Here is a 115,343-nt window from a genome sequence, read left to right on the forward strand (position 1 = left end):
TTGAACGAAATAGAGAAGTTCAGGATAAGTTGAGAAAAATTGGATTTGAAAAAAGAACTCTTAAAAGGGCTTGGCTAGGTATAAATAATGATCAAAAAATAGAAGATCCTGAGTGTTGGGGACTTGAATCAAAAGATGAAGAAAAAATAACAATACCCTCTGGTCTTGTTATTCCTCATTTTAGAGAAGCAACTCTTGTGCGTTTTTGGGTAAGACCTGATGAATATAATGATCCAAGCAATGATTTCCTTATGCCTGGATCAGATAGAGAGCCTTTATTTTTATCTGCTATTGATGATGAAGCTCCTATTATTAGAGTAGCTGATGAATTAGAAGCATGGCTTGTGGAACAAGAAGTAGGAGATGCTTGTTCAGTGGTAGTTCTAAGAGAGCCAGATGAAGAGCTTCCTGATGAAGTTAAGGAAGATATGGAAAAAGCACTTTGTTTTTTGGTGGTAGTTCCCAAAGATTTTCCTGAGGATAAATGGGATAAGTGGAAAAAAGTGTATCCAGATGCTATTAGATTATATTTACCAAAAGGAGAAAATATTTTTGATTTAGTAAAAGAGAATATTGATATTAGAAAATGGATTATGGATGCTTTGCCTTTGGAATTTGCAAAGGCACATTACTTAGAGCCTCTTTTGCTTGAGTCTGAAAAACCACCATCTCTTTCAGAAGGTTTTAAACTTCCGATGTTAAATGTTAAAGACATAGTTAATAATTTAATGAAAGAAATAAAAGCTTCTTATGAGCCAAAAATTAAGGAATTGGAACTAAGCAAAATAGAAACAGAAAAAAAGATTAAAGATTCAGTTGTGGAGCAATTAGGAAAAGGTGCAGATAAGCTCGTTTCAAAAACAACAAAGCCTCCCAGTTTTGTTCAATCTAGCAAAAATATCGCTAAAAGTATTAATAAACAAAAAAATGAACTAAGTTCCAAAGGATGTCTAACTCCTGAGATTGAGAAAAAAATGGATTCTGCCACTCAAAAGGTTCTGCAGATGGGAGAAGAAGCAGAGGAAAAATATAAACAAGCAAAAACAAAAGCTGAAGCAGCTAAAGAAAAGTTAAACAAGCTTAAAGCTGGAGAAGTACCAGAGGAACTTAAGAAAAAATTTGAAAAGGCTGGAATTGATCCTAAACAATTAAAAAAGCTTACCAGAGAAGAAGTTATTGAAAAATATCAAAAAAATCGCTCTCTTAAAGGAGCTATTCTTTCAGATCTTGATCTTTCAGGTCTTGATTTTGAAGGAATAGATCTCACAAATGCTCAATGTCGAAAAACAAAATTTTGTAATTGTAATTTAAAAGGAGCTATATTTAATCAAACTCTTGCTAACGAGGCAGATTTTAGCGGAGCATTGCTGACAGAAGCAAATATGAAAAAAAGTGTATTTATAAAGGCAAAATTTAAAGAAACTATACTAAGAAATGCAAATATTTCGCAGGGGATATTTACAGAAGCAGATTTGGAAAAGACAGATTTTACTAATTCTGTTTTAAAAATGAGCGTGTTTCAAAAAGCAAATATGAAAAAAATTCAATTTTCAGATGTATATGCATACATGTGTGTATTTACAGGTGCTGATCTAAGTGAAGTGGATTGTAAAAAGAGTAGACTTGAAAAGTGTCTTTTTAAGAAAACTTTGTTAAATAGAACAGATTTTTCCAAAGCATCATTTAATTCCACTTTATTTTACGAAGCCTTAGGAGAGCAAGTAAAGTTTATTGGTGCTGATTTAAGTAAGGCAAGAATGGGTAAGAATGCTCAATTTTCTGGAGCAGATTTTAGAAATATTAAAATGCATCAAGGATGTTTTAGAGATTCAAATCTTTCAGACGCTTTGTTTCAGGGAAGTGAAATAGAAATGAGCATTTTTGAAGGCTGTGATCTTACAAAAACAGATTTTTATAGGGTAAAAGCTAAAAAAACCAGATTTATTAAATCTAATTTAGAAAGTGCTGATATGCGCGGTATAAATCTTTTTTTAGGTTCTCTTAGAAAAACAAGAATTGTAAATACTGATCTTAGGGGAGCTAATCTTTATGGAGTTGATTTTTATAAATCGATAATGGGAGATACAAAGCTAGATGACTCAAATATTAAAAAGACTCTTATTGAAAAAAATTCTGAAATTTTGAAAAGTTGTTGTAAAAGTAGTTAATATGAGCTTAAAAAGTTTATTTAAATATAAAAAGATAGGGCTCAATAAGGAGGTACTTAAGTGGCATATTTAAAGGATAAAAAATATTCTTTTATCTCCAGGGCTCTGGAAAAAGATACTTTTGGTGTGGTGGAGTTTAAAGGTGAAGAAGGGTTAAGTAAGATTTACCGGTTTGAGATAACTTTGATTACAGATAGGTTAGATATTGATTTAAGTAGTGTTGTGCAGCATAGAGGAAAATTTATTATTCATAGAGATGGTGGAGATGATGTTAGTTTTAATGGTATTATATCCAATTTTGAGCAACTGCAAAAGATTAATGAATATGTGTTTTATAGAGCCATTTTAGTCCCTAAATTATGGTATTTAACTCTTACTCATCACAATCAAGTGTTTCTTAATAAAAATGTGCAAGAGATTTTGAAATTGGTATTAGAGGATGCTGGGCTTACAGAAGTAGACTATGAATTTCGCTTACAAGAAGAGTATAAACCTTTGGAGTATGTTTGTCAGTATGGAGAAAGCCATTTTGATTTTATCAGTAGATGGTGTGAACGAGAAGGTATATATTATTTTTTTGAACAAGGAGATGAAAAAGAAAAGGTAATATTTACAGATACTTTTATATCACATACTGAAAATCCCAAAGGGAAGAGAGTAATATATTCACCTCCATCAGGACTTGGAGCAGGACATAGAAATGAAATAGTGCAAGGGTTTATATGTAGATATAATACATTGCCTAAAAAAGTTTTATTAAGAGATTATAATTATAGAAAGCCTTCGTTAGAAGTTGTAGGAAGTGCAGAAATAGATCCAAAAGGTATAGGAGACGTATATTATTATGGAGATCACTTTAGAACTCCACAAGAAGGAAATCGTCTTGCTCAGATAAGAGCAGAAGAGCTTTTGTGCAGAAGAGAGGAATTTATAGGAGATAGTACGGTTCCTTATTTACAACCTGGTTATATTTTTGAGCTAGAAAATCATTATCGTAAAAATTTTAATCAGCGTTATCTTACCATTGAACTAAGCCATGAAGGTAGCCAAACAGGTTATTTGGTAAGTGGGATTCAAGATGATCTCTCAGATCGTGAAAAACAGGTATTTTATAGGAATAATTTTACAGCAATTCCTGCAAATGTACAATTTCGTCCTAAGAGAATGACAAAAAATCCCAAAATAGTTGGCACGTTAAATGCCAGAATAGATGCATCTGGGAGTGGCAAATATGCAGAGCTAGATGAAGAAGGTAGATATAAAGTGATATTGCCTTTTGATATATCGGGCAGAAAAGATGGTAAGGCCTCAGCATGGATAAGGATGTTGCAACCTTATGCAGGAAATAACCATGGCATGCATTTTCCTTTACATAAGGGCACAGAGGTTCTTTTAACCTTTATAGATGGCAATCCAGATCGCCCAGTAATCGCAGGAGCTGTGCCCAATCCTGAGACCCCTTCTCTTGTAACAGCAGAGAATCAAACTACTTGTCAAATTACCACTGGCGGGGGCAATACAATTCATATGGAGGATCAAGAAGGAAAACAAAGGATATTATTTCACAGCCCTACTGCTAATACTTCTATTAGGCTTGGAGCTTCTGGAAATCCATTTAAGGATTTGGAAAATAATGTTATAAAACAATATAAAGCAGTTGAAGGGGTTTTAAAAAATAGTGGTGGAGATGGAGATGATGACAAGGATAAAGATTATGAAGATGTCTGGGGTAAAGTGCTGGCAGAAAGAGATGGACTTAAAATAGATACTGGCGCAAGTTTAGAGATGAGGGTCGGCGGAGTAAAAGCAGAAGTAGTAGGAGGATCAGATACATCAATAGTTATTGGAAATTCTAATGATGTATTGTTAGGTGGAAAGGTAGATATTCATGTTCCTGAAAAATGGATTTATGAAAAAAGTAAGGTAGAGAGTACGGTTAAAGAAGTGAAGTTAAAAATAAAAAAAGTTACACAAATTCAAAATAATATAAATATGATACAAAACAAAATAAATATTATTCAGGAAAAAAAAGAAATAAATGAAAAATCTATTAGCAATATTGGTACTGAAACAAAAATAGCTAAGGCCAAAGAAGAAATTGTTAAAGAAATGTATAGTATGTTTGATGTTCTTTCTAAAAAAATAAAGGAAGAAATAAAACGTGTAGAAACTAGATTTAAGCAAGTAAAACAAGAAATTAATGAAATAGAAACAGAAATTTCTGATACAAAGAAAAAAATATCAAAAGTTGAAAAAAATATATTTAAGTTTAGTGATCAAATTATAGACGGAGGTAAAAAGATTTCAGAAATAGGCACTTATATTCAAAAAACAGAAAAGATAGATATAAATAAAGCTGGAAATATGATAGCACAAGCAGGTCAAATAATAGCAAAGGCTAGTAGCTCTATATTTTTAAATTAACTCCTATAGGATTATGTATAAAGCGAGTAGATACTGTTTATACTATAATAAAGGGTGATTGGTTGTGAGAGTTATAAAAGATATTCATCATGGTTTACTTTTAAATCGATTTGAAATTGAGAATAAGTGTTATTTGGTTATAAGTATTCTTATCTTTTTTGACTTTGATAAGCCAAATTATCCTTTAAGTGAACAAGAAATGTGGAAATTTGTTCAATCTTATTTGGGGAAAGAAGCTATTCTTGACTCTGGAATGCCCAAGATAAAAGGAGAAATAATCGTTTATGGTAGTTGTTTTCCTCCAGAAGGGACTGCTAAGGTATCAACAGTTGGCTTTGGTATAAAAGGAATTAGAAAAAAGTTGGCTGTATTTGGAGATCGTTTTTGGGAGAGAAAGGGTGGTATTAGTATTATTAGTGAGCCTAAGCCCTTTAAAGAAATGCCTATTACTTGGGACAGGGCTTTTGGTGGAAAAGAGTATAAAATGAATCCATTAGGAAAGGGTATAGATCCTGTTATTCTTCCTAATGGTAGAGAGATAGTTCCTTTACCTAATTTAGAAGACCCTGATCATTTAATAGGATCGCCAGCAGATAGACCAAATCCTATTTGCTTTGCCCCCATTGATATGATGTGGCCTCAGCGTTTTAAAAAGCAAGGGACTTATGATAAAAAATGGCTTAGAGAAAGATGGCCCTTTTATCCTGAGGACATGGACTGGAGTTTTTTTAATTGTGCATCGGAGGATCAACAAAGGGATGGTTTTTTTAGAGGGGGAGAGGAGTTTTTTATTGAGAACATGCATCCTGAGAGGCCCAAAATAGTCTCCCAAATTCCTGCTCTTAGACAGAAATGTTTTGTTAATAAACTTAAAGACTTAGATAATCCAGAAGGAGAGACTTTATTTCAAGAAGTAGAAACCAAAATAGATACCCTTATTTTATTTCCTCATGCGTTAAAAGGTATTGCTCTTTGGAGAGGCACTGTAGAAGTGTTAGATGATGAGGCGCTTGATGTGCTTCATATATTTGTTGCTACAGAGAATTTATTGGATAATGCTAAGGATATAGATTATTATTATAAAATTTTTCAAAAAAAGCGAAAAGGAGAAATAGATGATCTTCCTGAGGTTCAGGAAGCAGAAGTCATGCTTAAAAAAGCTGAAAAGGAATTGGAAATAGCCAAAAAAGAGCTAAAAGAACTGCCTAAAAAAATAAATGATTCAATTTTAAGAGGGCTTGGAGAAAGGCCAAAGCAATCTTTTACTCCTAATGAAATAATAAAATCAGCTTTAGAAAACATAGAAAACTCAGAGCAATTTTTTGGAAAGACAGAGTTGGACTTGCAAGGACTTAGAGAGGAATTTGGGCATATAGTTAAGATTGAATCAATAAATATGAAAAATACTATGCAAGAAAATATAGGAAAAATTAAAGAAACGGTAAAAACTTTTGGACAAGAACTTAATGCTATAAATAAAAATGTGCAAGCCTCAAAAGAGGAAATTAAGTCAAAATTTGAAGCTGGTTTAAAAGGAGGAATAAAAGATAAGATAGTTGAAATAAAGGATTTTTTAGATTTTCTTGATAAAAAAGAAGATCCGTGGCTTTTATCAGGAATGGAGTTTTTACAAGAATGTCGTCTTCAGCTTCTTAAAGATAAAGAAAAGATGGAGATTCTGACTAAAATAGGTTTTTCTGACTATACTGTAAAGTGGGCATGGTTGGGTTTTAATCAAAAAGACCGACAATATAAGGGTAGTTTATGGGGGCTTGACCAAGAGGAGATTTTTATACCTAAAGGTTTGGTCATACCTTATTTTGAAAAGGACACTCTTAAAAAACTTGTTATAAGGCCAGATATAATACCAGATAATTCAAAAGATGTTTTAGTCCCTGGTTCTAAAGAAAAAAATTATCTGCTTTCAACTGCAGTAGTAGAAGGCATTGTAGTTGTGGTAAAGGAAGAATTTGAAGCATTGCTTTTACATCAGGAAATTTGGGATATAGCTTTGGTGGTTGTTATTAGTAATCCTAAAGAAGAGGTGGATAAAAATACTGAGTCTTTGCTTCAACAGGCGTCTTGTATTTTGATCCCTGAATATTCAGTAGACTATATTCAGGCATGTAAAGAAAAATTTTCACAATTAGATTCTATTGTAATGCCAGACAAAATTAATAATATTATTTTAATGAAATCTAAAAATATAGACCTTCGGAAATGGTTTTTGAGCGTGATAAGACCAGATATAAAGAAAGAACTTATTGATTTAGCCAAAGCAGAGAATATTAATCTTGAAGAAGAATTTTTATTTAGCTTTGATTTAGTATCTAAAAGAGTTAACAATGTTATAAAAAAAGATACAAATACAGAAAAAATTGAAGAATTAAAAAATTTAAAAAATGAAATAATTGCTAATATAAAAGATAAACTTAGAAAAATTGGCGTGTCTGATAAAACTTTAGAAGATATTACTAAAGACTCAGAAGAAAGTAAAAAATCCTCAGAAGAGTTTATTTTTTCTGCTAGAGAAAAATTAAGTCATATTATCAAAAAAACTAAAATGAAATTAGAATCTTCAGGTTTTTTAACAGAAAATTCTAAAAAAATTCTAGAAGAAATAGAAAATACTCATTTAAATGCATTACAAAATGCACAGGTAAAACTACAAGACGCAAAGCAAAAAATTCAAAATACTGAAGAGTTATTTTCTAAAACAGATTATAAACCTAATTGGGCTAAGGAATTGATAGCAGATAATATAAAGTTAAAAGAATATTATGAAAAACTCACTAGAGAAAAAGTCATTGAACTTTATAATAAAGGTGAAAGCTTTGCAGGAAAAGACATTTCTGGTGTAGATTTATCTAGACTTCATTTAGATGGTGCAGATTTTAGTTCATCTTTGCTTGAAGGTACAATTTTTAAAGAATCATCTCTTAATAATGCAAATTTTAGTAAAGCAATCGCTAGTAATACAGATTTTTCAAATGCATCTTTGGAAAATGCCAATTTGGAAAAAGGTATTTTTGATAATGCAAAATTTATAAATGCTAATCTTAGAGGAGCTAATCTTAGAGAGGTGTTTGCAGAAAAAGCAGATTTTGAAGGAGCAGATATTTCTAAGGCAGATCTTCAAGGAATATCTTTTATTGAGGCAAAATTAAAAGGGATTAAGGGAAAAGAGATTAAAGCTGATGGTGGAGTATTTTTGCAAGTTGAGGCCTCAAAAGGAATATTTACTGGTGCTGATTTTAAAAAAGCTTTATTTTCTAAGGCATCATTAGAAGAAAGTGATTTTTCTGAAAGTAAAGTTTGCTCTACTATATTTACAGAGGTAAAGGCAAATAAGACAAAGTTTATTAAAGCAGACCTTTATAATAGTAGAATTATTAATAAATCTGATTTTTCAGAATCAGATTTTGTGGGAGCAAAGGCAAATAGATCTTGTTGGATGAAGTCAAAGTTATCTGATTCTGATTTTAAAGGTAGTTTGCTTGATCAAACATTGGTTCAGGAGTGTGATGTTTCTAGAAGTTCTTTGAGAGGTGTATGCGCTAAGAAAGCTCGTTTTGAAAGGTCTGATTTTTCAAAATCAGATATGGAGGGAATAAATCTCTTTCAAGGTTCGCTTCGGAAAGCAAGACTTAATAATACAAATTTAAAAAAGGCAAACCTTTATGGAGTAGAATTTTATAAAACAAAGGTAAAAAATATAAATTTAGAAAATACAAACCTTAAAAAAACAAAACTTGAAGGAAGAGAGCAGACTATCCATGACTAGAGAAGAACTTCTTGAAGCTATAAAAAGAGATGAGACTATAGAAAATCAAGATTTACGAGGTATGGATTTACGAGGTCTTGATTTTACTGGGGTTAGATTTGAGAATGTGGATTTTAGTGGTGCTGATTTAAGAGATTGTAAGATCAAGAAGACTGGTTTTAATGGATGTAAATTTCAGGATACTATAATGGAAGGAGCTGATCTTACTGAAGTGATTTGGATAGAGATAGATTTAAGTGGAGTTAAGTTGAATAATGCAGTACTTAGTGAAGCTGTATTGATTGAGGTAAAACTTAAAGGAGCTGAATTAAGATTTGGAAATTTGAAGAATATAATTATAAATGATTCAGATTTGGAAGGGATAGATTTAGAAAATAGTAATCTTTCCAGAGCAGTATTAACTAGGGTTAATTTAAAGGGTGCTAATTTAAGTGGAACTGATCTTTCTCACACTATTTTTACTCAGGTTGATTTTCAAAATACTGTACTTAGAGGGGCTAAAATATTTAAAACTTTTATGCGAGATTCTTTTTTGCAAGGACAAGACTTTAGTGGATGTAAGTTTATAATGGCTCAAGTAGGTGGTTCTGATTTAAAAGGTTGTAACTTTAAAAAGGCTGATATTTCTCAATCGAATTTTTTAAATGCTAATTTGGAAGAGGTAAACTTTGAAAATACCACAGCTAGGCGAACTGTGTTTATGGGAGCAAAGTTAGAGCGAGCAATATTTAGAAAGGCTGATCTTTTTCAGGCATGTTTTGATGAAGGAGTAGTTACTCTAGTTGATTTTTCTGATGCTAATTTAGAGCAATCAAGATTTGTTTGTGCTAAATGTGTTTCTACTTCTTTTAAAGGTGCTAATTGTTCCTATGTGGATTTTTCATATGCTAATTTAAAGTCTGCAGATTTATCGTTTGCCAATCTTTATTGGGCTAAGATGCATAAAACAGAAGTGGATGGAGTGGTTTGGGATAAATCCATAGGACGTTCATCTATAAGGTGGACAGATAAGGATTTGGCAGAAGCAGAAAATTGGAAATCAAGTTTAAATATAGATTAAATTCACTCCTAAAACAAACAAGCAATAAAAGGAGTTATTTATGGAGAGTATAGCAAAAATAATGGATAACACAGAATCAATATCAATGATGGAAGCAGGTAAGATAATAGAAGTAAAAGGAGAAATTTTTTCTGTAATTACTTCTTTTGGATATTTTAAGGCTAAAAAAGCTGAAACTTGTCTTATTACTCCAATGAAAGGAGATAAGGTTTTATTGTATGCTGATGGCACAGAACCTGCTTATATTTTGGCTATACTTGAACGCAGTAAAGAATCGTTTTCTCCAAGAGAAGTTGCTTTTGAAGGTTCTGTTGAAATAGTTTCTAAAAAAGGGAATCTTAATATACGGTCTATGGAAAATATTAAAATTTTATCTTCAAATGAAGTTTTAATTAGTTCTGAAGATTTTAATCTCAGTGCTCGAAGAGGAAATTTTTTACTGAACCACTTTAAGTTTTTAGGTAATATATTTGAGGCAAAAGTGCAAAAAATAAAGGCAATGGCAGATAGCGTGGATTCAATATTTAAGAGAATGGTTCAAAGATTGAAATCTTCTTATCGTTATATAACAGGGCATGAAGAGGTACAGGCAAAATCTATGAGAACTTTAGTTGATGAAGCAATGATAGTTCAAACAAAAAATACAATTCATAGAGCTAAAGAGAATATTAAGATAGATGCCTCTCAGATTCACATGGGTTAAAAAAGGAGGTTTGTAGATGTTTCTTTTGTCCACAGAGGGTGGGAAAAATGTTGGCACTCCAGATGTATGCAACACTCCTGCTGCTGCAGGTGCACCTGTTCCAACTCCTTATGTAAATATTTCAGATTGTGCTACAAGCAATCCTTCCACAGTTGCTCAAAGTGTTTTTGCTTCAGGAATGCCTTCTGTAAATTTAAGCACAGAGATACCTCTTAGTAATGGTGATGAAGCAGGTACTCAAATGGGAGTGGTTTCAGGTGAAATTATGGGTCTTACTCGTTTTCAATCAGGAAGCACAAAAGTATTTATTGAGGGTTCTCCAGCTCAAAGATTAACGAGTTCTACTGGGCAAAACGGTAGTAATATGAATTGCTTAGGGACTACAGTTGCTCCAGGTCAGACTATTGTGATGATACTTAGTTAACTTTTACTTTGATAATCAACAAGATGACTTTTTGCCCTCATTTAAGGAGTTTTTAGGTATTTATTTGCAAACCTATTTTTAGGAGGAGTAATGGATAATCTGGCAAGAAATTTAGATATCTCTTATGTGGCTATGGAATATGGAAAGGTCGTTTCTCTTAAAGAAGAGGCTTATCTAGTTAGGACTGATTTTGGAGAAGTAGTGTCAGAAAAGGCAGTAAGTTGCTTGGTTCAGCCTCAGGAGGGAGATGTGGTTTTACTTACTGTAGGTAGTAAAGGTGAATCCTTTATTTTGTCTGTTTTAAAGAGAAAAAATGAAAAAAAACAAAAAACAGAAATTGCTTTTAAAGGTAATGTGAGTTTTAATATAAAAGATGGAGAATTTTCTTTAGCTGCTGATAAAAACATTTCTTTAGCTACAAATGAGAATATGATGTTGGCTTCAGATAAAATTTCAGTTCATGCCAATAAAGGAGAGGCATCTATAGAAAAGTTTTCCTTTATTGGAAATTTTTTTCATACCCAAGTGAAGCGATTTAAAATGGTAGCTATTTCTGTAGAGAATATATGTCGCAGATTTACCCAAAGAGTAAAAGATTCTTTTCGTTTTGTAGAAGATTTAGATGAAGTCCAAACCGGCTCAGCTAGATACCTTGTGAAAGATACACTTACCATGCAATCTAAAGATGCAGTTCACATGGCAGAGGAGATTGTTACCATAAATGCAGAACAGATTCATTTAGGATAATTGAAGAAATTACACAAAGTGTTTCCAAAGGATAAACCCGAAAAAAAGGAGAAAATATTATGTTTATGCTTAGTATGGGAGCAGGAATGGATCTGGGGTTTCCAGATGTTTGCCTGACTCCTTCAGTTAATGGCACTGTAAGCATACCATATCCAGATATGGCTATGACTGCTACAAGTACTCCAGCAGCTTATAATGTGTTGGTAGATTGTATGCCTGTAGTCAATCAACTATCTATGGGACTTATGAGTAATGGAGATGAGGGTGGTGTAATGGGCGGTGTTTCTTCTCATCTTATTGATGGACAAGCTACTTATAAAGTTGGTTGTTTTACTATTTTAGTAGATGGAATGCCAGCACAAAGGCTTACTAGTGTTACAGGACAAAATTCTTTGGGTATGTCTCCTAATGCTCCAGGTTTATGTCTTCTTCCTAGCCAAGTAACAGTGTTGACGTTGGGTTAATTTTTTAATCATAAATTTGAAAGATAAGGTGATTTTATTGGTGGTAAAAGTGGCTTCAATTCGGTTTGATTTAAGATAGTGTTTTTATTTTTAAAATATCAAGTAGAATTGAAAGGGATAATATATTTTGACCAAAGGAGAATAAAATGCAAAATGAAAGACGTTTTGCATTTGTATCACTTGATTTTCCTGCAGATACTTTTCAAGTTGTAAGATTTAATGGAGAACAAGGTTTATCTAAGTGGTATAAATTCGAAATAGAACTAATTTCAAGGGAAAAAAATTTAAATTTAGAGAACATATTACAAAGCCTAGTTCAATTTAAGATTTTTAGAAAAGATAGTGTTGTTTTATATAATGGTATCTTAGAAGAATTTGATCAACTTCATTTTTATGGAGAATATACTTTTTATAGGGCAGTTCTTGTGCCAAGGCTTTGGTGGTTGTCTCAAATTTATCATAATCAAGTTTTTTTAAATAAAAATGTTCCCGAGATTTTAAAAAAGATTTTAAAAGATGGCGGATTACTAGACATAGATTTTGAATTTAGGGTGCAAGAAGATTATGAATCACTGGAATATGTGTGTCAGTATAATGAAACACATCTTAATTTTTTCCAACGTTGGTTAGCAAGAGAGGGTATGTATTATTTTTTTGAGCAAGGGGAAAGTAGTGAAAAATTAATTATTACAGATACTATGATGGGGCATAATGTTTTTTCAGAAGGAAGTGAGTTAACTTATGCTCAACCTTCTGGGCTTGACAATATTCATAGAGAAGAAGTGGTTCATGGGTTTTATTGTAAACAAAAAAGAATGCCCCAAAAATTACGTTTAAGAAATTATGATTATGAAAAACCTTCAAGTGTTTTAGAAGGAGAATATGAAATTACTGAAAATGGATGGGGTACGATTTATCAATATGGAGAACATTTTAAGAATACAAGCGAGGGTAAGCGTTTAGCAAAAATTAAGGCTGAAGCGTTAAAATGTAGGGAGAAAATTTTTAAAGGTCAAAGCACAGTACCATATATAAGGCCAGGATATTTTTTTGATTTAAAAAATCATTATAGAGAAGATTTTAATAAGCGCTATTTAGTAATAAATACTTATCATGAAGGATCACAAGCAGCTTATTTAATAAATGGGCTATCTATTGATTTAAGAGGAGTTGAAAAAGAGAATTATTATAGAAATGAATTTGAAGCTATAGATGCTGGATTACAGTTTAGGTCAGAGGAATATAAAGAAAAACCAAAATTTTATGGTTTTTTAAATGCTAAAATAGATGCAGAGGGAAGTGGAGAATATGCTGAAATTGATGACCAAGGAAGATATAAAGTTGTTTTACCATTTGATATTTCAGGAGCAGAGGAAGGGAAAAGATCTGCTCCTTTAAGAATGATGCAGCCATATGCTGGCCAAAGAGAAGGAATGTATTTTCCTTTAAGAAAAGGTACAGAAGTCTTATTGGCTTTTATTGATGGAGATCCAGATAGACCTGTAATAGCAGGCGCTGTACCTAATATAGAGACTCCTAGTATAGTTAATAAGGAAAATAATATACTTGGTGGAGTAAAAACTGCAGGAGGAAATCAGTTAAGTTTTTGTGACAGAGATGGCCATAAATGTGTTTCTATTTCAACTCCTTCTCCTTCAATAAAAAAGGATGAGGTTGTTAAAGAGAAGGCAGCTATATTATGTCGTTCTGATTTTTTTGGTGAAGAAATTTTAACTAAATCATGGGATTTAACTAGTTTAACAGGAAATAGTCAGTTTGATATTACTTTTCAAAGAGGAGCGGTAGGTTCTTTTATAGATTTAGTGTGTTTTCCCTTGTTACAGGTTAGTCTAGGTATGCTTGTAAACGAAAAAATAAATGCTATTTTAAAAGGACAGCGTTTAAATGGAGCTGATAACATAGAAGATGCAAAATCTTTGACTTCGGATATTTTAATGCGAACTATTGTTCCTTTTTATCTTACAGTATTTTCTTATTTAGCAAAAGATACTTTAAAAAAATCTAAATTAAGAGTTAAATTGCCATATGGAGTTTCAGAACGCATAACATTTTCTTTTAAAGAAGCTCTTGTTGCAAAGTTAATTAGAAGTAGTAAATTGGCAATATTTAATATAGATAATGAAAAAAGAATGTTAACTGCTCCTGTTTTTCCAACTGCATATGGGATTACATTGTTGTCTTCTTGTCCTCGTCATGCAGAAGGATTAATGGGAAAAGTTAAAAATTTTGTTAAAGATAGTACAAGACCAACAAACATTAATACAGTTAAATTAGAAGAAAGTACGCCAAATATTTTATTATGTGCTAAAAAAGGAGTCATAGATGTATTGGCAGATGATGGGATTAATATGTGGACGCCTGAAAATATTTCAATGAATGCGCAAAATATTTTTACTTATACAACTAAAAATATAACAAATACAGCTCATGGGGATATTATTTTAAACAGAGTGGATAAAGTTGATAAATATAAAGAGTCTTATTTGACTCTTTTAGAAAAAGAAATTTCTTTGACTCAAAAAAATGGAGTGAAGGGAGTACAAAATGCTATAGATATGTATTTTTCTGAGAATAAGAAAGGTCGTATGGAAATTTTTTCTCGAGGAGAAATAAATATATCTACAAATTATTCTACAGAACCTGATTTAAAAGTGGACTTTATTAAACTTGGAAAAGGAAATCTTGGTATAGAAGTAAATAAATCTATAACAAACAAGGCAGAAGATACCATAAAGTTAGTAGCTAAAAAGAATATTGAGCTAAAATGTGGAGATTCTTCTTTAATTTTAAAAAAAGATGGTTCAATAGTATTAAAATGTAAGAAGTTCACTGTTCGTTCTTCAAATAGTATCGCAATGAGAGCTAAAGGTACACTTAAAATAAGAGGTAAAAATACAACTATTAAAAGTAATACAAAAATATCATGATAAATAAAAATATAGATAATACATTTTTTTTACTTGAAAGGACTTTAAGTAGGGGAAAGGATAATTGGTGGGTAGGAACTTTTTTAGCTGGTTATCATATTGATGAGGATAAATTTATTTTAGGAGAAGAGATATGGAGTTTGGTGGCTGACTTTTGTCAAAAAGCACCTTTAGACAATGGAATGCCTAAGTTAAAAGGAGAATATTTATGTTATGGAAGGTTCTCTTCTTTTTTAAAAGATAAAGAAAAAGTTTATATAAAGGTAGATAATAAAGAGAAAAAGTTGGAAGGAGATTTATTTCCTAGTGAAATAGATTTTTTTAAAAACAGAGATAAATTAGGGACATATGATAGTAACTATATAAAAAAGTATTGGCCAGCCTATCCACCTGATATGCAATTAGAGATATTTAATTTAGCACCATTAGATCAACGTATTTCTGGTTTTTGGACAGGAAGTGAAGAAATTGTTATTAAAAATGGTCATCCTACCAAAAGGGAAATAAAATTTAAATTGCCAGGTAAAGAATTGGAGTGTTATTTTTTATTGAAAAATAATGAAATAAAAAAAATAAATATAAATTTAGATACACTTATATTTTTCCCAGAAAAATTTTTGGTAGTTTTAGTTTATAGAGTAGTTTATAAGTTAAAATATAAGTTAGAAATAGAAGATGAAGTAGATGTTATATACTTTAATGAAATCCAAGAAAATAACAAAAAAATAAAAGAGGAGTTATTGTGTTTAAAAAAGGCAGAAGATGTTTTCAATAAAAATATAGTTGAAAAGCAAATAGACTTCTCTAAAATAGAACCAGAAGTTAAATCTGATTTAAATAGTAATTTGAAAAAAATATCTTCTGATGAAGTTGAGAAAATTTTGAAAAATGATAAAGAATTTTATAATATTTATTTAGTGGGAATAGATTTTTCTAATAAAATTTTAAAGGGAGTTAGATTTGAAAAATGTGTTTTAGATGATTGTTTGTTTTTAAATTCAAGTTTACAAGATATTAGTTTTAAGAATAGTATTGCTAGTAAATTAACTTTTAAAGATAGTAAGTTAAATAATATCAATATAGATAATTCAATATTTGAATATTCTTTTTTTAAGATAGATTTGAATAATTTTTTTATAAGTAATTCAGTCTTTAAGAATTTAAATCTTAAATTATCTAATATAGAAAATGGATTTATTGAAAAAATAAGATTAAATAACATAAATATAACAGATAGCGTAATAAAAGATATAGAATTTATAGAGTCTAGCTTTGAAGATGTTGAATTTAATAAAAACAAATTATTTTATATAAATGTTGAAGAAAGTATATTCTCAAATGTTAACCTAAATCAGTGTAAAGGTGAAAAAAATATTTTAATACAAAATAAATTTAATAATTTGCAATTAAATGATTCTATAATAACTGATTGTGATTTTTCTAATTCTTTCTTTCAAAAATGTATTTTTATAAATTCAAATCTAAATGGTTCTTGTTTAGAAGGTTGCACAATAAGAGATTTAAAATGCAACGATATTATTTTAGATGCTAGTTATGGTGATGACAAAACTATTTTAAAAGATGTTGTAGTTTTAAAATCTAGTATACAGGAAGTTTCTTTTATATCTTCTGAGTTTATAAATTGTCATTTTGAAAACTGTAATATAAATAATTCGGTTTTTAGTAAATCAAAATTTAAAAATAATATTTTCTTAAAAAATTGCATGAAAGAAATTAGATTTGATTTATGTAAATTTATTGATTCAAAGATAAAAATATGTGATTGCATGAGGTCAGATTTTTATAATTGTTTTTTAGATAATGTTTCCTTTGAATTAAACAATATGTTTGAAAGTAATTTATTTAATCTGAATCATAACAAATTTTTTATAAAAAAATGTAATTTAGGTAGAACTGTTTATGAAAAAAATTAAAGATATAGACGAATTAATTAATTTAAGAAAAAAAAATAAAGAATTATGTGATTTATTATTATCAAATTTAGAGTTTGTAAATTTTGATTTCTCAGATTTGATATTAAAAAATGTTCATTTTATAGACTGTACTATTAAATCTACTTCTTTTAATAATAGTATTTTAGAACAAGTTCTTTTTAAAAATTGCTTGTTAGAAAATGTTGTTTGTTCTGAGTCTACATTATTAAATATAACTTTTGAAAAAATAAAAGTCATTGATTCTATATTTAACGAAAGTACAATAGAAAAAACTTTATTTGTTAAATCTGTTTTTAAAGATAGTAACTTATCTTTTTCTTTTTTTAAAGATTCTAACTTATTTTCTTCTGATTTTGAAAAAATAAATTTTAGGTCATCAATATTTCAAGATACTCTTATAGAAGAGAATGATTTTAAATATTGTAATTTTTTAGAAGCTGATTTAGAAAAAATAGACCTTTCTTCTAACAATTTTTTGTATTCAGATTTTAAATTAGCTAGTTTGATTGGAGTGAACATGTCAAAATTAGATTTAAGCACATGTTTTTTTGTTGATGTTGATTTTAGACAAGCTGTTTTGCATAAGGTAAATTTTCAAGGATGTTGCTTAAAGCAAGCAGATTGTAGAGAAATAGAGGCACAAAATGTAGTTTTTAAAAATATTAAAGCAGAGGCTGCTGATTTTAGTAAAGCAATATTAAAGAATTCTATATTTGATAAGTCTTTTTTAGAAAAATCTTTTTTTGAAGAGGCTAATTTGGAAAAGGCTAGTTTTCAAAGTGTTGAAGCCTCAGAAAGCATTTTTGTTAAAGCTAGGTGTATAGAAACAAATTTCAAAAAGAGTGTTTTACGTTATGTAGATTTTTCTCATGCTGATATAAGACGTTCAAACTTTTCAAGTACAAATTTACAGGGAAGCAACTTTCATAGAGTAAATGATGAAAAAACAAGTTGGTTTAGAGCAAATATGGAAAAAGTAAAAAAAACAGACAGAGAACTTATGAAAGCTGAAGATTGGAAAATTAAAGAGTAAAGGGGGATTGTTTAGTTATGTTTGCTTCTACTAAGCAAGGTGGAATATGTCAGGGAGCTCCAGATGTATGTAAAACTCCATCTCCTTCTGGGACTGTACCTATGGCTTATGTAAATATTGCTATGTGTAATCAAGCGAAAGGAAATACTTGTTCTAAAAAAGTCAAAATTTGTGGGAAGGTAGCTTTAAGTAAAAAAACAGTTATAGCCCAATCTTCAGGAAATGAGCCTGGAAGTGGGGGAGGAATAGTTTCAAGTAAGATAAAAGGCCCGGCAAAGTATGCCACTTGTAGTCAAAAGGTAAAAATAGAAGGACAACCAGCAGTTTATTTTGGTTGTAGTGTATTACAAAACGGAGATAATCCTAATGTTTATGGAGGATCTCAAATTGCTCCAAGTCAAACTAAAGTTATGATTATGGAATAGGAGTTTATTATGTTTGATGTTAGTGTCCTTAATAAGCAGAAATTCGAAGAAGGAATGGTTTTAAAACAAGAAAGTGATTCAGAATTTTTAATACAAACAGATAATGGCATTTATAGAGCTTATTTAACTCCAGGATGCTTTTTAGTTCCAAATGTATATGATAAAGTGATTTTATTTCATGGTTCAGAGTCTTATATTGTACATGTGTTAAGTCATGAATCTGTTGAAAAAAAATTAAATATTCCTTATATTAATTATAGTATAAAAAATGATATTGTTTCTATAAAGTGTAAAAATTTAGAAATAGAATCTGAGGATATAAATATAAGATCTTTTAAGAAATTATATCTGGTGGCTAATATTATTGAACAAAAAGGAAAAAATTTGTTCTTAAAGTTTGAGAAAATAGAATTTCATGTGAAAGAACTATTAAAGTTTTTAGAAAGTAGTGTAGAGTGGATAAGTAAATTTAAAATTACAAATGCGAAAAGAATAAAATATCTTGTTTCTAACTTATTATGGATAAAATCCAAAAATTTAATAATGTTAGCAAGGCAAAAGGTAAAGATAGATGGAGATAAAATTAACTTAGGATAATAAGAGCATAAAAAGGAGTATTTATGTCTTCAAAAGTTTATTTTACTATGTTAAACAAAGATGAGGATAAGGCTAAGGAAATATTTTTAACATTAAAAAATTATGGATTAGATGTAGAAGGTCATTTTTGGAAAGATGATTTACAAAATATGAGCTGGGCATCTTCTAAGAATGATCTTACTAGTGGAAAATATAAAGCATGGATTATTTGTGGTAATGAAAGTGATTTTAAAGTTAAATCTACTTTACAAGGATTAACTCTGCTTCTTTTAGCTAAAAAAGAAGACTTAAATGTAATTGTATTGATTAAAAGTAGTGATGTAGATAAGTTTAAAAAAGAATTGCCCTTTATTTGGCAAAATATAAATTTTGTATCCTTAGACTCTTCTTTTGCTACTAAAGTAGTGGCAAAAATTCATCTTCCTTTTAAAAAACTATCTTTGCCCTATGAAATTAAACCGTATGCTGTTCCTGGTTTGGGTTTATGGTTAGAAATTAATCCTGCTAATGAGGAGTGGGATGGTGTTTTGATTGGCGCGAGAAATGCTAAAATAAAACATATGGGTATTGGTCAACCTGGCAAGTTGCCAGAAAAAAGTATTTTAGAATATCCTGTAAGAGATTTAAAGTTAGAAGTAGATGAAAAAGAATTTGTATGTTGGGCTGTTCAAAATAAAATTGATAAGAATAATGTAGCATTTATTAATTTTGACGGAGTGCCAGAAGAATTGGCGTTGGGTCCGTGGAATAAGGAACAACCAACTGTTTATACTTTTTCTTTGTGTTGAGTTGTAAGATGAAAAAAGTGTTTTTTATTATATTTTTCGTTTTTATATTATGTTCTTGTGCATTTTTGCAAAAGATTATGAAACCTAGGTCCCAGTGTTTTTGTTTAAGTTATGATAAAATACGGACGTTAGCTCCAGATGAAGTTAAAAAAAAATTAAAATTTGGCCTTTTATCTAAATATTGGAATAGTATTCAAGATACTCTTATTTCAGCTAAATATAAATCTTTTTATAAAGACATTGGACCTAGTTTATTAGATTTACAAAATATAAGATATGTAAATGGAAAAAATTTTGGTGAAGTTTGTATTATAGGAGATGTTTCCTTAAATAAGGATCGTTGGAATAAGTATAAACCACATAAATTTGTATTAAAAAATTTTTGTTATTCTTGTGGAGATTTAAAAGTTAAAAAAGTTGCTTTAAAAGCGCAAATAGTTGCTTTAAAAAAATTAATAGAAAAATATTTTCCTGATTCAAGGGGGAAGTCTTTCTCAGAGATTAAAAAAGCTGTTTTAAAAACAGAAGTAAAGAATGCTAGATTTAATTTAAGTAAGAATGTAATTTGTTTTCAATTTAGGGCTGTACTTGTTCCTGGAATGTTAAAAAAAACTTTTACTCCCTTGTCTTACAATATTACAAAATCGTCTAAAAATTCTTTTTTAAAACAATCGTTTTTTTTAGATTTAAAAAAATATAATGTCGGAGATTTTCTCCCCCAATATGGAGAATACTTAGTTATACAACAAGGTTCTGAAGGAAAAGGTATTTCAACTTTAAATGAAGCAGGAACTACTGCAACTTTTAAAGTTCCTAAAGGAGAAAATTTTGAATTAGATATATATTTTTATCACAATATTTCATTGAATTTTGGTTTCTTAAATAAAATAATCTATCCTTTTAAATTTAGATATGATAATTATGTTAATGATGTTTTTCAAATTATTTTGCAAAAAAAAGAAAATTCCCCTTTAAAAGCTATATTTCAAATGAACACTAATATAGCCAATTTGGATAGTTTTTATTTGGCTAGAAATTTCAATGAATATAAATTTGTAAAACAAAATAATAATTTTAAGATATTTAGTAATGGAAGTTATGTAGCAACATTTTTTACTTCAGGAAAAAGGTTGAAAAATATTGTAGTAAGATTAAATAGAGGAGATATTTTATATAAAATTAAATATAAAGTTTTAGTTCATAAAAAGAGGCATAAGAAATGAAAAAAATAATATTTTTTTTAATTATATTTCCCATTATTATAAATAATAATTGCTTGGCAAAAATAAAAAAAATTAGGATTGGATATTTAGAAGCAGGCCAATTTTGGGCTTATGATGGTATTTATAATGCTTTTAAGCAAAGCTTAAAAGAAAAGGGATGGGGAAATAAGATAGAATTCCCACCAAATGCACATTTTAGTCCGGGCTGGGAGCCAGAGCATGTTCCTGAATATGAACAAAGAGCAAGAGAATTAATGGAAAGAAAGGATATTGATTTTGTTATTGCTATGGGTACTGCTGCAACACAAGCTCTTTTAAAGGTAAATAATGGTAAAAAGCCTATTTTAGCCATGGGTGTTGCTGATCCACTGGCATCTGGTTTTATTAAGAGTTATCATGATTCAGGTATAGATAATTTTACAATAAGGGTTGTTCCCAATAGGTGGAAAATAATGTTTGAAATTTTTTATGATGTGGTTCATTTTAAAAAATTAGGCATTATGTATTCTGATACAAAAACTGGTAGAGTATATGCAAATTTAAAAGATGCTAGAGAAGTTGCAAAAGAAAAAGGATTTAAGTTAATTGAGTATAATAAATTAAGCACAGCAGAAGAATTATGTGAATGTGATAAAGGTCTTGATTATCTTATCTCTAAAGGTATAGATGCTTTTTTTATTTCTTCACTAGTTTGTTTTGATTGGACTAAAAGCGATGTACAAAAACTAATGAATAAACTTATTAAAAATAAAATTCCTACTTTTGCTAGAGACGGTTCATCTTATGTACAGGCAGGAGCATTGATGGGATTTTCTTCTATGGATTTTTCTGCAATGGGTGACTTTTTAGCTAATATGGCTATCCAAATTTTTAAAGGCAAAAAGCCAAGAGATGTAAATATGATAGACAGACCTTCTCCTAAAATAGCTGTTAATTTGGAAACTGCCTTAAAAATAGGTTTTGACTTTCCTGTAACGATTTTAATAGCTTCTGATGAGATCTATGATAAAATTATTTTACCATCCAATAGGAAATTTAAATAAAAAATAATATATGAAACAAAATAGGTGGATAGTTTTAATAATTATTTTTCTTTTTTTTATATTAACTTTAGGATTTAATTCTTTTTTAACAATTTCTTCATTTAGAAAAAACAATTTATCTAATTATTTTTCTTTAGCTGAAACTATTGGAAAACGAATAAAGTCTGATATTGAAACAGGTCTTATTTTTGGGAAAGAGTTAACAACTTTCTATGGTTTAAAAAAAATACTTTATAAATATTTATCAAAAGATCTATTCATATCTAATATTTATGTATGTGATAAAAATTTTCATTTAATAAAATATATCAACGAAATTAATAAAAATGAATTAGAGCTAATTAAGAAAGATAAATGCTATGAATATACTTCAAAGAAAATAATTTTTAATAATTACTATCTTTTAATTTTTCCAATTTATAAAAATAATTATATAAAAGGATACTTAATTTTAAAATTAAGTAAATGGTTGAATAAAATTTCAGAATCTATATTTTATAGTCAGATACGTATTATTCTTATTTTATCCATATTTTCTTTTATCATTTTAGTGTTGTTTTTAAATAATATTTTTAAAAGGAAAGTTTTAGGAAAAGTTGAAAATAAAGTTAATATTGGTATTTTTTTAATTATTATCTCTACTCAAATAATATATGCTTTTATTAGCACATATCAATATCAAAACAAATTATCTACTACAATAGAAAAAAAGCTTTTATTTATCCATGAAACTCTAAGTAGCGATTTTCAATTTTTATTGAATAAGGGTGTTTCTTTGTCCCATGTTAGTGGTATTTATACGTATTTAAATAATATTTTAAAAGTTAATAAAGAGGTAGGCTCTATTATTATTGATAACAATAAACAATCAATTTTTTGTGTAAATCGTGATTTAAAAAATAATGGTATATTAAAAAAAATAAGTTTTTTAAATTTTAAATTTTCTAAACCATTATTTAAAAATGGAAAAAAAATAGGTAATATTGTTTTAATAAGTAATCCATCTTTTATTTTAGAACAAATTATAGATGTTTATTTAGATGCTATTACATTATTAATTTTATGTTTTATCTTTTTAGGAGAATTAAATCATATTTTCATTCCTATTTTATGGGATAGATTAAATAAATTTAAGGATGTTAAATCTTTTAATATTAATATCCAAAGATTCTTTAGAGTTGCTGCATTTTTATTCTTTTTTGCGTATGATATGCCATTATCATTTATTCCTATCTATATGGAAAATTTCCCTGCCATTAACTCTCTATTTCCTAAAGATATCTGGTTGAGTTTACCTATCACTTTAGAAATGTTATTTGCCACTTTAACTACTTTAGTTGGGGGTTTTATTATAGATCGTTATGGTTGGAAAAAAGTATTTTATATTGGAACTATATTTAGTTCAAGTGGTTTATTTTTAGCTGCTTTATATGCTAATTTATTGGTGTATTTATTTTCACGTTCTCTTGCAGGAGCAGGATTGGGGCTTATTTTAATTTCCTTACAGTCTTTTATAGTGAATGTTTTAGATAAAGAGCGGTCATCTGGTATTGCTAATATGTTTGCAGGAGTTTTGGCTGGAAGTTTATGTGGTAATGTTGTAGGTGCTATGTTAGCCGAGCGTTCTAGTTTTAAAATTGTATTCTATGTAGCTAGTTGTTTAATTCTTTTATCTATATTATATTTATTTTTTATTTTTAAAAATTTTAAAAATAAAGAAACAAATGTTTCCTTAGTGCAACAATATACTTTATTTAATAACTGGAAGAAATATTTTTTTGATTTAAAGACAATTGGTTTGATTTTATTTATAGCTATTCCTATAACAATTACTTTAGTAGGTGTATTATACTATATAACTCCTTTGTATCTAAAAAAAATAGGTATGTCTCAAGGTAATATCGGAAGAGTTTTGATGATTTATGGACTATGTATTATTTATTTAGGACCTATTTTTTCATCTTTGATAGATAAGATGAAAAATAAATTTTTTATAGTTATATTATCAGGATTAATATCAGCTTGCTCTTTACTCCCTTTAATAGTTTTTAAAGGGGTAGGAGGAGTTATCAGTTCGGTAATATTAGTTGGTGTGGCTAATGCATGTGCGTCTGCATGTTTGATTGTATTTTTTTTAGAAATAACGTCTAATATAAAAGTAACAGAACAGCAGAAAGTTAGTTTTTTTAGAACATTGGAAAGAACTGGGCAAATTATAGGATCTTTTATTTTTGCTAATTTAATAGTATGGTTTGGGTTTTATAGAGGGTTAGAGTATTTATTTATTTTTTTGTTGTTATGTATTGTTTTTTATTTGATATTCTGTTTATATAGAAAAAAAGTATTTTATTATGAATAAAAAATTTTACATATCTATTCTTCATTTAGAGGATGTTGATAAACTTTGTAATTTGATTTATTCTAATTTTGGACAAAGTTATCCAGATAAAGAATTTTATGATAGTACTATATTAAGAAAAGTTATACAAAAAGGTTCTTTGATACCTATTGTTGTGAAATATAAGGATAAATTAGTAGGTCATTTAGCTTTAAGAAAAAGAAAATTACAAAACATATACTATGCAGGAAGTGCTGTTGTAGATCGTCAATATAGAGGTAAAGGATTATTAACAAAACTAATGAGTTTTGCTTTATCTTATTTGAAAAAAAAGGATATATGGGGATTTTATGGAGAACCTATTACTTCTAATAATTTTTCTCAAAGGGCAAGTAAATTAGTTGGAGGTAAAGAAGTAGGTGTTTTTTTGAGACGGGTACTTCCTGTTGTAAAATTTGTAGAAAGTCCTAAGAAAAAATGGGGAAATACTGTAATTTTTTTTTATCCAGCTTATTCTTTGAGCAATTGTTCTTTTCAAATTATTTCAAGTTTATATGATAATATTATTGAAGAAATTTTTTATAACCTTGAGATAAAGCATATTAAGTTTAGAAAAGAAGGTTACTTGGGAAATAAAAATAATTATACTGTGAGAATAGAAAAGAATTGGAAGATTGGAGAGCTATTAGTGGAGAATTTAACTACAATAGATGATATTTTTTGGGAAAAAAAAATAAAATTTTTAAATAATTATGCTCATAGTGCAGTATATCTCAATTTATCTCATTGTTTTTTAAATGAATGGATAAATATTTTAAAAAGTAATAAATATTTTTTTGCAGGTATTATTCCTTTATTTTTTAAAACAGGTAGTGCTTTAGTAATGCAGCGAATACAACAATTTGATTTTATTACTAAAAATTATTTTGTTACAAATTTTGGAGAAAGGTTATATTATTGGTGTATGAAAGATGGAAAAAATTTTATTACTTAGAATTATTTTTATTTAACTTATCTAATCCAATAGATATGGTTAAGATATTTTTATTATTAGAATATTGATAGTCAATTTTTTTAGAGAATTGTTTTACCAAGACAATTCCTAGTCCTCCAGGCAAAATATCTTCTATAGAGTCGTTTCCAGATATAGGCTTAGATTTATATTCTAGCGGGTTGAAGGGGATACCTTGATCCTTAAAAGTTATATAAATAGTATCTTTTGTAATTTTTAACTCTAGTTCTAGTGGGCCAGGATCGTTGTTGGGATAGGCATAATTACATATATTTAAAATTATTTCTTCTAAGATTAGATTGATATTATTTATATAATTTTTATCAATGTTTTCTTTTTCAAGAACTTTATTAATATCGTGAGTTATCTTAATTGCTTTATCATATATAGCCACAGAATGGAAAATATAGTTACTCTTATATGTTGTTTCAGATTTCTTCAATTGCATCCTCCAGAGTGTTAAAAACTGGAAATATAGCATTAAATCCAGATATCTTAAAAACATCAGATACCATTGGTTGAAGATTACAAAATAGATACTTTCCATTATTGGATTTAATTTTTTTCCCTATGGATAAAATACTTCTAAGTCCTGCTGAGCTTATATATTCTAAGTCATTCAAATCAATAATCATTTTATTATGGCCTTCTACTATAAAAGAGCGACATTTTTCTTCATATAAAGGAGCAGTAGAGGCATCTAGTCTTCCAGATACCTTTACAATAATAAATTTTTTTTTGTCTATTTTTTTTATTTCCATTAACTCCCCCTTTTATTTTTTTATTCTTATTTAGAATCTAAAAGCTTTACTCTAGTGAAATTGTATTGATTTACCATCAAAAATCTTTTAGAAAAAAAAATATCTTTTGGCAAGGATAGGATTAATGAGGGATAAAATTATTTCTTTAAAATGGAAAATTGTTTTTCCTCTAGTTATTTTGTTTGTTATAATGGCCGCGATTATAGTTTTTCTTTCATCTGATATGACTAGTAGGGCTATGTTTAATCTTAGTGAAGAACAGGCAAACAATGTTCTTTATCTTGTGAATATTAACATTAATTCTATGTATAAAAACCTTCTTTCTTCTAAAATAGAAACTATTCTTAATACAAAGAAAATTATTCGTTTTATGAATCAGGATATTTATAATTATTTATCTACAAATGGATATAAAAAGAATAGTTTTAAAAATATTGAATATGAAGTATTCAATAAATATGAAATAATTGGCGACTATAATATATTTTCTTTTATTATGAAAGATAATCACTTAGTATATTCTAGTAATAAAAAAATAGATTTTATTAAAATTAGTAATATACAAGACTTAAAGGGAAGAAAAATAATAGATATATTTCATGATATTAATACACATCGTAAAAGTGAATTTATAATATTTAAATATAATAATAGGTTTGTTGTTGGATTCATAAAGTTTTATGATTCTAAATATATTATATCTGTTTTTATAGACTGCGATGATATAATTAAAGAAATAGAAAAGCAAAAGAATATAATGATAAGTAATATTGTGCAAAATATGGCAAAAATTAATATAGCTAAAAGTGGTTATTTATATATACTAAATGATGAAGGAAATGTTATTTTCCCTTTATCTTCTATTAAATCCTATAATAATTTTAAATTTAAAATAAAGCCATTTATTTTAGCCAATATTAAAAAGAATGAAGGTGTAAATAAATTTAATTTTATCGTTAAGTCAGATAAAATTAACAAATATTATATTACATCTATTTTCTTTAAACCGTTAAAGTGGTATGTAGGGGCTGTTATTCCAATAAAAGAAATAGTTTCTCCAGGTAAAAAATTAGTTAAAATTCAGGCATTAGTTGTTTTGTTAGTATTTTTTATTAGTTTAGTTTTTATAATTATGTTTATTTCTAGAGTTACTAATCCTATAAAAAAATTGGCTGAATTTACTTCAGTAGTAGCAACACATGATTTTACTAAAGGTGAAATAGAGTTATCTGATACTTTAATTCTTAATAAAAAAAGAAAAGATGAAATAGGTTTATTAACTGAATCTTTTATTAAAATGCATAAAGAATTAGCTTCCAATATTAAAAGATTATTAACAGTTACTGCAAACCAAGAAAGATTAGAAAGTGAATTGAGGATAGCTCGGCAAATTCAGATGGGCATTTTACCCTCACCTGAACCCAAGCCCCCGCTTTTAGATTTAGACTTCCATGCTTATTTAAAACCAGCTAGAGAAGTAGGAGGAGATTTATTTCATTACTTTTTTATAGATGATGAGCGTATTTGTTTTGCGGTTGGAGATGTTTCAGATAAAGGAGTTCCTGCTGCTTTTTTTATGGCTATGACTATGACATTATTAAAAAATACAGCCATGTCTGGAGGAAGTATTGGAGAAATTGTTTCCAGAGTGAATAATGAACTTGCCCAAAATAATCCTAATAATATGTTTGTTACTTTATTTGTAGGTATTTTAAATGTTAAAACTGGATATTTAGAATATACAAATGCAGGACATAACCCAACGTTATACATACCATATAAAGGAAGAGCAGTGTTTTTAAGAGAGATTAGTGGTCCAGTTGTAGGAGCAATGGAAGGGCTTAAATATAAAACTTTTTACCTCCAACTTTATCCAAAAGATTTATTGTTCTTATATACAGATGGAGTAACAGAGGCTATGGATATTAACAAAAATTTGTATGGAGAAGATAGATTATATAATTTATTAGTTGAAAATTCTAAAGCTCTTTATTCAAATGATATTATTAATATTGTATGTAATGATTTAAAAGATTTTGTTGGCAAAGCAGAACAATCTGATGATATTACTATGATGGTATTACGCTGGGATAAAGAGACTAATTAGCTTTTTTGAATTCTAATACTCTTATGTATTTATGAAATCCATAAAAAAATGCGTTTAAAGAAAGAATAAAACCAGCTTTTCCATCTAAAAAGCCTAGTTTTAAAAAATAAATTTTCATAAATCTGGCTAGGCCATGTCCAAGGGCCTTTATTACTCCAGACGATATATTTTTTTCTGCCATGTCTTTTGCTGCTTCTTGGGTATAGTAGTTTATTTTTTCCATATGGTGGAAAAGATTTTCATAAGGATAATGTATTATATGACCTTTTAATTTTAATGTATCTCCACTTACTCGAAAACCATAATGTGGTCCCGAAGTATATAATGATGTTTTTGGGAGATAAAAAACTCTCAACAAATAATCTGGATACCATCCACAATGCTTAATAAATCTATCAAAATAAAATGATTTTCTTGGACAAAAAAAACCAGCATATTTTTTATCATTATGATGAAGGTTGTGTTTTATTTCTTCTTGTAATTCAGGAGATAAAATTTCGTCTTGATCTAATGAGATAACCCAATCTGTATGAATATGTTTAAAAGCAAATTCAAATTGTTTGGCAGGACCTTTCCATGAGTTTATAATAACTCTTGCCCCATTTTTTTGTGCAATTTCAACGGTTTTATCTTGGCTATTTGAATCTATAACTAAAATTTCTTTGCAAAAGGATAGACTTTGAATACATTGCTTTAAATATTTTTCGCCATTATAAGTTAAAATTAGTCCTGTACAATTTAGCATTTACATTCCTTTAAAATGGTTTTGACTGCTAAAATTACATCATTGATATCTTTGTCAGTTAATTTTGCAGACAAAGGTAAACTTAAGGTTTGTCTCCCTATTGTCATGGCGTTTGGATAATCTTCTGGTTTCCATCCAAATTTTTGTTGATAAAAAGGATGCTCTGGTATGCTAAGATAATGGACTCCAGATCCTATGTTGTGTTTATTAAGAGCATTTAAAAAATTATCCCTGTTAATATTAGCTTTTTTTTCGTCAATTAAAATTGTGAAAAGATGATAGGCTGGTTTTATATAATCTGGGAATGGGTTTGGAAGGGTTATTGGTAAATCAGAAAAAGCATCTAAATATATTTCCCAAATTTTTTTTCTTTTTTTCCAAAATATATTAACTCGTTTTAATTGGTGGATTCCAATAGCAGCTTGAATGTCCATCATATTATATTTATAGCCACATTCTACTACCATATAATGTTTATATCCTTCATCAGAGAACCTTCTCCATGCGTCTGCACTCATTCCATGTAAAGCTAATATTTTTATCCGCTTTGCAAGTTGGGAATGATGTGTTATAATCATTCCACCTTCACCAGTGATAATATTTTTCGTTACATAAAAACTAAAGCACCCAAAGTCGCCAAATGTTCCACAAGGTTTGTTTTTATATTCAGCTTCTATAGCATGAGCGCAATCTTCAATTACTTTAAGATTATATTTTTTAGCTAAGGATAATATTTTATCCATCTCACAAGGTCGGCCTGCAAAGTGTACAGGTAAAATAGCTTTGGTTTTAGGCGTGATTTTTTCTTCAATAAGATCTGGGTTTAGATTAAAAGTTTTTTTATCTACATCTACTAATACAGGTGTTGCTCCTGCGTGAATTATGGCATTAATAGTAGCACAGAATGTTAAAGGTGTGGTAATAACTTCATCTCCAGGTCCTATGTCAGCCGCAATTAAACTTAAATGTAAGGCTGCAGTACAAGAGTTTACTGCTATAGCATAAGGAATTTTTTTAAATTGTTTAAAATTTTTTTCAAATTGGGCTACTTTGGGCCCTGTCCCTAGCCAACATGTTCTTAGACTATGTATAACTTCTTGGATTTCCTCTTCTCCTATGTAGGGAGATCCAAAAACTAAAAAATTTTTTTTTGAGCGAATAGATGACATTTAGTTATTCCTTATTTTTTATTAATTATTGAAGGTAATTCTATTTTTAATTGCTTCTAAAATATCTTTGAATACAATTTCTGGCTCATTATTTCCATTTATAACTATAATTCTTTCTTTATGTAAGGCAGCCCAAGTGAGATAGCCTTCTCTAATTTTTGTATGAAATTCTAAACTTTCAGCCTCAAATCTACCTTCTTCTCGGGATATTTTGTCTTCTAAATTTCTAGCCAAAGCTCGCTTGAGTCCTATCTCTACAGGTAAATCTAGAAGAATAGTAAGGTCTGGATTTAGTTTATTAGTTGCAAGCTCATTTAATAAATGTAAGATATTCGGATCTATTCCTCTTCCATATCCTTGATATACTACAGTAGAATCAGTATATCTATCTGAAATTACTATAGATCCTTCTTCTAAAGCAGGTTTTATAATTTGATGTACATGTTGAGAACGGTCAGCTAAATATAAAAAAAGTTCTGTTTCTTTAGTGATGTCTTGACTTTCCATGGATAAAAGAATTTTTCTTAAAGTTATACCTAAATTGCTCCCACCAGGTTCTCTTGTGAGAAGAACTTTTTTGCCTAGGGATTCTAAATACTCTTTTAATTTTTGGGCTTGAGTGGTTTTTCCACACCCTTCTATTCCTTCAAAGGTAATAAACATTGATTTACCCTCTTTGTTGGATTATTTGTTGAATATTCTTCATTATTACTTGGGGTTTTTTTAGGAAAATAAATTGCCCTTCCTAAACTTCGATTATATTCTGACCAAAAGGATTCATCTGTATCCTCTTTAGATAGAGATTGCATAATATTTACTTTTGAATCTATGTTGTCTGCAAAATGAAGTAAAAGTGCTTCTATAGTTTTTGGTCTTTTAGGTGAACCAAATTCTAATTCACCGTGATGGGATAAAATTAAGTGTTTTAAGTGTAGAATTAGGTCATATTCGGATGTTTCAAAAGGAGCAAAAAATGGTTGAAGTTTTTCCAAACCTAAGAAAATATGTCCTAATAGTTGGCCTTCGTCTGTATAATTTCTTTCTATTGATTGAGATATTTCATATGCTTTTCCTAAATCATGGAGAGCTGCTCCTAATAAAACTATTTCTTTATCCACAAAAGAATAGATTTCACATAATTTAAGACATATTTTGCATACAGAAAGAGTATGTTCTAGTAATCCACCAATATAGGCATGGTGAATTTTTTTACCGCCAGAAGCAGTTAGAAGCAGATTTTGGATTTCTGGGTCTGAAAATATAGCTTTAGCAAGTTTTTTCCATAAAGGATATTTTAATTCTTTAAATAAAATATCTTTTAACTCTGCTAGAAGTTTTTCAGGAGGTACTTTGCTTGTAGGTAGGAAATCAGCTAAGTTTATTTCTGTTTGGGGGAGAATTTCTAAATATTCTATATTTATTTGTAGCTGTTGTTTGAAACTTTGTACTTGTCCTTTTACAAAGACAAAATCTCCATTTTTTATTTGAGAATAATTTTGACTTAAAGGACTCCATATACGAGCTGAGATTTGTCCTGTTTTATCTTGTAGAGTTAAGTTCCAAAAGGGACCGTTTTGAGCTTGTGATTTTTGAGATGAGACTACTACAAAAATATCTTCTAATTTTTCTGAATTTTTTAACTCTTGAATGAATTTTTTTTTCTCTTTCATAGTTGCGTATTTTTTAGGCCTGGATTAAACATAAAGTGTTTTTGACCTTTGTTCTTTATAATTTTTAGACGAGGTTGGCTTAAAGAGCAAGTTTTATCTTAAAAAGAGCGAGGATACAATGGTTAAAAAAAAGGGAAAAACTATTGTTACAGTTTACTCTGCTTGGTGTAAGGGATGTGGAATTTGTGTGGCTTTTTGTCCTGGTAAAGTCCTAGAGTTTGATGAGCATGGCAAAGCTTATCCTGCTCATATGGAAGAGTGTATAAACTGTGGATTTTGTGAACTTCACTGTCCTGATTTTGCCATTTCAGTTCGTCCCAAAAAGGATGAAAAATGTATAGATGAAATGGTAAAAAATAAAGATTTGAAAAAATAGGTAGGGATTTATGGCTAGAAAACCAAAGAAAAAAGAAATTTTTGCCCTTGGTAATGAAGTTGTCGTAGAAGGAGCACTACTTGCGGGATGCACTTTTTTTGCGGGTTATCCTATAACTCCTTCTACAGAGATTGCAGAAGGTATGGCAGCGCGGCTTCCTTTAATTGAGGATGGTGTTTTTGTGCAAATGGAAGATGAGATTGCTAGTCTCGGAGCAGTTATTGGTGCTTCTTTGGCAGGAAGAAAAGCAATGACAGCGACTTCAGGACCAGGATTTTCTCTTATGCAAGAGCATATTGGCTATGCTTGTATGGCAGAAGTACCTTTAGTGATTGTTAATGTTATGCGTGGAGGACCTTCTACTGGCTTACCTACTAATCCTGCGCAGGGTGATGTCCAACAAGCAAGATGGGGAACACATGGAGATCATCCTATTATTGTACTTTCTGCTTGTGATGTGCAAGATTGTTTAAATATGACTATAACGGCTTTTAATTTTGCGGAAAAATATAGGACTCCTGTAATTCTTTTGCTAGATGAAATTACTGCTCATACAAGAGAAAAAATTGTTCTACCAAGATCAGATGAGTTAACTATTTTAAACAGAACAACTCCGGCTATGCCTCCAGAGTGGTATGTTCCTTATGAAGAGACAATGCGAGGAGTACCTCCAATGCCTCCTTTGGGTTCTGGGTATCGCTATCATGTTACAGGACTAACTCATGATGAACATGGTTATCCTACTAGTAAGAAAAGCGAAGTAAACGCTTTAATGCATAGGTTGTTTAGAAAAATAGATCAGTTTTTTTATGATATTCACTTGGTTGAAACAATAGAAGTAGAAGATGCAGAAGAAGTTATTATAGCTTATGGTTGTGTAGCAAGATCTGCAAAACTAGCTGTGCAAAAGGCTAGGGAAGATGGACATAAAGTTGGTCTTCTTATTTTAAAGACTCTTTTTCCTTTTCCTAGGCCGTATGTAGAAAAATTAGCAAGACAGTGTAAGAAAATTATTGTTCCTGAAATGAATATGGGACAAATTTCAAGAGAAGTAAAAAGAGTTAATAATGGAAGAACTCAAATAATTACTTTAAATAGAGTTGATGGTCAGATAATTACGCCATTAGAAATTTTAAAAAAAGTATATAAGGGTTAATTACTATGGCTGAAATAACTAAACTTATTCACGATTATCTTAGGCATTCTAAAAAATTTCCTCATGTGTATTGTCCTGGCTGTGGGCATGGTATAGTATTGGGATCTTTGATTCGGAGTGTACATGCTTTAGGTTTATCAAAAGATCAGGTAGTGTTGATAGCTGGTATTGGCTGTTCTGGAAGAATGGCTGTATATGTAGATTTCAATACTATTCATACCACTCATGGAAGAGCTTTAACTTTTGCCACAGGGGTAAAATTAGCTAATCCTAAATTAAAGGTTATTGTGGTTATGGGAGATGGAGATGCCTTATCTATTGGGGGAAATCATTTTATTCATGCAGCCAGAAGAAATATTGGAGTAACAGCTCTTATTTTAAATAATAATATTTATGGGATGACTGGAGGACAAAGTTCTTCTACTACTCCAGAAAATTCTTATTCTACTACTACTCCATATGGGCAAATGGAACGCCATTTTGATGTAGTTAACCTTTCTCTTGCGAGTGGGGCGAATTTTGTAGCCAGAACAACAGCTATGCATGCTCAACTTATGGATAAGTTGTTAATAAAAGCTATTAGCAATCCTGGATTTAATGTAGTAGAAATTTTAACTCCTTGTTATACTCAGTATGGAAGAAAAAATAAATTCAAAAATGTAGTGGAAATGTATGCTTGGTATAGAAAACATGCTATGATGGTTGAAAAATATCAAAATTTAGCAGAGGAAAAAAGAAAAAATAAATTCCCTATAGGAATTTTTTCCTCTAAAGACGAGCCTGGATTTGAAGAAAAGTATTCTAGTTTACGGAAAAGATTACAAGGGGAAAAATAATGGCAAAGGAATATCCTTTAAATCGATTTGAAATAAGACTTTCTGGCTTGGGAGGACAAGGCATTCTCACTTTAGGTAAAATTATGGGGCAAGCCTTGGCTTTAGAACATGGTTACTATGTGACCCAGACCCAAAGTTATGGTCCAGAAGCAAGAGGTGGAGCTAGTCGTTCAGATGTGGTAATAAGCTCTTATCCTATTAGTTATCCTAAAACCCAAAATTTAGATGTTTTGGTGGCCTTAAGTCAAGAAGCATGTAATCTTTATTTTAGAAATTTAAAAATAAATGGACTTTTGATTGTGGATAATTTTATGGTAGAACAAGTTCCTACTAATTCATATGTGGGGTTGCCATTTACAAAATGGGCAAAAGATAAAATTAAAGTTATTCAAACAACTAATATTATTACCTTAGGAGCTCTAACCTATTTTTTGCCTTTTATGAATAAAAATTCTGTGTTAAAAACGTTAAAACAAATTTTTCCTGCTAAGATTATTGAAATTAATGTGAAAGCATTGAATTTGGGTTTTAATCAGGCAAAAAAAAGATATAAGGATATTCCAGAAAGATGGTTATCCTCTTAACTAATGATGATGGTATCCAAGCTCTAGGTCTTAGAGCCTTGTATTGGGCGTTGAAAGAGATGGGACATAGAGTAGAAGTAGTTGCTCCATTAACAGAACAAAGTGCTGTAGGACATGCTATTACTATATTTTCTCCTCTTAGAGTAAAAGTAATAAAAGAAAATGGATTTAAAGGGATTGGTATTTCTGGAACTCCTGTGGATTGTGTGAAATGGGCCCTTAGCTTTCATTTTAATCAAAAACCAGATTTAATTATTTCAGGCATTAATAATGGAGCTAATGTTGGTATTGATGTTTTATATTCTGGTACGGTTTCTGCTGCTACAGAAGGTGCTTTGTTGGAGATTCCTGCTTTAGCTGTGTCTATTGATGATTTTCGACCTACAAATTTAACTGAAGAAGCAAAATGGGTAAGTGATTTTATTTCTAAAATTTGTTGGGAAAATCTTAATGCAAGAACAGTTTTAAATCTCAATTTTCCTAATTGTGGAATACGTAAAGCGAGAGGAATAAAAGTTTGCCCACAAACTGATGTTGTTTATGAAGATAAGTATGAAAAAAGAAAAGATCCTAGGGGAAGGGAGTATTATTGGCTCTTTGGTGATATCCCTATGTCTAGAGTAAAAACTGGAACAGATAGGGATTTGCTTTCTAAGGGATATGTTACTCTTACTCCTTTAAAGTTTGAATTAACAGATAAGGAACTTATCTCCAACTGGAGTAAGTGGTGTAAGGAAGTTTTAACTTAATTAAGACATAGAGTACTTAAAAAAAGAAGGAGGTAATTATGGCAGTAAAAATCGGCTTAAATGGATTTGGTCGTATTGGCAGATATTTAACTAGATTATTAAAAAATAGACCAGAATATGAACTAGTAGTGATAAATGCTAGAGCAGATAATGCCTCATTGGCTCATTTATTAAAATATGATTCTGTTCATGGAACTTTTGATGCAAAGATTCAACCTAATGAAGATGGTTTTTTATATGAGGATAAACAAGTTTATGTTACTAGAAAGGCTCCAGGAGAATGGGAGTGGGGAAAATATGATGTAGATTTAGTTATTGAAAGTACTGGTAAGTTTAGAGATAGAGATTCTTGCCAAAAACACTTAGAATGTGGAGCTAAAAAAGTAGTTATAAGTGCTCCTGGAAAAAATCCTGATGTGACTATTGTAGTAGGAGTAAATGATCAAGATTTAAAACCAGAACATAAAATAATTTCTAATGCTTCCTGTACAACAAATTGTCTAGCTCCAGTGGCAAAAGTACTTCATGAGAATTTTAAAATAAAACATGGTATTATGACTACAATTCACTCTTATACTATGAGTCAAAGAATTTTAGATGGATCTCATAAAGATTTACGTAGAGCAAGAGCTGCAGCTATGTCTATGATCCCTACTACTACAGGAGCAGCAAGAGCAGTAACAGAAGTTATTCCAGATTTAAAAGGTAAATTAGATGGTATGGCTGTAAGAGTACCTACTCCTAATGTTTCTTTAGTAGATTTGGTAGCTGAGGTAGAAAAATCAACTAATGTTCAAGCAGTAAATGAAGCTCTGAAACAAGCAAGTGAGACATATTTAAAAGATACTCTAGGATATACCGAAGAACCTTTGGTTTCCATTGATTTTAATGGTTCTACTTATGGAGGAGTGGTGGATGGACTTTCTACAAATGTAATTGATAATACTTTATTAAAGGTTTTAATTTGGTATGATAATGAAGCTGGTTTTACAAATCAACTTTTAAGGTTAATGGATAGGGTATCTCAGTATATGTAAACGAAATATTTATAAGTAATATTTTTAAGATAATTAAATTTGTTAGCCGGGAGTGAAAATTAGCTTCACTTCCGGCTTTTTATTTGTAGTTTTTGTAAGCATTAAATATAAATAGTAATTGTCTTAATTTTTTGTGGATAAAAAATTAACTCCATGAACTAAGAAAGGTATTTTTTATTATTGAAAAATAATTTTTAGAGTTGCTTTTTTTAAAAAAATAGGCTTTAATAAACGTGAAAATAGACATTAACCTCTTTTATATGATTTTTATTTAAAAATTTTTGATGGCAGTTTGATGTTGTAGTCTATTTTTAACCAAGAAAAACTTAAAAGGGGTTTGAGATGAAAGTTAGAATGCTTTATAAATTGTTAGTTGCATTTTTATTAACATCTTTGGTTTTTGTAGGAGTTTCATTTTATGTCTTACAAAACATACATAAACTTAATATAAAGGCTGATAATATAATTTCTATACAAAAGAAACTAGATATTTTAGCAGAAGTAAAAATTTTTCTTAATAAATCTTATGCTACTGTAGATAATATATATTTTAAAAAGAAAAATCTTATCTCATTACTTAATTTTTTTAATAAAGATATTTTAGTAAAACTAAAATTAGAGCAAGATAAGAAATTTAAACAAATAAAAGATTATCTTGATATTTATGTAAAAAATATAAATAAAATTGCTAATATAGAGAGAAGAGGAGGATTAGATTATATTAGAGCAAAATCATCATTAAAATCATCTAAGCTTCAATTGCTTAATATAGTAGAAAAGTACAAGAAAGAATTATACAATAAAAAATATGCTAATGTACAGGCATTTAAAAATATTCAAAATGAAAGCAAGTTGTTTTCTGTTTATGGTATGTTGTTTGGAGTATTATTTGCATTAGTTTTAGGGAGTGCAGTAGCTATTTATGAGTCTGGAAGGATAAAAAAATGTCTAGATTTTGTGCATAAACTTGGTAGAGGTGATTTTGAAACTTCAATTAATATTAGAGGAAGTGATGAAATACATGCTCTTGTAGAAGAAATTAAAAAGGTACAAAAAAGGCTTTCTTTTATTAAAGAAGAGATTTTGGCTCAAAAAGATGCTATATCAGTTGGTAATATTTTATTTAGAAGTGATGTATCTAAATATGAAGGAGGGTTTAAGGAAATATTAGAAGCAGTGAACAAACTTACAACTATATTTACTGAACATTTAAATAATGCTCCTATACCTCTTATGAGTGTGGATAAGGATTTTAGAATTCTTTTTATTAGTAAAATGGGACTGAATATGATAGGAAAAAAATTAGATGAAGTAGTTGGAAAATATTGCTATGATATCTTTGATACTGACGATTGTAAAAGTGGTAATTGTGGCTGTAAACAAGCAATGATAGAACATGCCATTAAGGTATCTGAGACAACTTTTAAAGTTGATAATAAACAAGTTTACGTAAGATATTATGGAAATCCGATCATAGATGAAAAAGGAGAGGTATGTGGAGCATTTGAATATGTTTTAGATATAACAGATATAAAAGAAACCCAATTAAAACTAAATCAATTAGCTAAACAAGGAGAAGAAGTTAGTTCCAAACTTTCTAGAGCTGCACAAGAACTAAGAGACCAAATTGAAAGCACTAGTAGTGGTAGTAATGTTCAAAAGAGAAGAGCTGAAGAAACTGCTGCAGCTATGGAAGAAATGAATTCTTCAGTTTTAGAGGTTTCTAAAAATGCTTCTTTAGCTGCGGAAAGTGCAGATAAGGCTAGAGAGATTGCAGAAGAAGGAGCTAAAGTAGTAGAGTTGTCTATTAAGGCTATTTTAGGCGTTAAAGATAAAGCTGATGCCTTAGCTCAAAATATGTCTGATTTGGAAAATAGAGCTTCTGATATTGGAAAAATAGTAAATGTTATTACAGATATTGCAGATCAAACCAATTTATTAGCTTTAAATGCAGCTATTGAAGCTGCTAGAGCAGGAGATGCGGGTAGAGGATTTGCTGTAGTAGCTGATGAAGTTAGAAAACTAGCAGAAAAAACTATGAATGCTACCAAAGAAGTAGAGGAGTCGATTTTATCTATTCAAGATGCTTCTAAAATAAATGTTGCTGCTATGAAAGAAATGGATGAAATTGTTCTTACTTGTACAAAGCATGCTAAAAAAGCAGGCGAGGCCCTTGAGAGTATTTTAGAGAAGTCTAGAATATCCTTAGAACAAGTTAGAATGATTGCAGCAGCTTCAGAAGAGCAGTCGTCTGTTTCTGAAGAAATCACAAGAAGTAGTGAGGAAATAAGTCAAATATCTCAAGAAACTGCAAAAGCCATGGAAAAAGCATCAAAATCGATTTCTCAATTAGCTGGTTTGGCTCAGGAATTAAATGGGCTTATCATGGAAATGACAAAGATTTAATTATTAGAGGAAATAATTTTTTTAATCCTACATACTCCACAAATTGTTTCAGTAGTAGGATAATTACATTTTTGGCATGAGTTAAGGGTTAGTTTAGACTTTCTTAAAAGTTGAAATCCTCTTTTTCCTTTTTTGAGAAATGTTTCATAAAAATTAAATTTTCTGCCCGGTTGGTGGTATTCTAGGTCGTCTAAAAGTTTTTTATAAAAAGTAAAACTAGCTCCTTTACTATAAGGACATGGTTTTGTGCTATAATTTATATTATGTAAAAAACAAAATACTGCTGTTTCAAATTCTGTTAAACGATAAAGCGGTTTTACTTTTTTAGCAAAGCCATTTTCTTCTTTTAACACAGGACCTTGGCTTCCTAAATAAGTTTCATCCCATCTCAAGGTATTGGCAAATAATCTAGCTACTTCGTCATCTAGGTTATGACCTGTGGCCAAGACTTGAAAACCATGTTCTAAAGCAAAACGGTTAAAATAATATCTTTTTATTTGTCCACAGGCAGAGCAAATTGGTCTAGATAAAGTTTGCTTTACTTTAGGAATAGAGAGATTTTCTTTTTTTAAAGATATTATAAAAAGAGGGATAGAAAATGTTTGGCAAAATTTTTTTACAATTTCACGTACATGTTCAGAAGAATTGGGAATGTCTAAATCTACATGCAAGCCTGTAATATTATAACCAAGTGATTTTAATTGTAAGGCAAGAGCAAGAGAATCTTTTCCTCCACTTATTGCAATTAAAATTTTGTCATCCTGTGTAAACATTGCTTTGCTTTTTATAGCTTTTTGGACTTGGTTCTCAAAATATTTTAAAAAACATTGTTTGCAAAAACCAGCATTATGACTGGGTAGAGCAACTATGGCTTTGGATTTACATCTTGTACATTTCATTTTTAACCTCTAGAAGCAACTTTGCGAACAATTATAGTGTCATTGGGAAAAAGTTTTTCATCTGGTGTTAATAATTCTTTATTGCGAATTATAAGAGCCTGATTTGGGTAAAGATTTAATTTATTTAAGAGTGCTCTAACAGATTTTATTTTTTTTAATTCTACTTCTTTATTTTCTGGTTCTATAATTATTTTCATAATCCTATGTTTTTGCACTAGTTATGTTAAATTCTTAAATTATATAGTTATATTCTTTTTTCTTCTACGCCATGACAGGCCACTTGTCTTCCATCTTGAAGCTGTAAAAGAGTTGGGATTTCTTGTTTACAACGTTCATTAGCATGAGGACATCTAGAATGAAAAACACAGCCAGAGGGTAAATTAATTGGTGTTGGGACTTCTCCTTTTAATTTGATATGTTTTAAGCCAGTTTCTCCAAGTTTTGGAATAGCAGATAAAAGAGCTTGAGTATAAGGATGTCTAGGATTGGAAAATAAATCTTCAGTAGAAGCAAGTTCACATATTCTACCTAGATACATTACAGCTACTCTAGAACTAATATGTTCTACAACTGAAAGATCATGGGTTATAAAAAGATAAGATAAATTTCGTTCTGCTTGTGCATCCATTAATAAATTTAAAATTTGTGCTTGAATAGAGACATCTAAAGCTGAAATGGGTTCATCTGCTACAATGAATTCTGGATCTACCATTAAAGCCCTGGCTATACTTATTCTTTGGCGCTGTCCTCCTGAAAATTCGTGGGGGTATCTATCTGCCCACTCAGGGTCAACTCCTACTTGTTGCATTACTTGTTCCACTTTTTCTTTAATTTCTTTTTTATTTAAAGAGGGCTGATGAAATTTAATAGGTTCTTCTAAAGTCTGGCGAACAGTTTTTCTTGGATTTAAAGAAGCATAGGGATCTTGGAAAATCATTTGCATTTTAGTTCTAAAAGGAAGCATTTGTTTAGGAGATAGATTGTCTATTCTATGGCCTTGAAAATATATATTTCCTTTATCTGGAGAATAGAGTTTTAATATAGTTCTTCCAAGTGTAGATTTTCCGCAACCACTTTCTCCAACAACAGAAAATATTTCCCCCTTTTTTATAGAAAAACTTACTTCATTTAATGCTTTCACTGTGGTTTGTTTTAAATAAAATTTTTTGTTTTCAAAGGTAAGTTTATCTAAAAATCCTCCTGAGATATCAAAGTGTTTGACTAAATTTTTAACCTCTAAGATATTTTGTGTATCCATATATAGCTCCTAAACATTGTGATATAAATGACAGGCAACTTCTCCTGTTTCAAAAGGTTGAAGTTTGGGGTCTAATTCAGAACAGATTTTCTTTTTAAAGGAACACCTGGGATGGAAAGGGCAACCAGAGGGAATTTGATTTAAGTTAGGCATGATGCCAGGTATTTGATATAATTTTTTACCTTTTTCATGACTTTGGGGTAGGGCTTTTATAAGTCCCTGAGTGTAAGGGTGTTTAGGTGATTTTATTACATCCATGGTTTTCCCCTTTTCCACAATTCTTCCAGCATACATTACTGCAATTTTTTGTGTAGTTTGAGAAACTACTCCTAAATCATGAGTAATTAAAATAAGTCCCATTTTTTCCTTTACACATAATTCTAGTAATATATCCATAATTTCGGCTTGAATAGTTACATCTAGAGCAGTAGTAGGTTCATCTGCTATAATTAAACTAGGATTTGTTAATAAAGAAATAGCAATTACAATACGTTGTCGCATTCCACCTGAAAATTCATGGGGGTATTGTTTAAGACGTCTTTCAGGAGAAGGAATGTAAACTTTTTTTAAACACTCGATAGCAATTTCTTCAGCTTCTTGTTTAGAAATGTTTTTATGGGCAAGTAAAGTTTCTGTCATTTGAGTGCCAATGCTAAGGACTGGATTTAAAGTCATCATTGGATCCTGAAAAATCATAGAAATCTTATTTCCTCTAATAGTGCGCATTTTTTCAAATGAATATTTACTGATATCTTTTCCTTCAAATAAAACTTTTCCTCCAGCAATAAAACCTGGTTTACTAATTAAGTTAATAATAGAAAATCCAGCCACTGATTTTCCTGCACCACTTTCTCCAACCAGTCCCATTCTTTCTCCTGGAGCAAGAGAGAAATTGATATTATAAAGAGCAGTTAAAGTTCCTGTTCGTAAGGCAAATTTTACTACTAAATCTTGAACATCTAATAATTTAGCCATATCAATTAACCTTTATACAATTTGGGATTTAAAACATCACGCAACCAATCTCCAAGGAGATTGATTACTAAAATTAAAATTACTAATAAGATACCAGGGAAAATAGTAATCCACCAAGAACCACTAAAGATATATTCAAAGCCTGCATTTATAAGAGAGCCTAAAGATGGTTTTGTTACAGGCATTCCAAGGCCTAAAAAAGATAATGCTGCTTCACTCATAATAGCATTAGCTACTTGAATAGTAGATATAACTAGAATTGGAGAAAGAGTGTTGGGTAAAATGTGTCTCCACATAATACGACCTGAACCAAAGCCAATTACTTTAGCAGCCTCTACATATTCTTTTTTCTTTTCAGCTAATACTGAAGCTCTTACTGTTCTTGCATACTGAGGCCATTCTGCTAATCCAATAACTACTATTAAAAAAGGGACAGCCATTTCTTCATATTTATTTATTCCAAAAAATGCTTGGAAAATAGCTGAAATAAAAATAGCTACCATTAAAGTAGAGAATGATAGTTGAACATCAGCCAATCTCATAAGGAGCGCATCTAATTTTCCCCCAAAATAACCAGCAATTAAACCAATAATTACGCCTAAGAAGGCTTGTAAAATAACTGCACCTAATCCAATTAATAAGGACACTCTCATTCCGTATAGCATAGTAGAAAGAATATCTCTTCCTTGATCATCTGTGCCTAAAAGGAATTTGGAAGTTCCACCATCCATCCATACAGGTGGAGTTTCTGCATCCATTACATCAATTGTAGTAGTATCATAAGGATTATGAGGTGCTATTAAAGGAGCAAAAAAACCACAACATAATAAAATAATTAAAACTATAAAACTAATAATTGCCACTTTATCATGAATAAAACTATGAAAAAAATAAGAATTTTTTATTTTATGCCATTTTGTTTTCATTTTACTTTCTTCCCGCTATTCTTACCATTGGATTTACTAAACCGTATATAATATCGACAAAAGTATTAATAAACACAAAGACAAATCCTACAAAAATAAGATAAGATACTAATAAAGTAGTATCTGCCCTTTCAACTGCTTCTACAAATAAAAATCCTAATCCTTGCCATTGGAATACTGTTTCAGTTAAAATGGTAAATGCTATGAGTGTTCCTAGTTGGACACCTCCTACTGTTATAACAGGTAAGAGTGTATTTTTAAATGCGTGGACAAACCAGATTCTCCAAGGTTTTAATCCTTTTGCCCAAGCAAATCTTATATATTCTGACTCTAATACTTCCATCATTTCTGCTCTGATTAAACGAACAAAAAGCGGTAACATGATAGAAGTAAGAGCTATTGAAGGCATTACTAAATGTTTAAGTCCATCTAAAGTAAATAACCCTGAGTTCCAATAGCCAAATATATGGACTGTTTCTCCTCTTCCATAGGAAGGCATTACGCCTAATTTGACAGAGAAGATATAGATAAGCATTATAGCTGTTAGAAAAACAGGGATAGATACTCCAACAACACTTGCTCCCATAATGAGCCTAGATATCCATTTTTTAGGGAAAATTGCACAATATATACCTAATGGTATAGAAAATACTATAACTAAAATAGAAGTTACAAATACAAGTTCTAAGGTAGCGGGCGCTTTTGAAAGGATAACATCAACTGCTGGTTTTTTATAAAAAAAGGAACGCCCCAAGTCACCATGGAGTGCTTTTTTTAAAAAACGCCCATATTGAACCAAAAAAGGATCGTTTAAACCTAATTTTTCTCTTAAGGCCTCTCGTTCTTTTTTAGAGACAGATATTCCTACTAAATCTCTAATAGGATCGCCTATTTGATGTTGGATAGAAAATCCAATTAAACTTATGATTAACATTACGAATATAGCTTGTACACAACGTCGAATTATAAAAGCAAACATAGCTGTTTATACCTTTTTGGTGATTTTTTTATTTTAAGAGAGGAGAAAAATTTTCTCCTCTCTGTTTTTGGATTTTAGATTTTTATTCCATTATAAGATTGCCAAAGTAAGGAAAGTTTTGTTTGTTTACAATATCTTTGGCGTTTTTGAGTTTTTTGGAAGCTGCCCAAGAGAGATGCTGCCAATGTAAAGGCACAAAAGCGGCATCTTCGTATAAAATTCTTTCAACTTTTTGCAAAATAGCTTTTCTTTTTTCTACATTTGTCTCAACCTGAGATTGTAAGATAAGTTTGTCCACTTCAGGATTACAGTAATTTCCACTGTTATATTGTCCATATCCTGTTTTTGGATTTGGGCACATCAATAAGAATTCAGTATAATTTGCAGAATCTTCAGTGTCTGGATGCCATCCAATCATTTGAATATCAGCAGCTCTGGCATCAAATTGATCCCAATATTGGGCCTTAGGCATGGTTTTTAAATTTACTTTAATATTAATCTTAGAAAGCATAGCAGCTACTGCTTGGGCAATTTTTTCATCATTTACATAACGATTATTTGGAGCAATCATAGAACATTCAAATCCATTTGGATAACCAGCTTCTTTCATTAATTTTTTAGCTTTTGCTAAATCATATCTAGGTTTTAATTCTGGTACATAACCCAAAAATCCTTCAGGAGCTTGTTGTCCCGCTGGAGTAGCTTTTCCTTTCATAATCTTTTTTACAATTCCTACATTATTTATAGCATAAACAATAGCTTGACGTACCTTTTTATTAGCAAATTCAGGGCGTCTTTTTTGATTAAGTTGAAAAGTAATAATTCTGGCTCCAGGCATAGTAATAAGTTGGAGATTTTTATTTCTTTCAATTCTTTCATAGTCTTGGGGAGGAACAGGCATAATAAAGTCCACATCTCCTGAAAGAAGAGCAGCTACTCTGGTAGCATCATTTTTGATAGGAGTGAGAATAATTTTATCCACATTTCCTGCATTCTTATCCCAATAGTTCTTAAAAGCCTTTAATACCCACTTAACTCCTTGCTCTCTATAAGCTACATAATAGCGACCTGTTCCTGATTCATGAGAATTGGCAAAGGATGGTCCAGTTTTTACAATAGCATCTTTGGGTTGACCATTTTCATCTTTGCCTGAGTAGAACTTTCTGTCCATAGGAAAAATATAAGTGGCCATGTTTAAAAGAAGAGGGTAGGGGCCTTTAGTGACTATATCAATAGTGTAGTCATCTATGATTTTAGGTTCAGCAAAAGGTTCAAATAGTCCTTTAAAGTCAGGACTTTTTTTCAGTCTTGCCATAGTCCAGGCAACATCTTTGGCTGTAAAAGGATTACCAGAATGAAATTTTACACCTTTTCTTAAATAAAATCTAACAGTTGTAGGATTAAGACGCTCCCATTTTACTGCTAAACGTGGTTCAAATTTCATATCTTGAGTCCATCTTACCAATGGATCAAACACTAAATGTGAGTATTGAAGCATACCACCAGATAACTGGACATGAGGGTCCATAGATACAGGATCTGCATCCATGGCTAACCTTAAAGTCTTGGCTTGAACCATGGCTGTTAAGCCAAGGCAAAATACTAAGCCAAGGATTAGAGTTAAAACTTTGCGCATAACCTTCCTCCTGTTAATTTTGTTTTATAAAAAATATACCCTTACCGCTCCGTCATCTCTTTAGCTGAAATTTTCGTACAGCGCTAGTATGTTCTTTTAAAGTTTTACTAAAAAAATGTGAGTTATCTCCTTTTGCTACGAAATAAAGATAATCGTGCTTTTTAGGATGGATTGCGGCCTTTAAAGCTTCTAGGCCAGGAGAACAAATAGGCCCAGGAGGCAATCCTTTGTATATATAAGTATTGTAAAGGTTTGTTTTGTCTCGGAGGTGTTTTTTCTTAAGATTTCCATCAAAATTTTTTCCTATACCATAAATTACAGTAGGATCACACTGAAGCAACATATTTCTTTTTAATCTATTCCAAAATACTCCTGAAATAATGGGTTTTTCCCAAGAAAGAGCAGTTTCTTTTTCTATTAGAGAGGCTAAAATAACAAATTTGTGAATTTTAGAAGGAGAATAATTATTGAAAATTTTTTTGGTTTCTTTTTTAAAAGTGGAAAGCATTAAAACGATAATTTCTCTTGCAGTGTATTTTTTTGTCTTAGATAAAAAATAAGTTGATGGAAATAAATATCCTTCTACGTTTTTAGCTGGAATATTAAATTCTTTTAAAATAATAGGATTAGAGATTTCTTTGGCAAAATCATCAAATGTTATAAAACCATTTTTTTGAAATATATTAGCTACTTTCCACCAAGGCAATCCTTCTGGGATCACTATGGGAAAAAGTTCTTCTTTTCCTTTACTTAGAATTTCAAAGATCTTTGAATAAGACCAACAAGGACTTAAATTATAGATACCTGCTTTTAAAGGTTTATTGTTGCCAAATATTTTTATACTTAACTTGAAAAGTAAAGGATGTTTAATTATTTTATGTTTATGTAATATTGATATTATTTTGTTAAAAGATGTATTTGGTTTAATTGCAATTTTTGTAATCAATCCTTGATATTGGCATCCTGGATTATGCCATTTATAATGAAGATAATATAATAGAGAGGATATTGAAATAAATAAGCTTAAAAAAATAATACTAAATATAACTTTTTTCATTTTCATTAAATTTAGCGAAATATGATTCTAAAATTAAAGTAGCAGATATTTGATCTATTATTTCTTTTTTTTTCTTTTTATTTTTTATATTTAATTCTAAAATTTTTTTTTCAGCTTCAAATGATGTATATCTTTCATCTATCAAGTAGATGGGAATATTAAACATTTTTTTTATTTTTTCTACAAAGTTTTTTACTTGAATAGTTGTTAAAGATTTTTCTCCATTTAAATATAAAGGTAATCCTACAACGATTTTGGAGATATTCTCTTTTTCAATAACTTCTCTTAAGTTTTTAAAAAAAGTTTTATTATCATTTTTATTTAATGTCATATACGGAAAAGCCATTTGATATTCTTCATTACCAATAGCTAATCCTACTCGTTTTAATCCATAATCAATGCCTAAAATTTTTCCCATTTTAAATTATCTTAAAATTTTTTTATAATTCAATTTTAAGAGTATTTTCTTGTATTTTTCCTTTTTTTATTTTTTTTAATAGTTCTGATTTCCATTTAGAACCTCCTAAACAGAGGGCTAGATATTCTACTGTGTGTAGTACAGGACTTTTATTTTTTAAAATAGTTAAACTTCTTTGGATTCCAACTTTACAAGAAGGACATCCTACTAGAATAGGCGTATTTTTAGAATAATTTTTTAATTCCTGAGTTAAAGTTTCTATTTTTTTTGCTCTAATTTTATTATATATTTCTGGAGATGTAAGCGCACCTAGGCCACTTTCACCACAACAACCAGGAGATAACTCTATAGGGCTTTTTAGATAATTAGAAAGAGCATTAGCATAGATTTGAGCACTTTGATTAGGTTTAACATTAGACCATTCAGCATGACATGCACCATGATAAATAATACGTTCCTCGGGCAAACTACATACAGGAGGAAGTTTATTTATCAAAAATTGAATAACATCCAAATGTAATAATGATTTTTTTTGATGAGTTAAATCATAATTTAAGGTTGCTTCTCTACAAGTTCCACAGGAAGTAAGAAAATATTTCACTTCATACTTTAGATTAGAAATTAATTTATTTAGAAAAATGATGTTATTTTCTTTTATTTTAGAAAAGGCATTTTGACATCCAGAAACAAGAAGTGGATATCCACAACACAGGTGTTTAGGGGGAATAATGACAATGTAATTTGTTTTTAAAAGTAAATATAAGCTAGCAAGACCTATTTTTCTAAAGAAAATTCCTGCCCCACATCCTGGAAAATATAATATAGCCTGGTTTGTAGGTTTGGGAGGAAGGAAGATAAAAGATTTATTTATTCCAATACTTTCATATAAGTTAATAAATTCTGTTTCAGGGCCTTTATCTCGGAATAGAGGATTATCAATTTTTCTTCTCCAAAATTCAGGAATAAAAGGAATTATTTTATTTTGGATTCTTTGAGCAATACTTAAAAATTTTCCAGTTTTTGGGATATAATTTTCTGGATTTTGAGAGACAAAGTTAAGTATTTTATGTTTTATGGGATGACCTGCTGCTTGTCGTCCTTCTAAGAAATTTCTTAACATTAAAGCGACATCTGCATTTTTTATTTTTACTGGACATACATAGGTGCACTTTCCACATGCAGTACAGTGTTCCATTATTTTTCTTAATTGGACTAGCAAATCTTGATCAGGTTCGCCTGTAAGTAATTGGGTGTAATAAATTGCTTCTATTAGTGCTCCTAAAGTGATATTTTTATTTCTTGGATGAAATAACAATCCTTTTTCAGGTAAATACATAGGACATACTTGTTTACATTTTCCACATCGTGAACAAATTTGTATATTTTTTAATAAAATAATTAATTCTTGTTTTTCTTTATTAGGTAGAGCACTTCTTTTAATATCTTGAATTAAATGATTGAATGAAAATGTATAAGGTTCTACTGGAAGTTCTCGTTGAATAAGCTTTTTAGGGTTAAAAATATCATTAGGATCTATTATACTTTTATATTCCCTAAGAGCTTTTATTTTTTCAGAATTTAAAAAGCCTATTTTTGTTACTCCAATTCCATGCTCTCCTGAAATTTGTCCGCCAAGTTCTAATACTTTATTAAAAACTTTTTCAGCAGCTTCTTCTGCTTCTTTTAGCATTTCTAAATCATTAGAGTTTACAGGGATATTAACATGACAGTTACCATCTCCTGCATGCATATGATTGGCAATTTCAATTCTTCTTAAAAATAAATCTTTTAAAATTTTTTCAAGTTGTTCTTTAAGTTGTGGATATCTTGATTTTAAATCTTGAAAAAAGAAGCCAATTTGGAGTTGAAAGTCTTGCTCTGATAATTCTTCTTTAGTTAGTTTATGTTTTAAAATTTTTGCACAGATATCTAATTCCATTTGAATAAATTCGTCGTCTACATCTACTTCAGAAAGATTTTGCACCAAGTGAAGAGCTTTTCTATATGCTTTGGCTAAGTAGAAGAGATTTAAATTTTCTAAAAAATCAGAAAATTCTGGCACTGCTTTAAGTGGGATCACTACATCCTCATTAATTTTAAAACCACTTGTTCTTTTGGTGATAGCAGACAAACGATGTCTATCTTCCCAAAATTTTTCAGCTTCTTGTTCGTTTCTGGCTACAAATATATCTACACCTTCATAAGGGGAAGCTATTTCTACAACCTGACTTACAGCTTGTTCAAGTGCCTCAAAATCATCAGAATCTAATTGAACTAATAATACTGAAATGGGATCCCCTTCATATTTGGTAGATTTTTTTTGATATTCAATTGCTTGGACATATTTTGAACCAAATTCTTCTAATGCAGAAATTTTTACTAAATCTCCTTCTCGTCTAATTTGATCTCTAAAATTTACTATATCATTAATGACTAGGGTAGCATTTTTCATTGACTTTCCATAGAACTCTAAACAAAGAGTTCTAGAAAGAGTAGGTTTGGGGTGAAGGATAAAGCATATTTCTGTAATAACACCGTCAACTCCTTCTTTTTGTATTCCAGGTAATCCTCCTAAGTACTTATTAGTAACATCTTTGCCTAATCCTGGAGTTCTAATTTCAGTACCTTTTAATTTGATAACTTCCTTTAATCTTTCTTGTTCGTTATAAATTTCAAAAACAGCAATTTCTTGTGGTAATATTTTATGTCTTGGATGATTTTTACGCTTAACTTCTATTTGTTCACCAGTAGGTAAAACCATTTTATAGCTTAAAATATTATCCAAAGTGGTTCCATATTCAAAGGCAAAAGGTCCTCCTGCATTTTCAGAAACATTTCCCCCTAAGGATGATGCTGCCTTTGATGCTGGATCAACAGTAAGTAATAAATTATATTTAGCTGCTGCTTTAATTGCATCTAGAGTAATAACTCCTGCTTGGGCACATAAATATAAATTATCTTTATCAATTTTTAAAATTTTTTTCATTCTACTTAAACTTAAAATAACAGAGCGTCTTCCAGCTGGAACTGCTCCTCCAGTAAGTCCAGATCCTCCTCCTCTAGGAATAAGAGAAAAGTGAAGCTCATTAGCCAGTTTAATAATTTTTTGAATATGTCTTGTTGAAGTTGGGAATAAAACCATTAAAGGTAATTCCATTCTAAGATCAGTAGCATCTGTAGAGCATTCAGCAATGACATTTGGTTCTAATGAAATTTGATCTTCTTTTAAAAATGTTTTTAATTCTTTGATTACTCGTTGTTTAAAATTTTCATCTTCTTCAAAATCATGCCAATAATTTTCTAGACAAGTAGATATTATTTCGTAATATTCTTCAGATAAGGTTGTGCGCTCTCTTTTTAGACGTGAAAAAACACTTTGCTTCACTAACAGAGGTTTGATAAAAGGATTATAACGAATAATAAAAATTTCTGCTGCAAGACTTAGAGCTAATTCTTGAACACTTTCAGGCCACGCTTTAAACTGGTTTAGATTTAGCTTTAAGACTCTTTTAATTAATCTTTCAGAAGCTAAAGATATATGAGGATTTCGCTGGGTCATATTTCTCCTTTGGACAAAAACTTGTAAAATATACAAGGTAGGTGTAAACTTTTTTTATTACTTTGTATTTGTATGAAAAGCAAGAATAGGTTTTAAAAGCTTTTTTCTTTGACTAACTATTTGTAATATTTAGAAATAGGAGAAAACGACTATTATGAAAATATTAGATAAAGTAAATTATCCTCAAGACGTGAAGAAGTTAAATTTAAAAGAATTAACACAATTAGCACAGGAAATAAGGGAATTAATAATAGAAGTAGTTTCAAAAAACGGAGGGCACTTAGCTCCTTCTTTAGGTGTAGTGGAATTAACTTTGGCTTTACTAAAGGTTTTTGATCCAGCCTTTGACAGATTAATCTGGGACGTGGGGCATCAAGCATATGCTTACAAAATATTAACAGGACGTAAGAACAGATTCCATACTCTTAGAAAATTAGGGGGTATAAGCGGTTTTCCTAAGCCTGAAGAAAGTCCATTTGATTATTTTGGAGTGGGGCATTCTAGTACTTCTATTTCAGCTGCTTTGGGGATGGCTGTAGCACGAGATTTGTTAAAAAATAGTAATAAAGTAGTGGCTATTATTGGTGATGGTTCAATGACAGCAGGACTTTCTTATGAAGGTTTAAACCAAGCTGGAGGTTTGGGAAAGGATTTGGTTGTTATCTTGAATGATAATGAAATGTCTATTTCTAAAAATGTAGGAGCATTATCATCTTTTTTAAGTAGAAAATTATCTTCTCAATGGATGATAAAATTTAAAAAAGAAGTGGAAAATTTTTTCAAACAAATTCCTAAAATTGGAGAAGATTTATTAAACTATGCTAAAAAAAGCGAAGATTCCTTAAAAAGTTTTTTCACTCCAGGTATTCTGTTTGAAGCTTTTAAATTTAATTATATTGGGCCTGTAGATGGTCACAAGTTAGATACTCTTATAGATGTTTTTGATCAGGTAAAGAAGTTAGATGTTCCTGTGTTAATCCATGTGCTTACAAAAAAAGGTAAAGGTTATTTGCCTGCGGAAAAAAATCCAACTTACTTTCATGGAGTAGGCTGTTTTGAGCCAGAAACAGGAAAGGCTACAAAAATTGCAGGGTGTAATATTCCCACCTATACTGAAGTATTTGGCAATACTCTTTGTGAACTTGCTCGTAAAGATTCTAAAATAGTGGCAATTACAGCAGCTATGCCTGAAGGAACAGGTCTAAATAAGTTTGCCGAGGAGTTTCCTGATAGGTTTTTTGATGTGGGTATATGTGAACAACATGCTGTAACATTTGCTGCAGGACTGGCAAAGGAAGGATTTAAGCCTGTTGTTGCAATCTATTCCACTTTTCTTCAAAGAGCGTATGATCAAATCGTGCATGATGTTTGTTTGCAAAATTTACCTGTGGTTTTTTGTTTGGATAGGGGTGGTTTAGTAGGAGAAGATGGTCCAACTCATCATGGAGTATTTGACCTCTCTTATTTGTCTCATATCCCGAATTTAATTTTAACTGCTCCTAAAGATGAGGCTGAGCTTCAACTTTTACTTTATACTGGTTTAAAAAGCAGAAGGCCTTTTGTTTTGCGTTATCCAAGAGGAAGAGGAGTGGGGGTAGATTTAAGTAATAACTTTCAAGAACTTCCTATAGGAGAAGGAGAATTATTAAAACAGGGGAAAGATGCATTGGTATTAGGAGTTGGAAGTAGGGTGTATCCTTGTTTAGAAGCTTTAGAAGAAATAACAGATTATGATGTAGGAATGTATAACTTACGTTTTATTAAACCTATTACTAAAAATTTAAAGGAAATTATCCAAAACTATGATAAACTGATTGTTGTGGAAGAGAATGTATTAATTGGAGGAGCTGGAAGTATTATCTTAGATTATTTATATACGTATAATTTGTTAGATAAAGTTAATATTTTAAAAATAGGTTTGCCTGATAGATTTATAGAGCATGGAAGTCAGGCTGAATTGAGAAGAAAATATTTAATAGATAAAGAAGGAATAAAAAAACAAATTTTAAATTTTTTAAGGAGTTGTTGATGAAAGTAAATATTTTAAAAAAGAATTCAGTTTTAAATAGCATAGTGAATAAATTTAGTGATTTTCTCGAAAAAAAAGAATGTCTAGATAGAAATAAAATTTATAATGCAATTGATGATGGTAAAATGGTTTTATTGTATAATAAAAATCATGGAGTAGATCCTATTTTAGTTGGTCAGCCTGCTTCTATTAAAATTAATGCTAATATAGGTACATCTCCTTTTATAAATAATATAAAATTGGAATTAGATAAAATAAAAGTAGCTCATCACTATGGAGCCCATACTATAATGGACCTATCTACTGCTGGAGATTTAGATAATATTAGAAAAATTATTTTAGAAAATTCCCCTTTACCTATTGGTACTGTTCCTATTTATTCTGTAGCTCAACGATATATTCAAAAAAGTGACTCTCCTGCTAAGTTTAGTATAAATGAATTATTAGAAGAAATAGAAAAGCAAGCAGAACAAGGCGTGAGTTTTATGACGCTTCATTGTGGGGTAAGTAAAAGAGCTGTTGATTTAGCTGAGAAAGAAAATAGAGTGTTAGGCATAGTAAGTCGGGGAGGTTCTATTTTAGCTAGATGGATAAGGGAAAATAAAAAAGAAAACCCATTATTAGTGGAGTATGATAAAATTTTAAAGATAGCTATAAAGTATAATCTTACTTTAAGTTTAGGAGATGGAATGAGACCTGGGGCAGGCATAGATGCTGGAGATAGTGCTCAATGGGAAGAAGTAATAACTCTTTCAGAGCTTACTTTAAAAGCCTGGGAACAAGGAGTGCAAGTAATGATAGAAGGTCCTGGGCATGTTCCTTTAAATCATATAGGAGAACAAATAAAAGTTATGAAGCGTCTATGTCATGAAGCACCTCTCTATGTATTAGGCCCATTACCTACAGATATTGCTCCTGGATATGATCATATTGCAGGAGCGATTGGAGGAGCAATTGCAGCTTTAAATGGGGCAGACTTCTTATGTTATTTGACTCCTGCAGAGCATTTGACGTTGCCAGATGTAAATGATGTTAGAGAAGGAGTAATTGCTTCTTGTATAGCTGCTCATAGTGCAGAAATAGCACTTGGCAGAAAAATTGCAGTAGATAGAAATATTAATATATCTAGGGCTAGGAGAGAATTGAATTGGGACGAAATTAAAAAATTTGCTTTAGATAAGGAAATGTTATGTTTTAGAAGAAAAGATTTTGAAGAGAAAGAAGAATGTGCAATGTGTGGAGATTTTTGTGCTGTAAAAATGTTGAGATAGTTTTATATGGAAGCAGAAAATGAATGTCCATGTTGAAAGAGAAATAAAGTTTGAAGTTTCTGATTTTAAAAAATATGAACATATTTTATCTAAAAAGGCAGAATTAATTCAAGAATGGGTTTTTGAAAAAAATATTGTATTTGATTATAAAGATAATAAATTAGAAAAAAAAGGAGTTCTTTTAAGATTAAGACATGATAATTATTCAAAATTGACACTTAAACTTCCCAATACTTCTTATATTGAATCAGGAATTAAAAATAAAATAGAATATGAAGTTAATGTAAGTAATTTTGAGACAATGAATATAATTCTCAATAAAGTTGGTTTTAATGTAAAATTAGAATATCATAAATTTAGAAAAATTTTTAAACTAAATAACTCTTTAATATGTCTAGATATTATGCCTTTTGGTTTTTTTATAGAAATAGAAGGAGGTGAACTTTATAATAATGCAAAAATATTAGGATTGAACCAAGAAAGTAGTTTAGATTTAACTTATTATGAAATCTATAATATCAAATTAAAAAAAAATAGACTTTTAAAAATGGTCTTTTCAGAGGAAGAAAAATTAAATATAAAAAAGTTATTAAAAGGGGTAGATTTTTTATAAAAAAAATTTTACTTATTTTGAAATAAAGTTTAAAGCACTCCAAACTATAGGAGGAGAGGAATATGGATTTAATTTTGAAAAAAGAAGATGTTGAGAAGTTAGAGAAAATTTTGTTTCAACTTATAGAAGAAGGTGGAGCAACATATGCTCTTTTAACAGATCTTGCAGGCAATTTGATTTGTAGTGCAGGCAGAACAAAGGTTGATTCTACTTCTTTAGCAGTTCTTTCTGCAGCTAATTTTGCAGCTACACGGGAGATTGCCAAGCTTATTGGAGAGAAAGAATTTTCTTTACTTTTTCATAGAGGTGAAAATGAGAATATTCATTTTACTCATATAGTCTCTGATGTGTTGTTGATTGTCTTATTTAAGCCGTATGTCTCCCTGGGGTTGCTTAGGCTAAAGACAGATGTTATTAAAAAGGAAATTAGAAAATTTTTAGAAGGTTAAGATATGGCCTTAATAAACTTTAAAGAAAAAATTATTCAAGTTAAAATTGTATATTATGGTCCAGGGAGAAGTGGTAAAACCACAAATTTGGTTTATATTTTTAATAAATTAAATCAAAAGCTTGGTAAACAATTAACTAGTAAACTTATTTCCATTGATACAAAAGGAGAAAGAACATTATATTTTGATTTCTTCCCTTTAGAATTGGGTAAAATCCAAGGATTAGATTTAAAAATTCAATTATATACTACACCAGGACAAATAGTTTATAATTCTACAAGAAAATTGGTGTTAAAAGGTGTAGATGGGATAGTTTTTGTGGCAGATTCATTGTCTACTAGAAGGGAAGCAAATATAGAGTCTTTGGAAAATTTAGAAGAAAATTTAAAAGATTATAAATTAGATTTAAAAAGCATTCCAATAGTATTTCAATGGAATAAAAGGGATTTAGAGAAAGAAGTTCCTCTTTTAAGTGTGGAAGAAATGGAAAAAGATCTTAATTCTACTTTAAAAGTTCCTTCCTTCCCAGCTAGCGCTATTACAGGCTATAATGTTTTTGAAACTCTTAGAATTGCTTCTAAAAAAACTTTAAAACATGTTTTTGAAAAGTTTTCAGCTAATGGTTTTTCTTAAATTAGGGGGTAACTATGGCAGATGAGTCTGTTGAGATAAGTTTTGATTTGGGAGATTTAGAAAGAGATCTGTCTCAATTAGATGAAGTTTTTTTGGAGGGGGAAGAAGATGGTAAAGATAATTTTTATGTTTTATTAAATGAAGTGGTAAAAAAATGCTTTGGTGGGCTATCTGTAAATTTTAGTAAAGTAGATCTATATATTAAAAACCTTGATGCGGTTTCAGTTCAGTCTGAAGAAGATAAAAAAATTAAAATATTAACAAAAAATATCCTAATTCTGTTAAAGAAGCAAGCTAAATTATTCCAACTAATAGATTATTTTTCTAAAAATATAGATTTAATTATAGATGGTAATACTGATAAGAAAAGAGAATTTTTGCGTAAATCTATTACTTACTATAAAAAAATAAAAAGTAATGAAGCAGCTTCTTTGAGTGCTGATACTGAGCTAATTAAAAAAATAGATGATGTTTTGTCTGCTAAACTTCATGAAATAAATATAAAGATAGAAGAGAATCAAAGAATGCTGCATAGGTTTTTAGATGATAAAATGCGATTTGAAGAAGATATAAAGGAAAATATTCTCGAAGATGATTACTTTTCTACAAAAGGAATGTTTTTAAGATTTAAGTTGCAAGGAAAATTTTATGTTATTAAAAATGAGTTAGTTTTAAACAAATACAAACTTTCTCCAACAAAGGCAAAGAAATTAGCTCAAAAGACTTTAATCAAGCTAGGTCAATTAACCTCTATGTTTGGAAATCCATTAAAAGGAATGACTGGTAGGTTGCAAGAAGTTCCCTTAAAAGAGTTAAAGAATATTAATTTATACCCTTTAAAAATAGTTCCAATTAAATTAAATAAAAAATTAAAATGGGTACTTATTGTAGATATTACAAACAATAAATATGGAGCTATTTTTGTAGAAGAAGTTTATGATGAGTTAGTAGAAGGAGAAATAAGTGAAGGTTTTTTAAAGGTAGAGGATACTTTATTAGAGATCGTAGATCCATTGACTTTATGGAAAAAACAGCAGGAAGATAGTTTATAAAAATGTTAAGAGGTAAACTTAAAGATATTTCTTTAATTAGTTTAATTCAAATGTTTTATCAGGATGGTAAGTCTGGAAAGTTAACAATTCATCAAGACAATTTTGTTATAGGAGAAATTTATTTTTCCGAAGGCAATATAGTTTGGGCTGGAAAAGGTAATTTAACAGGAGAAAAGGCCTTTTATCAATTGATTAATGTAGAGGAAGGTGATTTCATTTTTGAACAAAATAAAATGCCAGAAAATAGAAATATAACAGTTTCTTGTGAATACTTGCTTTTAGAAGCTAGTAGAAAAAGAGATGAATTTAAGCAACGTCAGAACAGTATTATAAAAAAAATAAAACAAAAGTACTCTTCTATTACAGATATTTCATTTTCTTTTATGTATAAAGAGATATTTAAAACATTTACCAGTATTGCAGAATTAGTTGACTCTGGAGAAGTAAATTATATTTGGTTTGATAATGGAAAAGAAGTTATTATGGGATTACCATTTGAAAATAGCATTCTAGAAATAAGATTTAATGACAAAGTGTATCCAGAGGAAGTTTATCAGACAATTTCTAAAATTTTAAGGGAGGGGTAAATTGGCTATAAAATTTCCTTTGTTTCCATATTATTATGCAAATTTGCATTCATCTTTTTTGATTTTAGAGAGTTTAATAGATTTTTTAAAACAAGAAGATTTTACAGGATACTTAGAATTTACTAGTTTAGACTCTAATAAAAAACATTATTTGTTTTTTGAGGCTGGAAATCCAATCAAAGCTATAATCTCCCATAAAAAAGTTGAAGTAGTTGGAATATCTGATATTTTACATTTAAAAAACTTTTTTTTAAATGTAGTTAAATTACCAGAAGAAGAACTTGTATATTGGAGTAATCTCTTTTTTAATACTCTCCTATATAAAGATCTTAGTACTGATTTTACGGATATCGTGAAATTAATCAATAAGTTGAAGAAGGAACAACTTACTGGATGTTTGGAGATAACAAACAACGATGATAATAGTTTATCTTATGTATATTTTGTTGGGGGTAACATTTTAGGGGTAGCATGGCAAAGAGAGTTATTCAGGTTTCATAGAGGAGAAGGAAAAATTTCTTCTTTTATAAATAAAATAGAGCGTGCTACCTTTAACATTTATAAAATGGATATGGGTAAAGCTTCGGAAGTAAAAAATAAAGATGAAATAAAAGCTAAAAAGTTGTTACAATATATTTTATCTTATTTTGAGAAAAAGCATTCTAAAGATTTTGATTTGGTTTTACGTAAAATATGCTTAAAAGGAGCTCATACATATCCTTTTATTGATCCTTTTTCTGGTGAATTTGAATACAAGAAAGGTGATTTATTTATTGCTGATGATATTAATTTAGCGGAAATAGTGGATGGAGGTGATTTTATTATTAATTCTTTATTTCAAGTTTATAAAACCAGTCAAAATGAAAAAGATGAAATTAAAGATTTTTTAAAGCAAGAAGATATTTATTTACCAATATTTAAAAGTTTAGGGTAGGGTATGAGTAATATTTTAGACAGATTAACATCTTTAGAAGGCGTGAAAGGTGTGTGGATATCTGTGGGAGGTAGAAAAAAATCTAAAATTTTATTATCTTTAGATGATAGAGTAAAAGAGCAGTTAGAACAGGTAGTTAATTATTGTCAGGAAATAGTAAAAGGAGAAAAAATTGTTTTAGGATGTAAAACAGAATATGATTTTTTTCTTATAAATGTATTTTCTTCAGATACTTATGTGGTTGTCTGGGCTGGAGAAACAATAGATTCTGCTATTTTAAAAATGGAAATAGATATTATTTTGGAAGAGTTTTTTGAAAACAATAAAAGTCTATTTAAAAAGTTTAAATTTTGGTAATTTTTAATGCAAGTCATTGATATAATTTATACCTTTTATAATGCTAAACATACTGGATGTTTAGTTATTTTAGATAAAGGTATAGAAAAAGAAGGATATGTTTATTATTATAAGGGGAGTATTTATTCAGCAGAATATGGAAAATATATAGGATATGATGCCTTATTTTATCTTGTTTCTTTACAAAATGTTGATTATAAATTTTATAATAATAAATTCTCAAAAAGAGAAGACTTTCAGGAAGATACGATAGTAATTATTGAAAAATTGAGAGAGGTAATTATGTTGGGGCTAAATAAAAAGATAAGATTAATTCCTGAAGAAAGAAGAGTATCTTTGAGTGAAAGAGAATGGAGAATAATAGCTTTATCTCAGCGAGGAGTTACTTTAGAAATTTTGATTAAACTTTCAGGTTATGAGAAAGAGGAAGTTTTAAAAATTGTGTCTGGTCTACAAGATAAGGGAGTTATTGAATTAGTAGATAATCTACTTGAATATGAGAATGCTAAGAGTGAAGGGAGAAAATATACCCCAAAAGTTTTTTGGACAACGTTAGTTCAAGAATTAAAAGTTTATTTAGGGCCGGTGACTAAAGAAATTATTTTAGATGAGATTTATAATCTAGGTGAAAAAATAGAGAAATTTCCTATTTCTAAATTACCCTTATTAGTGGAAAAATTGTCCCAAGAAATTGATTCAAAGATAGATAGATTGAACTTTCAGAAAAAGATGCTACAAACTATAAAAAAGATGTAAGGAGGATTTCATGAGCATAAGGTGGAAACTTATTTTAACCTTTCTTTTAGTTTCTATTTTACCTTTAGTCTTAGCAGGTGGTTCTGGATATTTACATATCAATCAAGTAAGTTCTTTAGCGCTTAAAGAAAGTGCTCGTAGTTTAGAAATAGCATATAAACAATTGGCAGAACAAAAAACTTTGGACATAAAAAAGGCATTAGAGTACTTTGTGTCGAATAAGATGATTCGTGATGATAATTTTCATATTGAAGATTTGCAGTTTGATCCAGCATTTACTTCTTTAGGGATTCAGACATTTGGTAAGACGGGATATTCTTGTATTTTAGAAAAGAAGAAAGATAAATTTTCTTATTTTTTACATCCCAATCCTAAAATGATAGGCAGAGATATTACTTCTCTTATTGCAAGAAATATAAAATTTAAGCGTTTATTCTTACGGGCTGTGGCCAAAGGTTTTGCTAGTGGTATTGCTGAAATCAGTTCAGTCAAATCTTTTTACGTATTATCAAATATCGAAGGGACTTCTTTATATATATTAACTAAGGTTAGTTATTCAGAGATAGAAGGTCCTATTCAAGCTTTGAAAAAAAGATTTAACGAAGAAAAAGAGACATTTTTAATGCAGTATTATGTTGGTGGTCTAACGACAGGAGCTTTAGTCCTACTTATTGCTTTATGGTTTAGTATTAGATTAGCAAGGCCAATTACTTATCTGACAGAAGTTGCAGAAAGAATCAGTTTGGGAGAATTGGAAGCGCCTATTGATATTACCTCTACAGATGAGATTGGAGACTTGGCTGATGCATTAAGACGAATGCAAGTTAGCCTTAGAAAAGCTATTCAAAGATTGCAACGTCGATCTCAAAGGAGATGATAGCTATGCGTTACAATGTGAAAGACTTTATTTTTTTAATAATATTAATAATATTGGGAACTGTAGTTGTTTGTTATGCCCAGCCTGTTAATTTACTTGAAATTAAAGATGAGTATTATATTGATAAATTTGGTCCTTATAAAATGCCAAGTGTATATTTTTCTCATGATATTCATGCTAATGAATATCAAATATCTTGTAAATCATGTCACCATATATATAAAAAAGGAAAGAATATATGGACTCCAGAAGATCATGAGAAAACATGTACGGAATGCCATAATAAAAATAAAGCTGAAGCAATTAATTCCTATCATATGAAATGTTGGGGATGTCATAAGAGGTTAAGAGAAGTATATCATTTAGCTGATACACCTACTAATCAATGTCAAAAGTGTCACATAAAGCCTAGTGAGGTGGAAAAAGAGAGAAAAAGAATTCAAAAAAAGCTAGAAAAGAAAAATGAGACGTTATTTAAAATTATTCAAAATTTAAAGGTAAAAGGATTTTATTAGGAGTTATTTATGGATAATTTAGATGTAAAAAGGATTCAACAAGAGGCCTTTTCTACTATTGATAATTTGTTTAGTGATGGTAAAAGTAAAGATGAGAATATTATAAAATTAAAAGAAAAAATTTTAACTTTAGATTGGGAGTTTAATCCCAATGATATTCAAGAAATTATTGATATATTAAGTAAATTAAAAAATAAGTACACAGATAAAGTAAATAGTGTACTTATTTCTATGATGATAAATATTTCCAAATTTTTGCTTGTAGCCAAAGAAAAATCTCCTTCTGATACTTTAAATGTACTTGCTTATATTATTGATTTTTTTGCAAGATTAAATGAAGAAGAAATTACTGTTGAAGAAAAAAAGAAGTATATTGCTGAAATAAAATCTAAGTATATTAAAATAAAAAATGCCTTTACTAAACTTCAGTCTGATTCACATAAAGAACAAAAAGCTCAAGAAATTGAAGATAAAAATAAAGAAAAAGTTGTCATAGAACAAGAATCTATAATAAAATCTGAGACTGAAAGTTTATCACAAGAAAAGCAAATAGAAAAACAAGAAGTTTTTGTAATTGAAGATGAAGAAAAACAGGAAAAGATTAGAGAATCTTTAGATGATGTTTCAAAAGAATCTATTAGGGTAGAAAATATAGATTTTATTTTAGATAAATTAATGTCTAAAATAGAATATAATCTGTCAACAATTATTGAAGAAAATTTTAAATATGTTACAGAAAAATTACGTAAATTTGAAGAACGTTTAGAAGATATTGCAAGTGAATTACAAATAATTAAAAGAGATTTTAAAAATACTTCTTTTTTTAAAAAAGAAGATCATCGCAAAGATAAGGCAGATGTTTTGTTAGGTGACAAAGAGGTTAAAAAAGAGTCAAAAGTTATAGAAGATGGGGATACTAAACTAATTTTAGATGGAAAAGATGATTTTGAAATCGAATTAGAAGAGGATATGGAGGTTGTGGAATTAGATACTAAAGAAGAGCAAAAAGAAGAAAATAAAAAAGAAGAGGAAAAAGAAATATTTTCTTTTGAAGAAGTGTTTGAAGATACAGAAACAAAAGAAGATAATTTTTTTCAAGAAGATGAAATTATTCCTTATGTAAAAGTTTTTAAAATAAAAAATAAATTATTAGCCATAGACGATTCTAGTATAGGAGGTATCTTTAAAGTTTCTCCGTCAAAAGCTAAGTCTTTGTATAAAAAAGAAAGGTTTAAATTAAAAGAGATAAAAACATTGTTTTCTGGTTTAGCAAAACACGTAAGAGGTAGTTTTAGTAATTTAAAAGAAAAAGAATTAAAAAATTTAGAAGTAGAAATATATAAATATCCTGAACAATTTGTGGATAAGTTTAAGTATATGATATTAATAGATTATGAAAAACCATTGGTTCTTTTTGTAAGAGATATTGTAGGAAATAAGATATTTTTACCTAAAAATAGAATACCTGCAAAAAATGTAGACTCCCTTTTTAATTATAAAGTAACAATAGCTGGAATTGGAGAAGTAGAATATTTTGAGATATAAACTTTTATTTTTGAAATTATTATAGGTCAAATAATATGAACAAGCAGGATGTAAATATAAAGATTAAAGAAGCTAAGATATGTCTTGAACAAGGATTATTAGAAGAAGCAGAAAAGATTCTTTCTACTCTTCAACAGAATATTAAAGCTGAAAAATTACAATTACCTGAAAAACAAAAGAAAGAAATCGAAGTATTAATAAAGCATTTAAAAACAAAAAATAAATCGGATACTGGTAATATTAATGTTGCTCAAGAAGTTAATTTAAACGAACGATATAACCAAGCTCTTGTTTTTATGGAGCTTGGCTTATGCGAGGAGGCTCTTGTTGATTTTAAAAAATTAATTTTAGAAAATTATAAAGTTAATGATGTTGTTAAGAAAGCCATACAATGCTTTAATAGATTGGAAAAAAAGATAGAAATATGTAGTTATTTTGATGAAATTCTTTCTAGTCCTAATGTATCTGATATTTATAAAGATCTTATTCGATTAGAAATTGCAAAAGTAATGGAATCTCTTGGTATATATGTAAAAGCATTTGATTATTATAAAAGTATTAAAAACCCTCAGGTTGCAGAAAGTATTAAAAGTAAGCTGAAGTTAATTGCAGCTAAAGTTAAAGGTGGATCAAAATATAGTTATCTTTTAGAAGTTTGTTTGACAAAAGAACAATTGCAGCAGGCTATTAAAAGAGCAAATAAAGAAGATAAAAGTGTTGAATATGTTCTTATAAAATATTTTAATATTCCAAAAGAAGAAGTTGGAAAATCTTTATCTATTTTTTATGATTGTAAATTTGTTCCTTTTTCAAAGGAATATAAACCTCCTTTAGATTTGATTCACAATTTAAAAAAAGATTATTTAATTAATAATGTATGGTTACCGATTTACAAAAAGAATAATAAAGTTATTGTTGTTATTGATGAGCCAGATGACTTTTCAAGAACAGATACTATTAGAGCTATTTTAAATAGTTATGAACAGTCTTTAATTTTAGAATTTGCAGTGGGTATTAAAGAAGATATTTTAGATCTAATTGATTTTTATTTGGGAGATGTTGAACAAAAATTACAAGTTGAGTTTAAATCTACTAACATTGAAAATATAGAAGATTTAATTGATGATGTAGAAATAGAAACAGAAGAGACAGAAGAAGATATTACTATTTCAGAAAGTGATAGTAAAGTTGTTCGTTTTGTAAACAAAATGATTTTAGATGCCTATAATAAAAAGGCCTCTGATATTCATATAGAACCATCTGCAGGTAAAAAGGTTACTGATATAAGATTTAGAGTTGATGGAGTATGTCAGCATTATATTAATGTTCCTAATCCTTTTGCCAAGGCTCTTGTATCTAGAATTAAAATTATGTCCAATTTGGATATTGCAGAAAGACGTCTTCCTCAAGATGGAAAGATTAAATTTAAGCATCATGGAAAAGTTTTAGTAGAACTTCGTGTTGCTACCTTACCGACAGTAGGTGGCTATGAGGATGTAGTTTTACGACTTTTGCATACTGGCAAACCTTTGGCCTTAACCGATTTAGGCATGACAGAGGAAAATTTAGAGAAATTTAAGAAAATTATTGCTCAACCTTATGGCTTAATACTTGTTGTTGGTCCTACAGGTTCTGGTAAAACAACCACCTTACATTCAGCTTTGAGCTATATCAATACTCCTGAAAGAAAGATATGGACAGCTGAAGATCCAGTGGAAATAACCCAAGAAGGTCTTAGACAGGTGGAAGTAAAACCTAAAATTGGATTAACCTTTGCAAGAGTTTTAAGAGCTTTTTTAAGAGCTGACCCAGATGTTATAATGATTGGTGAAATGAGGGATGAAGAAACAGCTTCTACAGGTATAGAAGCTTCTTTAACTGGTCACTTGGTATTTTCTACCCTTCATACAAATAGCGCTCCAGAAACTGTTACTCGTCTTTTGGAAATGGGACTTGATCCTCATAATTTTGCAGATTCTTTATTAGGCGTTTTGGCACAAAGGCTTCTTAGAAAGTTGTGTCCTAAATGTAAGGAAGGTTATCATCCTTCTAAAAAAGAATTTGATTCTTTTGTGGCTGAATATGGTGAAGAGCAATTTAAAGAGTTGGGGATTGAATATAATGATGATTTTATTTTATATAAACCAGTAGGATGTGATGATTGTGGAGGAACAGGATATAAAGGACGTATAGGTATACATGAATTGTTGTTGAATACAGTGACAATTCAAGAACTTATCAAAGAGAGAGCTTCAACTGAACGAATTAAAGAAGCTGCCATTAAAGAAGCAAAAATGACTACTTTGAAACAAGATGGTATGTTAAAATTTTTCCAGGGTATTACTGATATAAGAGAGGTTAGAAGAGTTTGTATTAAATAGATTTTATTAATTTAAAGTAGTTTATTACATTTATAAAAATAAGAAGTTAAAATTTTAAATATACACTTAGCCGCAACACTTTGAGATAAGACATTAGAAGAAACTGGAGCTAATTCACAAAAGTCCAGTCCAATAAAATTGACAGGAAATAATTCAAAGAAAAATTTTTTTAACCAAACATAGGAAATACCTTCAGGTTCAGGTGTACCTACTCCTGGCATAATAGAGGGATCGAGCCCATCTGCATCAAATGTAATATAAAGAGGACGATTCCCTATAATTTGCTTGCAAAAAGAAGCAGTTTCAAAGGGGTTTTTCATATTCCATGCAAAAAAAGTATGAATCTGTTCTTTTTTTTGTTTGATTAATGATGCTTCTTCTTTGCAAACACTTCTTATACCAACTTGGATTAGGTCTATATTAAATTCTAAACATCTTTTCATAACACAGGCATGAGAGTACCTGCTTCCTTCATATTCTTCTCTTAAATCTGCATGAGCATCTATTTGAAGCACCACTAAATTTTTATAAAATTGAGAATAAAATTTTATAAAGGGTAGGGTGATGGAATGTTCTCCTCCTAAGGCAATAAAAAATTCTTGTTTAGGGTCGAATTGTTGTAAAATATTTTCTATGTTTTTTAAATATTCTGATACACTATTTATATTTCTTTTTGGTTCTGGTAATACTTTAAAGTAGCAATAATCTTCTAAAGAAATATTGAGTTCTGGATCAAAAGTCTCTATTTGGATACTAGCTTCCATTATAGCCTTGGGACCAAATCTAGTCCCTGTCCCATAACTTACTGTACCTTCATAGGGGCACGGTAAAACAAAAATTTTCTTTTTATTCTTGTTATCTATTTGGGATGTAAAATCAAAAAAAGTATTCATTTTTAATTTTTAGGGGATAAAAACCACTGCTGAAATTGTTGTTGTCCACATTCCACCTACACCTGCTGTTACACAAGGAGCTGAACAAGACTTTACTATTTTACCACTCATTAAATATATTTCTCTTCTTTCATCATAATCTTTATTAGCGTCAAATTCTATACCTAAAGTAGTAGCTAACATAGTCGAAGCCAAATCTTCTGCAAAATCTCCTATTTCTTTTTCATCTGCTCCAAAAGTTGTGTGCTCAGAAATATATCCATATTGATTCTTATCTGCTGGTAAAGCTATACCAACAGCAGAGCCAACTAATCTGCCTTTTTCATTAGTTGCGTTTCTAGCCATTACACAAAAAGTGATTTGGCCAGGGCTAAGTAGTTTAATTCCTTCTTCTATTTCTACAAACTCACAATTTGGAGGGAAAATGCTAGAAACATATACTAAATTTTGTTTTTCTATTTTAGCGTCTCGTAATGCTAATTCAAAAGATTGTAATTTATTTTTATGTCTTCCTATTCCTGTTGTGAAAAAAGCCTTTGTGGGAACAAACATCTATTGCCTCCTTCTAAATATTATCTTAGCGCTTTAACTCTTTTTTTCCCTTTAAAAAATAATTTTTAATATTGCTTTGTTTTAAAATAAGACGAGCGTCACTTTCATTGTTTGATTTGATTGTTATTAATATTCTATGCCAAATATTATTTTTGATTTTTGTTGTTTCCATTTTAACTGTACACTTTACTGGACATACTTTTAATATATTCTTTTTAACTTCTTTTAAGTAAAAAAAAGCTTCATTTTTATTTTTATAAGATGCACACTGATAAATATACTTATATAAAAATTTTTCTTTTATCTGCTTTTTTTTATTAATACTTTTTGATAACTTTTTTGGTTTATTATTAGTCTTTTCTTTTTTGCTTTTTTTATTTTCTTTTTTTTCCTGATTTAAATTATTTTTTATTTCCTGCAATTTATCTAAAAAAACTAATTTTTCAGGGGGAATTATATTATCTTGTTGTTTTTTTTCATTATCTTCAATAGTAATTTGTTTTTTTATTATATTTTGTACTTTATATCCTCGTCCTATAACTAAACCTAAAATAAAAGCCCAACACATTCCTATAAAGAGTATTAATATCCAATATAAACCTCGAATATTTTTAGTTTCTAATGAAAATTTTTTGTTTTTTGATTTAGCCATAACTACATTTTTTTTGGAGCATTAACACCTAATAAATCTAATCCTGTATATAAAACATATTTTATTGCCATGAGTAAGATTAATCGTGCTTGAATTAAATTCGTATCTGTAGCTGTTAAAATAGGGTGTTCATTATAGTATCTATGAAATAATGTTGCTAGTTCATATAAATAAAAGCTTAAATAATGCGGTGTTAATTGTTTAGAACATAATATTAAATTTTCTTCAAATTTTGATAAATGTTTTAGAATAGAAAGATCGTTTTTTGTGTTTAAAAGAAATATATTTTTTATACCTTGATTTTGGTCAAATGAAATTCTTTTTTCTTCTGCTTTTCTAAAAATAGAACAAATTCTAGCATGAGCATATTGAACATAGTATACTGGGTTTTCTAGAGATTTCTTTTTTACTAACTCTAAATCAAAATCTAGGTGACTATCACTTTTTCTACTTAAAAATATAAATCGTGCAGCATCTACTCCAACTTCATTATATACTTCTCTAAGTGTAATAAACTGTCCTGCTCTGGTAGACATAGCTATTTGTTGTCCATTTCTTAATAAATTAACAAGTTGAACCAGTATCACTTGAAGTTGTTCTTTTTGTTTTCCTAAAGCTTGTATCGCAGCTTTCATTCTGGGAACATAACCATGATGGTCAGCTCCCCAGATGTCAATTATTACATCAAATCCTCTTTGATATTTGTTAAAATGATAAGCAATGTCAGATGCAAAATAAGTTAGAGAACCATCACTTTTTTTTAATACTCTATCTTTGTCATCTCCAAATAAGGAACTTTTAAACCAAAGAGCACCTTCTTTTTCATAAACTAATTTTTTTTCTTTTAAAAAATTTAAAGTTTTTTCTACTTCTCCTTTTTCCACTAGAGATTTTTCTGAAAACCATATGTCATGTTTAACTCGAAAATTTTTTAGATCATCTTGAATATCTTTTAAAATTTTTTCTTTTGCATAGTTTGTGCAGAAAATTAAAGATTCATCTTCATTAATTTCTAATAATTCTTTTCCTTTTATTTTTATAATTTCTTTTGCTAGATCAATTATATAATCACCTTTATATCCATCTTCTGGAAATTTACATTTTTTACCAAGTAGTTCTTTATATCTAGACCATACAGAAGCTCCTAATAATCGAATTTGACGACCTGCATCATTGATATAGTACTCAGTAGAAACATCATAACCACAAAATTTTAAAATTCTAGCTAAACTATCTCCAACTGCAGCACCTCTTCCATGTCCAATATGCAGGGGACCAGTAGGATTAGCAGAGACAAATTCTACTTGTATCTTTTGGTTCTGACCAAAGTTATTGGTGCCAAAACTTTCTTTTAACTCTAAAATATTTAGTACTATTTCTTGCCATACTTTATTTTTAAAATAAAAGTTTAAAAAACCTGGCCCTGCAATTTCTATCTTTTCTATTAACTCTAAGTTTAGTAATTTTTCTTTTATTTCCTGAGCCCATTCTCTTGGATTTTTTTTAACTTGTTTAGCAGTAATAAGAGCTATGTTAGAACTTAAGTCACCAAATTTTTCTTCTTTTGGTGGCGAGATTGTTCCTTTTTCAGGCCAAGCGATGCTATATATATTAAGAATTTCTTGAATACTATTTTGTAAATACTGTTTTAATTTCATTTATTTAACCTCAGCAAAAGATTTGCTTTCTTTTAAATTAGAACATTTATAAACTTTTACGTCTGTTTTATCTGCTAATATTTGCGCTGTCATTTTACTTAGTACATTTTTGGGTCCTATCTCTAAATAAGAATAAATTCCTTGTTTATACATATTTTCTATACTTTGAATCCAAAACACAGAAGATATCATTTGCTCTTTTAAAACTGTTTTAATTCTATCTGGATTTAATTCTTTTTCTCCTGTGGAGTTAAGATAAACGGGAAAATCAGGAGAAGAAAAATGAACTTTTTCTATTTCTTTTGCAAGTTCCAGAGATGCTTCTCGCATTAAGGGAGAATGAAAAGCTCCATTTACAGGAAGTTTAATAGCTCTAACTCCTTTGTAAGATTTTAGATTATTCACTAATTCATCAATGAGATTAATTTCTCCACTAACAACATATTGAGTATAAGTATTATAATTAGCAATTAAAATAGTGCCTTTTTCAGCTAACTTAGAAACCAAATTTTCTAATTGGGAAAGAGGCATTTTTAAGACAGCCACCATAGCCCCTGGAGAAAAAGTTCCTGCTTCTTGCATTAATTTGCCTCTAATACTGACTAGTTTAAGAGCATCTTGTACTTCTATAACCTTAGCTGCAACAAGAGCTGAGTACTCACCCAGACTATGTCCAGCCAGGCTTAAGGGTTTCAAATGTGATTTTAAATAAAACCAAAGAGATAAATTAACAACAGTCATTGCAGGTTGAAGGTAAATAGTTTTTGCTTGATCTTTTGCTTCCCCGTCCCAATATATTTCTCTAAGAGGAAAACCAGAAATTTTTTCTCCTATTTTCCAAAGATCCATGGCCTCTGGCCAAAATTCTGCTAAGTCCCTTCCCATTCCTTTTTCCTGTGAACCTTGACCAGGAAATAAAAGAGCTCCTTCAAATAAAGTCATTTCTTTCTTGCTCCTTAAAAAGGTTTACTATAAAAAACCGAGCTTACTAAGATAATTTTTTCTTTTTTAAAAGTCGAGAAAAAATTTGGAAGAAAAATTTTTATTTGAAATTTTAGAATAACAACTATAGTTGATTAAAAATTAAAAGAGTTTAAAAAAAGAAGAATTATTGAGAATATTTCAAAATATCCTTGTTTTTTATTTTAACTTTATTATTTGAATTTGAAACTTTGAAATGAGTATATTCAATTTAATTTCTTTAGAACAAAAGCAACAAATAGAGTATTTTATTGAATTAATATTAAAATGGAATAGTAAAGTAAATCTTGTTGGCTTTAAAAATAGAGAAGATATTCTAAATTATTTAATTAGCGATAGCTTATTTCTAGCTGACTTTTTTAAAAAGAGTCTTGTTTTTAAAAGTAAGAAATTGACTTTTATAGATTTGGGTGCAGGTGCAGGACTTCCAGGAATACCTTTTAGGATAATACATAAAGCTGGAGATTATTATTTAGTAGAAATAAGAAAAAAAAGAGCAATTTTTTTAAAAAATGTTATTTTTAAATTGCAACTTTCTAATACTTATGTATTAGAAGAATTAGCTCAAAATTTATTTGAATATCATTATTCTGCTGATATAATTATTGCTAGAGCTTTTAAACCTTATCTCCAAGTATTGAAAATAGCCTATCCTCTTTTAAAAAAAAGAAAGGGTAGGGTAGTAATATTGGCTAATAAACCAAAGCCAAAAAAACTTCCCAGTAATTGGCAGTTAGAAACAGTTTATTCTTATCAAATAGAAGAGAAAAGTCGTTATTTTTGGTCTTTTAAGCCAAACATTTGACCAAGTTGAGAATTTTTAAAAATTAATCTAGTAGCTACTTCATCTGCTATTTCTGCTATATCCATCACTCGTTCTAAATAATCTAAAATCTCCATTCTTCTTTCTTCAGAAGAATATTCAAAATCTTCCTCTAATTTGCCAGACTTTAAATAATCTTCTAATTCATTTAAAAATTTTTCGTTTAACATAAAATTCCTCCAATATAAATATTTTTTTACTCATTATGATAAGGATGACCTATAATAATAGTTAAACTTCTATATATTTGTTCTAATAGTACAACATAAGCTAACTCATGACAAAATGTTAATGGAGATAAAGATATTAATAAGTCAGCTTTATTTTTAATTTGTTGGCTATTACCATATGATCCACCTATTATAAAACAAGGTATTTTTTGTTGAGTGCATATATTATCTATAACTTTACTAAATTCTATACTGTTAAATAGTTTTCCTTTTTCATCTAGTAGTATTATAAAATCTTTTTTATCTATTTTATTAATTATATTTTTACCTTCTTGGTTTATAATAGTAGAAAAGTTTTTTGCCTTAACTTCTTTTATTATTATTTCTTTTATGTTACATATATTTTTTATCCTATCAAAATATAATTTTGATGCATTATAAAAATACTTATTTTTTATTTTACCTACTCGAATAATTTTTATATTATATGTTAGCTTCATCGAATATCTTTCAATCAATTTTAAATTAAGTATGTAAGTATGATTGTATTGTTTGAGCTATAGTATTTAATTGGGAACACAAAATAAAATTATTTTCTTTAAGAGTTTTTAGTTTATCTTGCAAAGTGCTTTCTCCTTCTAATATAGCTCCAGCATGCCCTAGACGTTTTCCTGGAGGGGCAGTTTGTCCGGCAATAAAAGCAAAACATGGCTTAGAAAAATTAATCTTTTTTAAATAAAAACTTAAATCTTCTTCTGCATTTCCTCCTATTTCTCCTAAGACTAAAAGAGCTTGAGTAGTGGAATCTTTTTCTAAAAAAGGAATGATTTCTTTAAAGTTTGTTCCTACAAAAGGATCACCTCCTATGCCTATACATATAGATTGTCCAAGCCCGATTTTGTTTAGTTGATATACACATTCATAAGTAAGTGTGCCTGAACGTGATAAAACTGCAATATTGCCTTGTCTGAAGATATTATGGGGCATTATTCCTATTTTAATTTGATTAGGTATTATTAATCCTGGAGTATTAGGTCCTATTAAAATACTATTAGAGTTTTTAAGGTAAGGAATGATTTTTAACATTTCCTGTTGTGGTATACCTTCTGTTATGCATACAATATAGGGAATATTGGCATCTATAGCTTCTAAAATTGCATCAGGAGCAAATTTAGCTGGAACAAAAATAATACTAGCATCAATTTTGAATTGTTTGCACGCATTATGCACTGAATTAAATACTGGAACACCGAATACAGTTTCATTTTCTTTAAAAGGAGTGACACCTGCCACTATTTTGGTTCCATATTCTAACATTTGCTTAGTATGTAATGTCCCTTCTTTCCCTGTTATGCCTTGAACTAATACTTGAGAATATTGGTTAAGGGGAAAAGTAGAAGATAAGGGGGTGCTGTCTTTTATTTGTTTATTTTCAGTAAAACATTTAGAAAATTGCAAATTAAGACTTGTTTTGGTCTGTTTTGCTAAAATAGAAACAGCTTCTTCTAAATCAGAAGCTAAGAAAATATTTGAGAAATTTAATTTTTTTATAATTTGTCTTGCTTCTTGGCTTTTAAAACCAGAAAACCTTATTACTATTTTTTTAGGAGGAGGAGAAGTAAGTACAGATGCTAATGCTTTTGCAACCTTATCACATGAAAGGATACCACCAAAAATGTTGATAAAAATTATCTTCACATCTTTGTCTTGGAAAAGAAGAGAAAATGCCTTTTCCATTCGTTCTGGAGTTGCTCCTCCACCTAAGTCTAAAAAATTTGCAGGAGGAAGATTAGAAAAATTTAATATATCCATGGTAGCCATGGCCAATCCTGCACCGTTTACAATCATCCCAACAAATCCATTTAATTTATGGAAACTTAATCCAAATTCTCGGGCAGTATTCTCTATTTTGGTTTTATGCTCTGGAGAGTAATATTTATTTAACTCTGGACAAATATCTACATAACTATCATCAAGTTCTATCTTAGCATCTAATGCTACAAAATTATTTTCTAATGTTAAAACCATAGGATTTATTTCTACTAATAATGCCTTATTTTGTATAAATAAATTATATATTTTTTTTATAAGTTGATAATAAGAATTAAATATATTTTTATCTTGTTTTAAATGGAAAAAACTATTTTTTATTTGAAAGTCTTTTATTCCATAATTTAAATCTATTTTTTGAATTAATAAATTTTCTTTTCCACTTTCTTCTATATTTATTCCTCCTTCCTTGCCAGTTGTAAAAACAACAGCTTTTTTATTTCTGCATATGCTAAAAGATATATAGAACTCTTTTTGAATAGAAATAGTCTGTTCTATCCTTAAAAAAGGAACATTTTCTCCTTTTATTTTCATATTTAAAATTTTTTTAGATTCTGTTAAAAATTCATTTTTATTTGAAACTATCTTAATACCACCTGCTTTTCCTCTTCCTCCAGTTAATACTTGAGCTTTTATAACCCAAGGAAAGTCAAAGTTTGTTTGAAAATCATTTATATCTTTTGGATATACTAAACAGCCATTAGGAATTGGAATATTGTATTGCGAAAGTAAAAGTTTACTTTTATGCTCATTTAATTTCATAAAATATTCTCCTTTAAATACAATTATCTTCCAAATTAATTAAATCCATATAAACTTCTCTTCTTCTAGCCAATATAATTTTGTCTTTATCTACTAATATTTCAGCAGCTCTTGGTCTAGAATTATATTGAGAAGACATAGTAAAACCATATGCTCCAGCAGAAAATACAGCTAATAAATCTCCTTCTTTTAATTTAGGTAGTTTTCTATCTTGGGCGAGAAAATCACCTGACTCACAAATAGGTCCAACTACATCAGCCACAATAGTTTGTTGAGCAGAGGATTGAATAACAGGTTCTATTTTATGATAAGAACCATAAAGAGAAGGGCGTATTAAATCATTCATAGCAGCATCTACAATAATGAAGTTTTTTTTAGGAGCTTTTTTTGTATAAAGTACTTTTGTTACTAAAATGCCTGCATTTCCTGCAATTACTCTTCCAGGTTCTAAAATTAACGTAATATTTTTATTTTGCAGACGCTTTTTTAGGGCTTTACCAAATTCTATAGGGTGGGGAGGAGCTTCTTCTTTATATTGAATTCCAAGTCCTCCTCCTAAATCTAAATATTGGATTTTAATCCCTAGATCCAATAATTTTAAATAAAGATCTAAAATTTTATCAAGGGCATCTAAAAAAGGAGAAATAGAAGTAAGTTGAGAACCAATATGACAGTCAATGCCCACTGGTTCTATATTAGAAAGATTGTGAGCAAGTTTGTATATTTCTAGAGCATAATCTTCTGGTATGCCAAATTTATTTTTTTCCAAGCCTGTAGAGATATAAGGATGAGTTTCAGGATTAACATTAGGGTTTATTCTTAAACTTACTCTTGCAATTTTATTCATTTCAGAAGCAACTTTATTGATTTTTATAAGTTCTGCTTCTGATTCTACGTTAAACATAAGAATATCTGCTAGTAAAGCTTCTCGTATTTCATGTTCTCTTTTTCCCACACCAGAATAAACTATTTTTTTAGGTTCTATTCCAGCTTTTAATGCTCTAAATAATTCTCCTCCAGATACTATATCCATTCCAGATCCTAACTGGCCCAATAACTTTAAAATACATAAATTAGAATTTGCTTTTACAGAATAACAGGTTAAATGTTTTAACCCTTCAAAGGCAGAGTCAAAGGCTTTAAAGTGCCTTTTAAAAGTTTTTGCAGAGTAAATATATAGAGGAGTGTCATATTCTTGAACCAATTTTTTAACACTAATATCTTCTACATAAAGTTCACCATTTTTGTATTCAAAGTAATGCATGGTCTCAATCTCCTTTTATTATATAAATATTTGATGTTATTGGTTGTATGGAAGTATAAATATTAATTACTTTTAATCTCATTCTAGATATTTTATTTGGGAGACAAATTTTAGAATAATATAAATTATTTTGCATTTTATAATCTATTTGAATTTCCTTGCTTAAGCTAAATGGACATTTAGTACATATAAAATCATTTTTAGTTTCTATTTGAAGTAAAATTTTTTTAATATTATATTTTTTACCTTTTATAGAAAAAAAGATTTTATAACATTGTTCTTGAAACTCGACTTTATTTATTTTAACCTGTAATTTATCTTCTGCAACAGATGGTTCTGGCCATATTTTTTTCCCACATCCAAATAAAAATATTGTATAAATTAAAATAAAATATATAATTTTTTTAATTTTCATATTTTCCCCATTTTTGTTTCCAACTATTTAAAATATTTAAAGCCATTATTGGTGTTAGATTATTTGGATCTATATGTTTTAGTTCCTCTAAAATAGGGTGTGTGGCTATTTTTTGGTTAAAATTTTTTGTTTTTGGAAGAAAAGATAAAAGGTTTTTTTGAATAATCTTCTTTTTTATCTCAGCTTCTTTTTGTTCTAAAGCGTTAAGAATTTCTTTTGCTCTTGCAATAACTTGATTAGGTACTCCAGCTAATTTAGCAACTTCAATACCATAACTTTTATCAGCAGGACCTGGAATGAGTTTTCGTAAAAAAATAATTTCGCCTTTCCATTCTTTTACTGCAATGTTAAAATTTCTAATATTAGGATATTCTTGTTCCAATTGGGTTAGTTCATGATAATGTGTTGCAAATAAAGTTCTTACTTGGCGTTTACTTAATTCTTCTGCCACTGCCCACGCTAAAGCCATGCCATCAAAAGTACTTGTTCCCCTTCCTATTTCATCTAAAATAACTAAGCTTTTTCTTCCTGCTAATCTTAAAATCCTAGCAGTTTCAGTCATTTCAACCATAAAGGTAGATTGTCCTTGAGCGAGGTTATCTGAAGCACCTACTCTAGAAAAAATTCGGTCAGTAATTCCTATTTTGGCATATGAAGCAGGAACAAAAGATCCCATCTGAGTAAGAATGCAAATAATTGCTGTTTGCCGTAAGATTGTAGATTTTCCAGCCATATTAGGTCCTGTAATGATAAGCAATTTCGCTTCGTTGGACAAAATAATGTCATTAGGAATATAGTTATTTTTACCAATTACTCCTTCAATACTTGGATGCCTACCTTGTTTAATTTCTAGCTCCAAAGAGGTTGTAATTTCAGGCTTTGTCCATCCCCATTTACGAGCTGTCTCTGCTAGTGATTGCCAATAGTCTAATTCTGCAATTTGTTTGGCCATAAATAAAAAACGATCTTTTTGTTGTGCCAATTGATCTCTTAAAGATTGAAACAGTTCATATTCTCTAAGTTTTCTTTTTTCACTAGCAATAAGAATTTTATCTTCCAATTCTTTTAGTTCTGGAGTAATAAATCTTTCACTATTTACTAAAGTCTGTTTTCGTTCAAAATAGGATGGAACTTTATCTTTATGAACTTTACTAAGTTCTAAATAATATCCAAATACTTTATTATATCCTAACTTTAGCTGAGGTATATTGTGTTTTTCTTGTTCCTTTTTTAATAATTCTTTTAATTTTTGTTCTCCGTGTTCAGTAAGATCTATTAAATCATCTAATTGCTTATCAAATCCTAATTTAAAAATATTACCTTCAGTAATAAGAGGAGAGGGATTATCTAAAATAGCTTTTTCCAAAATTTCTTTTATATCTTCTAAATTATCCCATTTTTTATAATTTTGTATTAAAAAATGAGGAATATTTTTTTGTTTTTTTAAAAGTAAATGGACTTGAGGCAATATTGTTAAAGTTTCTTTCAATGATACTAAATCTTTTGGCGTTGTTTTAGAAAGAAAAATACGTATTGCTAATCTTTCTAAATCATATACTTTGTTTAAAAGTGATCTTATTTCATTTCTTAATTCATCTGATGTATAAAAAAAGGAAACAACTTCTTGATGTTGAGTAATAATTTTAACTTTACGCCAAGGCTTAGATAAACGTTCTTTTAATAGACGCCCGCCCATTGGAGTAAGTGTATTGTCTAAAATATAGATTAAGGTTCCAGGTCCTTTTTTTCCGTCTAAAAGAGTAAATAATTCCAAGTTTCTTTCTGTAATCTCATCTAAAATTAAATAATTAGTTGGATTTAATACTGTAAAAGAGTGAAGATGAAACTTATTAGTTTTTTGGGTTTGTAAATGATAAGACAAAATACTTCCGCATACTCTTACAAGCTCTGGTTTATCTTCTAAATCTAAAGTTTTTAAAGATGTTATTTGTTCTGCTTTATAAAGAAGCTCAGTACCTGTATTTAAAGAGTAATAAGATGATTTAGGAAGAATACGAATTTTGTCTTTAAAAATATTGTGGTTTTTTATGGGAAGATTAAAATTATCAGGGACAAGTATTTCATTAGGATTTAACTTAAATAACCATTGCCAAATTTCTTCTAAACTAGAGGTTTGGATACCTGTCCAAAATCCTGTGGAAAAATCTGCCCAAGCAATTGCACCTTGTTGTTTTTTTTCATTCCAAAAAATGGAGACTAAAAAGTTATTGTTTTTGGATTCAAGATTTAAATCTTCTACAACAGTTCCTGGGGTTAAAACTTTGGTTACTTCTCTCTTAACAATTTTTTTAGCTAGTTTAGGATCCTCTACTTGATCACAAATTGCTATTTTGTATCCTTTATTTAAAAGTTTTTTTAAATATTCATTAACTGCATGATGGGGAACTCCACACATGGGTATTTTAGTATCAGCATTTGGATTACGAGAAGTAAGAGCTATTTGTAATTCCCGGGCAGCTATTTTTGCGTCTTCGAAAAAAAGTTCATAAAAATCTCCCATTCGAAAAAATAACAAACAATCCTGGTAATTTTGTTTTATACCCAGGTATTGTTCAAGCATTGGCGTTAATTTTAATTTAGAAGGGTAGTTAAAATTTTTTTTACTCATTTAGATTTTTACGAAATGTAATAGAGTGCCAAGAAGCACATCTAGGACATAAAAAAAATAAATTTTCTCGCTTTAAACCACACCTTTTACAAATAAAATGTTTAACTTTAAATGCTTTTGAAATAAAAAAATTAAGATGTGTTTTAAAATTTTGGGACAGTGCTTGTTTATCCATATCTAACTGTAACAAGATTAAACGTGCTGGCCAGAATTCAGAATCTAATAATAATGTCTTATCTAACCAAATTCGTGATTTTTCTTTTTCGTCAATTAATAATAAAAATCTTGCATTATAATAGGTTAATAAAATATCTTTATTTATTGTTGTTATAACATTAGTGATAATATCATGTATAATCTCAACAAAAGGACTAATATCTTCTTTTGTGTTATCTTTAAATTGCTGATATATGCCCTCTAAAATTGTGAAGTTAATACTAGAATGAACTGAAGATAAAGCTTTTTTTAAATTAGATTTAAAATCTTTTATTTGTTTGGTTTGCCAATATATTAAAAGTAATTCTAACCATGCCTCTGGACTACCGATATAAGCTTCTAAAGCTTTTTTTATTAATTTTAATTTTTCTCGGTTATTTTGCTTATTATGTCTGGCCCACTTTATGAGGTAATGAGCATAAGCTATATTGTTATTTAATTGATTATAATAATAAGCTGCTTGCTTAAAATCACCACTTTGAGCATAAATTTTAGCTAAAATTTCTAATATTTCTTTATTTTTGCCAGCAATTTTTTCTGCTTGTTTTAAAGCATAAATGGCTCTATCAACAAGTCCAGCTCTTTTGTAATCTATCCCAAGTTCATACCATGCTCTTGCCTTAAAAGCTGGTTGAAGATTAGGTCTAGCTATTATGCTTTGACGGATTAAAATAGCACGTTCTAATTCACTTTGGGCTCTAAAAAGATTACCCAAAGCAAGGTATATTTCTATGGCGTCGGGATTATCTTTTACAACTGCACTTAATTGATTAATAGCAGCTATGGTATCCTCTCCTGCAGGGAGATACCATAGCTGATTTTTCTTTTTTATTTGTCTTGGGAATAAATCTATCTGTCTTTTAAAGAAAATTTTATTTAAAAATTTTTTAAAAAAAATCATTAGGACCCTTCTGTAGTATTTGGAGCAACATAATCATTATCATTTAAAGGTATGTTTCTAAGAGACGTTAATTCTTTTTCTAATTCACTTATTTTTTGACGATATTCTTTAACTTGTTTACTAAGTTTCATTCTATCAGAGATAAGGTAAATTAAAGTAAATAGGGCTCCTAAAACAAAAGCTAATAAAATTAAAAGATAAACAGGAATATTAGGGGTGGCAAAGGTGTTTCCAAAAATATCTAACTTGAGAGATATAGTTGTACTAATTAATTCAGTGTTTTGAATAAAAAAAAGCATTGAAAAGAAAAACAAGGCAATTAAAAAGATAACTTTAATGTAACGCATTTTTAACTCCTTATGGTTTAAATTTTATTAAAAAAAGGTTTTAACTTTTTATATGTTTTTTTTAAATGTTCGGGAATCACAGATGTTTCATTGATTACAGCCATAAAAGAATGATCTCCTATCCACCTAGGTAAAATGTGGAAGTGGAGATGTTCTTCTATGCCTGCACCTGCAGCTTCGCCTATATTTAGACCAATATTAATTCCATTAGGATTAAATACTTGCTTTAATATATTAGTACAAATTTTTAAATAAGACATAATTTCTTGGGATTCTACATCTGTTAGTTCGCTAAGACAAGAAACATGTCTATAGGGGGTTACCATGATATGTCCGCTCATATATGGATATTTATTCATTACTACAAAGCAGTGCTCTGCACGATGTAAAATCAATCTTTCTTCATCTTGTTCCTTTGTCTTGGGTATGCAAAATACGCATTCATCTGGCTTGGGACCTAAGATATATTCTATTCTCCATGGCGCCCATAAAGTCCGCATAAAATTTCTCCTATAAAATCTGACTCAAAAACTTTTTAGTTCTGGGATGCTCTGGATTCATAAAAAAGTGCTCAGGAGAACCAACTTCTAAAATCTCCCCCTCATCCATAAATACTACTCTGTCGGCCACTTCCCTAGCAAAACCCATTTCGTGCGTTACTACCACCATTGTCATTCCTTCATGCGCTAAATTGATCATGACTTCTAATACTTCTCCAATCATCTCAGGGTCTAAGGCAGAAGTTGGCTCGTCAAATAGCATAACTTTAGGTTTCATTGCTAGTGCTCTAGCAATAGCCACTCTTTGTTGTTGTCCACCAGAAAGTTGAGCAGGGTAGACATGAGCTTTATCTTCTATTCCTACTTTTTTTAAAAGTGAAAAGGCAATGTTATTGGCTTCCTTTAGTGGTATTTTTTTTAATTTTATTGGAGCCATAGTAATGTTTTGTAAAACCGTTTTATGAGGAAAAAGATTAAAATTTTGGAACACCATCCCGACTTCCATTCTTATTTTATTAATGTCGCATTTGGGATCTGTGATATCAAAACCATCGACAATTATTTTACCCTTATCTATTTTTTCCAATCTATTGATTGTTCTAAGAAGAGTGGATTTACCAGAGCCACTGGGTCCTATTATTACTACTTTTTCTTTGGGTTTAATCTGTAAAGAAACATTTTTTAATGCTACTACATTATGAAAAAATTTGTAAACATTTTGGATATCTATAATGAATTTACTTTTCATATGGCCTCATCTTTTCTTCAGTTATGCTTACTATTTTGGATAGAATTAATGTTATAAGTAAATACACTAAAGCTACCATTGTATAGGTCTCAAAATAAGCAAAAGTCTCTGTAGCAAATTCTCTACCTCTACGTAAAAGATCACCAACTGCTAAAATAGATACAAGAGATGTGTCTTTTAAAAGAGCAATAAACTCATTTCCTACAGGAGGCAAAATTGTTCTCATGGCTTGAGGAATGATTACATAAAACATAGTTTGTCTTCGATTAAAACCAAGAGATCTTGCTGCCTCAGTTTGACCATAGTCTATAGATTCTATACCTGCTCTAAAGACTTCTCCCATATACGCACCATAACAAATAGTCATAGCTGTAATTGCTGCCACAAATGGTGGTACTTGGAAAAAGCTTCCTAAAGCATAATAAATATAAAATAATTGCACTAGAAGAGGGATACCTCTAATTACTTCCACATATACAGAGGCAATTAGATTTATAAATTTATTTTTTGAGATCCTACCTAAACCAGTAATTAACCCTACGATAAGAGAGAAAAAAATTGAGGCAAAGGTAACTTCAAACGTAACTAAAATACCATCAGAAACAAAGGTTAATATTTTTAAATAAGGATCAGGATGAACAATAATAAGATAAAGCAAAAGCGCTATGGAAGAAAGTAAAGTGATACGCCAAGCAGTTAACAATCCTTTATCTTTTTTAGTTGGAATTGCTGCTCCATCCGTTACATCTATTTTAACAGACTTATTTTTGCCCATAATTTTATAGTTCCTTTATTCATTTAATTAGGGGAGGGGGATGTACCCTCTCCCCTTAAACTTTTATTGTCCAAACCATTTCTTTTTAAGTTGATCTTCAATTCCTTTTTCTTTTACAGCTTTAATACCTTTATTTATAAGATCTAATACTTCTTTATTTCCTTTACGAATAGCAATTCCATAATATTCATCACCAGCCTCAATAATTGCTGCAATTTTTAATTTTTTAGCAAAATTCTTTTCTCTTAAAGCATAATTAGCAGCAACAGGGTCGTCACAAATTACACCATCTAAGCGTCCATTGACTAAATCTTGCATTGCCAACCCAATTTCATCATATGATTTAGGAATAACACCTTTTACTTTTTTTATGGAAAAATATCCTGTAGTTCCGATTTGTGCACCAACTTTTTTACCTTTTAAATCCTCAAGAGATTTTGCTTTGCTATTAATAGGAACAACTAAAGCTTGTCTTACCTTAAAATAAGGAATACTGAAGTCCATTGCTTTTTGTCTTTCTTTAGTAATACTTACTGAAGAACAAATAGCATCATAACTACCACTAGCTAATCCTGCGAAAATACCATCCCAAGCAGTGCTTTTAAATACAGGAGTAAAGCCTGCTTCTTTAGCAGCTGCTTTCATGTAATCAATAGAATAACCTACAATTTCCTTGTTTTCATCTACAAATTCCATTGGGGGCCAAGTGGAATCAACTGCAAACACAATAGTTCTTGCCCAAACCGTATGAGCCATAAAAAGACCCAATAAGAGAAACAATAACACTTTTTTTGACATCCTCGTCCTCCTTAAAAAAATATTGATTTAACACCAAGACTGGTTTTTTAGTTTATTGTGGTTGCTTGGTCAAGGAACTAGGTTTGTTCTCTATTTAAAAAGTTATTTTTTTCCGATCAATGAGTTTCTTAGCTAATTCTAATTGGGATTGTTTGTCATAAATTTGATTATCTAAAGAAATTTGTTTTACTTCTTTTAAAATTTCGCCAAAAATCGGTCCTGGTTTTAATCCAAGAGCAATAAGATCTTTACCACTTATAGCTAATTTAATACGTCTAAATTTAGCAACATAAATAGCAATTTTTTGTCTTAATTCTTCATTCTTAATTTTTGCGATAATAAATAAAATCCCTTCTATAGGTATATCATCTAAAAGCAAATATAGTTTGCTAATTTTAGTTATATACTTTTTAGGATATCTATCAAATTCAATAAGGCAAAATTTTGTTTTTTCTCTTAATTCAAAAAATATGTCTTTTTGTTTTTTGGAAAAATTTAATCTACTGATAACTTTTTTAGTATCTTCATATTTTAAATTTGAAAGTAGTACTAAAAAATATAATAATTCTATTTTTACCTTTTCATTTAAGTATAATAGATTATACCAATTTAATATATTATTAATCTCTAAGAAAAGATTTTGCAAATTTTCCGTAAGATTTAATAAAGGATGAATTGACTTTAAAATATTGTATTCTTGTAATTTGAATAAGCACTGTATACTCTTTTTTTCTTTAAAAATTAAAATTAACTCTTGATATATTCTATTACCTGAAACTTTATTTAGTATATCTAATTTCAACGCATTTTTTATAAGCCTAAAAGTTTGTTTTCCTATATGAAAATTAAAGCGTTGTTCAAAACGAACTGCCCTTAAAATGCGAGTAGGATCTTCAATAAAGCTTAGTGCGTGTAAAACTCTAATTTTCTTTTGTTTTAAATCTCTTTGTCCTCCAAAAAAATCTATTAATTTTCCGAACCTACTAGGGTTTAAATGAACTGCTAGAGTATTAATAGAGAAATCTCGCCTATATAAATCCATTTTTAAAGAAGATAATTCTACAGTAGGAAGGGCTGCAGGATACTCATAATATTCTAATCTTGCTGTAGCTACATCTATCTTTTGTCCACTGGATAGAATGATAACAGCTGTTTTAAATTTTTTATGACTTTTTATTCTACCTTTAAAAATTTGGGCTAATTTTTGAGCAAAAGCAATGCCATCGCCTTCTACTACTAAATCTAAATCAAGAGTAGGGAAGTTTAGTAATATATCTCGGACAATGCCTCCGACCATATATACTTGATATCCCATTTCTTCTGCTATTTTGCCTGCAGTAGTAATAATATTAAAAAATTCAGTAGAAAGCTTTTCTTTTAATAAAAATTTGATATTTTTTTCTTTCTTTTTTCCATTTTTAAATAAATCTTCAGATATTGGAATAGATTCTTGAACTAAAAAATTAATCAAATCTGTTCTAGTAAAAACTCCAAGTAATTCTTTTTTTTCATCTACTACAGGAACTAATCTTTGTTTGTGTTCTAAAATAATTTCAACTATTTTATGTAAAGAAGAATTAGGACTCACAACTTGTATATTTCTTTGCATATAATCTTGAATCACTAAATTTCCTAAATTGTGAATTACTGCTTTATGTGCTAGTTGATGTTCTAAAATGCCGACACAATGTTTTGTGTTAGGCTGTACTATTGGGATCGCTTTTAAACCCAATCTAGTCATTAACTTTGCTGCTTCTTCTAAAGTTTTATTGCTTTCTAGAAAAATAGGGGGAGTAGACATTAAAGTTTTAATCGAAATCTGCTGATTAATTTTAGAATATAAAATAGCAAAAAGCTCTTCTTTAATTTGATTCAAAGTTTTATTTTTAATAGAAGCTGATGCGGCAAATGTATGTCCACCTCCACCAAAATAATTACATATTTTTCCTACATCAACTTCTTTTAATTTACTTCTTGCCACTAAATGTACTCTGTCGTTCATTCTTCCTAAAGCAAAAAGAACTTTTATATTCTCCATTTCCATAAATTTATGAACAAGTAGGGCAAAATCTCCCACATATTCTTCTAAAGAAACTTCCGTAATTACAATATCTATTCCATTAATATGATGTTTAGAAGCATTTTGGATAAGGTTATTTAAAATAAATATTTGTTCAGCACTTAATTCTTTATGTATAAATTCAGCAATTGTATTCACATCCATTTTTTGTTCTCTTAACCAAGAAGCAGCTATAAAATCATAAGGAGTAGTTGAATTAAAAGTAAAAGATCCAGTATCTTCATATATACCAAGTCCAAATAAAGTTGCTTCGTCTGGCGTAATAGATATATTTTTCTCTTTTAATTTAAGTACAATAATTGTGGTAGTAGAGCCCCAGGGTTTATATTCAATAAAGTCAGCTTCCAAATCTTCTTCAGAAGAAGGATGATGATCGAATATATGTATTTCTAATTCTTTATTTTTTAATATTTTTTTGACATGGTCCAAACGACTTGTCTGGCGTGTGTCTACAACCACTAAGGTTTCTACAGATTCAGGAATAATATCATTAATAGTTTTAAAATTATATAAATAGCTTGCAGATTCAATAAAAAAATTACGCAAGCTTTTTTCTTGAGAACCAGGAAAAATTAAAACACTATTTGGGTATAATTTTTTAGCCGCTACCATAGCAGCCAAAGCATCGAAATCAGCATTATTATGACAGGTAATAACTATCTTAGGTTTTAATTTATTTTTTTGCATTGCAGTTAATCCTCATTTCGGGGATGTAGGGTAGAGTAAAGCTGTTTTAATCGTAATGAATTTATATGAGTATAAATTTCTGTCGCAGTAATATCTGCGTGTCCTAATAATATTTGAACAGTTCTCAAATCTGCTCCACCTTCCAGAAGATGAGTAGCAAAGGAATGTCTAAGAATATGTGGAGAAATATCTTTAGATAAATTAGCTTTTAAAGCATATTTTTTTATCATTTTCCAAACACCTTGTCTGCTTAATTTTTTGCCTGAACGATTTAAAAAAATAAAAGGCTCTTTTGGCTTAAAAAGAGGTCTAATATTCTTTAGATATTCATCTAAATATCCTTGAGCCTCTGTGTGAAGGGGAACCAAACGTTCTTTATTTCCTTTTCCTAAAACCTTTAAAATGCCCACGCTAGAATCAAAGTCTAATACTTTTAAATTAATTAATTCAGATACCCTTAGGCCACCAGCATATAAAATTTCTAAAATAGTTCTGTCTCTAAAACCAAGTGAAGTAGAGCAATTAGGAATAGATAAAAGTGTTTTTACTTCTTCTAAAGATAAAACTTTGGGTAATAATTTAGGAAGTTTAGGATTTTCTAAAAAAAGGGCGGGATTTTCTTCTAAAAAATTATTTTCTTGTAAGTATCCAAAAAAATTACGCAATGATGCTAAATGCCTAGCTAGACTTCGGCTTTTTAAGCCTTTTTGACGCAGAAAAATTAAATATAAAAACAAAATATCTTCCGAAATTTCAGAAAGTTGTATAATATTTTTTTCTTCTAAAAAAAGAATAAAACATTCAAGGTCTTGTAAATAAGATTTAACAGTTTGAGGCGACAAGCCCCTAATGGCAAGTAAATAATGTCCAAAGCTTTGAATATATTTTTTTATCATTTGTAATTCCCTTGCTCTTTAAGGCAGCTAATATTATAACTTAAAAATGGAATTTAGTTATCAACCTAGCTATTTAAGCCTTTATATTGGCTTGGGCTCTAATTTGGGAAAATCTATTTTATATTTAAAAAACGCTAAAAAAAGGCTTTGTTCATTACGTTTTTTGATATTTGTAAAAGAGTCTAAAATTTATTGGACAGAACCTCAAGAAAAATTGAACCAACCTTGGTTTGCTAATCAGGTGTTAAAGTTTTATGTACCTGCTCATATTGATCCTAAAAATTTATTAAAATTTACTTCTAAGATTGAACAAGAAATGGGTAGAGTAAGAAAAGAAAAATATGGTCCCAGAACTATAGATATAGACATTTTAATTTATGGGAACAAAATTTTAAACGATTCTAAATTATTTTTACCTCACCCTAAAATTACCAAAAGAGCTTTTGTCTTAATTCCTTTACAAGAAATTGAACCAAATATAAAGTTGTTTGACCAACCAATTGTTTTTTATTTAAATCAGCTTGATTATAAACTTTTAGGCAAAAAAATTTGGCAAAAAAATTATTAAAGTTTAACTTTTAAAAAACAGGCAAAGGAGTTGAAATGTTTAAGTTATTACTAACCATAGCCGCAATCTATATTTTATTTAAACTAATTACTAATGATAAAAAAAAGAAACAGCAAACATTTCAAAACAAAGAAAATACAAAAGTCCCTAGCGGAGAAATGGTAAAAGATCCAATTTGCGGGACTTTTGTACCTAAAAATAGTGATATACGAGTTAGAATCGGAGAAAAGGTAGAATGTTTCTGTAGTTATGAATGTAGAGATAAATTTTTAAAACAATTAGAGAAATAAAAATATATTTTTAATTTTTTTCTCATAAAACAAACCAACCCAGTAGGAAGGTCTGAAGACCTTCCTTTTTTTATTTTTTCTCCGATTTTTATTTTTTCTCCGAATTATTCTCAATTTAAGAATTAAAGTTAAACTTTCAAAAGCACATCTATCTTACTGAATTTAAATTATTATCAACATCCAAACAACTTCATATCAGCCCCGTAAAAACACGCCACCTGAGATCCTTTTTAGACCTAAATTTCGATTTATTTTTTGTCTCATAATGTAAATTATGTAAACTTTAACATTAAAATGTTTCTTAATTTTGAACAAACCACTACCTTCCCTCATTTTTCAAAAACAAAGTTAGAAAATAGCCAATCTAATCTCATTGATTGACTGTTTTTCTTAAAATAGGTAAATTTTTACCTATGTTTATTCAAAATTTTTTATCTTCTTTTTTGGTTTCTCATTTAAAATCTATTTGGTGGTTCTTATCCTTTTTGATTTTAAGCTATTTTTTGGCAAGTTTTTTATTAAAAAGTTGTGTAAAAAAAGAAAGTCTTAAACAAAATCTAGAATTCCTAAAATGGCTAGGTTTAATTTTTATTGCAAATTATCTTGATAAATTTTTCATTGATTCAAAACATATCTATTCTAAGTACTTATTTGGACTAAATTTATTTTTAATTTGGATGCTTTTTAACTCTTTTTTAAATGGTTTATTTGTGAATATTTATTTAAATAAAATTAAAAAACAAAAAGTAAATCATATTTTTATAGACTTAACTAAATTAATTGCTTTTGGTGTTTTATTCATAATTTTTTTAAAAGAAGTTATTAATATTGATCCTGGCTCTATTTTAACTTCTTCTGCTATTTTAACAGGTGTAATTGGCCTTTCTATGCAGGATACCATAGGAAGTTTAATCTCAGGATTATTAATTCAAATAGAAAAACCTTTTTCTTTAGGAGACTGGATTAAAGTAAAAGAATTTGAAGGACGAGTAGTTGAAATAAGTTGGCGTTATACAAAAATTCAAACAATTAGTTTTGATTATATTTTGATTCCAAACAATAGTATATCTAGAGATACCTTAATTAATTATAGTCGGCCTCTTCCAAAAATTTTTAGAGCAGTAGAAATTGGAGTGGATTTAAACATTCCTCCTGTAAAAGTAAAAAGATCTATTTTAGAAGTTTTAAATACTGTTTCTGGAATAGCAAATAATCCTAAACCAAGAATTGCTATTTTACGATATGAAAATTTTCGTATTATTTATAGAATAGGCTATTATATTTATAATCTTGAACAATATAGACAAATACAAGACGAAGTTCTAACATCTATTTGGTATCAATTTAAACGTCATAATATAGAAGTATCTTTGCCAAAATATATTTTCTTCAGAGGAAAGGAGAAAATTACAGATTATTCTGAAATAGAAAATCTTATTGCCTCTTCTATTTTGTTCAAAAATTTATCAAAGCAAGCCTTAAAACTTTTAATTGAATCATCTTATATAAAAACATTTAATCCAAAAGATTTTATTATTAAAAAAGGAGAAAAAGATACAGAAATGTATTTTATTATAAAAGGACGTGTAGAAGTTAAAGATAAAACCACTACTCTATCTATTTTAAAACAAGGAGATTTTTTTGGAGAAATGTCTTTGCTTACTGGTCAACCCAGAAGTGCAGATGTTATTGCCTTGGATAAAGTTGAATGTCTTATTGTTGATAGAGAAGGTTTTAGAATGATTTTATCTCAAAACAAACAGTTGTTAGAAAATATTCAGGAAATTTTTGAACAGAGACAAAAATCTTTTCAAGAAAATAAATTTTCTGAAACGAATAAGGAAAACTTGTGGAAAAAATTTAAAAATATATTTCACTTACTTTAAAGTTTTAAAGAGGTTTTAAATGAAAAAAAAAATTTGTTATTTTTGTATAGGTATTAGCATATTTATAGCAACTATTGGGTGGACAAAAACAAGTCCTAATCAAAATTTTGATTTATGGTTATACAAGATTGGAGCTTATAATTTATTTATAAATAAACAGCCATTTACAACTTCAGAAAACATTGTTCCCTATTTGACATCTTGTTTTAATTTAAAAAGATTTAATGAAATAGAAAAAATTTTTATCTCTCAGCAAAAAATAATTAATAAACTTTCTAAAAAAGAAAAGGCTAAAGCATATCTAATTTGGGCTAGAACTTTAAGAGCAGAATTAAAATATTTTGATTCTGTTTTTGCCTATTCTTGTCTGCAGGATTTTTTATCTTATAAAGATATTAAAAAACTATTAAAACAAGAACCTAACTTGGAGTTATTTTTTGAATGTACGTGTTTAAATGAATATTGGTCAGAAATAAATCCTAATACTAAAAAATGGTCTAAAATTTTAAAATTTGCAACTACCCTTTGGCCCAAAAAACGTGTTTTTAGCTTTTTACAAAAAAAATTAGAAAATAATCAGCAAAATATTAAATCCCTCATTGCCCTTAATAATGAAAATAAAATTTTTATAAAACTCATTTTAGCTCATTATTTACATTTAAATAATCTTATGGATAATTTTTATAATAAAATAAAAGATAAACAAATTAAACAGTTTGTTGATAATTTATTTTTAAAAGCAAATAACAATACAAATATATTTAATGTTTTGTTTTGCGAAGATATTAAAAAATTTAAAGAAGATAAATTTATTTTTAAAAATGAAAAAATAAAAGTTTTTATAGAAAAATTAAATAATTATAATTTAGAAGAATCTTTAGAACTAATAAGAAATCAATTACAGTCTCTTTTTATAGAAGGTGAAACAAAAAAAGAATTAGAAAAAATTTATTTATGTTTTTTATTTTTTAACGATAAATATGATAAATTAAACGAAATAAATATTCAAGATATGAGTTCACCAAAATTAATGCTTGCTACTTCTATTGACCATTTAAATATAGATTTTAATAAAATCGACCTTCCCTATTCTAAAACATTTTTCAAGTATATTCTCAAATTAAGCGGTTTTAATTTATCAATAGACTATCCTTGGAACTCCATAAAACATATCTACTCTCCTGTAGGTTATTACTATGCAATTAAACAATCACTTCAAGAAAAAAGAGTAACATATGAAAATAATTATAAATTATCTTTCCTGTATCCACTCTCTCCTTTAGGTCAAAAGGCTCATCTTTATTTAGCAAAATATGTATATAAAAAAGGGGAAAAAGAGCTTGCTTGGAATTATTTGCAAAAAATTCAACCAAATCTTCTTACTGAACAGCAAAAAATTGAGTTATTAAAAGCAAAAGCAGGTATTTTAATGGATTTAAATAAACCAGAGCAAGCCTTAGCTACCTATATGAATTTATTATCTTTAGGAGTAGATATTAAAAATTCTAGTCTCCCGCCTTTAAAAATTTTAAAATTGGGATTATTAGCACAACGCTTAGGAAAATTAGCCTTAGCTGAAACCATTTTCACAAATCTTTTAACTTTTAAAAAACTACCCTCTTCTTTAAAAGCAGAAGCTTTGTTCTGGTTAGCTGAAACTTATCAACTCCAAGCAAAAGATAAAGAAGCAATTGAAAAATATTTAGAGTTAGGATATTTTTATCCCAAAGAACATATCTGGGCTATTACTGCCCTTTATAGAGCCGCTCAATTAAGCGAAAAGCATAAAAACTTTGAAATGGCTAAAAATTTATATAACCTTGTAATAAAAGGTGCAGACAGAAAATCTCAAAAACAAGCTGCTAAACAACGCTTAGATGCCTTAAAAACTAAACAACAATTTTCTTTTCAATGGGTATATTAATTTAATTAATAACTACACTTAAAAATAAAATTATAAAACAATTTCATCTGCAATTACTTCTGCTTGTTTTAATACTGTTTCTGTTGCGAGTTTTTGCATATCTGGTGGATAGCCAAACTGCCTTAAAGTCCTTTTTACTATTACCCTTAATTTTGCCTTTGCGCTTTCTCTTATTGTCCAATCAATAGAGGTGTTTTTCCTCACCCTGTCAAAAAGCACTATGGCCAGCTCTCTTAATTTTTCTTTGCCCATAAGCTCTCTTGCGCTCTCATTATTCGCAACAGCAGTATAAAAAGCATACTCATATTCACTAAGCCCAAGTTCTTTAGGTTCCTTGTCAGATTCTTTTATCTCTTTTGCAAGTTTTATAAGCTCTTCTATTACCTCTGCTGCAGTCAATAACTTGTTGTTGTATTTTTTAATAAGACTATCCAGAGATTCCATTAAGGAACGGCTTTTTACAAGATTTGTCTTTATCCTTCCCTTTATTTCATCATTTATTAGTTTTTTAAGCACCTCTATGGCAATGTTTTTTTGCTTCATTGATTTTACTTCTTCTAAAAATTCATCAGAAAGTATGGAAATATCAGGCTTTTTAAGACCTGCTGCATCAAATATATCTATTACCCCATCCGACGCAATTGCTTTATCTATTATCTGTTTTATAGCGGTTCCAATTTCCTCTGTTGTTTTTGCACTTTCATTTCTATTAAATTTTATAAGTCTTGATTTTACTGCCTGAAAAAAAGCAACTTTTTCTTTTATTTTAAGGGCCTTTGGATGAGGAATTGCCACTGCAAATGCTTTTGATAGGGCAGATACTGCATCAATAAATTTACGTTTTCCATTTTCAAGTCCTAAAATAAAATCTTCAGCCTCAAGTATTATTGAAAGTTTTTCTGAAGTATTGGCATTAAAATATCTTTTGTAATCAAAACCAAAAAACATATCCTTAACTATTTCATATTTTTCAAGCATTATCTTTACTGCTTCTTCCTGGAGCTTGGCAGGGTCTCCCTTGCCACCACTTTCAGCATAAAAAGAAAGAGCCTCCTTTAAATCCGCTGCAATTCCAAGATAATCTACAATAAGTCCGCCTGTTTTATCTTTATATACCCTGTTTACCCTTGCAATAGCTTGCATTAGTGTGTGACCTTTCATTGGTTTGTCTATATACATGGTGTGAAGAGATGGCACATCAAAGCCTGTAAGCCACATATCAACTACAATTACCAATTTCAGCTCATCTTCTGGATCTTTGAATCTGTCAGCAATTATCCTTCTCTGTTCTTTTGTTAAATGAAATTTTGCTATTTCAGGCTCATCAGATGAAGAAGTGGTCATTACAAGTTTTATAACACCTTTTTTTAGCTCATCACTGTGCCAGCCTGGGCGAAGTTTTACAATTTCATTATAAAGCCTTGCTGCAATCCTCCTTGTCATTGCCACCACCATACCCTTTCCATCCATTACCTCAAACCTTTGCTCAAAATGGTTCACAATATCTCTTGCAATTTGCTCTATGCGTGATTTGCTGCCTACTAGGGCTTCAAGTTTTGCCCATTTGGTTTTTGCCTTTTCCATATCTGAGAGATTCTCTTGTTCAAGCTCTTCTTCAAACTCTTTAATTAATTTTTTACCTTCTTCTGTAAGATTTATTTTTACAAGGCGGCTTTCATAATAGATGGGAACTGTAACACCATCTTCAACAGCATGGGAAATATCATAAATATCTATGTAGTTGCCAAAAACCGCTGGTGTGTTTCTGTCAGTCTTTTCAATTGGCGTTCCAGTAAAGGCAATGTATGTGGCGTTTGGGAGAGCATCCCTTAAATATTTTGCAAAACCATATTTTATTTCCCCGCTATTTCTATCTATTTTTGCTCTAAACCCATATTGGGTTCTGTGTGCCTCATCAACCATTACAATTATATTATCTCTTTGTGATAGTGTTTCATAGATGTTGCCCTCTTCAGGCCAAAACTTTTGAATTGTAGTAAAAACAATTCCTCCAGCATCCACCTTAAGTAAGTTTTTTAGATGCTCTCTGCTTTCTGCCTGTATGGGCTCTTGCCTTAAAATTTGTGTTGAGGCAGCAAATGTATCAAAAAGCTGATCATCAAGGTCGTTTCTATCTGTGATTACAACAACTGTGGGATTATCAAGAAGTCTCACTATTTTGGCAGTATAAAATACCATGGAAAGGGATTTTCCTGAGCCTTGAGTGTGCCAAATAACACCTGCTTTTTTGTCTCCTTTGGGTTGCTTTTTTACATCAGCAAGCCCATAAGAGGCTGGAGATTCCTTTAGTAACAGGTTATTTTTTCTGCCTGATGCCCTTATTGTGGATTCAACTGCCTTGTTTACAGCATAATATTGATGGTATGCTGCAATCTTTTTGGTTATTTTTACAGTTGTCTGTCCTGACTTGTCCTGTTTTTTGGTTTTATCAAAAACAACAAAGAACCTAATGTAGTCAAGGATTGTCTCTTTGTTTAAAAGCCCTTTGATTAACACCTCAAGCTGACTCATAAGATAAGAGGCTTCTCTTTTCCCATCAATGGATTTCCAGGCCATAAAGCGGTCAAATCCTGCTGACAAACTCCCAGCCTTTGCTTCAAGACCATCTGAAATTACAAGGATTTCATTATAGGTAAAAAGCAAAGGAATTGTCTGTTTATATGTTTGAAGCTGATTAAAGGCTGATTTTATGGTTGTATCCTCATGAGCTGGATTTTTAAGCTCAATAACAACAACAGGAATTCCATTTATAAAAAGAACAACATCAGGACGCTTATTTATATTATTTTCAATTACTGTAAATTGATTTACAACCAAAAATTTATTGTTTTCAGGGTGTTCAAAATCAATAAGCCAGACAATGTCGCCTTTTTCCTCTCCATTTTTTCTGTAAATAACATTTATTCCCTGTGTGAGCATCCTGTGAAAAAGTTCGTTGTTTGCAATTAAATTGGGCGTGTTTATGTTTTGAATCTGTTTTATGGCATCATCAATTGCATCTTCAGGAATATCAGGATTTATGCGCATAAGAGAGGATTTTAAAACATCAAATAACAAAACATCGGAAAAAGATTGACGATTGGCGATTTGCGAATGGCGATTTTCACAGTCAGGAGCAATGTCAGGTCCAAAGATGTAATCCCAACCAAGGGATTGAAGAAGTTCTATGGTAAGTTGTTCAATATCATTTTCAATTAATTTAGACATAATATTTATCTTCCTTCCATTTTAAGGGGTTATTTTCAATGTATTGTTTAATACTGAGATAATCTTTTTCATCTCTTATAATGTGTTCATAGTAGTTCCGCTGCCATATTCGTTATTTTATCCACCATTTTTACCGCAATATTTAAAATCATTTTATTATCAATAATTTTACCAAATAAATTGGTCTTATTTTGTGTGCAAATGGTAATAAAATACAACCCAGGTTGGAAATAATCGTAATTCTTTAATCGAATGGAACGGCGATGGTGGATGTGTTTCTTTGTTATTATCACCACAGTTTTTCCTTTTCAATATTTTTGGTTAATATAAAAAACCAAACAAATACAACGGTATTACGCCCTTCTCCGCGTATAAAACATCATCTTTTACTATGAACGCCTTATCTTTTTGTTGTTTTATCTGTTTCTTGCTTTTGTTTTTCCCGCCTATTTCAAAATAATAGTTGTCATCCACTATAAAATCTCCGACCTCTTTACTATATCTTATATTATAATTAGAGTTTTTTACTTGACTTACAAATATTAGTTCTCTTAAATTTCCAATATTTGTATTGTTTCTAATTTCTTCATTTATTGCATTATACAATGTCCCATTTTCAATATAGATTTTTTTCGGGCTTCTTATCATAGTGCTAGCAATACCTTCTTTAAACAATAGATTCAACAACCTTGCATCTTCCAGTTTGGTAATAAAATTTATAATGGTCTTATTGTCCTTTTTCAAATTTTTGCTAAGGTTATTTATATTAATCTCTCCTGGTTGCATGGTTGCTATAAAGTATATTAGTTTTTTTAAAACAATTAAATTTTCTGTATTTAAACTTGTAACTTCAACAATATCTTCATAAATGACCTTCTCATACATATTTATTACTTTAGAAACTATAGCTTTGCTATTTTCAAAATATATAGGATAGTATCCATATTTGTAATATTCCTGAAAATCCAGGAGGATTTTACTATTTTCAGCAATGCTAAATGCCATATCCTGATAGTTTTCTACTATTTCTTTAAAATCATAAGGTTTATAGTTCTCATCATATTTTATATTCAAAAACTCTCTAAAAGAAAGACCGTTTAAAAAATAGGTGACACATCTTCTTGAAAGATCATATTTAGCTTGTTTTATGTTTATACTTGAGCTTCCAGAAACAATAATTTGAACATCATTATAAAAATCATAAATATTTTTAATTTCCTGCTGCCAATTTTTGTATTTATGAACTTCATCAAGAAAAAAATTTTTTATCCCGTATTTTGTGTAGAAATCTTCAATAACATTAATCAATCTATTCTCAAGAAAAAAGATATGATCCAGTGTAAGATAGATTGTTTCTGATAGTTTGTACTTTTCTTTAATTAGTTGCAGCATTAAAGTGGTTTTTCCAGTGCCCCTTGCTCCTAATATTGCTATTAGCTTATTGTTTAAATCTATTTTTTCATAAAGATATCTTTTGTTTTTTATGTTTATGCCTTCTATTTTACCCCTTGATAATTTTAGCAAAAATTCCAATTTTAACCCCATATATCTTGACTCCATTCTATTTTCTATAGAAATATATACAATATTTTAGGAATAAAATCAATTTTTTTTGCTAAAAATTGTGACTATAGTCATAGTTGAGATCACCTATGTATTTCATAAACCACAAAATACCGTGGAGATGATTCGGAATTACCACATATTCCGATAATATTGTATTGTGTCTGATTAAATTTTTGTTAAGGTTTAGCATTCTTGTATTCCTCAATGTTTAAAATACTTTAATCTGCGAATATCAAATGCTTTTAAGGTGCCTTCTAGTATATTAGAAGCATGTTTATTGATAACAGGATTCTCAATAGAACCTGACTCAAAGCTGAATTTATTTCCATTCTTTTTGTCAATATTAACAAAAATTATTTGCTCTGCATCTCCTACTATAGCTAAATTGGGATTATGAGTAACCATTATCAATTGTCTTCGTTGTTTTGCCAATCTGATAAATTTTGTTAGGATTTTATATATACTCTCGTTGTCTAAATTTTCTTCAGGTTGGTCTATTATTAATGGAATATTATCCTTATCTAACATTAAATAAAAAACAATTAACAATGCCCCTTTTTCACCAGGAGACAACTGGGATATACTTTTTGATCCTAATTTTAGTTCATAAATAGGCTCAATATATTCCAGCGAGAAAAGATAGTTATAAAAATTTTTTAATTCTTTGACTTGCTCAAAAATATATCTCCTTTTTTCTTTTTCATCTTTTTCTTTAAAAGGCTCTCTGTGATCAACTTCTAATAAGTTAATTACATCTTTCAAAAAATTTACAATGTTGTCTTTTAAATTTACATCAATATCATTTAATTTTTCTTTTAATAAAGCCTCTCCCTCTTCTTTACCGCAGAAACTTCCTTTTAATTTTTGGTTTATGAATGAGAGAAACTTGTTAATAAATTCATTGTTAATATTCAATGCTGCTTCTATGATTATTTCATAATCTGAAAGTATCTCTCTATGACTGGCTATTTTGTCATCAACTGCCTTTTTAAATTGTTTGTATATTTCTACTAATTCATTTTTCTTTTCATATATCTTTATTGCCTTTTCTATCCTTTGTTCTCTTAACTTATTTAATCTACTGTCTAATTCGGAATCAATAAATCTTATTTGTTTCTTTAACCATTCTATAGTGTCCGTCTTAGATTCATTTCCCAATATTGCATTTTTATCCATTTGCCATTTTTTTAGTTTTTCTAAATATTCCTGATATCTTTTTTCTGGCTCAGATAATTTATCATTAATTTTTTGTATTTGTATATTAATTTCATTTTTCCTTACAATTAAACTTTCTTTTTTCAGTCTAGCTTTTTCTTCTTCTTCTATTTCCATTTCTCCTATTTCACTGTCAGAAAGAAGAAGTTCTTTAATAGCTTTTATCTGTTCATTTTTCTCTTTGATTATTTGTTCCAATTTTCGAGTATCTATTTTTATATTTATTATTTCTTCAATCTTTAAGCCAAATTTTTCGAATTTATGTTTATTTTCGTCTTTAAATCTTTCAATTCGTTGTTTCTCTAATTTTAAATTTTTAGATAGTTGTTCAAGTTCTTCTTGTTCCAACATTAAATTGTTAAGTGTTTCTCTATTTTTGTGTATTTCATCTTCAATTTCTTTTATTTTTTCTTTTAATTGCTTTAAATCTTCATAATATTTTTTTTGTTCTTCTGAAATAGTAGTATCTACCGCAGGATTTTTTACTTCTTTTGGTTTATTTTTTTCAAGTTCTTCCAGTTCTTTCTGTTTTAATACTAATTTTTCTTTTAATTCTTTTTTGTAATCTGGATGCTGTTTCTTTTCTAAATCAATTATTTTCTCATTTAATTGATCAATCTCGTCAAGAATAAGTTTTATTTCTTTTTCTATTGTTTCTTGTTTAAATTTTATTAACTCTTGGAATGAACTTCTACCTAATTTCTGCTCCTCCGGTAAATGACTAAAAACAATATTTTCTAATGTTTTAGGAAATTCCCTTTCTTCAATTTCATTTGTTAACTTCTCAAAAAAACTTTGAGGAAGATATCTTACTCTCTCAGGTGAGGCTAAATCCGATTCTTCGAATAAGTTCTTTTTTATTATGGAACCGTCAAACCATTCCAAGCTCGCGTCAAAATTTTTAGCAAGTCCTTTATTAAGAAATCTATCTTTTCTGAGAAAAGAGAAATCATTATTTTGATGTGAATTACCGCACAATCCCAAGATATCTACAATTGCACTTTTGCCACTTCCTCTATTTCCAATTATTGCAACAAGACCTGGATTGAATGGAATATCTATATTTTTAAACCAAATACCATGCCTTTCATCATATCCAGCAATCTGATTGATTTTTAATGACTTTATAAATTTTGTTTTGTTTTCATTAACTCGCTTCAATAATTCAGGTTCTTCAAAGGATACCCTGTCTTCTGGCTCATATATTATTTGTTTTAATCCTTCAAATGTAGGATCGGCTTTTATCCACACAAATTTTTGTCCTAAGTAATATCGTCCTTCTGCAGCATCCGAAGGATTAATGGTTCTACAATCTGAAGCATTTATATATGTCATATTTCTTTTATAATTCGTATCAATACCATGTATTACTTTATACATAAAAGTATTTTCGGGATACTCAAATATTTTCTTTGAAATTTGTGTAATATTTATAAAATCTTTATGCCATTCTTGGACTCTCCTTGTTCCTCTAATAGTGTCGGGGTTCAATACACCATTTTCTCTATCTGCATGAGCAAAGATAAAAATCGAATCAAGGTTTGCTTCATCTATTATTTCTTTTATTTCATCAATAGTTTTATTGCTTACTGGAATATTTCCGTTATTAGGAATAAGAGTTTCCCCAGGACTAAAACATTGATCAACTACACTTTTAATTCTGGAAATATCAGTATTTTCTGGAAACAAAATTAGCAAATGGATCCCACTTCCTTCTCTTGCAGTAATTTCAAATCCCGGTAAAATGGTAATATGGTTATTTTCTGCTTCTTTCTTAATATAAGGAAGTAAGGAATCATCTAAATTATTACAAAAATTATGATCAACTATACCCAAAACTGAAAGATTTTGTTGCAATGCAAATGAAATATATTGTTTTGCAAATTGTTTTTTGTTTTCCTCTGATGATAAATCAGGTCTGTTGATCCATTCATGATCAACAGGTGTATGCACATGCAAATCCCATTTACGCCATTCAGAGCCTCTTAAATAATTATTCATAACTTAACCTCCCTCTAAAATTTCACCCTCACCTCTCCGCTCATTAGTTTGGGTAGTAATGTGTCACGGAGTTTTTCTAATGTGCGGATTTGGATTAAGTTTACATTAATTTTATCAATGAACCCTTTAACTTTTTTTGTAAAAAAAACTATTTTTTCCTTGGGAGGAACAAAAAAATCAAAGTTAGGAATAGCATCCTTGCTTAAATGCAATACCGTAGAACCATTGGAAAATCCAATACAATGTTCTTTAAATAGCCTTGTTCGCATTAAATAATATAAAAATTCTTTGCTAAACCAATCATTCTTAGGTTCAATTTTAAGTACATCAGTGGATATTATCAATTTTTCATACCCTAATAAATTAAATATCAATAAAGGATTACCAATAATATCTGCATTTTGGGTTATATCCGTTTGAGCTACTACCAAATCTCCTGAATTAACTACCTGTTCTTCTTTATATTTGCCAGTGTACTCTTTAAAACCATCAAATCTTAATGAACCATCTCTCCCAAAATTTTTTAAAGTAACTAAAGCAACTTTGGAATTATTTAATTCACTACTTTTATATGAAACACCTCTGTATACTTTAACATAGTTTTCAAGTGTATTATATTCCCAATCCTCCTTTGCCTCTTCGATAAACCACTTTCTGAACAGAGCTTCCGCCATGGCTTCGAGGGTTTTGTTCTGACGGTGGAGGAGGTCTATTTTGTCGTCAAGAGAGGAGAGGACAGAGGCAATGGCGCGTTGTTCATTAATAGATTCGGGGATAATTATTTCTAAAGAATAAGCAGTGTTTCTGTTTAAACCTGGGACTGCACTATCTTCATTTAATTCTTCTAAATTTAGATTTAGCAACAAATAATATAAAAAATCAAAGTCGTATTTTTCATTGGGTAATATATAGTATGTTGTATCTATTGGATAAAACGGAATATCAGACTTATACACTTTTCCGATAGTTCCTTTTCTTCCAATTATTATTCCCTTTGAATTTACCAAGGCTTCATTGTGCCACCCTGTTATACCAGCAGAGCTAAAAACAGGCACATTGCCTTTAAGTCTTTTCTTTTCAGGTAATGACTTACCATAATTTAAATTTACTATATCTCCCAACCTTGTCCTTCTCCACCCATTAGGTATTATATTATAATTTAAAGCCATTTTATTTCTCCATACTTTTTCTTCAATTTCTCCACAAAATCACTATCAACTTGCCTAGCAAACGATATAAGACCTTTTATATAATACTGCATACTCAGGTAACTTTTAAAGCCTCGCTTCTCAGCATGTTGTGTAATATCCTTTGTACAATAATACCAGTGACATTCCAGTTTATTCCTAAAATCTTTTGGCAATCTTACCTTTTCTGAGTCAACTAGAAGTCCCAAAACAATTTTCCTGCCACCAGGTGGAATAATTTTAGTTTTTTGACGATTAGGTAATAACCCATGCTTAGGTAAAATGTTGAAAATATCTTTTATAAAACATTTTGCTTTTTTATAATCAAAAGAACTATCTATTGTTGAAAAAATCATGTCATCTGCATATCGGGTATAAACAAGAGAGAATTTTTGAGCGATATTATTAACTTCAAAATCTAAGTTTTTCATTATCAGATTTGATAATTTTGGACTTGTTGGTGCTCCTTGAGGTAAATGGCCAATGACATCTGCATTATATAGAGGAATTTTTTCTCTCGGATAACTTTTCCAATATGGATTATAAAGTTTCCATCCTGATTTTGACTGCTTTGTACACAATCTTGCCATTTCAAAAGAAACTAAATTATTATAACCAGCCACTTTAAAAACTCTATATACTTGAATTTCTGAGAGAGACTCAAAAAAATTTCTCAAATCTATTTTGATCAACCATCTACAAGATAAATGCTGTGAAGCGCAATCAACTATAGATTGTCCCTCCTCAAAAGCATAACTATACGGGCTACTTTCAAGATTACTTAATATAAATTTGTCAATCCATCTTTGAACTTTTAATAAATCTTTATTAGGAACACAAATCACACGATATCCTGAACTTCTCTTTCTTATTCGAAAAATTCTGTAAGCATTTACTTGTCTTGCTACTAATTTTCGTAATGTTTGATAAGGTATATCAGTATGTCTTGCAAGATGACCTAAAGTTAGAACTACTGGCAAATTTCTATTTTGGAGGATATCTGCTTGATTTAAAGCATTTTCAATAAGTTTGTCATCTTTCTTATTTTTTTTACCATAAATTTTATATAAATGAGGGGACCAACGCTTCATCTACTTTGACCTCCTGAGAGGTAAGATATGATGTTGTGACAAAGCGAGACATCGAGCGGCCGAAGGCGGCACAACATCATGCCTTAGTCCGCAAGCACCCGCTTTTCTACAGAGATTTGGTAATCCAAATCCCCAGACCGTTAAATTAACAGTCATTTCTACCTCCATTTTCCAAAGAGGTAGTTTTACTAGATAAAGCAGTTAATCCCCTCAATGACATAGGATAATAATATTCTTCTTTAATAATGCAAATATTTTCTTGGGATTTCTTCATATGTTTTTTTATTGATTTTAGTATATTTCTACCTTGCTTTGTAAGAATTAAGTTAGATGTTATCAAATTGTATTCAAGGCATTTATCTCGCAACTTCTCAACATAAATTATAGGGAGTTCCATCACTTCTGAAATAATAGATATTCTTCTTTTTTTCTTTGACAAACATAATAAGAATAAAAACAATCTTTTTGAGTCTTCACTTTGAGCCTTTAAAAAAGCATCAAAATTAAACTTATTATCGTCAAATCCTAATTTCTTTAAAGATTCCTCTACCTTACTTAAATTTAACCTTGTTAAATCAATAATCTGAGCAGGAAAAACATTTTTAGGGAAAAGAGGTTTCCATTTTTGATTTTTTCCCCACCAGATTATCCCAGGTGTAGTATTAGGAACACTATGAGGGAAAATTATGGTTGAAAAAGTCTTATTAAATCCCAATATCCATTTCTCTGGAATATTATATTTTTTAGCATATTTATAACATAGTCTTATTATTTCGTTTTTATCTTTAGATATCCAAAAACTTCTACCATCATTTAATTTTATATTGAATTTAATTTGTTCATCTGGAATAATATTTAGTGTTCTAATAATATCCTTTGATCTTTTCTTTCTTTCTGCATTTGTCTTTGTATCATTATTATATAAGTAATTGCCCTTTAATCCTTTTTCTGTAACAGCATAAGTTACTATTAAAAACTTTATCCATTTAAAAGAATACCAGCTTTTTATAGTCTTATTTCCATAAATCCATTCTATAAATTCTCTCATTCTTTTTCCAGAAGCAATTATATCATCAACACATATAATACTTCTAATCTTCTTTTCTTTTAGTTCTTTCAAGCTTAAATTGAAATAGACATTTTTCTTTGATGTAGCATAATCCCTGCAAAATTTTTGTAATATCCCTTCCGAACCTACATGGCTAGCTTCAGACATATGAGGAGTACCATCTTCTTGAAAAAAAGAAGAAGTATTTTTCTTTTTTTCAAAGACTGGATACAAAGCCGCAGGTAAATTTGTGGAATGTTTTGTCAATTCATCAAGAGCAGTACTTAATTCATTTAAAAACCTATGTTCGGATATAATAATTAAACTATCTATAAATTTCTTTGCTATCTGTTGATCTTCCCTATCAAATTGTTCTATATATTTCTTCCCAAGGTCAGTTTCAGATAATAACATTTTCCTCCCCCAACTTCACCCTTTTCCAGTCCTTCGGCAATTTTTCACTCATTTCTAATACTCCTATCTCCTTTTAAATGCCATAGCCTGTTTTTCTATTAAAAAATCTCTTTGTTTCCATAATAAATCTACAAATCGTAAATCTGTAATCGAAAATCGTAATTCTTCCTCAATCCAAAACCTCCCAATATCCGCCTTTGTCAGATCCTACTCTTCTGATTTTGCCTTGTTTTTTAAGTCTGGCAATCTGTTTCTCCACTGCTCTAGTTGAAATTTTAAGATTTTGGGACAGTTCCGATATAGTAATGTTTTTATTCTCTTTCATGTAGGCTATTATTTTCTCCGAACTTTTCTCCGAACTTTTCTCCGAACTTTTCTCCGAACTCTTTTCCACAGTTTTCTGGGTAGTTTTCTCTGTCCTATTAGGCACAAGGGGAATAATGATTTTAAATATGTCGCCTTCTATCAGTTGAGGTTGTCCGCCTTTTGAATAAATTGGAGTGTACTTAAAGATGTTCCTTACGCCGGATCCCAACTCATCAGCCCTTCCTATTTCTCTGAAAACTCTTGCAATTTTTGGATTTTTCGGAAACGCTGTGAAATTCTGAGGCGTGATGTGACCAAAACCGTAAGCTCTATTTGCATTTTCCGTGACCACGCGCTCTTTTTCAATAACAAGCCTGGCAGGATAAGGGCTTGAATATTCCCTGTGTATAAGGATGTTGCCTATAACTTCTCTAAAAATTTTATCTCTCAAGGAAACTCTGTGAACATTATCTTCAAGGTAAAAGGGATCGGGAAGGTGTTTTCTTATAAACTGCATGAGTATTTCAAAGGAATCTATCAGGTTTGTGTTTACGATTTCCCTGTCGTCGTACCTGTCAATGTTTTCTTTTCGCACTATTGCATCAGTTTTGTAATAAGCCAGTGTTGAGTAAATTACTTCGTCCATTCCAAAAAGAAGCAAGGCTCCAAGAGTAAAGCCTTCTTTGCCTGTATTAGCATCCTTTTGATAAAAACCAAGGCTTTTTAACATTGTAAAGTTGTCCATTTCTGGCAAAGGACTGTTGGAATTCCATGCTTTTATCATTTTCTTAACTTTATCAATCACTTTTTCGTTAAAGTCTTGTAGTGTTAGGTACGGATAGACTTTGTTTTCCGAAAAACTTGATTGTTTTCTCATGTAAAGCATGGCAACAGTGTCCGTGTGATTTGTTATATCAAAATCTCCATCTTCATTTCTATCATAAATCTTTCCATTACATCTGTGTACTTGTGAGCTTTCTGGAACTGTAACAATAATTAAATGTTTTCCTTCAACAATAATATCCTCTGCAAGCAAAGAAACTGGAGGGTTAATTTTTTGTGGGTTATTGGCAGAGGTTATTATTTCTTTATTTATCTTAATTACAAATTCAGGATCAATGCCCACAATTTTGCCATTATCTTTAACTCCCAGAAGAATATGTCCGCCAATACGGTTTAGAAATGCACAAATGGTCTGATAAACATCTTTATTAACAGCCTTTTTACTCTCTTTGAATTCAATGTTTATACATTCACCCATTTGAATTAGTTTTATGACATCTTGTTCTGTCATTTTACCCCTTCTTTTTCTATATCTATTTCTATTTTTCCCAGATTTTTAAGTATCAGTTTATTTAGCCTCTCTTCTTCTTTCAACTGCTCCAAAAATTCTGCTTTAAGTTTTGAAAATCTCTCCTCAAAGTCAAAATCTTCTTCATCATTGGGAAGTCCCACATAACGGCCAGGTGTAAGCACATAGTCCAGTTCTCTTACCTGCTCAATGGTTGCGGACTTGCAAAAGCCCTTAATATCAATATATTGAAGATTTTCGATTTTCGATTGACGATTTAATAAGAGGTCTTTCCATTCTTTAAAATTAATATTATCTTTCTCAAAATCCTTAAATAGCAAATCGTCATCCGAAAATTCTTTCTGCCACAGGTGATATGTAGTAGCGATTACTTTTATATCTTCTTGTGTTAAAATTCTGTTTCTACGATTTATAAGTTTTCCCATCTCCCTTGCATCAATAAAAAGAATCTCGCCTTTTCTGGTCTTCTTGTTTTTTCTAATAAACCATAAAGAGGCTGGAATTTGGGTATTTAAAAAGAGTTTAGGGGGCAGATTTACGATGCAATCAATAAGATCATCTTCTATTAGATTTTTTCTTATTTCATATTCTGCTTTTTGCTTTGTTGTAAGCGCACCTTTTGCAAGAACAAAACCTGCTTTTCCATAAGGCGCAAGATGAAAAATAAAGTGTTGAATCCAGGCATAGTTTGCATTTCCTTCTGGTGGAATACCATATTTCCACCGCACATCTTTTCTCACAAGATCTCCGCTCCAATCGCTATCATTAAACGGAGGATTGGCTATTACAAAGTCTGCTTTTAGGTCTTTGTGGGCATCATTTAAAAAAGAGCCTTCAGGATTCCATTTGACCTGAGTTGAATCAATCTGTCGTATGGCAAGGTTCATTTTGCAAAGACGCCATGTGGTTTGATTGCTTTCCTGACCAAAAATTGAAATGTCATCAACCCTGCCCTGATGTTGTTTTACAAATTTTTCTGATTGAACAAACATTCCCCCTGATCCACAGCAAGGGTCAAAAACTCTGCCTCTATAAGGTTCAAGCATCTCAACTAAAAGTTCAACAACACTTCTTGGAGTATAAAATTGCCCTCCTTTTTTACCTTCTTGCAGGGCAAATTCCCCTAAAAAATACTCAAATACATGTCCAAATATATCAGCACTTCTTTTTTTGGCTTCATCAAAGGCAATATTGCTAAATTCATCAATGAGTCCACCAAGGGAAATTGAATCAATATTTCCTTTTGCATATACTTTTGGAAGCACTCCTTTTAGGGATGAATTTTCTTTTTCTATGACTTCCATTGCCTCATCTATAAGTTTGCCAATCTCAGGATTTTTTGCATTGGATTTTAAATAATTCCATCTTGCTTTAGGAGGGACAAAAAATACATTTTCTGCTCTGTATTCATCTATATCTTCAGGGTCAGCTCCTGCGTATTCCCCTTCACCTGCTTTTAATTTTTCATACAAATGTTCAAAAACATCTGATATATAACGCAGAAAAATAAGGCCTAGCACTACATGTTTATACTCAGCAGCATCTATATTTTTTCTAAGTTTATCTGCTGCTTTCCATAGTTTTTGTTCCAAAGAAAGAGTTTTATTATTATTTATTTTTTTTCTCATATTTCCTCCTATACTTTCATAATCTTTATGCTAACTTTTACTGCTGTTTTACTTCTCAGCACGCTAAAAAGCATTGCAACTCCCTATATGTAAAGACGTAGGGAAGATATCTTCTGCCACCCCCACTTGAGCTCACAGATTGTGATCTTAAAAATTTATACTCTTCTTTTATTAATTGAAACAAAAAATCTACACAAACAATGAAACAACTTCAAACTTTTCTACATCTACCAAACCCTTATCTGTTAATTTTAATTTTGGAATAACTGGAAGGGCTAAAAATGATAAATGCATAAAAATTTTGCTTCCTAAAGAACTTACTTTTTGTAGTGTATCATCAATTTCTAATAATTTATTTACAACATTTTCTATATTTTCCAAACTCATAAGCCCAGCAAAAGGCAAACTTAAAAAAGAAATCACTTTTTGACCTTCTACAAATACAATTCCTCCACCTTGATCTCTTAAATAATTTGCTGCAAACAACATATCTTTATCATTACATCCTGCTACAACAAGATTATGAGAATCGTGTGCTATTGTACTTGCTATAGCTCCTTTCTTTAGCTTCAGACCTTTTACAAAACCAAGACCTATATTGCCTGTGTTTTTATGTCGTTCTATTACAGCTAATTTAATTATATCTTCGTTTATATTAGAAACTACATTATTATTTTCTATTTTAGGTTTTACAATTATTTGTTCAGTAATAATTTGATGAGGAATTATCTTAATAACCTTAAGTTGATCACCTTGAGGAATTATTTTAAAATCGTCTAAATTTAATTTAGGACAATTTAAAATATTAGTTGAAGAATTGTATTTATATTTAATAAAATCTAAGGAAGAGTATTTTTTGCCTTTTAAATACACATCAACAATATTAAATTCTTTTAAATTATCTAAAATAACAATATTTGCATAATATCCTGGTGCAATTGCTCCATATTTTTTTAACCCAAAATATCTTGCTGGGTTGATTGTAGCCATTTTTATGGCTAAAATAGGGTTTAATCCATTATCTATGGCTTTCTTTACATTATAGTTAATATGACCATATTGAAAAAGTTCATCAGCATGTTTATCATCTGTCACTAAACAGAAATTTTCTCCATTTTTAAAATTAACTATGGGAATAAGATCTTTTAAATTTTTTTCTGTACTACCTTCACGAATAAAGATAGTCATGCCTTTACGTAATTTTTCCAAAGCCTCTTCTTGTTTAAGGCATTCATGATCACTTTTAGGACCAGCTAGAATATAGGCATTTAAATTTTTGCCTCCTAAAAGAGGGGCATGTCCATCTATTATTTTATTTTCAGCTTGTTTTAATTTATCTAATACTTCTTTATTTCCTAAATAGGTTCCAGGAAAGTTCATCATCTCAGCAAGACCTAAAACTTTTTGAGGATATTTTTTAAATAAATATTTTATATCTTTTACATCTAAAATTGCTCCAGAAGTTTCTAAATGACTTGCTGGCACACATGAAGAAGCCATGAAATAAAAATCAACAGGTAATTTATCTGTTGCCTTAATAAAAATTTCTATTCCCTCAATTCCTAAAACATTTGCTATTTCATGAGGATCACACACTACACAACAAGTTCCCCATTTTCCCACTATCTTTGCAAATTCCCAAGGACTTAAAAAACTAGATTCTATATGAATATGACCTTCAATAAACCCAGGGCAAGCGTATTTTCCTTTGTAGTCTAATTCCTCTTTTCCCTTATAATCCTTTCCCACACCAACAATCATATCTTTATAAATTGCTATATCTTCTGAATAAATTTCTCCACTAAGTACATTAATTAATTGAACATTTTTTAAAACTAAATCAGCGGGTGCTTCTCCTCTTGCCACTTCTAACATCTTGACGTAATTATTCATAATTATCTCCTTGTTAGTAAAATTTTAAAAATCAAATTGACTCAAATATTTTTATTAAGAATAATAAAATATATTTAAGCAAGCAATGAGTTTAACAATTTAAAAAATTTAAGCTAATATTTCTATTCTTTACTATCGACTAAATTAAAAAAAATAGTTATAAAACTCTATAATAACAAACTAAAAGTTAATAGCGGAGGATAAAATGAAATATATTATTTTTGAAGATTTTGCTGGTCAAGCTATTCCTATTATTTTCCCAGAACGGGTAGATTATGTAGAATTCAGAGAACAAATTCCTTATCCTGCTGTATTAGCAGCAGGAAAAGTTAAATTAACTGATACAGGATTTATTTGTTATGGTGAATCTAAAGAGCTAGGAGTAAAATCATCTTCAAATGATGCTAAAATTATTGAACAGTATTTAAAAAAAGATTAATTGGGGCGAGTTTTCCAACGTCTATGCAACCAATACCATTGCTCTGGATAAGATAAAACTTTTTTTTCAACTGCTTGGGTATAAAATTGGGTTATTACTTTTATTTTATCTTTTAATGTTCCGTTTAAAGTTTTAGTATCAAGGGGTTTTTCTAAAAAGAGACGAATTTTTGTGCCTTCTCTAATTACAAATGCTGGCCAAATTAAGGCCTTTGCCCTTAAGGCAATCAAAGCTGGGCCAATATTAACAGCTGCTATTTCACCTAAAAATGGTAAAAAAATTGCTTCTTTTTTTAATGTATTATGATCCACTAAAAACGCAGCCATCCCTCCTTGGCGTAAATTAGGAAGGAGCTTATAAGTAATTAATCTATGACCGACAATTTCTGCATTTCGTTCTGTTCTCAATCTTTTTATTAATTTTGCCATAAATTTATTTTTAGGGAATTTTACTACTACTTGAGTTGATTTATTTGGTAAATAAAATTTTAATAATGCTAATAACATTTCCCATGGACCTAAATGCCCAGTAACAATAACTGCAGGTCTTTTACTATTTTTTAATAAGTTTATATTATCAAGATCATCTGTTACAACATTATCGCACATAAATTTATAATCAAAATTTTGGACTAAAAAAGATTCAAAATAAGCCATTCCAGTATGAATAAAGCTTTGCTTAGCTAAAGATTTAGCTTGTATAAAATCCAAACCAAGATGTTTTTGAATGGAAAAAATAGTTTGTTCTCGTCTTTTTTTTAGTAAATTCCATAATAAAAGACCAATAATTCTACCATACCTATCACAAGAATAAATATTTATACTTCTTGACCAATTAATAAGAAGTTGAATAAAAATCTCATCTAACATAAAGCAAATCTAATTCCTTATATAAATATTTTTTATAAAATTCAAAATTTTTATCTTTTACTAAAATTGGTTTTCCATATTTAACTTCACATTTAGCAAAAGGATAAGGTAATTCAAATTTATCCCATGAATTAAAAACAAACTTTTTAGATATACATACTCTTACTGGTATTATAGGTAACTCTAACTTATAGGCAAGAAACAAAATACCATCTTTTATTTTATGACGTGGTCCTGTAGGACCGTCTAATGTGATAACCATATCTCTTGGATCTTGACGAAATTTTTTTAACATAGAAATTAGGGCTTTTACTCCTGTTTTGTTACTAGAGCCTCGCGCTAAAGTATAACCTAATTTTAACAATACATTGGCAATAATTTCTCCATCTCTGCTAGGGCTTACAAGAACGCGTATATTTTGATTGCGATGTAAATAACATAAAGGAAAAAGTTCTCCATGCCAAATTCCAAATAACACAGGTTGTTCTTGTTTTTTCAAACAAATATAATTATCATATTCAATTTGTTTATAACGAAGCGTTGATGACCATATTTTAGCCAAAGCAGTTATAATAGAAAAAGGAATTTTAATTTTTTTACTCTTAGACATTTTTAAACCTTAAAATAATATTTAACGAGTTGTTATCATGGTAAAAAACACTGCTTGTCAAGATATAGAATTAAAATCAAAAAAATTAAAAATAGGTCAGATATCTTATCTTAATATTTGGCCTTTTTTTTATTATTTAAAAAGAGAACCTTTTAAATTTTCTATAAAATACGTTAAAAATCATCCTTCTGCTTTAAATAAGCTGTTATTTCAAGATGAACTTGACTTAGCTCCTGCCTCATCTTTTGAATATTTAATCCACAGTGATCGTTATTTATTGTTTCCCAACTTAAGTATTAGTGCTAAAGAAGCGGTACAAAGTGTATTATTATGTTCTAACCTTCCTTTAGACTCTTTTAAAAAGAAAAAAAATCCAATAGTTTATCTTAGCCAAGCATCTGCAAGCTCTATTAATCTATTAAAAATATTATGGAACTTTTATTGGAAATTACCTGAACCCAAATGGACATTTGTTAAGCCTGGAGAAACTAAAAATTTTCCTTTTTTAGAAATTGGTGATTTTGCTTTAAACATATATTACAAACAAAAAAATAATTTTTATATTTATGATTTAGCACATGAATGGTTTAAATTTACAAATCTTCCTTTTGTTTTTGCTTTATGGATTATAAATAAAAACCTTTTTTTTATTAAAAAAGAACTTATTTATTTTCTCTATGAAACTTTAATTAAATCTAAACACTTATTGAAAATAGAAAAAAAACATCTTTTACAAAAAACTAAAACTAAATTTAGTTTTGATTTGAACGTTATCTCTAATTATTGGGATCTAATGGATTACAACCTAGACAAAGAACACAAGGCAAGTCTTATTTTATTTGCTCACTATTTAGAAAAAATGAAAATTATTGAAGGGATTCCTACCTTACAGTGGATTTAACTTATGGACTTAATTCTTTAAAACTTTCTTCTTTACCTACGATAGCAAGTATATCTCCTTTTTTTAACTTTTGATCAGCTTTTGGCACAAATGTATATTCTCCTTTTTCCTGGGTTTTGATAGCAATTGCTTGTACTCCATACTGATTAGTAAGATCCAATTCTCTTAAAGTTTTTCCTTCCCACTTAGAAGAAACTATTATCTCCTTTAATAATACTCCCTTACCCATAGGCAAATAGTCAATTAGCCCAGGAACTACTAAACTTCTTGCTAGCTGTTCTGCTGCAAATCGCTCAGGGAAAATAACATGATCTACGCCTATTTTTAATAAAACCTTTTCATGCTCATCACTAATAGCTTTACACCAAATATCCTTGGCTCCTAGTTCTTTAAGATATAAAGCAATTAAAATGCTAGCTTCCATGGAATGGCCAACACTTATTATTACATGGTTTAAGTCTGCAAACCCTAACTGAGATAAGGCTCCTTTGTCTGTTGCATCTGCTTCATATACCTGAGTTAAAATATCCTGAGCTCGTTTTATTCTATCGGATTTATTGTCTAAACCAACTACATTGTGGCCAAGGTTGACTAAAGATTTTGCTAAATAAAAACCAAACTTTCCTAATCCTATAACACCTACTTCAAACTTTGCCACTACCTTTTCCTCCTAACCTATTAATAAGGTATTTTCTGGCCATTTAAATCTTTCTTGTGATTGCCAACTCTGTAAAAGAGTTAAAAATAAAATAGGCCCTAACCTTCCTATAAACATTAAGGCTATAATAACCATTTTTCCAATAACAGATAAGTTTGGAGTTAATCCAACAGATAATCCTACTGTACCAAAAGCAGATACTACTTCAAACAAAATTTCTAAAAAAAGTCCTTTTGTTAAATGATGAGGAATATCTCCTCCTTCTGTTGCTAAGAGAATAGCAGTAGCTAAAAAAATAAGACTCATAGCAAATATAATTAAAGTTAATGCTTTGTTAAGACTTTTATCATCTAAAGCATATTTCCCAATGACGCATTGTTTTCTTCCAATAAGATTAGACCAGCCAAAAGAGACAAAAGTTCTAAAAGTAGTTGTTTTAATACCACCAGCACAAGATCCAGGAGAACCTCCTATAAACATCAGGAAAATCATAATTAAAAGGGAAAGATTTGTCATTTTATCAATTTCCACAGTATTAAATCCTGCTGTTCTACATGTAATAGACTGAAAAAAAGAAGTTAATATGCTTTTTTTCAAATCTATATATTCTGGATGAGCAAAAAACTCAGCAATAAAAATTAAAATAGTTCCACCAACAATTAATGCTAATGTTGTTTCTAATACTATTTTAGAATGCCAACTAAGTTTTTGTTTAGTACGAACATGTATTTTTCGTTCATATATTTCTAAAATTACAGCAAAACCAAGCCCACCAGAAACTATTAAAATAATAAAAATAAGATTAACTAAAAAAGAACTTTGCCATTCAATTAAACTAGAAGAAAATAAAGAAAAACCAGCATTACAAAATGCAGAAATAGAATGAAAAATTGCAGAAAAAGGAGAAAATTTTATAGGATCTAAGAGGTATAGCAATAATGCTCCCCCAAGTTCAATAAAAAACACAAATTGTATCATCTGTGTTAAAAATTTTCCTAGATGAAATGATGGATCGTGAAGTAAAGATTGTCCCACAGCTATCCTATCTGTAATACTTATTTTTTTTCTCCATAGATAAAAAACTAAGCTGGTATAAGTCATTATACCTAAACCGCCTAATTGAATTAAGGTTAAAATTACGCCCTGTCCAAATGGAGAAAAAAATGATCCTGTATCTACAACAATTAAACCTGTAACGCAGGTAGCTGAAGTAGCTGTAAATAAAGCATCTAACCAGGAAATAGAATTGCCTTTAAGACTTATAGGATGATGTAGGATAATGGCACCTATTAAAATAGTTAAAGCAAAAAAATAAACAGGCAAAGAAAAAGGAGAAATGAAATTTTTTTTCATTTTTTTATTTATTACTTAAAAATAATGAGCTATTCTTATCCTTAACTTTTTTAAAAAGCAAACACAAAAAAAGCCTACCCTTTATCAAACAAGGATAGGCTTTTTAAATAACCCTTTTATCCTTAATTATTCAATACTATTGACTAACTTTGTTAATTTAGAAACCTTACGAGCAGCTGTCTTCCAATGTAAAATTCCCTTTTGAGAGGCCTTTCCAATAACAGAGGTTGCTGTTCTTAATTTTTCAATAGCTTGAGTTTTATCTTTTTCCTCAACAGCTTGCCGTACAGCCTTTACAACATTTTTTATCCTAGTTTTAACTGCCCTATTGCGAGCTCTTCTTTTTAAACTTTGCCTATGTCTTTTAATTGCAGACTTGTGATTGGCCAAGACATAACCTCCTTTTAAATTTTGTATTTAAATTTTTTATTTCTTCTATACTTGTAATGCTGCAAAATCAGCTACAATCTCAAGCGTATTAGTCATACTTTTTAACATGGTCAAGCGATTTTTTCGTAAATTTTCATTTTCACACATAACCATCACATTATCAAAAAAATCATCTACAAATGGCTTTAATTCTAAAAGTAAATTTAAAAACTCTTTATATTTTTTGCTAGTTAAGAATTGTTTAAACTTTGTCTCTAATTCTTTTAATTTTTCATATAATCTCTGCTCAGCAGGTTCTTCTAATAGATCAACATTTATTTCAGTAAAAAAAGTTTCTTGTTTAGCCTGTTTTTTTATAATGTTAGATACTCGTTTAAACGTTAACACAGCTGTTTCAAATTCAGCTTGTTTAGAAAATTCATTCAACGCTTTTAACCTAAGAAATGTATCAAAAATATTATCAAAACTAGCTCCCAATGCTGCTTCTACAATTTGACTTTTAAAGCCTTGTTCTTGCCATAAATATTTTAAACGCTGAGCAAAGAAATCATTTAACTTATCAAAAAATTCTTTTTTATTTAACTTAAATTCAACATTTTCATAAAGATCGTAACTATAAGAAATTAAGTTGGATAAAGAAAGAGAAAGTTGTTTATCTAAAACTATCTGAATTATCCCAAGAGCATTTCTTCTAAGCGCATAAGGATCAGCTGCTCCTGTAGGAATAATATTTAATCCAAAACATCCAACCAAAGTATCTATTTTATCTGCTATACTAAGCAAAGCTCCTTCTAAAGATTGAGGCAGGTTTCCTTGCCCTTTTGGCAGGTAATGTTCATAAATAGCAGTTGCCACAACAGGATCTTCACCCATTTTACGTGCATATATACCTCCCATTATACCTTCCAAATCGGCAAACTCTCCTACCATTTCAGAAACAAGATCACACTTAGCTAAAAGACCTGCTCTTTTAAGTTCAGATAACTTCTGAGGATAAAATTTTTTACCTAAATATTCCATTAACATCGATAGCCTAGTTGCTTTTTGTCGCATACTTCCAAGAGGTCCTAAAAAAGTAACTTTTTCAAGCTGTTGCAGCCATTTGTTAAAAGAAGACTTTAAGTCAGTATGCCAAAAAAAGCTGGCGTCTTCTAGCCTTGCCTTTAAAACTCGTTCCCAACCTTTTTGAATAATATCTTTTTTTTCAGGCTCTAAATTTATTATAGTTAAAAAATAAGGTAATAATTTATTATTTGCTTTTACACCAAAACTTTTTTGATGACTCTCCATACTCATAAGTAAAACTTCTTCTGGTAATTCTAAAAATTTTTCATCAAATTTGCCTAATATTGGTTTAGGATATTCCACTAAGTAACAAACTTCTTCTAATAAAGAATTTTTCCAAGCTATTTCTCCTTCAACTTGCTTTGCCAAAAGATTCCCTTGGTGAAGAATATTTTTTTTACGCTCCTCAAAATTTAAAATAATTTTACCTTTGGTTTCTAAAACATTACTTAATTCTGAAGCATGTTCTACTTTAAAAGGACCTTTTCCCATAACCCTGTGTCCATAGGTGATATTAGAACTTTTAAGACCTGCTATTTGAAAATTTACTATTTTATCTTCAAACAATGCTAAAACCCAACGAATAGGACGTCCAAAAGTAAAATTATCTACCCAACGCATTTTTTTAGGAAAATGTAAATTTTCAATAATCTTAGGACATAAGCTTTGTAATACGATTATAGTATCTTGCCCTCCTATTTGTTTTTTTACAGCAAGATAACTTCCTTTAGATGTTTCTACCTCATAAGCATCTTCAAAAGATACTCCCTGAGATTTTATAAACCCCAATCCTGCTTTAGTTAAACTTCCATCTTCTTTTTTTGCTATTTTCAAAGGAGGACCTATAACTTCTATTATTTCTGTTTCTTGCTTTGAAGCAATATTATTTATTAGTACAATAAGCCTTCTTGGAGTAGAATAACTTTGAATATTATTAAAATATACTTTCTTTTCTTTTAAATAATTACTAAACATACCTGCTATATCTTTTTCTAATTTTTTTAAAAAACGTGCAGGCATTTCCTCAAAACCTATTTCTAAAACAAATAAACTCATTTGTGTTACCCTCTTTTTTATTTTTTTAGCAAAGGATATCCCATTTCTTCTCTTTGTTTAGCATAAAGACGAGCTATTGTAGAAGCAAGGTTTCTAACTCTACTAATAAAAGAAGTTCTCTCAGTTATAGAAATAGCTCCTCTAGCCTCTAGCAAATTAAATAAATGTGAACATTTTAAACAATAATCATAAGCAGGCCAAAGTAATTTATTTTCACATAGATTTAAACATTCTTGTTCACATTTATTAAAAAATTCTAATAACATCTTAGCATTGCTATAATCAAAATTATAATAAGAATGCTCTACTTCTGATTTATAGTGAACATCTCCATAAGTTATATTATCATTCCATTGTAATTCATATACTGACTCTTTTTCTTGCAAATACATAGAAATACGCTCTAAACCATATGTTATTTCTACACTAATAGGATCTAAATTAATTCCTCCCACTTGCTGAAAATAAGTAAACTGAGTTATCTCCATGCCATCTAACCATACTTCCCAACCTAATCCCCATGCTCCTAAAGTAGGAGATTCCCAGTCATCTTCTACAAAGCGTATATCGTGTTCATTAGAATTAATCCCTAAAGCTACAAGACTTTTAAGATACAGATCAATAACATTAGAAGGTGCTGGTTTTAAAATTACTTGAAATTGATAATAATGTTGCAAACGATTAGGATTTTCTCCATACCTGCCATCTGTAGGCCTTCTAGAAGGTTCTACATAAGCCACTCTCCAGGGTTCTGGACCTATTACTCTTAAAAAAGTAGCAGGATTAAATGTTCCTGCACCTACCTCAATGTCATATGGTTGTTGAATAATACAACCATTCTTTGACCAATATTCTTGTAAGACCATTATGACATCTTGAAAATACATCATGGACATCTCCTAAATGCTTATTTCTAAATGATATTCAATAAACCTACTTACTATTTCATAACATGCTTTTTGGAATGTCTTATTAATATCTATTTGTATCCAATCTTTAGGTTTAGATTGTGATATATATTTTAAAAATAAAATTATGTTACTATCTAATTTAAAATTGAGCCCTTTTTTCAGCCCACAAGAGACACAAAAAAAACCTCCTTCTTGAAAAGAAAAAAAAACAATTTTATGTTTTTGAAGTAAGGGCTTTTTACAATGTAAGCAATAAGAAAATAATGGCAAATATCCTAAATTAAATATTAAATTGGCTTTAAAAAGTAAAGGAAAATATGAAATATCAGATACTTTAGATATAATAGAAATAAAATTAACAAAAAGATCAAAAACTTGTTTATATTCGTCAGGTGTTATTTTAATTTTTTCCAAGAATTTGGTTATATTAGCAATTGCACCTATTTTATTAGAGTTTTGTTTCAGATCGATAAATTTATTAATTAAATAAGATTCTTTTAAAGTTAAATATTCTTTACG

At 29.5% G+C, this 115,343-nt stretch carries 99 protein-coding genes (2 of these 99 running past the window's edge); 47 read left to right on the plus strand and 52 right to left on the minus strand.

Translation table 11 applies throughout. From position 1 onward, the window contains the following. The 18 genes from BLP60_RS00865 to BLP60_RS00950 all read left to right on the plus strand — a co-directional run. Positions 1-2,168: the 3' portion of a DUF2169 domain-containing protein gene (locus tag BLP60_RS00865; RefSeq protein WP_092061934.1), read on the plus strand. The gene continues 1,576 nt to the left of window position 1, outside the view; the window shows 2,168 of its 3,744 coding nt (coding positions 1,577-3,744); its start codon lies off the left edge, out of view; it ends in the stop codon at positions 2,166-2,168. 60 nt (positions 2,169-2,228) lie between these two features. Then, entirely contained in the window at positions 2,229-4,592 is a 2,364-nt protein-coding gene (locus BLP60_RS00870) for a type VI secretion system Vgr family protein (RefSeq protein ID WP_092061937.1), read from the plus strand. Between the two features lie 64 nt (positions 4,593-4,656). After that, the gene (locus tag BLP60_RS00875; RefSeq protein ID WP_159427663.1) at positions 4,657-8,376 is read left to right on the plus strand and encodes a DUF2169 family type VI secretion system accessory protein; all 3,720 of its coding nucleotides are present in this window, start codon (positions 4,657-4,659) and stop codon (positions 8,374-8,376) included. Continuing rightward, positions 8,369-9,436: a pentapeptide repeat-containing protein gene (locus BLP60_RS00880; RefSeq protein WP_092061944.1), complete on the plus strand. Its 1,068-nt coding sequence runs from the start codon at positions 8,369-8,371 to the stop codon at positions 9,434-9,436. The genes BLP60_RS00875 and BLP60_RS00880 overlap by 8 nt, the downstream gene beginning before the upstream one ends. A 40-nt stretch (positions 9,437-9,476) precedes the next feature. Then, positions 9,477-10,139, plus strand: coding sequence for a DUF3540 domain-containing protein (locus tag BLP60_RS00885; protein ID WP_092061947.1), 663 nt, complete (start codon positions 9,477-9,479; stop codon positions 10,137-10,139). A gap of 16 nt (positions 10,140-10,155) precedes the next feature. Then, the gene (locus tag BLP60_RS00890; protein ID WP_092061950.1) at positions 10,156-10,563 is read left to right on the plus strand and encodes a DUF4150 domain-containing protein; all 408 of its coding nucleotides are present in this window, start codon (positions 10,156-10,158) and stop codon (positions 10,561-10,563) included. Between the two features lie 90 nt (positions 10,564-10,653). After that, the gene (locus BLP60_RS00895) at positions 10,654-11,310 is read left to right on the plus strand and encodes a DUF3540 domain-containing protein (RefSeq protein ID WP_092061953.1); all 657 of its coding nucleotides are present in this window, start codon (positions 10,654-10,656) and stop codon (positions 11,308-11,310) included. A gap of 59 nt (positions 11,311-11,369) precedes the next feature. Beyond that, a complete protein-coding gene (locus BLP60_RS00900; RefSeq protein WP_092061956.1) occupies positions 11,370-11,774 on the plus strand; it encodes a DUF4150 domain-containing protein in 405 nt (134 codons plus the stop codon). Positions 11,775-11,920: 146 nt separating this feature from the next. Beyond that, positions 11,921-14,722: a type VI secretion system tip protein TssI/VgrG gene (gene tssI, locus BLP60_RS00905; RefSeq protein ID WP_092061959.1), complete on the plus strand. Its 2,802-nt coding sequence runs from the start codon at positions 11,921-11,923 to the stop codon at positions 14,720-14,722. Next, entirely contained in the window at positions 14,719-16,656 is a 1,938-nt protein-coding gene (locus BLP60_RS00910) for a DUF2169 domain-containing protein (RefSeq protein WP_092061962.1), read from the plus strand. The genes tssI and BLP60_RS00910 overlap by 4 nt, the downstream gene beginning before the upstream one ends. Beyond that, positions 16,643-17,710: a pentapeptide repeat-containing protein gene (locus BLP60_RS00915; RefSeq protein ID WP_092061965.1), complete on the plus strand. Its 1,068-nt coding sequence runs from the start codon at positions 16,643-16,645 to the stop codon at positions 17,708-17,710. Before BLP60_RS00910 ends, BLP60_RS00915 begins: the two co-directional genes overlap by 14 nt. 17 nt (positions 17,711-17,727) lie before the next feature. Then, on the plus strand, positions 17,728-18,135 hold the full coding sequence (locus tag BLP60_RS00920) for a DUF4150 domain-containing protein (RefSeq protein ID WP_092061967.1): 408 nt from the start codon (positions 17,728-17,730) through the stop codon (positions 18,133-18,135). Between the two features lie 9 nt (positions 18,136-18,144). After that, entirely contained in the window at positions 18,145-18,732 is a 588-nt protein-coding gene (locus BLP60_RS00925; protein WP_092061970.1) for a DUF3540 domain-containing protein, read from the plus strand. Between the two features lie 23 nt (positions 18,733-18,755). Continuing rightward, complete coding sequence (locus BLP60_RS00930; RefSeq protein ID WP_092061973.1) at positions 18,756-19,520, plus strand: hypothetical protein; 765 nt, start codon at positions 18,756-18,758, stop codon at positions 19,518-19,520. Positions 19,521-19,597: 77 nt separating this feature from the next. After that, entirely contained in the window at positions 19,598-20,743 is a 1,146-nt protein-coding gene (locus tag BLP60_RS00935; RefSeq protein ID WP_143338898.1) for a hypothetical protein, read from the plus strand. Next, the gene (locus BLP60_RS00940; protein ID WP_092061980.1) at positions 20,740-21,786 is read left to right on the plus strand and encodes an ABC transporter substrate binding protein; all 1,047 of its coding nucleotides are present in this window, start codon (positions 20,740-20,742) and stop codon (positions 21,784-21,786) included. The genes BLP60_RS00935 and BLP60_RS00940 overlap by 4 nt, the downstream gene beginning before the upstream one ends. A 10-nt stretch (positions 21,787-21,796) precedes the next feature. After that, complete coding sequence (locus BLP60_RS00945; RefSeq protein WP_092061983.1) at positions 21,797-24,145, plus strand: MFS transporter; 2,349 nt, start codon at positions 21,797-21,799, stop codon at positions 24,143-24,145. Next, on the plus strand, positions 24,138-25,118 hold the full coding sequence (locus tag BLP60_RS00950) for a GNAT family N-acetyltransferase (protein ID WP_092061986.1): 981 nt from the start codon (positions 24,138-24,140) through the stop codon (positions 25,116-25,118). The genes BLP60_RS00945 and BLP60_RS00950 overlap by 8 nt, the downstream gene beginning before the upstream one ends. Here the strand turns inward: BLP60_RS00950 and BLP60_RS00955 are convergent. Both BLP60_RS00955 and BLP60_RS00960 read right to left on the minus strand, forming a co-directional pair. Then, positions 25,111-25,578 (minus strand): ATP-binding protein, encoded by a 468-nt coding sequence (locus BLP60_RS00955; protein ID WP_159427664.1) that lies wholly within the window; start codon positions 25,576-25,578, stop codon positions 25,111-25,113. The genes BLP60_RS00950 and BLP60_RS00955 overlap by 8 nt on opposite strands. Continuing rightward, positions 25,565-25,897, minus strand: coding sequence for an STAS domain-containing protein (locus BLP60_RS00960; protein ID WP_092061992.1), 333 nt, complete (start codon positions 25,895-25,897; stop codon positions 25,565-25,567). The genes BLP60_RS00955 and BLP60_RS00960 overlap by 14 nt, the downstream gene beginning before the upstream one ends. 124 nt (positions 25,898-26,021) lie before the next feature. On the opposite strand from BLP60_RS00960, the gene BLP60_RS00965 reads away from it, so the two are divergent. After that, the gene (locus tag BLP60_RS00965; RefSeq protein WP_092061995.1) at positions 26,022-28,004 is read left to right on the plus strand and encodes a SpoIIE family protein phosphatase; all 1,983 of its coding nucleotides are present in this window, start codon (positions 26,022-26,024) and stop codon (positions 28,002-28,004) included. Here the strand turns inward: BLP60_RS00965 and BLP60_RS00970 are convergent. Genes BLP60_RS00970 through BLP60_RS00985 form a run of 4 tightly spaced genes read right to left on the minus strand, consistent with a single transcriptional unit; the run spans position 27,997 to position 31,588 of the window. Further along, the gene (locus tag BLP60_RS00970) at positions 27,997-28,749 is read right to left on the minus strand and encodes a glycosyltransferase family 2 protein (protein WP_092061998.1); all 753 of its coding nucleotides are present in this window, start codon (positions 28,747-28,749) and stop codon (positions 27,997-27,999) included. The genes BLP60_RS00965 and BLP60_RS00970 overlap by 8 nt on opposite strands. After that, positions 28,743-29,918 (minus strand): DegT/DnrJ/EryC1/StrS family aminotransferase, encoded by a 1,176-nt coding sequence (locus BLP60_RS00975; protein WP_092062001.1) that lies wholly within the window; start codon positions 29,916-29,918, stop codon positions 28,743-28,745. Before BLP60_RS00975 ends, BLP60_RS00970 begins: the two co-directional genes overlap by 7 nt. Before the next feature lie 21 nt (positions 29,919-29,939). Beyond that, complete coding sequence (gene tmk, locus BLP60_RS00980; protein ID WP_092062004.1) at positions 29,940-30,581, minus strand: dTMP kinase; 642 nt, start codon at positions 30,579-30,581, stop codon at positions 29,940-29,942. Next, the gene (locus BLP60_RS00985) at positions 30,557-31,588 is read right to left on the minus strand and encodes a 3'-5' exoribonuclease YhaM family protein (protein ID WP_092062007.1); all 1,032 of its coding nucleotides are present in this window, start codon (positions 31,586-31,588) and stop codon (positions 30,557-30,559) included. Before BLP60_RS00985 ends, tmk begins: the two co-directional genes overlap by 25 nt. Before the next feature lie 118 nt (positions 31,589-31,706). On the opposite strand from BLP60_RS00985, the gene BLP60_RS00990 reads away from it, so the two are divergent. The 7 genes from BLP60_RS00990 (at position 31,707) to BLP60_RS01020 (ending at position 38,732) form a co-directional block, all read left to right on the plus strand. After that, a complete protein-coding gene (locus tag BLP60_RS00990; RefSeq protein ID WP_092062010.1) occupies positions 31,707-31,964 on the plus strand; it encodes a 4Fe-4S dicluster domain-containing protein in 258 nt (85 codons plus the stop codon). A 10-nt stretch (positions 31,965-31,974) separates the two neighbouring features. After that, positions 31,975-33,120: a 2-oxoacid:acceptor oxidoreductase subunit alpha gene (locus tag BLP60_RS00995; protein WP_092062013.1), complete on the plus strand. Its 1,146-nt coding sequence runs from the start codon at positions 31,975-31,977 to the stop codon at positions 33,118-33,120. Between the two features lie 5 nt (positions 33,121-33,125). Next, positions 33,126-33,956, plus strand: a complete 831-nt coding sequence (locus BLP60_RS01000) for a 2-oxoacid:ferredoxin oxidoreductase subunit beta (RefSeq protein ID WP_092062016.1) — start codon at positions 33,126-33,128, stop codon at positions 33,954-33,956. Beyond that, on the plus strand, positions 33,956-34,540 hold the full coding sequence (locus BLP60_RS01005) for a 2-oxoacid:acceptor oxidoreductase family protein (protein WP_092062019.1): 585 nt from the start codon (positions 33,956-33,958) through the stop codon (positions 34,538-34,540). Before BLP60_RS01000 ends, BLP60_RS01005 begins: the two co-directional genes overlap by 1 nt. Then, positions 34,525-35,289, plus strand: a complete 765-nt coding sequence (gene surE / locus BLP60_RS01010) for a 5'/3'-nucleotidase SurE (protein ID WP_092062022.1) — start codon at positions 34,525-34,527, stop codon at positions 35,287-35,289. The genes BLP60_RS01005 and surE overlap by 16 nt, the downstream gene beginning before the upstream one ends. A gap of 38 nt (positions 35,290-35,327) precedes the next feature. Then, positions 35,328-36,326, plus strand: coding sequence for a type I glyceraldehyde-3-phosphate dehydrogenase (gap, locus tag BLP60_RS01015; RefSeq protein WP_092062025.1), 999 nt, complete (start codon positions 35,328-35,330; stop codon positions 36,324-36,326). A gap of 342 nt (positions 36,327-36,668) precedes the next feature. Then, positions 36,669-38,732 (plus strand): methyl-accepting chemotaxis protein, encoded by a 2,064-nt coding sequence (locus BLP60_RS01020; RefSeq protein WP_092062028.1) that lies wholly within the window; start codon positions 36,669-36,671, stop codon positions 38,730-38,732. On the opposite strand, the gene BLP60_RS01025 is transcribed toward BLP60_RS01020, so the two are convergent. The 10 genes from BLP60_RS01025 to BLP60_RS01070 form a co-directional block, all read right to left on the minus strand. Beyond that, on the minus strand, positions 38,729-39,631 hold the full coding sequence (locus BLP60_RS01025) for a TIGR00269 family protein (protein ID WP_092062032.1): 903 nt from the start codon (positions 39,629-39,631) through the stop codon (positions 38,729-38,731). The genes BLP60_RS01020 and BLP60_RS01025 overlap by 4 nt on opposite strands. A 2-nt stretch (positions 39,632-39,633) precedes the next feature. Next, positions 39,634-39,828, minus strand: a complete 195-nt coding sequence (locus tag BLP60_RS01030) for a ubiquitin family protein (RefSeq protein WP_092062035.1) — start codon at positions 39,826-39,828, stop codon at positions 39,634-39,636. A gap of 47 nt (positions 39,829-39,875) precedes the next feature. Continuing rightward, complete coding sequence (locus tag BLP60_RS01035) at positions 39,876-40,889, minus strand: ABC transporter ATP-binding protein (protein ID WP_092062038.1); 1,014 nt, start codon at positions 40,887-40,889, stop codon at positions 39,876-39,878. A gap of 9 nt (positions 40,890-40,898) precedes the next feature. Next, positions 40,899-41,864, minus strand: a complete 966-nt coding sequence (locus BLP60_RS01040) for an ABC transporter ATP-binding protein (RefSeq protein WP_092062041.1) — start codon at positions 41,862-41,864, stop codon at positions 40,899-40,901. A 5-nt stretch (positions 41,865-41,869) separates the two neighbouring features. Further along, positions 41,870-42,790, minus strand: coding sequence for an ABC transporter permease (locus tag BLP60_RS01045; RefSeq protein ID WP_092062044.1), 921 nt, complete (start codon positions 42,788-42,790; stop codon positions 41,870-41,872). A 1-nt stretch (position 42,791) separates the two neighbouring features. Beyond that, positions 42,792-43,769 carry an ABC transporter permease gene (locus tag BLP60_RS01050; protein ID WP_092062047.1) on the minus strand — a complete coding sequence of 326 codons (978 nt, stop codon included), beginning with the start codon at positions 43,767-43,769 and terminating at the stop codon, positions 42,792-42,794. An 82-nt stretch (positions 43,770-43,851) separates the two neighbouring features. After that, positions 43,852-45,405, minus strand: a complete 1,554-nt coding sequence (locus BLP60_RS01055) for an ABC transporter substrate-binding protein (protein ID WP_092062050.1) — start codon at positions 45,403-45,405, stop codon at positions 43,852-43,854. Between the two features lie 52 nt (positions 45,406-45,457). After that, complete coding sequence (gene mltG, locus BLP60_RS01060; protein ID WP_092062840.1) at positions 45,458-46,462, minus strand: endolytic transglycosylase MltG; 1,005 nt, start codon at positions 46,460-46,462, stop codon at positions 45,458-45,460. After that, on the minus strand, positions 46,443-46,880 hold the full coding sequence (gene ruvX / locus BLP60_RS01065; RefSeq protein WP_092062053.1) for a Holliday junction resolvase RuvX: 438 nt from the start codon (positions 46,878-46,880) through the stop codon (positions 46,443-46,445). The genes mltG and ruvX overlap by 20 nt, the downstream gene beginning before the upstream one ends. 22 nt (positions 46,881-46,902) lie before the next feature. Continuing rightward, positions 46,903-50,439 (minus strand): FAD-binding and (Fe-S)-binding domain-containing protein, encoded by a 3,537-nt coding sequence (locus BLP60_RS01070; RefSeq protein WP_092062056.1) that lies wholly within the window; start codon positions 50,437-50,439, stop codon positions 46,903-46,905. Between the two features lie 154 nt (positions 50,440-50,593). Here BLP60_RS01070 and dxs point away from each other — a divergent pair, with 154 nt between their 5' ends. The 14 genes from dxs to BLP60_RS01140 all read left to right on the plus strand — a co-directional run bounded on the left by dxs (position 50,594) and on the right by BLP60_RS01140 (position 64,438). Then, positions 50,594-52,468, plus strand: coding sequence for a 1-deoxy-D-xylulose-5-phosphate synthase (gene dxs, locus BLP60_RS01075; RefSeq protein WP_092062059.1), 1,875 nt, complete (start codon positions 50,594-50,596; stop codon positions 52,466-52,468). Continuing rightward, positions 52,468-53,739, plus strand: a complete 1,272-nt coding sequence (gene thiC, locus BLP60_RS01080) for a phosphomethylpyrimidine synthase ThiC (RefSeq protein ID WP_092062062.1) — start codon at positions 52,468-52,470, stop codon at positions 53,737-53,739. The genes dxs and thiC overlap by 1 nt, the downstream gene beginning before the upstream one ends. A 19-nt stretch (positions 53,740-53,758) precedes the next feature. Beyond that, a complete protein-coding gene (locus BLP60_RS01085; RefSeq protein ID WP_092062065.1) occupies positions 53,759-54,352 on the plus strand; it encodes a class IV adenylate cyclase in 594 nt (197 codons plus the stop codon). A gap of 62 nt (positions 54,353-54,414) precedes the next feature. After that, positions 54,415-54,801, plus strand: coding sequence for a roadblock/LC7 domain-containing protein (locus BLP60_RS01090; protein WP_092062068.1), 387 nt, complete (start codon positions 54,415-54,417; stop codon positions 54,799-54,801). Between the two features lie 3 nt (positions 54,802-54,804). Beyond that, positions 54,805-55,434, plus strand: a complete 630-nt coding sequence (locus BLP60_RS01095; RefSeq protein WP_092062071.1) for a GTP-binding protein — start codon at positions 54,805-54,807, stop codon at positions 55,432-55,434. Positions 55,435-55,448: 14 nt separating this feature from the next. Further along, positions 55,449-56,486, plus strand: coding sequence for a hypothetical protein (locus tag BLP60_RS01100; protein ID WP_092062074.1), 1,038 nt, complete (start codon positions 55,449-55,451; stop codon positions 56,484-56,486). Between the two features lie 2 nt (positions 56,487-56,488). Continuing rightward, complete coding sequence (locus BLP60_RS01105) at positions 56,489-57,073, plus strand: DUF4388 domain-containing protein (RefSeq protein WP_092062077.1); 585 nt, start codon at positions 56,489-56,491, stop codon at positions 57,071-57,073. A 1-nt stretch (position 57,074) separates the two neighbouring features. After that, a complete protein-coding gene (locus tag BLP60_RS01110) occupies positions 57,075-58,007 on the plus strand; it encodes a DUF2226 domain-containing protein (protein WP_092062080.1) in 933 nt (310 codons plus the stop codon). 3 nt (positions 58,008-58,010) lie between these two features. Continuing rightward, entirely contained in the window at positions 58,011-58,364 is a 354-nt protein-coding gene (locus BLP60_RS01115; RefSeq protein ID WP_092062083.1) for a hypothetical protein, read from the plus strand. A gap of 6 nt (positions 58,365-58,370) precedes the next feature. Beyond that, on the plus strand, positions 58,371-59,120 hold the full coding sequence (locus BLP60_RS01120; protein WP_092062086.1) for a DUF8082 domain-containing protein: 750 nt from the start codon (positions 58,371-58,373) through the stop codon (positions 59,118-59,120). 10 nt (positions 59,121-59,130) lie between these two features. Then, the gene (locus tag BLP60_RS01125; protein ID WP_092062089.1) at positions 59,131-59,997 is read left to right on the plus strand and encodes a HAMP domain-containing protein; all 867 of its coding nucleotides are present in this window, start codon (positions 59,131-59,133) and stop codon (positions 59,995-59,997) included. Positions 59,998-60,002: 5 nt separating this feature from the next. Beyond that, positions 60,003-60,512: a cytochrome c3 family protein gene (locus BLP60_RS01130; protein WP_159427665.1), complete on the plus strand. Its 510-nt coding sequence runs from the start codon at positions 60,003-60,005 to the stop codon at positions 60,510-60,512. Positions 60,513-60,521: 9 nt separating this feature from the next. Beyond that, positions 60,522-62,057 carry a hypothetical protein gene (locus tag BLP60_RS01135; protein WP_092062095.1) on the plus strand — a complete coding sequence of 512 codons (1,536 nt, stop codon included), beginning with the start codon at positions 60,522-60,524 and terminating at the stop codon, positions 62,055-62,057. A 35-nt stretch (positions 62,058-62,092) separates the two neighbouring features. Then, positions 62,093-64,438 carry a GspE/PulE family protein gene (locus BLP60_RS01140; protein ID WP_092062097.1) on the plus strand — a complete coding sequence of 782 codons (2,346 nt, stop codon included), beginning with the start codon at positions 62,093-62,095 and terminating at the stop codon, positions 64,436-64,438. 11 nt (positions 64,439-64,449) lie between these two features. Here BLP60_RS01140 and speB read toward each other — a convergent pair whose 3' ends face one another. From speB to BLP60_RS01165, 5 genes are read right to left on the minus strand one after another with little or no spacing between them, the layout of a single operon-like run. After that, complete coding sequence (gene speB / locus BLP60_RS01145; protein ID WP_092062100.1) at positions 64,450-65,331, minus strand: agmatinase; 882 nt, start codon at positions 65,329-65,331, stop codon at positions 64,450-64,452. Between the two features lie 9 nt (positions 65,332-65,340). Beyond that, complete coding sequence (locus BLP60_RS01150; RefSeq protein ID WP_092062102.1) at positions 65,341-65,883, minus strand: pyruvoyl-dependent arginine decarboxylase; 543 nt, start codon at positions 65,881-65,883, stop codon at positions 65,341-65,343. A 25-nt stretch (positions 65,884-65,908) separates the two neighbouring features. Beyond that, the gene (locus BLP60_RS01155; RefSeq protein WP_092062105.1) at positions 65,909-66,535 is read right to left on the minus strand and encodes a hypothetical protein; all 627 of its coding nucleotides are present in this window, start codon (positions 66,533-66,535) and stop codon (positions 65,909-65,911) included. 2 nt (positions 66,536-66,537) lie between these two features. Further along, on the minus strand, positions 66,538-68,193 hold the full coding sequence (gene argS / locus BLP60_RS01160; RefSeq protein WP_092062108.1) for an arginine--tRNA ligase: 1,656 nt from the start codon (positions 68,191-68,193) through the stop codon (positions 66,538-66,540). Beyond that, complete coding sequence (locus tag BLP60_RS01165; protein WP_092062111.1) at positions 68,194-69,135, minus strand: ACP S-malonyltransferase; 942 nt, start codon at positions 69,133-69,135, stop codon at positions 68,194-68,196. Between the two features lie 235 nt (positions 69,136-69,370). Between BLP60_RS01165 and rsmG the strand changes: the two genes are divergently transcribed. Further along, positions 69,371-69,979 carry a 16S rRNA (guanine(527)-N(7))-methyltransferase RsmG gene (gene rsmG / locus BLP60_RS01170; RefSeq protein WP_092062114.1) on the plus strand — a complete coding sequence of 203 codons (609 nt, stop codon included), beginning with the start codon at positions 69,371-69,373 and terminating at the stop codon, positions 69,977-69,979. Here rsmG and BLP60_RS01175 read toward each other — a convergent pair. From BLP60_RS01175 to xerD, 14 genes are all read right to left on the minus strand, one after another. After that, the gene (locus tag BLP60_RS01175; protein WP_092062117.1) at positions 69,949-70,167 is read right to left on the minus strand and encodes a hypothetical protein; all 219 of its coding nucleotides are present in this window, start codon (positions 70,165-70,167) and stop codon (positions 69,949-69,951) included. The two genes, rsmG and BLP60_RS01175, sit on opposite strands and share 31 nt — an antisense overlap. A 26-nt stretch (positions 70,168-70,193) precedes the next feature. Beyond that, positions 70,194-70,667, minus strand: coding sequence for a 23S rRNA (pseudouridine(1915)-N(3))-methyltransferase RlmH (locus tag BLP60_RS01180; RefSeq protein WP_092062120.1), 474 nt, complete (start codon positions 70,665-70,667; stop codon positions 70,194-70,196). 25 nt (positions 70,668-70,692) lie between these two features. Further along, a complete protein-coding gene (gene sucD, locus BLP60_RS01185; protein ID WP_092062123.1) occupies positions 70,693-72,759 on the minus strand; it encodes a succinate--CoA ligase subunit alpha in 2,067 nt (688 codons plus the stop codon). Between the two features lie 13 nt (positions 72,760-72,772). Next, positions 72,773-74,023, minus strand: a complete 1,251-nt coding sequence (lysA, locus tag BLP60_RS01190) for a diaminopimelate decarboxylase (RefSeq protein WP_092062126.1) — start codon at positions 74,021-74,023, stop codon at positions 72,773-72,775. A 4-nt stretch (positions 74,024-74,027) separates the two neighbouring features. Then, a complete protein-coding gene (locus BLP60_RS01195) occupies positions 74,028-74,438 on the minus strand; it encodes a hypothetical protein (RefSeq protein ID WP_092062129.1) in 411 nt (136 codons plus the stop codon). Beyond that, positions 74,428-77,067, minus strand: coding sequence for a DNA mismatch repair protein MutS (gene mutS, locus BLP60_RS01200; RefSeq protein ID WP_234970920.1), 2,640 nt, complete (start codon positions 77,065-77,067; stop codon positions 74,428-74,430). Before mutS ends, BLP60_RS01195 begins: the two co-directional genes overlap by 11 nt. Continuing rightward, complete coding sequence (locus BLP60_RS01205; RefSeq protein ID WP_092062132.1) at positions 77,060-78,184, minus strand: tetratricopeptide repeat protein; 1,125 nt, start codon at positions 78,182-78,184, stop codon at positions 77,060-77,062. Before BLP60_RS01205 ends, mutS begins: the two co-directional genes overlap by 8 nt. Next, the gene (locus BLP60_RS01210; protein WP_092062135.1) at positions 78,184-78,531 is read right to left on the minus strand and encodes a LapA family protein; all 348 of its coding nucleotides are present in this window, start codon (positions 78,529-78,531) and stop codon (positions 78,184-78,186) included. The genes BLP60_RS01205 and BLP60_RS01210 overlap by 1 nt, the downstream gene beginning before the upstream one ends. A gap of 17 nt (positions 78,532-78,548) precedes the next feature. Further along, complete coding sequence (locus tag BLP60_RS01215) at positions 78,549-79,031, minus strand: HIT family protein (RefSeq protein ID WP_092062138.1); 483 nt, start codon at positions 79,029-79,031, stop codon at positions 78,549-78,551. Positions 79,032-79,041: 10 nt separating this feature from the next. Next, a complete protein-coding gene (locus tag BLP60_RS01220) occupies positions 79,042-79,779 on the minus strand; it encodes an amino acid ABC transporter ATP-binding protein (protein ID WP_092062141.1) in 738 nt (245 codons plus the stop codon). After that, the gene (locus tag BLP60_RS01225) at positions 79,769-80,554 is read right to left on the minus strand and encodes an amino acid ABC transporter permease (protein WP_092062145.1); all 786 of its coding nucleotides are present in this window, start codon (positions 80,552-80,554) and stop codon (positions 79,769-79,771) included. The genes BLP60_RS01220 and BLP60_RS01225 overlap by 11 nt, the downstream gene beginning before the upstream one ends. Before the next feature lie 63 nt (positions 80,555-80,617). After that, the gene (locus tag BLP60_RS01230; RefSeq protein ID WP_092062148.1) at positions 80,618-81,352 is read right to left on the minus strand and encodes a basic amino acid ABC transporter substrate-binding protein; all 735 of its coding nucleotides are present in this window, start codon (positions 81,350-81,352) and stop codon (positions 80,618-80,620) included. A gap of 94 nt (positions 81,353-81,446) precedes the next feature. Then, entirely contained in the window at positions 81,447-84,119 is a 2,673-nt protein-coding gene (locus tag BLP60_RS01235; RefSeq protein WP_092062151.1) for a CBS domain-containing protein, read from the minus strand. A gap of 5 nt (positions 84,120-84,124) precedes the next feature. Beyond that, on the minus strand, positions 84,125-85,015 hold the full coding sequence (xerD, locus tag BLP60_RS01240) for a site-specific tyrosine recombinase XerD (RefSeq protein WP_092062154.1): 891 nt from the start codon (positions 85,013-85,015) through the stop codon (positions 84,125-84,127). 46 nt (positions 85,016-85,061) lie between these two features. Between xerD and folK the strand changes: the two genes are divergently transcribed. The 4 genes from folK to BLP60_RS01260 all read left to right on the plus strand — a co-directional run bounded on the left by folK (position 85,062) and on the right by BLP60_RS01260 (position 89,683). Then, positions 85,062-85,583, plus strand: coding sequence for a 2-amino-4-hydroxy-6-hydroxymethyldihydropteridine diphosphokinase (gene folK, locus BLP60_RS01245; protein ID WP_092062157.1), 522 nt, complete (start codon positions 85,062-85,064; stop codon positions 85,581-85,583). A gap of 35 nt (positions 85,584-85,618) precedes the next feature. Further along, a complete protein-coding gene (locus BLP60_RS01250; RefSeq protein ID WP_092062160.1) occupies positions 85,619-85,873 on the plus strand; it encodes a transcriptional regulator in 255 nt (84 codons plus the stop codon). A 413-nt stretch (positions 85,874-86,286) separates the two neighbouring features. Next, the gene (locus BLP60_RS01255) at positions 86,287-87,759 is read left to right on the plus strand and encodes a mechanosensitive ion channel family protein (RefSeq protein WP_092062163.1); all 1,473 of its coding nucleotides are present in this window, start codon (positions 86,287-86,289) and stop codon (positions 87,757-87,759) included. 19 nt (positions 87,760-87,778) lie between these two features. Beyond that, the gene (locus tag BLP60_RS01260; RefSeq protein ID WP_092062166.1) at positions 87,779-89,683 is read left to right on the plus strand and encodes a hypothetical protein; all 1,905 of its coding nucleotides are present in this window, start codon (positions 87,779-87,781) and stop codon (positions 89,681-89,683) included. 30 nt (positions 89,684-89,713) lie between these two features. On the opposite strand, the gene BLP60_RS01265 is transcribed toward BLP60_RS01260, so the two are convergent. The 9 genes from BLP60_RS01265 to ade form a co-directional block, all read right to left on the minus strand. After that, entirely contained in the window at positions 89,714-92,911 is a 3,198-nt protein-coding gene (locus BLP60_RS01265) for a type I restriction endonuclease subunit R (RefSeq protein WP_092062169.1), read from the minus strand. Between the two features lie 321 nt (positions 92,912-93,232). Beyond that, positions 93,233-94,456 (minus strand): ATP-binding protein, encoded by a 1,224-nt coding sequence (locus BLP60_RS01275; RefSeq protein ID WP_159427666.1) that lies wholly within the window; start codon positions 94,454-94,456, stop codon positions 93,233-93,235. A gap of 222 nt (positions 94,457-94,678) precedes the next feature. Then, positions 94,679-97,693 carry a TrlF family AAA-like ATPase gene (locus tag BLP60_RS01280; protein ID WP_092062175.1) on the minus strand — a complete coding sequence of 1,005 codons (3,015 nt, stop codon included), beginning with the start codon at positions 97,691-97,693 and terminating at the stop codon, positions 94,679-94,681. Between the two features lie 14 nt (positions 97,694-97,707). Next, on the minus strand, positions 97,708-98,862 hold the full coding sequence (locus tag BLP60_RS01285; RefSeq protein ID WP_092062178.1) for a restriction endonuclease subunit S: 1,155 nt from the start codon (positions 98,860-98,862) through the stop codon (positions 97,708-97,710). Then, a complete protein-coding gene (locus BLP60_RS01290; protein WP_092062181.1) occupies positions 98,853-99,971 on the minus strand; it encodes a reverse transcriptase family protein in 1,119 nt (372 codons plus the stop codon). Before BLP60_RS01290 ends, BLP60_RS01285 begins: the two co-directional genes overlap by 10 nt. 145 nt (positions 99,972-100,116) lie before the next feature. Beyond that, positions 100,117-101,433: a phosphoribosyltransferase-like protein gene (locus BLP60_RS01295; RefSeq protein WP_092062184.1), complete on the minus strand. Its 1,317-nt coding sequence runs from the start codon at positions 101,431-101,433 to the stop codon at positions 100,117-100,119. A gap of 169 nt (positions 101,434-101,602) precedes the next feature. Then, positions 101,603-103,033: an RNA-binding domain-containing protein gene (locus BLP60_RS01300; RefSeq protein WP_200779091.1), complete on the minus strand. Its 1,431-nt coding sequence runs from the start codon at positions 103,031-103,033 to the stop codon at positions 101,603-101,605. Further along, complete coding sequence (locus BLP60_RS01305) at positions 103,030-104,679, minus strand: type I restriction-modification system subunit M (RefSeq protein WP_092062187.1); 1,650 nt, start codon at positions 104,677-104,679, stop codon at positions 103,030-103,032. The genes BLP60_RS01300 and BLP60_RS01305 overlap by 4 nt, the downstream gene beginning before the upstream one ends. Positions 104,680-104,868: 189 nt before the next feature. Then, a complete protein-coding gene (gene ade, locus BLP60_RS01315) occupies positions 104,869-106,572 on the minus strand; it encodes an adenine deaminase (protein ID WP_092062190.1) in 1,704 nt (567 codons plus the stop codon). Positions 106,573-106,777: 205 nt separating this feature from the next. Between ade and BLP60_RS01320 the strand changes: the two genes are divergently transcribed. Further along, positions 106,778-107,011 (plus strand): hypothetical protein, encoded by a 234-nt coding sequence (locus BLP60_RS01320; RefSeq protein WP_092062193.1) that lies wholly within the window; start codon positions 106,778-106,780, stop codon positions 107,009-107,011. Here BLP60_RS01320 and BLP60_RS01325 read toward each other — a convergent pair. After that, a complete protein-coding gene (locus tag BLP60_RS01325) occupies positions 107,008-107,880 on the minus strand; it encodes a lysophospholipid acyltransferase family protein (protein ID WP_092062196.1) in 873 nt (290 codons plus the stop codon). The genes BLP60_RS01320 and BLP60_RS01325 overlap by 4 nt on opposite strands. Further along, a complete protein-coding gene (locus BLP60_RS01330; protein ID WP_092062199.1) occupies positions 107,870-108,490 on the minus strand; it encodes a lysophospholipid acyltransferase family protein in 621 nt (206 codons plus the stop codon). Before BLP60_RS01330 ends, BLP60_RS01325 begins: the two co-directional genes overlap by 11 nt. A gap of 37 nt (positions 108,491-108,527) precedes the next feature. Here BLP60_RS01330 and BLP60_RS01335 point away from each other — a divergent pair, with 37 nt between their 5' ends. Then, on the plus strand, positions 108,528-109,391 hold the full coding sequence (locus tag BLP60_RS01335) for a menaquinone biosynthesis protein (RefSeq protein ID WP_092062202.1): 864 nt from the start codon (positions 108,528-108,530) through the stop codon (positions 109,389-109,391). A 1-nt stretch (position 109,392) separates the two neighbouring features. Here the strand turns inward: BLP60_RS01335 and BLP60_RS01340 are convergent, their stop codons facing one another. The 6 genes from BLP60_RS01340 to recO all read right to left on the minus strand — a co-directional run. After that, a complete protein-coding gene (locus BLP60_RS01340) occupies positions 109,393-110,049 on the minus strand; it encodes a potassium channel family protein (protein ID WP_092062205.1) in 657 nt (218 codons plus the stop codon). A 12-nt stretch (positions 110,050-110,061) separates the two neighbouring features. Continuing rightward, positions 110,062-111,402 carry a TrkH family potassium uptake protein gene (locus BLP60_RS01345; RefSeq protein ID WP_092062208.1) on the minus strand — a complete coding sequence of 447 codons (1,341 nt, stop codon included), beginning with the start codon at positions 111,400-111,402 and terminating at the stop codon, positions 110,062-110,064. A gap of 126 nt (positions 111,403-111,528) precedes the next feature. Beyond that, complete coding sequence (gene rpsT / locus BLP60_RS01350; RefSeq protein ID WP_092062211.1) at positions 111,529-111,792, minus strand: 30S ribosomal protein S20; 264 nt, start codon at positions 111,790-111,792, stop codon at positions 111,529-111,531. 45 nt (positions 111,793-111,837) lie between these two features. After that, positions 111,838-113,913 (minus strand): glycine--tRNA ligase subunit beta, encoded by a 2,076-nt coding sequence (gene glyS, locus BLP60_RS01355; protein ID WP_092062215.1) that lies wholly within the window; start codon positions 113,911-113,913, stop codon positions 111,838-111,840. Positions 113,914-113,930: 17 nt separating this feature from the next. Next, positions 113,931-114,800, minus strand: coding sequence for a glycine--tRNA ligase subunit alpha (locus BLP60_RS01360; protein WP_092062849.1), 870 nt, complete (start codon positions 114,798-114,800; stop codon positions 113,931-113,933). A 12-nt stretch (positions 114,801-114,812) separates the two neighbouring features. Continuing rightward, positions 114,813-115,343: the 3' portion of a DNA repair protein RecO gene (recO, locus tag BLP60_RS01365; RefSeq protein ID WP_092062219.1), read on the minus strand. Its footprint extends 192 nt past the window's final position; only the last 531 of its 723 coding nucleotides appear in the window; its start codon lies beyond the right edge, outside the window; its stop codon occupies positions 114,813-114,815.

Origin of the sequence: Desulfonauticus submarinus (genome assembly GCF_900104045.1) — a bacterium.
Taxonomy (GTDB): domain Bacteria; phylum Desulfobacterota; class Desulfovibrionia; order Desulfovibrionales; family Desulfonatronovibrionaceae; genus Desulfonauticus; species Desulfonauticus submarinus.

Bases quoted from the DNA above. Each gene is read 5' to 3' on its own strand.
- BLP60_RS00880 (WP_092061944.1), top strand. From the start codon at position 8,369: ATGACTAGAGAAGAACTTCTTGAAGCTATAAAAAGAGATGAGACTATA.
- BLP60_RS00885 (WP_092061947.1), top strand. From the start codon at position 9,477: ATGGAGAGTATAGCAAAAATAATGGATAACACAGAATCAATATCAATG.
- BLP60_RS00890 (WP_092061950.1), top strand. From the start codon at position 10,156: ATGTTTCTTTTGTCCACAGAGGGTGGGAAAAATGTTGGCACTCCAGAT.
- BLP60_RS00895 (WP_092061953.1), top strand. From the start codon at position 10,654: ATGGATAATCTGGCAAGAAATTTAGATATCTCTTATGTGGCTATGGAA.
- BLP60_RS00900 (WP_092061956.1), top strand. From the start codon at position 11,370: ATGTTTATGCTTAGTATGGGAGCAGGAATGGATCTGGGGTTTCCAGAT.
- tssI (WP_092061959.1), top strand. From the start codon at position 11,921: ATGCAAAATGAAAGACGTTTTGCATTTGTATCACTTGATTTTCCTGCA.
- BLP60_RS00910 (WP_092061962.1), top strand. From the start codon at position 14,719: ATGATAAATAAAAATATAGATAATACATTTTTTTTACTTGAAAGGACT.
- BLP60_RS00915 (WP_092061965.1), top strand. From the start codon at position 16,643: ATGAAAAAAATTAAAGATATAGACGAATTAATTAATTTAAGAAAAAAA.
- BLP60_RS00920 (WP_092061967.1), top strand. From the start codon at position 17,728: ATGTTTGCTTCTACTAAGCAAGGTGGAATATGTCAGGGAGCTCCAGAT.
- BLP60_RS00925 (WP_092061970.1), top strand. From the start codon at position 18,145: ATGTTTGATGTTAGTGTCCTTAATAAGCAGAAATTCGAAGAAGGAATG.
- BLP60_RS00930 (WP_092061973.1), top strand. From the start codon at position 18,756: ATGTCTTCAAAAGTTTATTTTACTATGTTAAACAAAGATGAGGATAAG.
- BLP60_RS00935 (WP_143338898.1), top strand. From the start codon at position 19,598: ATGAAACCTAGGTCCCAGTGTTTTTGTTTAAGTTATGATAAAATACGG.
- BLP60_RS00940 (WP_092061980.1), top strand. From the start codon at position 20,740: ATGAAAAAAATAATATTTTTTTTAATTATATTTCCCATTATTATAAAT.
- BLP60_RS00945 (WP_092061983.1), top strand. From the start codon at position 21,797: ATGAAACAAAATAGGTGGATAGTTTTAATAATTATTTTTCTTTTTTTT.
- BLP60_RS00950 (WP_092061986.1), top strand. From the start codon at position 24,138: ATGAATAAAAAATTTTACATATCTATTCTTCATTTAGAGGATGTTGAT.
- BLP60_RS00960 (WP_092061992.1), bottom strand. From the start codon at position 25,897: ATGGAAATAAAAAAAATAGACAAAAAAAAATTTATTATTGTAAAGGTA.
- BLP60_RS00965 (WP_092061995.1), top strand. From the start codon at position 26,022: ATGAGGGATAAAATTATTTCTTTAAAATGGAAAATTGTTTTTCCTCTA.
- BLP60_RS00970 (WP_092061998.1), bottom strand. From the start codon at position 28,749: ATGCTAAATTGTACAGGACTAATTTTAACTTATAATGGCGAAAAATAT.
- BLP60_RS00975 (WP_092062001.1), bottom strand. From the start codon at position 29,918: ATGTCATCTATTCGCTCAAAAAAAAATTTTTTAGTTTTTGGATCTCCC.
- tmk (WP_092062004.1), bottom strand. From the start codon at position 30,581: ATGTTTATTACCTTTGAAGGAATAGAAGGGTGTGGAAAAACCACTCAA.
- BLP60_RS00985 (WP_092062007.1), bottom strand. From the start codon at position 31,588: ATGAAAGAGAAAAAAAAATTCATTCAAGAGTTAAAAAATTCAGAAAAA.
- BLP60_RS00990 (WP_092062010.1), top strand. From the start codon at position 31,707: ATGGTTAAAAAAAAGGGAAAAACTATTGTTACAGTTTACTCTGCTTGG.
- BLP60_RS00995 (WP_092062013.1), top strand. From the start codon at position 31,975: ATGGCTAGAAAACCAAAGAAAAAAGAAATTTTTGCCCTTGGTAATGAA.
- BLP60_RS01000 (WP_092062016.1), top strand. From the start codon at position 33,126: ATGGCTGAAATAACTAAACTTATTCACGATTATCTTAGGCATTCTAAA.
- BLP60_RS01005 (WP_092062019.1), top strand. From the start codon at position 33,956: ATGGCAAAGGAATATCCTTTAAATCGATTTGAAATAAGACTTTCTGGC.
- surE (WP_092062022.1), top strand. From the start codon at position 34,525: ATGGTTATCCTCTTAACTAATGATGATGGTATCCAAGCTCTAGGTCTT.
- gap (WP_092062025.1), top strand. From the start codon at position 35,328: ATGGCAGTAAAAATCGGCTTAAATGGATTTGGTCGTATTGGCAGATAT.
- BLP60_RS01020 (WP_092062028.1), top strand. From the start codon at position 36,669: ATGAAAGTTAGAATGCTTTATAAATTGTTAGTTGCATTTTTATTAACA.
- BLP60_RS01025 (WP_092062032.1), bottom strand. From the start codon at position 39,631: ATGAAATGTACAAGATGTAAATCCAAAGCCATAGTTGCTCTACCCAGT.
- BLP60_RS01030 (WP_092062035.1), bottom strand. From the start codon at position 39,828: ATGAAAATAATTATAGAACCAGAAAATAAAGAAGTAGAATTAAAAAAA.
- BLP60_RS01035 (WP_092062038.1), bottom strand. From the start codon at position 40,889: ATGGATACACAAAATATCTTAGAGGTTAAAAATTTAGTCAAACACTTT.
- BLP60_RS01040 (WP_092062041.1), bottom strand. From the start codon at position 41,864: ATGGCTAAATTATTAGATGTTCAAGATTTAGTAGTAAAATTTGCCTTA.
- BLP60_RS01045 (WP_092062044.1), bottom strand. From the start codon at position 42,790: ATGAAAACAAAATGGCATAAAATAAAAAATTCTTATTTTTTTCATAGT.
- BLP60_RS01050 (WP_092062047.1), bottom strand. From the start codon at position 43,769: ATGTTTGCTTTTATAATTCGACGTTGTGTACAAGCTATATTCGTAATG.
- BLP60_RS01055 (WP_092062050.1), bottom strand. From the start codon at position 45,405: ATGCGCAAAGTTTTAACTCTAATCCTTGGCTTAGTATTTTGCCTTGGC.
- mltG (WP_092062840.1), bottom strand. From the start codon at position 46,462: ATGAAAAAAGTTATATTTAGTATTATTTTTTTAAGCTTATTTATTTCA.
- ruvX (WP_092062053.1), bottom strand. From the start codon at position 46,880: ATGGGAAAAATTTTAGGCATTGATTATGGATTAAAACGAGTAGGATTA.
- BLP60_RS01070 (WP_092062056.1), bottom strand. From the start codon at position 50,439: ATGACCCAGCGAAATCCTCATATATCTTTAGCTTCTGAAAGATTAATT.
- dxs (WP_092062059.1), top strand. From the start codon at position 50,594: ATGAAAATATTAGATAAAGTAAATTATCCTCAAGACGTGAAGAAGTTA.
- thiC (WP_092062062.1), top strand. From the start codon at position 52,468: ATGAAAGTAAATATTTTAAAAAAGAATTCAGTTTTAAATAGCATAGTG.
- BLP60_RS01085 (WP_092062065.1), top strand. From the start codon at position 53,759: ATGAATGTCCATGTTGAAAGAGAAATAAAGTTTGAAGTTTCTGATTTT.
- BLP60_RS01090 (WP_092062068.1), top strand. From the start codon at position 54,415: ATGGATTTAATTTTGAAAAAAGAAGATGTTGAGAAGTTAGAGAAAATT.
- BLP60_RS01095 (WP_092062071.1), top strand. From the start codon at position 54,805: ATGGCCTTAATAAACTTTAAAGAAAAAATTATTCAAGTTAAAATTGTA.
- BLP60_RS01100 (WP_092062074.1), top strand. From the start codon at position 55,449: ATGGCAGATGAGTCTGTTGAGATAAGTTTTGATTTGGGAGATTTAGAA.
- BLP60_RS01105 (WP_092062077.1), top strand. From the start codon at position 56,489: ATGTTAAGAGGTAAACTTAAAGATATTTCTTTAATTAGTTTAATTCAA.
- BLP60_RS01115 (WP_092062083.1), top strand. From the start codon at position 58,011: ATGAGTAATATTTTAGACAGATTAACATCTTTAGAAGGCGTGAAAGGT.
- BLP60_RS01120 (WP_092062086.1), top strand. From the start codon at position 58,371: ATGCAAGTCATTGATATAATTTATACCTTTTATAATGCTAAACATACT.
- BLP60_RS01125 (WP_092062089.1), top strand. From the start codon at position 59,131: ATGAGCATAAGGTGGAAACTTATTTTAACCTTTCTTTTAGTTTCTATT.
- BLP60_RS01130 (WP_159427665.1), top strand. From the start codon at position 60,003: ATGCGTTACAATGTGAAAGACTTTATTTTTTTAATAATATTAATAATA.
- BLP60_RS01135 (WP_092062095.1), top strand. From the start codon at position 60,522: ATGGATAATTTAGATGTAAAAAGGATTCAACAAGAGGCCTTTTCTACT.
- BLP60_RS01140 (WP_092062097.1), top strand. From the start codon at position 62,093: ATGAACAAGCAGGATGTAAATATAAAGATTAAAGAAGCTAAGATATGT.
- speB (WP_092062100.1), bottom strand. From the start codon at position 65,331: ATGAATACTTTTTTTGATTTTACATCCCAAATAGATAACAAGAATAAA.
- BLP60_RS01150 (WP_092062102.1), bottom strand. From the start codon at position 65,883: ATGTTTGTTCCCACAAAGGCTTTTTTCACAACAGGAATAGGAAGACAT.
- BLP60_RS01155 (WP_092062105.1), bottom strand. From the start codon at position 66,535: ATGGCTAAATCAAAAAACAAAAAATTTTCATTAGAAACTAAAAATATT.
- argS (WP_092062108.1), bottom strand. From the start codon at position 68,193: ATGAAATTAAAACAGTATTTACAAAATAGTATTCAAGAAATTCTTAAT.
- BLP60_RS01165 (WP_092062111.1), bottom strand. From the start codon at position 69,135: ATGACTTTATTTGAAGGAGCTCTTTTATTTCCTGGTCAAGGTTCACAG.
- rsmG (WP_092062114.1), top strand. From the start codon at position 69,371: ATGAGTATATTCAATTTAATTTCTTTAGAACAAAAGCAACAAATAGAG.
- BLP60_RS01175 (WP_092062117.1), bottom strand. From the start codon at position 70,167: ATGTTAAACGAAAAATTTTTAAATGAATTAGAAGATTATTTAAAGTCT.
- BLP60_RS01180 (WP_092062120.1), bottom strand. From the start codon at position 70,667: ATGAAGCTAACATATAATATAAAAATTATTCGAGTAGGTAAAATAAAA.
- sucD (WP_092062123.1), bottom strand. From the start codon at position 72,759: ATGAAATTAAATGAGCATAAAAGTAAACTTTTACTTTCGCAATACAAT.
- lysA (WP_092062126.1), bottom strand. From the start codon at position 74,023: ATGCATTACTTTGAATACAAAAATGGTGAACTTTATGTAGAAGATATT.
- BLP60_RS01195 (WP_092062129.1), bottom strand. From the start codon at position 74,438: ATGAAAATTAAAAAAATTATATATTTTATTTTAATTTATACAATATTT.
- mutS (WP_234970920.1), bottom strand. From the start codon at position 77,067: ATGAGTAAAAAAAATTTTAACTACCCTTCTAAATTAAAATTAACGCCA.
- BLP60_RS01205 (WP_092062132.1), bottom strand. From the start codon at position 78,184: ATGATTTTTTTTAAAAAATTTTTAAATAAAATTTTCTTTAAAAGACAG.
- BLP60_RS01210 (WP_092062135.1), bottom strand. From the start codon at position 78,531: ATGCGTTACATTAAAGTTATCTTTTTAATTGCCTTGTTTTTCTTTTCA.
- BLP60_RS01215 (WP_092062138.1), bottom strand. From the start codon at position 79,031: ATGCGGACTTTATGGGCGCCATGGAGAATAGAATATATCTTAGGTCCC.
- BLP60_RS01220 (WP_092062141.1), bottom strand. From the start codon at position 79,779: ATGAAAAGTAAATTCATTATAGATATCCAAAATGTTTACAAATTTTTT.
- BLP60_RS01225 (WP_092062145.1), bottom strand. From the start codon at position 80,554: ATGGGCAAAAATAAGTCTGTTAAAATAGATGTAACGGATGGAGCAGCA.
- BLP60_RS01230 (WP_092062148.1), bottom strand. From the start codon at position 81,352: ATGTCAAAAAAAGTGTTATTGTTTCTCTTATTGGGTCTTTTTATGGCT.
- BLP60_RS01235 (WP_092062151.1), bottom strand. From the start codon at position 84,119: ATGCAAAAAAATAAATTAAAACCTAAGATAGTTATTACCTGTCATAAT.
- xerD (WP_092062154.1), bottom strand. From the start codon at position 85,015: ATGATAAAAAAATATATTCAAAGCTTTGGACATTATTTACTTGCCATT.
- folK (WP_092062157.1), top strand. From the start codon at position 85,062: ATGGAATTTAGTTATCAACCTAGCTATTTAAGCCTTTATATTGGCTTG.
- BLP60_RS01250 (WP_092062160.1), top strand. From the start codon at position 85,619: ATGTTTAAGTTATTACTAACCATAGCCGCAATCTATATTTTATTTAAA.
- BLP60_RS01255 (WP_092062163.1), top strand. From the start codon at position 86,287: ATGTTTATTCAAAATTTTTTATCTTCTTTTTTGGTTTCTCATTTAAAA.
- BLP60_RS01260 (WP_092062166.1), top strand. From the start codon at position 87,779: ATGAAAAAAAAAATTTGTTATTTTTGTATAGGTATTAGCATATTTATA.
- BLP60_RS01265 (WP_092062169.1), bottom strand. From the start codon at position 92,911: ATGTCTAAATTAATTGAAAATGATATTGAACAACTTACCATAGAACTT.
- BLP60_RS01275 (WP_159427666.1), bottom strand. From the start codon at position 94,456: ATGGGGTTAAAATTGGAATTTTTGCTAAAATTATCAAGGGGTAAAATA.
- BLP60_RS01280 (WP_092062175.1), bottom strand. From the start codon at position 97,693: ATGAATAATTATTTAAGAGGCTCTGAATGGCGTAAATGGGATTTGCAT.
- BLP60_RS01285 (WP_092062178.1), bottom strand. From the start codon at position 98,862: ATGGCTTTAAATTATAATATAATACCTAATGGGTGGAGAAGGACAAGG.
- BLP60_RS01290 (WP_092062181.1), bottom strand. From the start codon at position 99,971: ATGAAGCGTTGGTCCCCTCATTTATATAAAATTTATGGTAAAAAAAAT.
- BLP60_RS01295 (WP_092062184.1), bottom strand. From the start codon at position 101,433: ATGTTATTATCTGAAACTGACCTTGGGAAGAAATATATAGAACAATTT.
- BLP60_RS01300 (WP_200779091.1), bottom strand. From the start codon at position 103,033: ATGACAGAACAAGATGTCATAAAACTAATTCAAATGGGTGAATGTATA.
- BLP60_RS01305 (WP_092062187.1), bottom strand. From the start codon at position 104,679: ATGAGAAAAAAAATAAATAATAATAAAACTCTTTCTTTGGAACAAAAA.
- ade (WP_092062190.1), bottom strand. From the start codon at position 106,572: ATGAATAATTACGTCAAGATGTTAGAAGTGGCAAGAGGAGAAGCACCC.
- BLP60_RS01320 (WP_092062193.1), top strand. From the start codon at position 106,778: ATGAAATATATTATTTTTGAAGATTTTGCTGGTCAAGCTATTCCTATT.
- BLP60_RS01325 (WP_092062196.1), bottom strand. From the start codon at position 107,880: ATGTTAGATGAGATTTTTATTCAACTTCTTATTAATTGGTCAAGAAGT.
- BLP60_RS01330 (WP_092062199.1), bottom strand. From the start codon at position 108,490: ATGTCTAAGAGTAAAAAAATTAAAATTCCTTTTTCTATTATAACTGCT.
- BLP60_RS01335 (WP_092062202.1), top strand. From the start codon at position 108,528: ATGGTAAAAAACACTGCTTGTCAAGATATAGAATTAAAATCAAAAAAA.
- BLP60_RS01345 (WP_092062208.1), bottom strand. From the start codon at position 111,402: ATGAAAAAAAATTTCATTTCTCCTTTTTCTTTGCCTGTTTATTTTTTT.
- glyS (WP_092062215.1), bottom strand. From the start codon at position 113,913: ATGAGTTTATTTGTTTTAGAAATAGGTTTTGAGGAAATGCCTGCACGT.
- BLP60_RS01360 (WP_092062849.1), bottom strand. From the start codon at position 114,800: ATGTATTTTCAAGATGTCATAATGGTCTTACAAGAATATTGGTCAAAG.